Genomic DNA, 115,343 nt, shown 5'->3' with positions numbered 1-115,343 from the left:
TTATAGATTTTGTAGGAAAAGTTTTTTATTTTCTTATGTATTTAGTAATTAACCCAAAAAAGATTAGATTTAGAGCTACTTTAAAATATATTGAAACATCAGCAGTAGATGCACTTTTGATTGTTGCTGTGACTGCTTTTTTGGTTGGAGTTGTTATTGCTTATCAAGGGGCAGTTCAGCTTGAAAAGTTTGGGGCAAATATTTTTGTAGTTGAGATGATAAGTATTACTATGTTTAGAGAAATAGCCCCACTTGTAACTGCTATTGTAATAGCTGGAAGAAGTGCAAGTAGTTACACAGCAGAAATAGGGGCTATGAAAATAACAGAAGAGATAGATGCTATGCGAACTATGAATTTTGAGCCAATAATATTTTTAACAATTCCTAGAATTTTTGCTTTGTGTATATCTTTGCCACTTTTGGTATTTTTTGCAGATATTGTTGGAGTAATGGGTGGAATGGTAATTGCATTTACAAGTTTAGATATCACATATATAGAGTTTATAAATAGGCTTCAAAATGAAGTTCCTGTAAAACATCTATTATTAGGAGTTTTTAAAGCTCTATTTTTTGGATTTTTCATAGCAGTTATTGGTTGTTTTAGAGGCTTTCAAGTAGAAAACAATACTACAAGTATTGGAAAATATACAACTATAAGTGTTGTAAATGCAATATTTGTGGTTATTTTACTAGATGCAGTTTTCTCTGTAATATTTACTCAAATGGGAATATAAGATGGAAATAATAAAAGTTTCAAATCTTTACACAGCTTTTGGAGATAATATTGTACACAATGATATATCTTTTAGTGTAAATGAGGGTGAAATATTTGGAGTTTTAGGTGGAAGTGGAAGTGGAAAAAGTGTTTTGGTAAAACAAATAGTTATGCTAAATCAGATACAAAAAGGTAAAATTGAGATTTTTAATAAAGATATTTCAAAACTAACAATAAATGATTTAGAGAGCTTGAAGCTAAATTTTTCTTATCTTTTTCAATTTGGTGCTTTGTACTCTTTTTTAAATGTGATTGAAAATATCTCTGTTATGTTAAAAGAGTACACAAATTTACCAAAAGATTTGATAGAAAAAATTGCTTACACAAATTTGGATATAGTTGGACTTCCAAAGCATACAGCAAAACTATATCCAAGTGAACTTAGTGGTGGAATGAAAAAAAGAGTTGCCCTTGCACGTAGCCTTGCAATGCAACCAAAACTTCTATTTTTAGATGAGCCAACAAGTGGATTAGATCCTGCTAGTACGCAAAGTATAAATGAGCTTTTGTTATATTTAAAGAGAAATCTAAATATCACAACAGTTATAATAACTCATGATTTAGAGACAATAAAAACAGTTCTTGATAGGTTTATAATTATAAAAAAAGAAAAAATATTTGATGGAAATATAAATGAAGCTATGAGTTCTAAAGATGAGTTTATACAAGATTTTTTAACACATAAAAAGGCAGATTGATGGATACAAAGATTAATTTTTTTAGAATAGGTTTATTTGTAAGTGTAATATCTTTTTTACTAATTCTTGCAATATTTTGGTTAGGAAAGTATGGTTTGGAAGATAAAAAATATGATACATATTATATACATTTTGATGAATCTATTTCTGGATTAAATATAGGTTCACCTATAAAATATAAAGGTTTTGATGTTGGACTTGTAAAAAATATAAAGATAAGTCCTCATAATTCAGAGAAAATTGAAGTAGAAATACAGATTCAAAAAGGAACTCCATTAAAAGAGGATAACTATGCAATTTTAGGAAATCTTGGAATTACAGGTCTTAAATATGTAGAGTTAAAAGGTGGAAGTAATGAAGCAAAACCTTTAGAGGAAAATGAGTATGGTATAAAAATAATAAATTCAAAAAAATCAGCTTTGAGTAATCTTGTCGATTCAACTGAAGATATTACAAAAGAACTTACTCTTTTACTTCACTCTTTTAGAGATGTTTTAAATGAAGATAATTTAAAAAACTTCTCAATACTTCTTGAAAATAGTCAAAAAAGCATGGCAAATATTGAAAAATTCTCTGATTATTTAGTAAAAAATCAAAATAATATTGATGAACTTTTGATTGGTATGAAAAACTTTACTGTTATTGGAAGTTCATCTTTTCTTAGCGTAAAAACTTCAGCTGATAATTTTAAAGCACTAACAACAAAGATGAAAGAGGATTTTGACAAAGGAACTTTTGATATAAAAGGAATGGCTCAAGAAAGTATTGATAATTTAGAAACAGTTTTAAAAAATTTGGATAATACTTTAAATCAAACTCAAGATTTAATGAATAATCTAAATGAAAGCCCAAGTGATTTGATATTTAAACAAAAGGCAATAAAATATGGACCAGGAGAGAAAGATGATCAATCAAAGTAAAATCTTGTTTACAAGAAAAAGTACTGTTTTAGTTATTGTAATATTTTTTCTATTTAGTGGATGTGGATTAAAGCAAGAAAGTGTATCTATAAATCACTATTCAATAGATTTTAAAACTCAAAAAAAAGCTGAGGTTTCAAAATTAAAATCAATTTTGATTGAAGATGTAAATGTAAATAGAAGTTTTAATCTAACATCTATTTTTTATAGTACAAAACCATATTTATTTGAAGAGTATGCACAAAATAGATGGATAAATCTCCCTTCAAATATGATTTATAATCAATTAACAGACTCATTTTTAGCAAGTAATATTTTTGAAAATGTAGTTTTAAGAGATAAAAAAATAGAACATGAGTATAGTTTAAAAACTGAAGTTATAAAACTTTATCAAACTTTTGAAGAAGATAAATCTTATGCAGTTTTAAAACTTAAATTTGATTTGATAAAAGATAATAAGGTTTTAAAATCTTTTAATTTTGATAAAAAAGTATTATGTAAATCAAACAATGCTTATGGTTTTGTACAAGCTTCAAACAAAGCTTTTGAAGAGAGCATAAATAGCTTGCTGAGTAGTTTTTGAATTTAATTTATAAAAAAGTTATAAACGATTAACTACTTTAACCTTTTTGCAATAATTGGTGCAATATTCATAACAATAAAAAGTCTTACAATATGGTGCAAAGTTATATAAGGTAGATTTGCACCAACTAAAATAGCTATTAAGTTTATCTCAGTTTGACCACCAGGTCCAAATGCTAATAAAATATCTAAAGTAGCAAAACCAAAAAAGTGGTGAATAATAAAAATGAAAATAGCACATAAAATTATCAAAATAACAAAATGTCCCAAAGTAGCAACTAAAGTTTTAAAAATAGTCTTTAATTCAACATTTTTAAATGTAAAACCTATAATTGAGCCAAAAACAATCTGTATAAATTTTAATAACTCATCTGGAATATGAGTATTTACAAATCCACTTGAATACAAAATAATACTTACAATCATAGGTCCAATTAAATATGCGGCAGTTAGTTTTATCTTTTTTGCAATTACTGCTGCAATTATTCCAAAAATATAAATATATAAAAATTGAAACAAATCTATATCTTTTATAGGAGTTGTTAAAAGCTGGTTACCCCTTATATCTATTTGAAAAATATATTGAATAATAAATGGCAAAGAAACAACTACAAAAAATAGTCTTGAACTTTGCATTAAAGTTATTTTTGCTGTATTTGCTTTTAGCTCTTGCCCAATTATTACCATCTCAATTACACCACCTGGCATAGAGCCTAAATATGAAGTTTTTAAATCATATTTTAAAACTTTATAGTAATAGTATGTTCCAAAAAATATAACCAAAATAGTAAATGGAACAACCAAGAGTAAACTAATAGTATATTGTGGAATATGGTTTAAAATTTCTGGAGTAAAAGCACTTCCAATTGTAAGACCAATTAATATTCTAGCAGGTGCAGAAAATAGTTTTGGGCTTTGTATTGGAATTTTTTGAAATCTTATTAATATGCTTGTAGCAAAAATACTTCCTAAAAGCCAAGGAAGTGGTAGGTGTAAATATATAAAAATCAGTGAACCACAAAAAGCAACTAGCAAAGCTAGTAGCATTTGAAAAATATTTTTTATCATTTATAATAAAGAGATATGTTTTACAGCTTCTAAAGAGTCTTTTTTTACAATATCTGTATATTTTAAAAGTTCTTGTTCATTTGAGTAACCACATAATACTCCAACAGAGTTGATAGAGGCATTTGAAGCAGAGATTAAATCTAGTTTTGTATCTCCTACCATAAATGCTTGATGTTTTTTATCATCATATTTTAAGGCATTTAAAGCTTTTAAAATTGGCTCTTTATGCGGTTTTGGATTTTCTACATCTTCTCTTCCTATTATTACTTCAAAATATTTTCCTATATCAAAATTATCTAATATTGGAGTTGAGTAAATTCTTGTTTTTGTAGTAACCACTCCAAGTCTTGCAAATTTTGAAGCTAAAGTAACTGCTTCAAAAGCATTCTCAAGAAGTAAAGTTTGAGCAACAGAAATATCTTTATATCTTAGTTTATAACTATCTACAAAATCCCAAACTAAATTTCTATTTACTCCTAAGTTTTCAAACATAATATCAAGTGGATAACCAATTTGTACTTTTATATCTTCAATAGTTCCTTTAAAATCAAAGTTGTGTTTTGAAAATGCATGTAAAAATGTATCCGTAATTGCATCTGTTGAATCTATTAAAGTACCATCTAAATCAAATAAAATAATCTTATCTTTTTTGTTCATAAAACTGTTCCTTACTCTTTTATTTCCCAATCTTTTTGATTGTGCATAATACCTATAAATGCTGGTTCAATATTTTCTATTTTTTTATTTATAGCAGTTATTCCATCTGGAATATATAAAAATAGATATGGTAAATCATTTGCAACGATTTTAAAAATCTCTTTATAAATGGCACCAAGTTCATCTTTATTTATAGTCCCACTTCCTTTTTCTATTAATTTATCAACTTTTTCATTTTTATAATTTACTAGATTAAATCCACCGAGTTTTGCACTTGAGCTATGCCAAAGTGGATAAGCATCTGGCATTAAAGCCAAAGACCATCCCAAAAGTACAGTTTCAAATTTTCGTGGATGTACAACAGTATTTAAGAAAGCTTGCCACTCCATAACTCTTATTTTCATGTGGACACCAATTTTTGAGAGTTGATATTGAAGAATTTGTGCAGTGTTTACTCTTATATCGTTTCCTGTATTAGTAACCACTTCAAAAACAAAAGGATTTTTTTCATCATATCCAGCCTCTTTTAACAAAGCTTTTGCTTTTATAATATCTTGATTTATAGGTTTTACTTCATCATTATAAGCAAAAGAGTTTGGCATAAATGGTCCATTACAAACTTCTCCATACCCAAAAAATAAAATATCAACTAACTCTTGTCTATTTATTGCCAGAGAGAGGGCTTGTCTTATTTTTATATCTTTAAATTTAGGGTTGTCTAAATTAAATCCTAAATATGAAAATCCAAAACTAGCTCTATTTAAAATTTCAAAATTATCTTTGAAGCTATTACCTATTTGTATTGAAACTTGCATTGGAGTTAATCCCCCAATATCAAGTTTATTTTGTTTTAAATATAAAAAAGATGTATTTGGATCTGGTAAAAATTTATATAAAATCCTATCTATTTTTGGGCGTCCTTCAAAAAAATCATCATTTGCTATAAGCTCAATATCACTTGCTGTTTTAAACTCTTTTAGTTTATATGCACCTGTACCTATTGGATTTTTATTAAAACTACTTGTCATAAGATTTTTTTCATCTTTTAAAATGTGATAAGGTAAAAGCCCAACCATCCATATCTCTAAAGCTTTAAAATATGGTTTTTTATACTCAATTTCAACAGTTAAATCATCAATTGCTTTTACCCTTTTTACTTCATTAAAGTTTGATTTTATTGAGTTAAAAACAGTTGGACTTATTATTTGCTCATAAGTAAAAACTACATCTTTTGAAGATAGTTTTTGTTTGTCATGCCATAAAACATTATCTTTTAGTTTAACTATAAGTTTTGTAGGTGTTTCAAAAGTGTATGAAGATGCTATTTCAGTTGTTATATTTCCATCTTTATCATATTTAAAAAGTCCATTAAAAAGCCAATCAGATATTTCACCACTTGCACTATCATTTGCTAAAATTGGATTTAATCTACTTGGACTTGAGCTCATAGATAAATTTAGGGTACTTGCTTGCATATTTACAAAAATAGCAAAAAATATTAAAGAAGTTATTAAAAATTTCATTTTGTATTGTATAGTTTTTTTATAAAAAGTATTATAAATTGGCTTTTCATTTTTCTTTGTGATAGAATTGCCTTTTTATTAATATATTTTAAGGCATTACTTTGATAAATAATTTAGTTGATATTTTAAATAATACGAAAAAGCAGAACCCATTAATTCATCAGATTACAAACTATGTTACCGTAAATGATTGTGCAAATGTAACTTTAGCAATTGGTGCAAGTCCTGTTATGGCAGATGATGAAGCAGAAGTTGAAGAGTTTGTAGATATCGCTTCGACTCTTTTAGTAAATATAGGAACACTAAATAAAGATATAAAGACTTCCATAACTAAAGCATGTAAAAGAGCTAAAGAAAAAGGAGTTCCAGTTATTTTAGACCCTGTTGGTGTAGGTGCTTCAAAGTTTAGAAAAGATTTTGTAAATGAACTATTTGAAACATCTAAAATATCTTGTATTAGAGGAAATATTTCTGAAATAAAATCTATTTTAAATTTAAGTTCAAATAAAAAAGGCGCAGATGTTTCAAAAGAGGATATTGAATCTTTAGAAAATATGGCTAGTATTGCTAAAACATTGGCAAATAGTTTGAATTTGGTTGTTGCAATTACTGGAGAAATTGATGTTATTTCTGATGGAAAAAAAGTAATTTCCATAAAGAATGGTAACCATCTTTTAACAAAAATTACAGGAACTGGATGTATGTGTACTTCTTTGGTTGCTAGCTATTGTGGAGTTTCTAAAGATAAAATATATGAAGCTACAATTTTAGGAGTAATTACAATGGGAATTGCTGGTGAAATAGCCTATGAAAATAGTAAGAATAAAGGACTTGGGACTTTTCATAAAGAGTTATTTAATGCAATAAGTAATTTCAACCAAGAGATATTAATAAAAAAGGCAAATTTTCAAGAGATAAAATAGTTAAAAAAGGAGTAAATATGTCATTTTCAAGACAATTAAAACAAAAAGCAATAAAAGTTTGGGAAGATGGTTATAATCACGCATTTGTACAAGAGTTAGGAGCTGGAACTTTAGATAAAGAGAAGTTCAAATTCTATTTATTACAAGATTATTTATATCTTTTAGAGTATGCAAAAGTTTTTGCGATGGCTATGACAAAAGCAGATGATGAGAAGATGCTAAGTAGTCTTAGTGCTATTACAAAAGCTACATTAGTTGATGAGATGAAACTTCACCACTTATATATGAAAGAGTTTGGTATTAGCCAGGATGAGGTTAAAAATGTGAAGGCAAGTTTATTTAATAGAACTTATACAGCTAATATGCTTTCAACTGCTCTAAAAGGTGATTTAGCGCAAACATTAGCGACAGTATTTCCATGTGCTTGGACATATTGCGATTATGCAAAAAGATTAAAAGAGCAATACAAAGATAGTTTAGAAAATAACTTCTATAAATCTTGGATAGAGACTTACTCAGGAGTTGAGTTTGAAGATTCTTTTGAATGGTTTTATGATGCACTAGATGAGCTTGTAAAAAATAAAACAGAAGATGAGAAAAAAATTGTTGAAGATATTTTTATATCAAGTGTTGAGTTTGAATATATGTTTTGGGATATGGCTTATAATAAACAGATGAGTTATGTTAAAAATAGTTGATTTTTTGATATAAAAAAAGGAAGCGATAAAATCGCCTCCTTTGAGAAATAAAGAGAAATACCAATTATCTTTTTGAGAATTGAGAAGATTTTCTTGCTTTTTTCTTTCCATATTTTTTTCTCTCAACAGATCTAGCATCTCTAGTAAGTAATCCATGAGGTTTTAAAATAGTTCTGAATTGCTCATCATAAGCAACCAAAGCTCTTGAAATTCCGTGTCTAGCAGCATCAGCTTGAGCTGAATATCCACCACCTAGAGTTTTTACAATGATATTTACACTTGATTCTTGTTTTGAAACATGTAGAGGTTGCATCACTCTTTTTTTGATTGAATCATGACCACCAAGCCATTGATCTAAAGATTGTCCATTTATAGTTAGTTGCCCGTTTCCATTCTCTAACCAAACCTTAGCTATTGCTGTTTTTCTTCTTCCAGTTGCATATACTTTTGCCATTACTATTATCCTTTAATTTGAGCAGTATGAGGGTGTTCACTTCCTGCATATACTTTTAATTTTTTTAACATAGCTTTACCAAGAGTAGTTTTTGGAAGCATACCTCTAGTTGCTAATTTAAACAGTTTTTCAGGGTTTTTTTCAATCATATCTGACATTTTGTGAGTTTTTGTACTTCCAAAATAACCTGAGTGAGTATAGTAATTTTTAACTTCTAATTTAGCACCAGTAAATCTAGCTTTACTTGCATTGATTATAATTACATAGTCACCACAATCAACATTTGGTGTAAAACAAGGTTTATTTTTTCCTCTTAATATTGTAGCAACTTCAGTAATTATTCTTCCGAATACTTTACCTTCAGCATCTACTACAACCCAAGATCTTTCGATTTCGTTGGCTTTAGCCATTTGAGTAAATTTCATTTATTAACTCCCTTTCAATATTAAGTTGGAATAATATTTAAGTTATCCTTATTTTTTGCTTAAATTAAGTATAAATTAATAATATATTTTAAAAGTTGAACCAATTCCAATTTTTGAGTTAATTTCTAATTTAAAATTATGAACATTTAAAATAGATTTAACTATGAAAAGTCCTAAACCTAAAGAGTTGTTCCAGTTGTTGCTAGTTGCTCTATAATATTTTTTAAAAATATTTTCCAAATTTTCTTGAGAAATCCCGATTCCTTTATCTGTAATAGATATCGAATTTTCATTAATCTCTATAATTACCTCTTCTTGAGAATATTTTAAAGCATTTTCTATTAGATTTGAAATAGCAATTCCTATTAAAATCTCATCAGCATTTATCTCTTTATCAACTCCTAAAACATTTATTTCTCTATTTTTATATTTTATTTTTAAATCACTAATAGATGTTTCTACTATTTTTTTAATAGAAACTTTGTTTAAAACTAGTTTGTGATTGCTATCTTGAAGTTTTAAAGTAAGCCTTAGTTTATCAACTATTAGAGACATTTTATTTGAGTTTGATAGGATTTTATTTAAAAACTTTATTTTTAAAGTTTGTGATAAATTTTCATCTTCTATTAAAGTTTGACTATATCCTGAAATTATTGCTATTGGATTTTTAAATTCATGAGAAATAGCAGAGATAATATCATCTTTTTGCCTATTTGCTAAAGTTAATTTTGCAGTATGTTTTGCTTTTATCTCATCTTTTTTTGATAGTTTTTTTGCAACTTTATTTAGAAGTTTTGCTATTTTATAGAATTCAAAAGTATAATTTGATTGTAAAAATAGTGGTTTTTTCTTACTAGTTATCTCTTTTAAAAATTGTAATATTGAGTCTGTTTCTCTTTTTATTTTGATACTTATAAAGTAAGTTGAAATAAATGCAATGATTAAGAAAAAAGATATATAGATAAAAATTTCAAAAGTTAATTTTTTGAAATTGTCAGTAATCTTATTTGTATAATCAGCCATTCTTAGGTAGTAAGTTTCTTTATTAAAAGATACTTTTTTTGCTATATATATCAGATCTTTATTTAGAGTTTCAGATAATCTTGTGTCTTTCCCAAGACCTATATTTTTTGCTTCAATAATCTCAACTCTATTTGAGTGATTTTTTATATTTTCAATATTTTTGTGACTTTCTGCTACTACTTCACCATTTTCATTTATAATTGAAATTCTTAAGTTCAGTTTTTTACTTAAATCTTTAATAATATCTTTAATACTATTTATATCTTTTGTATCTTCTAAAATTACAGATAATATATCTATATTTTGGATTAAGTTTTTTTCAACTTGATTTAAGTAGAGCGTTTTCGCCCAAAAATAAATAGTAAGAGTAAGAGTTATTAAAATTGCAATAAATATTGCAAGGTAAGTTCGTAAAAAAAGTTGATGAATTTTTAACAAAAAATATAACCCTCTCCTCTAACTGACTTTATATAATTTTTTTTTGAATTAGGATCTATCTTATCTTTTAATCTTTTGATAGCCACATTTACTGTTTTTTCTTGTTTATCAAAAGAGTCTTCCCAAACTTTTTCTAGTAAATACTCTCGAGAAAGAAGAATATTTTTATTTTTTATAAACTCTAAAAGAAGAGTAGTTTCAAGAGAAGTTAGCTCAATATCTTCATCTTCTATAGAAAATATTTTACTTGAAAAGTTATAAACAATATCTCTTACTTTTAAAAGTTCAATATCATTTGAAGATCTTTTTATTACAGATTTAACTCTTGCTAGAAGTTCTTGAATATTAAATGGTTTTGTAATATAGTCATCTGCAAAAGCTTCAAATCCATCTAAAATATCCTCAGATTTATCTTTTGCTGTAACATAAATTACTGGAGTTTGGTAACCATTTGCTCTTAATTCTTTTATAAACGATGTGCCTTCTATATTGGGAAGATTTCTATCCATTAAAATTAAATCTATTTTCTCTTCATCTAAAATTTTTTTTACATTTTCATTTGCATTTAAAAATCCAATAGTTTCATATCCCTCTTTTTGTAAAGTATATTCAAGTAGTTCAAGAATATCTTCTTCATCTTCTATTATTAAAATTAATCTATTTTTACCTGCAAGCATCATTTCACTTTGTTTCATTATCTTTTACTTCATCTATTTTTTTATTTTCATCATTTCCAAATGGAGAGAATTTAATAGCCAATATTCTGAAAATAAAAAATATAAAAATAACAAATAATAAAAATACAATATCAAAATAATCTTTACTTTTATTGGCTGAAAGAATAATAACTTCTCTGATTAAAAATATTATAAAAATATCAAGAACATATCTAAGTCTTAATGTCTCTTTTCTAATAAAATCAGAAATCATTTTTACAACTTCCATAATCACAACGAATTCGAGCATTAAAATAATTGCTCTATAAAAGTCATTTCCAGCTAGAACTACGGTTAAGAATATAACCGTAGCAACCAAAACTTCGAAGTTTGAACTAAAGTAGTTCGATATTTTATTTATAGCTTTTTTCATTTAAAAAGTATATCATAAAGATTTTTATGATTGAACTATATCTCCACCTAGTTTTGCAAATTGTAGTAAACTAGCTATTGAAACTGATCTATCTGCAATTTTTTCTAATCTTCTTAAACTACTCAAAAGGTCAAAATACTCTTTTGAAAGGTCTAGTTTTTGAGTGATTAGTTTTAAAATATTTTTCTCTATCATTAAATATAAATCATCTGTTTTACTCTCTTCAACAATAACTCTTTGATATTTCTCTTCAACTTTAGAATGTTCTTGTTCATCTATTATTGAAATTGCTGTTTTTGTAGATAATAAAGCTGATTTTAGAAGTGGTATTGTATATTCTAAAATAGTATTTGTATTTAATTCTTCACTATAAGATTTTCTAAACATTTTTGCAAAATCTTTTGTATTTGCAGCTGTTCTTACTATCTCATTTGTGATTTTTAAAAATGCCACCATTCTTCTTAAATCTCTTGCTTCTGGAGTATATAAAGCTAAAGTTGTAATTATAAGATTATCTATCTCATTTGATTTTATTAGAAATTTTTTTTCACTAACTTCAACATTTTTTAGATTCTCTATTTTTCTTTCATTCAAAGATTTTAAACAAATCTCTAAAGCCTCAACAATATCTAATCCTAGTTTTTCTACTTCACTTTTTATAAGTTTTAATTTATCTTCATATGGTTTTAACATTATCCAAATCTCCCTGTAATATAATCTTCTGTTTTTTTATTTGTTGGATTAACAAAGATAGTCTCTGTTATATCGTATTCTATTAGTTTTCCTAAGTGAAAAAATGCTGTGTAATCTGCAACTCGTGCAGCTTGTTGCATATTGTGAGTTACAGTAATGATTGTATAATCTTGTTTTAACTCAAGCATTAATGCTTCAATTTTCTCAGTAGAAATTGGGTCAAGTGCTGATGTTGGCTCATCCATTAAAATAATTTCTGGTTTTATAGCAATTGTTCTTGCGATACATAATCTTTGTTGCTGACCTCCTGAAAGTGATGTTCCAGGAGTTGTTAATTTATCTTTTACTTCATTCCAAAGTCCAGCTTTTATTAAAGATGTTTCAACAAGCTCATCACAATCTTGCCCTTTTTTTACCATCCCATGTTTTAAAGGTGCATAAGCAACATTATCATAAATTGATTTTGGAAAAGGATTTGGTTGTTGAAATACCATTCCAACTCTTTTTCTAACACTTACTTCATCTACATCTTTATCATATATGTTTTTTTTATCAATTATAATTTTTCCATCAATTTTAACATTTGGAATTAAATCATTCATTCTATTTATACATCGTAAAAATGTCGATTTTCCACAACCAGATGGTCCAATTAGTGCTGTAATTTTATTTTGATATAAATTAACATCTATATCAAACAAAGCTTGATTTGAGCCATAAAAAAGATTTAGATTTTTAACATCTATTTTTGATTTTATATCTTTATTCATTTAATATTTTCCTTTTACCATTTTACTTCAAATTTTTTTCGCAAGAATATTGCTATTGCATTTAGTGAAATTAATATTGTTAATAAAACTAAAATTCCTGCTGCAGTTTTTTCTATATACATACCTTCAGGCATTCCAGCCCAAGTAAATAGTTGAGCTGGCATTACTGTTGCAGCTTGGGTAACCATTGAAGGAGCATCTGGAATAAATGCAATCATTCCTATAATAATTAGTGGTGCAGTCTCTCCCATAGCTTGTGCTAAACCAATAATTGAACCAGTCATTATTCCAGGAAATGCAAGTGGTAATACATGGTCACGTGTCACTTGAATTTTATTTAGTCCCAAACCATATCCTGCTTGTCTGATACTATCTGGAACTGCTCTTAAAGCTGCTCTTGAACTAACTATTATAATAGGTAATGTCATAAGAGCAAGAGTTAATCCACCAACCAAAGGTGAACTTCTTGGCATTCCAAATAAATTTATAAAAATTGCAAGTCCTAAAAGTCCAAATAAAATTGAAGGAATTGCTGCAAGGTTATTTATGTTTATTTCAATAAATCTTGTAAATTTATTATCTTGCGCAAACTCTTCAAGATAAATAGCAGTCATTACTCCAATAGGAAATGCAACTGCCATTGTTATAATTAAAGTTAAAATAGAACCTATAACAGCTGAAAATATACCAGCATACTCAGGAATTTTTGAGTCACCATTTGTAAAGAATATTGCGTTAAACTTTTTCTCTATTAATCCTTGTGCATAAAGTTCATCAACTTTTGCTATATCTTTATCTTTTAAATTATGATTATGATTTTTTATATATTGGTCAACTTGACTACTTGCTAAAATCCAAATATTTTGAGTTGAATTCATATATGTCGGGTTTTCCTCCAATAACTTTGGTAAATCTCTAAGTGCTGCTCTTGAAACTAAATTTCTATAAGGAGTTGGAACTGCAAATCTTGTATCTTCTAAAGTTTTTTCATTAAAAGTTACATCTACTTTTATGAAAGCCACATTAAAAGCAGGAAGACCTTTTCCTATCATATCAAAAAGGAAAAATGCTAAAAATGCTATTGAAAAGATTAAAGAAGTTATTGTGAACTTTTTAAATCTTTTTGCACTTGTATGCCTTTTTTTTAGTGTTGGGTCATAAAATGGATTATGTTCTTTATTTTTCTTTTTTCTTTTTATCATAATGTATTCACTTTATATTTTTCTTTGAATTTTCTAATTAATGACAACGAGATCATATTTAAAATTAATGTAACAATAAATAGTACAAGCCCAAGAGCAAATGCTGAAAGTGTTTCAGGTGAGTTAAATTCAAAATCACCTACTAATGAGTTTACGATAGTTACTGTAACAGTTGTCATATCTTCAAGTGGATTCCAAGATAAATTTGGTCGTAAACCTGCTGCCATAACAACAATCATAGTTTCTCCCAAAGCTCTTGAAAGTGCAAGAAGTGATGCAGATATAATTCCAGGCATTGCACTTGGAATTACTATATTTTTTATAGTTTCACCATGTGTCATTCCTAGAGCGAATGCTGCTTTTCTTTGACTATCTGGAACAGCTCTTATAACATCATCGCTTAAAGAGGAAATTAAAGGAATAATCATAATTCCCATAACAATTCCAGATGCTAAAGCACTGTTAAAAGTAGCTTCAAGTCCAAAAAAAGCAGCAGCTTTTACAACAAGCGGAGCAACAGTAATAGCAGCAAAGAAACCATAAACAACAGTTGGAATGCCAGCAAGAATTTCCAAAATAGGTTTTAGATAATCTCTTAATTTTGGACTTGCATATTCACTCATATAAATAGCACTTCCAAGACCAATTGGAATAGCAACAAGAAGTGCTATTATTGTTATTACAAATGTTCCTGCAAATATTGGTAATGCACCAAATTCGCTATTTGCAACTCCTGGAGACCAAGTTGTACCTGTTAAAAAGTACCAAAAGCTTCTTAACTTGAAAAACTCTACAGCTTCAAATAATATTGAAAATAAAATTCCAAAAGTCGTTAATATAGATATAGCAGCTGCAAGAATAAGAGCAGATTTTATAATCTTTTCATTTAGTTCTCTTCGTTTTTTTTCTGATTGAAGACTACTTAACAAACTTTACCTTTATGTTAAATTTTAGTGAAGTTTAATAGGGTTTGATTACATTACGATTACAGATTATAAAACTTTATAAACTGGCTCTTTTGAAATCTTTGATTCTTTTTTCATAATATTTAAAGTATCATCAAAATTTAGAATATTTGATTGAGAATTTATCTCTATAATTGAACAACATACAGATAGAAGATTAAAATTTCTAGTTGTTCCAAATCTATCTTTTGAGACAATATACCCTAGCTCTTTATCCTCTTTTGAGTATAGATTTTTTACACTATATTCAAACTCATTTTGAATATCTAAAGTTAATTCAAAAACATTTTCAAAATCAAAATCTATTAATCCTACAAAAAAATCATCTCCACCAATATGAGCTATAAAACTATTTTTTGGATATCTTTTTTGTAATAACTCAGAGAATATAAGAATTGCTCTATCTCCTTGTCTAAAACCATAAATATCATTGAAAGGTTTGAAATCATTAAAATCAAAGTAGATTATATGAGTTGTATTTATTTGAATATTTCTAAAAGAGTTACCAATAAATTTTTCAATTTGGTTATTTCCAGGTAGTTTTGTAAGTGGATTTTGGTTTGTTGCTATTTCAATATTTCTTTTATAAGACATTGTCAAAAGAGAGTTTAGATTTATAAATCCTAAGTATTTATCGCAATGAGTTATAAAAATTCCAAGAGAGTTTTGGAAATTTAGGTTGTACATCTCTAAAATCTTATCAATTCCCCAAGATATTTCAACACTTAAAGCAGGTTTTAAATATTTTAAAAGTGTTGTTGAAAAATTTTGATTTTGTGCTAAAGATAATCCATATTGAGAGTAAGATATTTTTTTTATATCACTTTCATATACAATTCCAAGAAAATATCTAAATTCATCAATTATTGGAACAAAGTTATGTTCTGTATTTTTTTTAAAATGTAAAATTATGTCATATAATGAGCTATTTACAGGTAATGGTTCAATTTTATCTATAAATTGTTCATCTATAAATTTATTTTGATCTTCTCTTTTATCATCTAAAATAAGATTTGAAATATCATTGTAAATTGGCTTTATTTCATTAATATTTTTTGTTGGTTTTTGAACTAAAAATCCTTGTATAAAATCAGCACCAATATCTTTGCAAGTATAAAACTCTTTTTCGGTTTCTATCCCTTCTGCGATTACTTGCATTCCCATAATATGTGCCATATCAATGATTGAAGAACAAAAAAGTTTTTTCTTTGAGTCTTGGTCTATATTTGATATAAAAAATCTATCAATTTTTATAATATTTGCTTCACTAAAATATAGAAGTTTTAGTCCAGAAACTCCTATCCCAAAATCATCTATTGCAATAGAGTACCCACTTTGTTTGTATCTTTGAAGCATAGTTGAAAGAGCATTTTGCTCTATTGAAGTACCTTTTTCACTTAATTCGAAAATTATTTTATCTTTGCTTAAATTGTGTTTTGTAAGAATTTTTTCAGTATTTCCAGAACTATAATTTTTGTTGTAGATTATTCTATTGTCAAGATTATAAAATAGTTTTAAATTTGGAATATTTATATTTGCAAATTTTTTAATAGCTTTTTCCCTTAAAAGCAAATCAAATTCATATAAATAGTCATTACTAAAAACTAAATCAAATAGATCATCAATAGTTGTAATATTTGGTATATCTTGAACATTTCTTAATAATGCTTCAACAGCATATAGTTTTCCACTTTGTGCATAGATTATTGGTTGAAAAGCATAATCTAGTTTATGTATTATTTCATCCCAATTTATCATAAGTGTATCCTAAAGTTATTTTTAAAAGAAGTTATAAAAGGAGCTTTAAGCTCCTTTTATTTTATTGTTAGTGTTTTAAATCTTCTGCTTTTAATTTTTCGCTATTTAAAACTTTTGCTCTAGCTCTTGTTCTTGTGTCATCAGTTAATGGAATAAGTCCTAACTCTGTTAAAACTCCATCTTTTCCAATCATTTTTTCAGATACAAAAAGTTTATTAAATTGATTTAAAGCTGGAACATCTTTTGAGTGTTGATTTTTTATATAAAAATACATAGATCTTGCAACTGGGTATGAACTATTCGCAATAGTTTCAACTGTTGGGAAAACATTATCAATACTTAATCCAACAACTTTATCTTTATTTTCAGCTAAAAATGAATATCCAAAAATACCAACAGCAGCTTCATTTTTTGTAAGCTTTTGTACTATTAAATTATCATTTTCACCACTTTCAACATAAGCACCATCTGTTCTAATTTCAGAATATGCTTTATATTTTTTATTTGCAACTTCATCTTTTTTAAATAAATCTGTATAAGCTGCTTTTTTCTCAAATACAGATTGAAGTACTAACTCTTCAAAAGAGTCTCTAGTTCCTGATGATTTTGGTGGACCATAAACAATGATTTCTCTATTTGGTAAATTATTACTAATATCTGACCATTTTTTGTAAGGGTTTGCAATAAGTGATTTTCCATCAGCTGCTGGAACTTCTTTTGCAACAGCTAGTGCTAATTGCTCTTTTGTTACATTAAAACCTTGTACTTTTGAACTTTGTGCAATAGCAATTCCATCAAAACCAATTAATGCTTCAGTTATATCTGTAACACCATTTTCTTGACACATTTTAAATTCACTTGCTTTCATAGCTCTTGAAGCATTTGCAATATCAGGAGTATTTATATCAACTCCAGCACAAAATAGTTTTATTCCTCCACCTGTTCCTGTTGATTCAACAACTGGTGTTGGAAAAGATGTTGTAGCACCAAACTCTTCAGCAACTGAAGATGAAAAAGGATAAACTGTTGATGAACCAACTATTTTGATTTGATCTCTTGCACTTAAAGTTGTAACTAAAAGTGTACTTGCTATTAAAGCCATAGATGTTTTTTTGAAACTCATTTTACTTCCTAATAATTTGATATTTGGAAGTTTAGTTTCGGTTGGTTACAATTTGGTTACCTTTAAGATTTTTTTACAAATTGAGTTAGAATAACTATTTTAACACCATTTACACGACCTTCTATTTGTCCTTCTTCACTTCCTAATGAGATATTTCTAACAGCAGTTCCTCTTTTTGCAGTAAATCCAGCACCTTTTACTTCAAGGTCTTTTATAATAGTAACTGTATCTCCAGCACTTAAAACTACTCCATTACAATCTTTTTGTACAACACTGTTGTTAAAATCTTCTAAACCTTTATTTGCCCAATTTAAAGTTTCATCATCTAAATAAACCATATCCAAAAGCTCTTGGTTGTCTAGTTTCTTTAACATTCTATACGACAAAACTTTAATAGCAGCAGTTTCACTCCACATAGCTTCACTTAGACAATACCAGTGATTTGGGTCAAGGTTACAATTTTGTTCAAATTGAGATTTACATTTTGGACATAAAAGTGCTGATTGTTCAGCTGTTCCATCGCTTGGAGATACTTCAAAAATCTCTAAATCTTCTAAACTTTTGCAAAGTTCGCAACTATTTTCTGCTCTTTTTATTAAATCTTCTAAAATACCCATAAAAATTACCTCATTTTTTAAAAAATAGTTTTTATTATACCAAATAGAATCTTTTTTGATATAAATCATATAAATTAAGAAAAAAATTTATTAATATAAACTTTTAAAAAAAAGGTATAAAAAATGAATTTTTTTAATAAAGAGTTTAGAAAAATAAGTTTAGAAAATATTGATAAATCAAATATGTTTTGGGCTTGGATAGGTTCTTTTTTAGGGATTATGGCAATTTCATATTTTCACATGGATTTTTTAGATGATAAAGATTTAACATTGGTTGTTGGTTCGTTTGGGGCAAGTGCTGTTTTGATTTATGGAGTTCCTAATTCTCCTTTATCTCAGCCTAGAAATTTAATAGGAGGACATTTATTATCTGCTATTGTAGGAGTTCTTTCATATAAGTTTTTTTCTTCGAATCTATTTTTAGCTTCAGCAATTGCTGTTTCAACATCAATATTAATTATGCAATTAACTCTAACTTTGCATCCTCCTGGAGGTGCGACTTCATTAATCGCAGTTATTGGAAGTGAACAAATACATGAGCTTGAATTTTTTTATATTTTAATTCCAGTTTTTAGTGGGGCTTTAATTCTATTTTTAATTGCATTTATAGTAAATAATATTCCAAAAAATAGGGCATATCCAGAGAGTTTTAAAAATTATCTAAAAAAGAAGTATCAAAGGTACAAAAGAAGAAGTTTGAAAAGAAGTAAAAGGTAGTTTTAGATTAAAACCACCTTTATTTTGTTTAGAGTTTTAATTTGGGCAAACTCTTCTAGTAAAATTGCTAGTTCTACAACATCGTTGTTTCTCATTCTAATACATCCAGCACTTTCGTTACTTCCTAGAGTTTTTTCATTTAAAGTTCCATGAATTCTATAAGTTGTATTTCCATCAACACTATGAGTTAGATTTAATTTTGCCATTCCCATATAGTTGTATTTATGATTTGGTGGTACAACATTTGGTAATATTATTCCTTTTTTTGCAAAGCTTTTTTTAGTATCTTGTGTTGGATACCAAACTGGATTTAGTGAAATTTGTGAAATTCTTCCAACTCCTAATGGTTTTTTTATACTATCTTTTCCTGTTGAAACAATGTAGCTTTTTATTTTTTGTTCATTTTGACCATTTTTTGCATAAAGTTCCATAATATTTGTTTTTGAATTTACTTTTATTATTAACTCATCGTAGCTATGTAGATTTTTTATTTGTTCTTTTTGTGAATTTGATTTTGAAACTTTTTTTTCATAAGATTTTGTAAAAGTTTGATTATTTTTTGAATCTTTTTGAATTTGTTCATCAAACTCATTTAGACTTGTTTGTAAAAGTTCTTCTTCATCTTCTTGGCTTAAAATATCATTTGAAGATTGATTTCCAAAATCTAATTCACTTTTTAGCTCATACTCTATTTTAGTTTCAGAGTTGTTTTCATTTTTGATATTTGTCTCATTTTTTATATCTTGATTGTCATAAGGTAAAAGTCCGATAATTTCAACATTTTCAGGTATCATAGAAACCAATGGAATATTCACAGCTTGAGGTTTTGTACTTTCAAGCTCTTTTTTTTCTTTTTGTATATTTTGGTTTGAAGAGTTATTTTCTTTATTATCAAAACTAGTTTGCTTGTCCATATCTATAAAAAGTTTTCTTTTATCAATTTGATTTACGATTTTTATATCAATCTCTTTTATATAAGGTTTTTGCTCTTTTACATATTTAGAAGCATTTTGTATAGTAACTTTTGCTATTTCTTTGTCATCGTAAGTATTTAAGTATGTATAGTATTTTTGATTTTGTTTTACTATGAAAACTTCTCCAATAGTATTGTCATAAATTCTTTTTTTACATACAAGAGCATTTTCTAAATTTGAAGTTGTACAAACTGAAACAGTATATTTTTTCTCATTTGCAAATAAACAAAAAGGTAAAATCAAAATCAAAAACAGACTTTTTTTCATATAAATCCCTAAACTTTTTTTTGCTATTTTACTAAATTTAGATAAAATGGAGGTTATTTTAAAAATTTGAAGGAAATATTATGTTTAAAGAGGAAGATTTATTTGAGTTAAACTCAAAATTTTATACAAATTGTAAACCACTTTCAAGAATTTTCACACTACTTACTGTACCTACTTTATTATTTATTTTGGTTATTTTATGTTATTTTGGAATTTTACCACTAAAAGTTGAGATACATAGCGTTATTTTGATTGGCTCAATATATTTTATATATCTATTTTTTATTAGACACAATGCTTATTTTGTAGCTTGTAAGTTTAGAACTTTATATGCAGATTTGCAAATAGCTTTACTTGCTTATATAAATAATAATCTTTTAACAATTGCTCAAACTTCAAAAGCAAATGGAAGTGTTGATGATTTTTTACAAGACTACACAAGCAATTTAAGAAATAGTAATTTTTCAAGTATTGCAAGTGGGATTTTTCCAACTTTAGGAATTTTGGGAACTTTTATATCTATAGCTTTATCTATGCCTGATTTTACATCAAACAATATTGTTGCACTTGATAGTGAAATTACAAAACTCTTAAGTGGAGTTGGAACAGCTTTTTATGTTTCAATTTATGGAATATTTTTATCTATTTGGTGGATATTTTTTGAGAAATTTGGACTTAGTAGATTTCATCACGATAGTTATATTATAAAAGAGAGTACAAAAAACTTTTTTTGGACAAAAATAGATATTGAGTCAATTAATATAAAAAGTAATATAGATAATTTTTCTAGTATGAGTAAAATTTTTGAAGAGTTAACATCTAGTCAAGCTATGCAAGATATAAATAAATCAATAGAACAAAGAGCAAAAAGCCTTGATGAATTACTTCAAAAAGAGTATATGTTGTCTCTAAGAATTGATGAAAATATTGTAAATTTTGAAAAACTGGCAATTGCTGTTGAAAAGTTATCTCTACAATCAAACTCACAAACAATGATTTTTAAAGATGTTTCAGATAATTTAAATAAAAATATTCTTGAGCTAAATTCTCATATGAATAATTTAAGTAGTGAAAATCTAAAAGCAATATATACAAATATTGTAAAAAGTATTGAAACTATGAAAAGTGATATGGAAAAAATAGAGTGGAAATTTGAAGAGGGATTAAAAGAGTCTTTGAGACAAATAGATTTACAAACAGCAAATATAGTAAAAGATTTGACTATTTTTAAAGATTTATCAAAGTAGAAAATGATGTATAAAAAAGATGAAAAAAATAAAAATCAAGAGGAAAACTTTTGGATTTCTTATGCTGATTTGATGGCTGGATTGCTTTTTGTATTTATTTTGGTAATTGCATTAATAGTTATAAAATATCTATACACTCAACATAGTCTTGAAGATAGTGAAGATGCAAAATCAAAGCTTTTTTATGAGTTAGCAAAAACAAAAAATATGTATGAAAAAAGTTTGGAAGATTTAAAAGATGCAAACCAAAAAATAGTTTTAAGTAACAAAGAAGTTGAAAAACTAAAAGCTCTTTTACTTGAGTATGATATTAATATCAAAGATGAGAAGAGTAAAAATGATAGTTTAAATTTGGCTTTATCTGATAGCTCAAATCAGATTGCTTTAAAAGATGAAGAACTAAAACTTCTAGCTGATAAACTTTTAGTTCAAACACAAATTCACCAAAAAATGGTAGAGGATTTTGATATTGCAAAATTAAAAATAAAAACTCTAACAGGAATAAAGCTAAATGTTATAGCTAAATTAAAAGAGAAACTAGGTAAATCTATACATGTAGATGAAAAAAGTGGAGCTATAAAATTTTCATCAAATATTTTATTTGATCAGAACTCTTATATTTTAAAAGAGGAAGCAAAAAAAGAGTTAAGTAGTGTTTTGAAAAACTATCTTTCACTTTTATTAGATGATAAAGAGATATCAAAATATATAGAAAATATAACTATAGAAGGTCATACAAATAGTGATGGAACATATTTGGCAAATCTTTTATTATCGCAACAAAGAGCATTAGCTGTTATGCAGTTTTTATATGAATCAAATATTCTTGATAAAAAACTTTTAAGCACTTTTGTAAACTCAAGTGGAAGAAGTTCTGCTGATTTGATTTTGGATAAAAAAGGGCTTGAAGATAAAGATGCTTCAAGAAGAATTGAGATTAAGTTTAATATTAAAAACGAAGAAGCTATAAAAGAGATACAAAATTATTTGGATAAACAAAATGAAAATAGAGTTCAGTGATAAAAAGCCACTATATACGCCTACTCATTTGGAAGAACTTTCAAAAGAGATAAAGCAAAAGATTGTAGAGAAAAACCTAAATATCTTTCAAAAGATATTTAAGTTTTTATTTGGAAAGAAAAAGAGCTAAATCTTAGAAGCTTAGCTTTAGCTCTTCTAAAATATTTTTAGAAAAAATATAAGCTCTCATATTTTGTGGGATTTTTTGAATTCTACAAACTTCTTTAAACTCTTTTGGCAATATCATTTTTACTTTTGGAGCTATTAGGATATATTTTTTAGTAATTGCAATATTTATTTTGTGTGAGATTGTGATCTCTTTTTGTTTTATTATCTCATCTCTTTGTTTTTTACTTAATAAAACACCTCTTTTTTTTAAAGATTTATCAATAACTCTAAGATTTAGATTATCATCTTTTAATTTCTCAAAAACTTCTAACTCTTCAAGAGTTATTATAGGATTTAATTTAAGATTTAAAGAGTTTAAATCATTTTCTAAAAAAGAGAAACTATTTTTAATTCCACTTTTGAACTCATTTAAAAATTTATCTGAAAAGTTGTGTCTAAAGTAGTTTCTTTTGTATTTTTCATCTATATTTGAACTATCTATAAAATATTTTATTTTATTCTCTTTTAAATATTTTTCTAACTCATCTTTACTTATATTTAAAAGAGGACGAAAAATTGTGTAATCTATTTTTTCTTCAAACTCTTTTATTCCAAAAAGTTCAACCAGTCCAGCACCTTTTGATAGTTGCATTAAAAACCACTCTAAGCGGTCATTTAGTTGGTGAGCTGTTATGAGAGTTTCATAAGAATTTTCTTTTATAATTTGCTCAAAAAAACTATATCTTATATCTCTTGCATTTTTTTCAAAGTTTGAACTGTTTTCTAGTTTAATATCTTTAATGAATATTTTTTTTTCATATTTTTTTGCTAAATTTAAAGCATATTCTATTTCATCTTTTGATTGTTCTCTTGTATTATAATTTACAATTGCAATATCAAAATCAATTTTGTGATTTAAAAGTAAGAAAAAAAGAGCGCTACTATCAACTCCACCTGAAAAAGCTAGAAGATTTTTACTATTTTTTATCTTACTAAAATCAAAAATCATAATATATTTTATACTTTTCTTAAAATCTTTGCTAGAAGTTTATCACCAGCTAATTCAGTTGTTTCTACTTCATAGATTTCTCCAAAAACTATTGGAAGGTTACCTTCATTATCATTTATATAAATTTCTCCATCAATTTCGGGTGCCCAAAGAGTTTTTCTAGCACTTAAAAGGTATTCGTGTTCATCACTTTCTCCATCAACATAAACTTCAAAAGTTTTTCCAATATCATTTTCTAAAGATTTAAGAGTGGTTTTTGAGATAATTTCTCCTAAAATAGAAGCTCTTTCATCTATTAACTCTTGCTCAATTTTATCATCTCTAGTTTCTGCTGATGTTCCTTCTTCATCTGAATATGAAAAAACATTTCCTCTATCAAAACCAAAATTTTTTACATATTTGCAAAGTTCAAGAAAATCATCTTCACTCTCTCCTGGATGTCCAGCTATAAAAGTTGTTCTTACAAAAGAGTTTGGTTTTGATTTCATATAGTTCATGAGTTCAATTAACTTTTCAGCACCTTTTCCTCTTTTCATAATTTTTAGCATATTAGAAGATATGTGTTGAAGTGGCATATCAAAATAGTTTACAAAAACTTTTGAGTCAGCAATTTTATCTATTAAATTGTGTGTTGTTGTACTTGGATATAGATATAAAATTCGGGCTGTCTTTACTCCATCTATTTTTTCAACAGCATCAATTAATTGCTCTAATCCATCATTTTGTTCTAAATCTCGTAAATATGAAGATGAATCTTGTGATACAAAAGAGAAATCTTTGAAGCCTTTTTTTACTAAAATATTAACTTCTTTTATTAAAGATTCAAGAGTTCTTGAGTGAAGTTTTCCTTTAAATGAAGGAATAGCACAAAATGAGCAAGATTGATTACAACCTTCACTTAATTTTACATAAGCGTGATAGTTTGAGCCAGTTATTACTCTATCATTTTCTTCGCTTGCTAAAAATACCTCATTTGAAAAACTACTTCTTTTTTCATGAACTAATCTATCTATTTTGTCATAATCTCCAACGCCTGTGAAAATATCTATTTCAGTAAGCTCTTTTTGTAAATCATCTTTATATCTTTCACTTAAACATCCAGCCATAACCAAAACAGAATCTTTTTTTCTTTCATTATGTAAGTTTAAAGTTGTATTTATACTCTCTTCTTTTGCACTATCTATAAATCCACAAGTGTTTACTATTATTAAATCAGCTTGAGTTTCATCATCTGTTAGTTCATAGTCTTTTAGTTTTCCTAACATTACTTCACTATCAACTAAATTTTTTGTACATCCAAGGCTTACCATATGCAGTTTTTTCTTTGGTTTTTCTTCACTAAATTTCATCTAATCTTATCCGTTGTTTATAAATTTTTTAAAGATTTTAGCTAAGTTTTGCATTTATATAAATTAATAAGTACAAAAATAGTATTATAAAACTTGAAATAAAATTTAGGAGAAAAATATGTTTAAAAAATCAAATTTCTTTTTGACTATTTTGATACTTATTTTAGGCTTAGCTTTAAACTCTTGTAGCTCAACAAAAGGATTAGAGACAGCAAATAGTAATCAAGTTTTAAAAAATACAAAGTGGGAACTTAAGAGTTTAAATAAAAAAGATATAAAAAAAGTTGAAAAAGTTGCTATTATAAATTTTGAAAAAGAGAATAAAGTTTTTGGAAATTTAGGTTGCAATAGTTTTTTTGGAAAAGTTGATATAAAACCAAACAATATTAATATTTCTAAAGTAGGTAGTACTATGATGATGTGTTCTGATATGAGTGTAGAACATGATTATTTGGAAGTTTTAGATAAAGTAACAACTTATAAAATAGAAGAAGATACTTTAATATTTTTTGATAAAAATAATAAAGAGATAGCAAGATTTTTAAAAAGGTAGTTAAAACTACCTTTTTTAAGAATTAATTTACATCCAAATATTATCAAGAAGCCTTATATTTCCAAATCTAACAACAACTAGAATTATTGTATTTGATGGCTCTATTTTTTCTATTTCCTCAAATCTTTTATCTACGACTTTTACATACTCAACATCAAGATTTTCTAAAACTTCATAGATTTTATCTTTTACTATTTTTGAATCTCTTTCACCTTTTGCTATTAGGTTTCCAGCCATATATATTGATTTTGAGATTTTGAGTGCTTCTTCTTTTTGTTCAGAACTTAAATATACATTTCTTGAACTAAGTGCTAATCCACTACTTTCTCTTACAATATCACAAGCAACAATATTTATAGGCAAAAATAGATTTTTTACCATTTGTTGTATAAGTGATAGTTGTTGCGCATCTTTTTTCCCAAAGTATGCATTTGTTGCAAGGGTAAGATTAAATAGTTTTAAAACAACTTGTAAAACACCATCAAAATGACCAGGTCTTGTATTTCCTTCAAGTACATAGCTATTTTGTGGTGCTTTTATTAAAATTTCATCTTTTTCATATATAGTATTAATCTTTGGCATAAAAAGATAATCAACCTTACACATTTGACAAATTTTTATATCAGCTTCTTCTTTTCGTGGATATTTATTTAAATCTTCACCTTTTAAAAATTGAGTTGGATTTACAAAAATAGATACGATTACAACTTCATTTTCATCTTTAGCTTTTCTTATTAGTGAAATATGTCCATCATGCAAAGCACCCATTGTTGGTACAAAACCAATATTACCACTTAAATTTTTTCTAATATTTTGTAACTCTTCTATAGTTTTAACTATTTGCAATATATATTCCTTTAAAAATTTTAATTATTTTTCATTGTAGTTTGGATTTAATTTTAATAAAACTAAATCAGCAAACATATTTCCAATAAGTGTTAAAAATGCTCCAATTATAAGTATTCCCATAATTACTGGATAGTCATGACTTAAAGCACTTTGATAAAACAGAAGTCCCATTCCATCTATTGAAAATATTGTCTCTAAAATTACACTTCCACCAATAACTCCAGGAAGTGAAAGCCCCAAAAGTGTAATAACTGGTGGATATAAGTTTGGCAAAATATAGTATCTTAAAATCTTTTTATTATCTAATCCTCTAGTTCGTGCAAAAAATATATAATCACTTTTTAAAATCTCAATTGTTAATGCTCTTATATATAAAATCAAACTTCCAATTCCACCAAAAACTATTATAAATATAGGAAGTGCTAAATGCCAAGCAAAATCTAAATAGTAATTTAAACTTCCATCATCTGGTACACTATGAAGTCCAGCTATTGGAAAAAGTTCAAATTTTATGGAAAAAACTAAAACCAACACAAGTGCTAGATAAAAAGATGGCATTGAAAAACTTAGAAGTGAAAGTTGGTTTGTTAATTTATCAAATATTGAGTCTTTTTTCATGGCAGATTTAATTCCAAAATAAAGGCTTATTATAAAAATTAAAATCATAGAGACAATATTTATTGTCAAAGTTATTGGAATTCTACTTAAAATCTCCTCTTTTACTTTCTCTCCACTTGTAAAAGATATTCCAAAATCAAGTTGTAAAATTGAGTAAACCCAAGAAAAAAATTGTACATATAGTGGTTTGTCAAGACCATATATAGCTTTTAGTTGCTCTATTGCTTCAGGAGTTATATTTGGATTTAACTCTCCACTTGCAAAAAATGAGTTAGGAGCTAAATTTATAGCAATAAATGATATTAGGCTAATAATAAACAGCATAATGATAAGATATAATAGTTTTTTTATAAAGATATTCATGGTTAAGATTATACAAAAGATAGGTTTAAATGATAGGTATAGATATAGTTAGTATTGATAGAATAAAAAGGTTACATGTGAAATATGGTGATAAGTTTTATGATAAATTTATTTCTAAAGATGAAAAAGAGTTTATAAAATCTGCTCAAAACGCAGCTGGTTTTTGGGCTGCAAAAGAGGCTGCTAGTAAAGCTATTGGTACTGGAATTGGAGGGATTTGTTCATTTTATGATATAAAAATTAAAAAAGATAAAAAAAATGCTCCAAAGATTAAATATAGTAAAAAATTAAGAAAAAGATTTAAAATTAAAAAATCAAGTATTAGTATCACACATGATGGAGATTTTGTAGTAGCTGTTGTAGTTAATAGTTTAAAAAAATAATGTTTGATATAAATCAATAAACCAGTCCAAATAATATATTAAAATTTCTTTACTCTAACATAGAGCTTGTACGAGTGGACTTGCCCCTAAATCTCTCCTAATAAGTCCACCGTACAATTTTTGTTCTATCAAATTATAAAAATCAAAATAAGGTACATTATATGAATATAAATTTTTTTCAAGATATTGAAACAATTATTTTAAAAGATAAACTAGGAAATTTTTTGGGTGTTGATGAGGATTTTGTATATACTTTTAAAGATGTTGTAAAACTAAGCGGTCATTCATGTCCAACAGTTGCTGGAGCTTATCTTATGACTATAAAGGCTTTAAAAGAGTTGTACAAAAATGATTTGCCAGTTCGTGGTGAAATAATAGTTGAGCTAAGAGATGCAAAAAAATCTGGAACAACTGGAGTTTTAGCAAATGTAGCTTCATTTATAACAGGAGCCAAAGAAGAAGATGGCTTTAAGGGACTTCAAGGACAATACTTTAGAAATAATTTACTTAAATATGAAGCACCAATAAAAGGTGATATGAGATTTACAAGAGTTGATAATCAAGAAAAAGTTGAAGTTATGTATGATTTGTCAAATATCTCTTTGAGTGGTTTTGATGGAAGTTTAATGCAAAAAGGACTTCAAGGGCTTGCAACAAAAGAGGAACTTGAAACTTTTGGAGCTGCTTGGCAAAAAAGAGTCAGTGAGATTTTATTAAAATATAAAGATGAAGTTATAAAATTTTTATAAAGGAGTTTTCTATGATAAAAGAAATTTTGGAATTAGGTGTATGTATAAAAGCTTGTGGAACAAGTCTTAAAAGGTCTGGTGCTTATAAAAATGAACCATATTTAAATGACGATACAAGAGGAAGCTTGGACTTGTTAGGCGAGTGGACAATAAATGCAAAGAGAGTTTTAACATATTAATATGATAGTTTGTGATGAAAAATTAGGAGTTTGCTCTGTTAAGGAAGTTGATTTAAAAGATGAGTTGGAGCTAGAACAACCAACACTATTTTATATTGGTGATCCTATGTGTTCTTGGTGTTATGGAATGAGTGATATTTTAAAAGATACTCAAGAGTACTGTGCTAAAAATGGTATAAAATTCCAAACTATTGTTGCAGGACTAAGAGCTAGTGGTCAAGTTTTATGGGATAAAAGATTCAAAGGCTTTTTAAAAGAAGAATGGACAAATATTTCAAATAGGACAGGCAAAAAGTTCTCTTTTGAAATACTTGATTTATTAAATTTTGATTATGATACAACACCAGCTTGTAAGGCTGTTTTGATTTCAAAAATTTTAAGTTTTAATAATAGTAAGATAGTTTTAGAGTTTTTTTCTAAAATTCAAGAAAAATTTTATGCAAATTCACAAGATACAAAAAAATTAGAGTTTTATAAATTAATTTGTGAAGATTTAAATCTTGATTTTGAAGAGTTTTCTAAGCTATTTGAAGATAAATCTTTGGATAAAAAACTTCAAAATGAGTTTATATTTGGAAGAAATTTAAGTAGCTCTTTCCCTAGTTTAATTCTTGTAAATAAAAAACAAAAAGTAAATATATCTATTGGATATAGTAGTTTAGAAGAGGTAATTTCAAGAATAAACAAAAACCTAAATAGCTTGTAAAAGTTCTTTAGGTTTAAATAATTACTCAAAAATATTAAAGATGGTTTGAATAACTGTAGTATTTATTAAGTCAACAAAAAATGCTCCACATAATGGAACTATTAAAAATGCTCTCTGTGAAGGTCCATACATATTTGTAATTGCTTGCATATTTGCAACTGCTGTAGGAGTTGCTCCCAAACCAAAACCACAATGTCCAGCTGCTAAAATACTTGCATCATAATTTTTACCCATTACTCTAAAAGTTACAAAATAAGCATATAAAATCATAATAATAACTTGAGAAATTAAAATTACAGTTAAAGCTCCAGCTAGGTTTGATAGTTGCCAAAGTTTTAAAGATAGTAAAGCCATTGCTAGATATAAAGATAGAGATGCATTTCCAAAGACATCAATGGCTCTATCAAAAATCTCAATTTTTAGGATATTTTCTAAGCTATTTCTTAAAATTACACCACCTGCTAATGCCCAAACGAAAGTAGGTAGTTCAAATGGTGAACCTTTTGTTAAATTTGTTATAAAATCAGCAAAAGCCAAACAAGCTGCAAAAAGAGCTAAAGTAGAAATTGCACTATTTGTAGTTATTAATCTTACAGCTTTTGGATACTCAAAGGGAACAAACTCATCAATTACTTTCTCATCTTTAGAATTATCTTGTTTTAAATTTTTTTCACTTGAAAGCTTATATCTATTTATTAAAAATTTTGCTAGTGGTCCACCAATAATTCCACCCATTACAAGACCAAAAGTTGCAGCTGCCATTCCAAGACCCATTGCTCCTTCAATTCCATATTTTGTTTCTAAAATTGAACCCCAAGCTCCAGCTGTTCCATGCCCTCCTGTAAGCGAAATAGAACCAGCAATTAGACCAATTAAAGGATCAATTCCCAAAACTGTAGCAAGAGATATTCCTACAAAGTTTTGAATTATAATAAAACCAGAAACTACAAAAAGAAAAATTAAAAGAGATTTTCCACCCTCTTTTAGTTTTGTAAAATTTGCACTAAGACCAATTGAGATAAAAAATATAAGCATAAAACTTGTTTGAAGTTCACTACTCGTTGTTATACTATATCCCCAAAAATTATATACTAAAGTAGAAATTGTAGCTGCTACAAGTCCACCAGCAACTGGTTCTGGAATATTGTATTTTCTTAAGAATTCTATTTTATTTACTAAAAATTTACCAATAAGTAAAACTATAACAGCTGCAATTAGTGTATAGTAGGCATTAAATGTAAAATTCATAAGTTTTCCTTTTTTTAGACTATTTTATTGTTTTTTTGCTTAAATTTATATATCTTTCTAAAATTATTTTTGCAGCAATAGAATCAATTCTTCCATCTCTTATTTGTTTTACTTCACCTTTCATAAGCTCTTTTGCTTCAATTGAGCTAAGATTTTCTTCTTGAAATTCATAAGGTATTTTTAGCTCTAGTAAATTTGTAAAGTGTTTTATTCTATTTTGTGTATCGATGCTTGAGCTTGGAAGTCCAATTATTAGTTTTTCTATTTGCCACTCATTTAAAAAATTATTTACTTCAAGAGCAGCTTGATTTCTATTTTTTCTAATAATTGCATTTTGTGGAGTTACAATATCACTCATAATACAAATTGCAACTCCAATTCGTTTTAGCCCAACGTCAATACAAGCTAATCTCAATCTAAAATCTCACTTGCAACTTCAAATTTATTATTTGCAGTCATTAGGTGAATTTTTGGATGGATTTTATTTATCTCTTGAAATAAATTACGACTTAGTTGCATTCCTACTTTGTACTCTTCTTCTTCACTAATACTGTGAGCACGTTCAAGTTCATCTATCCAAAATTGAGGTACATGAATACCTGGAACTTGCGCAGATAAAAATAGGGCAGTTCTTAGTTTTGTAATAGGAAAAACTCCAAGAATTAATTGAGCTTTTCTTTTATCACCTTCCACATTTTCTTTTGCATTTTCAAAATTTCCCAATAGTTTTTTTACATTTTCAATATCAAAAACAGGTTGAGTAATAATTCCAACAGCACCATTTTGAATTTTTAGGTGCATTTTTTTCTCTAAGCTCCCAAAGTTTTTTGCATAGGCATTTACAACTGCAAATGGAAAAATCTGTTTAGGTTCTATTTTAAAAGGACGACCTGCAAAATCCATACCATAGTTAAAAGATTTAATCATCTTTAAAAGCATTAAAGAGTTTGCTTCAAAAACTCCTTTGCTATTTGGTTGGTCACTCATATTTGCGGGATCTCCTGTTATGGCTAAAATTGCTCTAATGTCAAAATCATTTGCACCAAGTAAATCTGATTGTAAAGCTATTTTATTTCTATCTCGCATAGTCATTGTTGCAATTACTGGTTTTTTAAACTCTTGCTGAAGTTTTAATGCAGCAAAAAGTGAGTTGTATTTAAGTTTTGCAAGCGGATTATCTGTGCAAGTAAAACCATCTACTTTTGAATCAATTTTAAATTTTTTGATTTTCTCAACAATATTGTGCATTGATGGTTCATGCTGAGGTGTTGTTTCAAGTGTTAAATATTTATCTTCTTGAAGTTTAGAAATAAGTGTTTCAAACATTTTAAATACATTCCTTTTAAACTATTTTAGTTAAATTTGGCTAATATTATACCTTTTAATATTTAATTTTTAGGATATTTATGAAATTAGCAGTTTTTGATTTTGACTCAACTCTTATGGATGGGGAAACAATTGACATTTTAGCTTTTGAGTTTGGTTTGGGCGATGAAGTTAAAAAAATTACCGAAGAGGCTATGAGTGGAAGACTTGATTTTTTTGAATCTTTAATTCAAAGAGTTGCACTTTTAAAAGGAATGGATAATAAAAAAGTTGTAGAAATTTGTGCAAATTTACCTTTGATGAAAGGTTCTTATGAAATTGTAACACAATTGAAAAAGATGAATTATAAAGTTGTCTGTTTCAGTGGTGGTTTTAGAGTTGGAACAAGCCCAGCAAAAGAAAAACTAGGGCTTGATGCTGATTTTTCAAATATCTTACATGAAAAAGATGGAATTTTAACAGGACTTGTTGGTGGAGATATGATGTTTAGTTACTCAAAAGGGGATATGATAAAAAGATTACAAAATCTTTTAAAAATCTCAAAAGAGAATACTTTAGTTTGTGGAGATGGAGCAAATGATTTGTCTATGTTTGCCCAAGCTGATACAAGAGTTGCTTTTTGTGCAAAAGATGTGCTTAAAAAAGAGGCAAATATAATAATAGATACAAAAGATTTAACAAAAATTTTAGAACATATAAAGGTTTAAAAGATGAAAGAATTTGAAGAGATAAACTACTCAATTTGGTGTGATTTTATTGAAAGAGATTTCTTGGAAAATAGATTTCAAGAGATAATAAATGATGAAATTATAAAAGGTGCTACATCAAACCCAGCTATTTTTGAAGCTTCAATTACGGGTTCTGTTGCTTATAAGCAACAGCTCGATATGCTTCAAGCAAATGATCAAAAAAGAATTTATGAAGAATTAGCATTTACAGATATAAGAAGAGCAGCTGAACTTTTAGAGCCACTTTATAAAATTAATACAAATAATGGATTTATCTCTATTGAAGTTGATCCTCTTTTATGTGATGATGCAACTGGAACTATAGAAGAAGGACTTAGAATTTATAAAAGTTTAAATGCTGATAATGTAATGATAAAAATTCCAGCAACTGCTGCTGGATATATTGCTATGAGAGAACTTAGTTCAAGAGGAATTCATATAAATGCAACTTTGATTTTTTCACCCCAACAAGCTAAAAATTGTGCAATTGCACTTGATGATGGAATTAAAGCTTCAAATAAGGATACAAAAGGTGTTGTATCTATTTTTGTTTCAAGATTTGATAGATTAATGGACACAACTTTAGGTTCAAAAGGTCTTGTTACATCTAAACTAGGTATTGTAAATGCTACAAAATGTTATTACGAAGTAAATAAATTAGAGAATTCAAATATAAGAACACTTTTTGCAAGTACTGGTGTAAAAGGAAATGAGTTGAGTCCTACATATTATGTAGATAATTTAATATATCCAAATTCTGTAAATACAGCACCTCTTGGAACTATTGAAGATTGGTTAAAAGATGGAAAAAAAGAGCAAAGTGTTATCATTAGTGAAGATGAGTGTGATAAATATTTAAAAAGTTTAGAACAAAATGGGATTAAATTAAATGATGTTTATGAAAAGCTTTTAAATGAAGGTCTGGATGCATTTAAAGTGTCATTTAAAGAGTTATTGTCAAAATTAAAACATTAATTTTGATTTAAGATATATTGGATAAAATTTTTCCAATAATAAATATACAAAAGGTAAAAAATGAAAACATGGAGTCCAAGTAGTTGGAGAGATTTTCCAATTAAACAACAACCAATTTATAATGATTTAGTAACTTTAAAACAAGTAGAAAAAGAGTTGGCATCTTATCCACCACTTATTTTTGCAGGAGAAGCTTTAAATCTTAAAAAACAACTTGCTAAAGTTGTAAATGGTGAGGCTTTTTTACTTCAAGGTGGAGATTGTGCTGAATCGTTTAATGTATTTAATGCGACAAATATAAAAGATTTATTTAAAGTAATGATGCAAATGGCAGTAGTTTTGACTTTTTCAGGAGGTTGTCCTGTTGTAAAAGTTGGTCGTGTAGCTGGACAGTTTGCAAAACCTAGAAGTTCTGATTTTGAAGATATAGATGGATTAAGTCTTCCTTCATACAGAGGAGATATTGTAAATGATATAGATTTTGATATTGGTTCAAGAGAGCCAAAAGCAAAAAAACTTCTAAAAGCATATAATCAAAGTGCAGCTACTATGAATCTTTTAAGAGCATTTGCAAGAGGTGGAATGGCTGATTTAAATCAAGTTCACTTATGGAATTTAGACTTTGTAAAAGATAATACTTTGGGCGCAAAATATGAAGAGATAGCAAATAAAATTAGTGAAAGTTTAGCTTTTATGAAAGCATGTGGAATTACAAGTGAAAATACTCCACAGTTAAATCAAACAACTCTATTTACTTCTCATGAAGCACTTTTATTAAACTATGAAGAGGCACTTACAAGAAGAGATTCAATCACAAAAGATTGGTTTAATTGTTCGGCTCATATGTTATGGATTGGAGATAGAACTAGAGATCTTAATGGTGCTCATATTGAGTATTTTAGAGGAATCAAAAATCCAATTGGTTGTAAGGTTGGTCCATCTATGAAAGAGGATGAATTAATTAAACTAATTGATGCTTTAAATCCTGAAAATGAAGCTGGAAGATTAAATTTAATTGTAAGAATGGGTAATGAAAAAATAGCTGAATATTTTCCAAAACTTTTAGCAAGAGTTGAAAAAGAAGGTAAAAAAGTATTGTGGTCAAGTGATCCTATGCATGGAAATACTATAAAAGCTGATAATGGTTACAAAACTAGAGATTTTGAAGCTATTTTAGGTGAAGTAAAACAGTTCTTCCAAATTCATAAAGCTCAAGGTTCTTACGCTGGTGGAATTCATCTTGAAATGACAGGACAAAATGTAACAGAGTGTACAGGAAGTAAATCTTCAGCTGTTAAAGAGAGTGATTTAGCAAGTAGATATCACACACAATGTGATCCAAGATTAAATGCTGATCAAGCTTTAGAATTATCATTTATGATAGCAAATACTCTAAAAGAAGCTAGAAAATAGAAGAAAAAGTAGATTTAATCTACTTTTTTACTTTAAAAAGTCTTCTATATTTTTTGCCACTTTTTCTATTAATCTTTTTCTAGCTTCAATACTAGCCCATGCAATATGAGGTGTTAAAAGAAGTCTTTGCTTATTTGTTACACTTAAAAGTGGATTATTTTGCTCAATTGGCTCTTTTGTAACAACATCGAGTCCACAATAAATCTCTTTTTCATCTAAAATTTTTGCCAAATCAGTTTCATTTATAATTCCACCACGACCTAGATTTAGTAAAATAGCACCATCTTTTAGAAGATTTAACTCTTTGTATCCTAGTAAATCTTTTGTTTTATCATTTAAAGGTGCATGAACAGATATAATATCGCAAGTTTTTAGCAACTCTTCTAAGCTTACACTTTTGTACTCACTATTTTCATTTTTGCCACTTGTAGAGTAATAAAACACTTCACAAGAAAAAGCTTTAGCTTTTTTTGCAAAATCTCTTCCTATCTCACCAAGACCAATAATTCCAACCTTTTTACCATCAAGTTCAAAAAATGGCATATCTATATGAGTAAAAATATCGCTTTTTTGCCAATTCCCATCATCTACGTATTTTTTGTAGTAGTCTAGTTTTTGTACAAAGTAGAATATCATAGAAAATCCTAGCTGTACAACACTTGAAGTTGAATAACCAGCTACATTTTTTACATCTATATTTGCTTCTTTTGCATAAATTAAATCTACATTATTTGTACCTGTAGCAGTTATACAAATTAGTTTTACTTTTGAGTTATCTAGCTCATTTTTCCCTACATAAACCTTATTTGTTAAAATAATATCTGCATCTTTAATTCTTTCTTTTGTTTCATCTGGGTTTGTTACATCAAAAGATATTACACTACCAAATTTCTCAAAAATTGATACATCTATATCAAATCCTAATGTTTTTCTATCTAAAATTACTATTTTCATTTTTTACCTTTTTATAAATTTTTTTAATATCTTCTATGCCCTGTTCTTGGTGGAGTTACCTCTTTTTGTAAATCAATACTAAGATTATTGTAAAAAAGCTCTCCATAGTTTGTTTCACGGTTTATTGTCTCATAGGCTTGAGTTATTGTGTTATTGTATTTTACTGCATCTTGAAGTATCTTTAAAATCTTTACAGAATCCAAAAAATTTACATGAGATGGTGCTTCTATTGATGAACTATAATATTTGTGCATTCTTTCAACTAAGCTTTTATTTCTTATTTCTATAAAAACAGACTCTATTGGTGATTTAAAAAATAGTATTTTATTTTTTACATTTATAGATATATATGTTGTCTCCATTCCATATATCTTTCTTGAAAATGAGTCAAATAAAAATAGTTTTTTATTGTAGTTATTGTTAAAAAGCTCATGCATAAGTTCTAATATTTTTATTTTTTCATCTCTTGTAAAAAAATTCCCAATACTTGCAAAACAAAAGCTAAGAACCGATTTTATAGAGTACCATTCTGTTGTATCATAGTCATATCTTAACATTTGGTTAATTCTTTCTTGTTTTAAATCTTCTATATCAGAACTATTTGTTGTTTTGTACACTTTTCGTACAGCACTATCTCTATACATTGGTCCTGGGAATTGTGCTTGAATTACAAATCTTCTATTTTTTTCATGTTCTATTATATATTGAAGTCTTCCTTTGTAGTCTTCATCTATAATTCTAACCTCTTTTTGAGGTATAGAAGTAATAGACTTCAAAAACTCTTCACCACTACAAGCATCTTCCCAAATATACTTTGGATACCTAAACTCTTTACAGATTTTACTTTGGATTTCGCTACTTATTTCTACATTACTAACTCTATCAATCCACGATGTTATAGTTCTTCTGTCTTTATCAATCAAGCTAGCAAATTTTGAAATACTAAGGTTTGAACGATTAAATATCTCTATAAATTTTTCTATTGAATTTTTAAAATCCATAAGCTTCCTTTAATAAAATTTTCGTATATTGTACAAAAATAATACATAAAAACAAATTATGTTCAAATTATAAAAAATGTATAAAAATTGTAAAATTAGATTTTAAATCATACATACAAAAAAAATCAAAATAGATATAATTTTCTCTACAATATTTTAAAAGGATATACAAATGACAAGTGCAGGAAAAAGATTTAGAGAAGCCCTAAAAGCTTCAAACCCTCTACAAATTGTTGGGACAATTAATGCTTATCAAGCATTACAAGCTACAAAAGTAGGACATAAAGCTATCTATTTAAGTGGTGGAGGAATTGCGAATGCATCTTATGGTTTACCAGATTTAGGTATGACTATGATTGAAGATGTTTGTATTGATGTTAGAAGAGTTACTTCTATTTGTGATACTCCATTAATCGTTGATGCTGATACTGGTTGGGGACATGCATTTAATGTGGCTCGTACTGTTAAAGAATTTATTAGAAGTGGTGCTGCTGGAATGCACATTGAAGATCAAGTTGCTGCAAAAAGATGTGGTCATAGACCAAATAAAGAGCTTGTAACTACTGAAGAGATGTGTGATAGAATCAGAGCTGCTGTTGATGCTAAAAAAGAGTTAGATCCAGATTTTTATATTATTGCTAGAACAGATGCACATGCAAGCGAAGGACAAGCTGCTGCGATTGCTAGAGCTAAAGCTTATGTTGAAGCTGGTGCTGATGCTATTTTTGCTGAAGCTGTTCATACTTTAAAAGAGTACAAAGAGTTTACAGATGCTATGACTGTACCAGTTTTAGCAAATATTACTGAGTTTGGAGCAACTCCACTATTTACAACTGAAGAGTTAGCAAGTGTTGGAATTGATATGGTTCTTTACCCACTTTCAGCATTTAGAGCAATGAATAAAGCTGCGCTAAATGTTTATCAAGAGTTAAAAGATAAAGGAACACAAGCAGGTGTTATTAGTACAATGCAAACAAGAATGGAGTTATACGATATGTTAAACTACCATGCTTATGAGCAAAAAATGGATGAACTATTTTCAAAGGGAAAAGCTAAATAATTAGCTTTTCGTATTTTATTTTAAATTAAATCAAACTAAGGAGAAAATATGAGTACTACAAGTACAGAGTTTAAACCAAAAAAATCTGTTGCCCTTTCAGGTGTAGCAGCTGGAAGTACAGCATTATGTACAGTTGGAAATACAGGAAATGATTTATATTATAGAGGATATGATATTTTAGAATTTGCTGAAAAAGCTGAATTTGAAGAAATTGCATATTTAATAGTTCATGGAGAACTACCTAATAAAGAAGAGTTAAAAGCTTATAAAGAAAAACTTAAATCTTATAGAGATATTCCAGCTGGTGTAAAAATTGCACTAGAACAATTACCAAAAAATTGTCATCCAATGGATGTTATGCGAACAGGTTGTTCTGTTCTTGGAGCATTAAATCAAGAAGATGAATCTCATCCAAAAGCTGCAGCACAAGAAATTATCAATAAATTAATGGCTTCTTTTGGTTCTATGCTTTTATACTGGTACCATTTTGCATACAATGGAAAAAGAATTAATGTTGTAACTGATGATGATACTGTTGGTGGACATTTCTTACACTTATTACATGGTGAAAAACCAAGAGAATCTTGGGTTAAAGCTATGCATGTATCTTTAATTCTTTATGCTGAGCATGAATTTAATGCTTCAACTTTTACTTCAAGAGTAATTTCTGGAACAAATTCAGATATGTATTCTTGTATTACTGGTTCTATTGGAGCATTAAGAGGTCCAAAACATGGTGGTGCTAATGAAGTTGCATTTAGAATTCAAGAAAGATATTCTTCAGCAGATGAAGCAGAAAAAGATATCAAAGAAAGAATTGCTAAAAAAGAGATAATTATTGGATTTGGACACCCTGTTTATGCTACAAGAGATCCAAGAAATGTTGTTATTAAAAAAGTTGCAAAAGAGCTATCTGAAGAGAATAAAAATATGTTAATGTATGACGTAGCTGCTAGACTTGAAGAAGTTATGTGGGATCAAAAGAAAATGTTCCCAAATCTTGACTGGTTCTCTGCTGTTTCTTATAATCAAATGGGAATTCCAACAGATATGTTTACTCCAATCTTTATTATTGCAAGAGTTACAGGATGGGGTGCACACGTAATTGAGCAAAGAGAAGATGGAAAAATTATTAGACCATCAGCTAATTATACAGGACCAGAGCCAAGAGCTTATGTTCCTTTAGAAGATAGAAAATAATATTTAAAATTTAGGCTAAATTTAGCCTAAATTTTTTTTACAATAAATTTTAAAAAATAAAAAAACGGAAAATAAAATGACAAACGAAAAATATCTTAAACAATTAAATGGTTTAGATGTTAAATATTATGATGTAAAAAGTGCAGTTGAAGATATCACGCCTGGTTCTTTTGCAAAACTTAACTATACATCAAGAGTATTAGCAGAAAATTTACTTAGAAAATGTCCTAGTGAGGATTTAAAAGATTCACTTATTCAATTAATCGAAAAAAGAACAGACAAAGATTTCCCTTGGTTTCCATCAAGAGTTATTTGTCACGATATCTTAGGACTTACAGCTTTTGTTGACCTTGCAGGTCTTAGAGAAGCAGTAGCAGCTAGTGGTGTAGATCCACAAAAAATTAATCCAGTTGTTCCAACTCAATTAATAGTTGACCACTCATTAGCTGTTGAGTGTGGTGGATTTGATCCTGATGCATTCCAAAAAAATAGAGATATTGAAGATAGAAGAAATGCTGATAGATTTGACTTTATTAACTGGACAAAAAAAGCGTTTGATAATGTTGATGTTATTCCTCCAGGAAATGGTATTATGCACCAAATTAATCTTGAGAAAATGTCTCCTGTTATTCACAATATAGATGGAATTGCATCTCCAGATACACTTGTTGGAACTGACTCACACACTCCACACGTTGATGCTTTAGGAGTAATTGCTGTTGGTGTTGGTGGATTAGAAGCTGAAAATGTAATGCTTGGAAATCCATCTTATATGAGAGTTCCTGAAATTATTGGAGTTGAAATAACAGGAACTAGAGGTGCTGGAATTACAGCTACTGATATTGCACTTGCTATGACTTCATTCTTAAGAGACAACAATGTAATTTCTGCATATTTAGAGTTCTATGGAAGCGGAATTAAATACCTTGATTTAGGTGATAGAGCAACTATTTCAAATATGACACCTGAGTATGGTGCAAGTGCTGCTATGTTTGCTATTGATGATAGAACTATTGATTACTTAAAAATTACAGGTAGAACTCCTGAGCAAGTAAAATTAGTTGAAACTTATGCAAAAGCAAATGGTTTATGGGCAGATAGTTTATCTGAAGCTACATATGCAAGAACAATTAAATTTGATTTAACAACAGTTACAAGAAGTTTAGCAGGTCCTTCTCAACCACATAAACTTGTACCTACTTCAACACTTGATGCTGAAGGAATTAGTAAAAAAATTACTATTTCAAATGATGTTATGCCAGATGGTGCGGTTTTAATTGCTGCTATTACATCATGTACAAATACTTCAAATCCAAGAAATGTTGTTGCAGCTGGATTATTAGCTAAAAAAGCAAATGAGCTTGGATTAAGTAGAAAAAGATGGGTAAAATCTTCACTAGCACCTGGTTCAAAAGTTTCTGAAATATATTTAAAAGATTCAGGATTATTAAGTGAATTAGAGAAATTAGGATTTGGAATTGTAGGATTTGCTTGTACAACTTGTAATGGAATGAGTGGAGCTTTAGATCCAAAAATCGAAGCTGAAGCAGCTGCAAGCGGTGTTTACACAACTGCAGTTTTATCAGGTAACAGAAACTTTGATGGAAGAATTCACCCATTTATTAAAGAGGCATTTTTAGCTTCTCCTCCACTTGTAGTTGCTTATGCATTAGCTGGAAGTATTAGAGTTAATATTGAAACAGGTGTTATAGGAATTGACAAAAATGGAAATGAAGTAAGACTTAAAGATCTTTGGCCAAGTGATGAAGAGATTGATGCAATTGTTTACAAATCTGTAAAACCAGAGATGTTTGCAAAAATATATGATCCAATGTTTGCAAAATCAGACAAAGGAGAAAAAGCTGAGCCATTTTATAAATGGGATGCTAAATCTACATATATTCAAAAACCACCATACTGGGAAGATGCTTTTATGAGTATGCCAGCTCTTAAAAATTTAAGACCACTTGGAGTATTCCCAAATGATATCACAACAGACCACTTATCGCCTTCAAATGCTATTCAAGCAAAAAGTGCATCTGGTGAATATTGTTTAAAAATGGGATTACCACTTGAAGACTTAAACTCTTATGCAACACATAGAGGTGATCATAACACAGCGTTAAGAGCAACTTTAGCAAATCCAAAACTATACAATGAAATGGTTAAAGATGAAAATGGTAAAGTTAAACAAGGCAGCCTAACAAAAATCATGCCAGAAGGTGTTGAGTCAAGAATGTGGGAAGCAATAGAGACTTATATGGAAAGAAAACAACCATTAATTATTGTTGCTGGAACAAACTATGGTCAAGGAAGTTCAAGAGACTGGGCAGCTAAAGGTGTAAGACTTGCGGGTGTTGAAGTTGTAATTGCTGAATCAATTGAAAGAATTCATAGAACAAACCTTGTTGGAATGGGTGTTTTACCACTGCAATTTAAAAAAGGTGATACAAGACACACTTACAACATAGATGGAACAGAGACATTTGATATTCTAGGAAATATTGAGCCAAGAGGTGATTTAACAGTTTGTATGACTAGAGCAAATGGTGAAAAAGTAGAATTCAAAGTAACTTGTAGATTAGATACAACTGCAGAAGTTGAAGTTTACAAAGCTGGTGGAATTTTACAAAAATTCGCAAAAGATGTTATTGCAGCTAAATAATATTTTTTAAAGTGAAGCTTTTTAGCTTCACTTTTTTTAATTTAAGATTTTCTAAAGTAATTAAAAATTATTTTAAAAAGTTTTAAAAGCTTAAAATCTAGGAGAATACAAATGATTACATACAAGCCACAAATAAGAGTTAAAGCAACTTATATGAGAGGTGGGACTTCAAAGGGAACATTTTTTAACATATCAGACCTTCCAAAAGAAGCACAAGAAGATAAAGTAAAAAGAGATAAACTTCTTCAAAGAATAGTTGGAAGTCCTGATATTTATAAACAACAAATGGATGGTATGGGAGGAGCAACTTCTAGTACTTCTAAAGCTATATTAGTTGGAAAATCTAGTGTTCCAAATCATGATGTTGATTACTATTTTGGACAAGTTGCAATTGATAAAGATTTTATGGACTGGAGTGGAAATTGTGGGAATTTAAGTTCAGCAGTTGGACCTTTTGCAATTCATGAAGGACTTGTTGATAATGTTCCACAAAATGGTGTTTGTTGTGTAAGAATTTGGCAAGCAAATATCAAAAAAACAATTCTATGTTATGTGACAATGGTTAATGGTCAAGTAAAAGAGATGGGAGATTATTATATTGATGGTGTTGCTTTCCCTGCTGAAGAAATTTCATTAGAGTTTGCAGAACCAGTTGATCCAAGCGAAGAGTTATTTCCAACTGGAAATTTAGTAGATGATTTAGAAGTTCCTGGAATTGGAACATTTAAAGCTACAATGATAACTGCTGGAATTCCTACAATATTTTTAAATGCTTCTGATATTGGATACAAAGGAACAGAGCTTCAAGCTGATATTAATAGTGATGCCCAAGCCTTAGCAAGATTTGAAAAAATAAGAAGCTATGGTGCTTTAAAAATGGGTTTAATTTCTGATTTAAGTGAAGCAGAAACTAGACAACACACTCCAAAAATTGCTTTTGTTAATCAACCTTTTGATTTTACTACTTCTAGTGGAAAAGAAATTCTTGCAGGGGAATTTGATCTTAGTGTAAGAGCTTTATCTATGCAAAAGCTTCACCATGCAATGATGGGAACAGCTTCAGTTGCTATTGGTGTTGCTGCTTGTATTCCTGGAACTTTAGTAAATTTAGCTGCTGGTGGTGGTGAGAAAACTGCTGTTGAATTTGGACACCCATCTGGAACACTAAAAGTTGGGGCAGTTATAAAAAAAGAAAACGGTAAATATATAGTTGATAAAGCTACAATGAGCCGAAGTGCAAGAATTATAATGAAGGGTGAAGTTTACGCACCTGCGGATATTATGGGATAAATTAAAATTAAGGCTTAGCCTTAATTTTAATTCTTTATACAAATTTTTAAATCACTTTAACTTCTCTTTTTTCAAACTATCTTCAAGCTTTTTTAAATCATCTATTTTTTCTTGAGCAGTTTTTACAAACTCTTCAAATGCGAAACCCTTTTCAATAACTCTAATTTCCAAACTAATTTTAGCTACATAAATCTTTATTTTTAGGAGTTAAAATGTAAAAATTAGAGTTATGGCACAATATTTCTTGCTCAAAATCAAATAGTGCAAAAGATTTTCTAGACCAAAATAGTTTTAATATATCAATAAGAGATTACCTTGCAAATCCACCATCAAAAAGTGAACTAGAAGAGTTATTAAAAAAATTAAATATCTCTATTTTTGATTTGGTGCGAACAGGTGAAGAGATTTACAAAGAGTTAAAACTACAAAATATAAAAGAGCAAAATAAGCTAATAGATGCTGTTTTAGAAAACCCAATTTTAATACAAAGACCAATTTTGGTTGGAGAAAATAAGGCTTTTATAGTACGACCACCATTAAAAATAGAAGATATCATAAATAAATTTTAATGGAAAAGTCAAAAATAAATTGTCTTAAAAAAGTTTTAGCTATAATCTAAACTAAATTTTGAAAAATAATAATAATTAGGATAAAAAATGGGTCAAACAATAACAGAAAAGATATTTAGTGAGCATGTAGGAAAACAAGTTTTTGCTGGAGAGATTGTAAGAAGTCCAATTGATATGGTAATTGGAAATGATATTACAACTCCAATTTCAATAAAAGCTTTTGAAGATGGTGGTTTTGAAAAATTAGCTAATCCAGATGGATTTGCAATAGTTTTAGATCATTTTATTCCTGCAAAAGATATTGCAAGTGCAAATCAGGCAAAAATTTCAAGAGATTTTGCAATGAAATACAATCTTAAAAACTTTTTTGATGAAAAAGATATGGGAATAGAACATGCACTTTTACCTGAAAAAGGTTTAGTACTTCCAGGTGATGTTATTATTGGAGCAGATTCACATACATGTACTCATGGTGCTTTAGGAGCATTTTCTACAGGAATGGGAAGTACAGATATATCTTTTGGAATGATTACAGGTGGAAACTGGTTTAAAGTTCCTGAGTCAATCAAAGTTATATTTAAAGGTAAACCTTCACAATATGTAACAGGGAAAGATTTAATCTTAGAGATTATTAGAATTTTAGGTGTTGATGGAGCTTTATATAAAGCTTTAGAATTTACAGGTGATACAATTAAATATTTAAGTATGGATGATAGATTCTCTTTATGTAACATGGCTATTGAAGCAGGTGCAAAAAATGGAATTGTTGCATATGATGATATTACAAAAGAGTTTTTAGATACAGTTTCTAAAAATAACAATGGATTAAGAGCTGAACCAAAAATCCACTATAGCGATGTTGATGCAACTTATTGTCAAGTAATTGAGATTGATGTTGAAAAACTTGAACCAGTAATTGCATATCCATTTTTACCATCAAATGGACATAGTGTTTCTCAAGCTGTGAGTGATAATATAAGAGTTGATCAAGTATTTATTGGAAGCTGTACAAATGGAAGATTAAGTGATTTTAAAGTTGCTGCTGAGATTTTAAAAGATAAAAAAGTTGCACGACATGTAAGACTTATTTTAACTCCAGGAACACAAAAAATATTAAGAGATGCAACAAAAGCTGGATACATTGACACTTTAGTTGATGCAGGAGCAGTTGTATCAAATCCAACTTGTGGAGCATGTTTAGGTGGATATATGGGAATTTTAGGAGATGGAGAAGTATGTATCTCTACAACTAATAGAAACTTTGTTGGAAGAATGGGTTCACGAAGCTCAAAAATATATCTAGCAAATAGTGCTGTTGCAGCTGCAAGTGCAATTTCTGGATATATTACAGATCCTAGAAGTTTATAATTATGAATATAAATCCATTTGAAATACCATGTGTTATTTTAAGTGGAGGGAAAAGTTCAAGAATGGGAGAAGATAAATCTCTTCTTTCTTTTTCTTCTTCAAACTCTTTAATAGAGTTTCAATACAAAAGATTAAAACCTTATTTCAAAGATATTTTTATCTCTTCAAAAATAGATAAATTTGATTTTTTGGATGATAAAACAAAACTGATTTTAGATATAAATCAAGATATCTACTCTCCAATTCTAGCTTTGCAAACAATATTAGAAAAGTTTGATAAAGTTTTTATAATAACAGTTGATACACCTTTTGTAAAACTAGAAACAATAGAAAAACTAATAAACTCTTCAAATAACTTTGAGATAACTATTGCACAAACACTAGAAAAAACTCACAATCTTTGCGGAGTATTCTCAAAAAATATAAATACTATTATAAGTTTTATGATAAAAGATGATATTCATAAAATAAATTATTTAGTAAAAAACTCAAAATATCAAATTATAAATTTTAATAATGAAGATGAATTTTTAAATATAAATGATAGAAAAGAGTATGAAAAAGCTCTTAATATTATAAAATAAACTAATAACTTTTTTAAAATAATATCTTATTTTAGGTAAGTATAATGTTATGATTTTTTAGATAATATATTTCATATTTTGTCAAAAGGAAATTTCAATGAAAAATGATGAGATGAAAAAAGCATTAGAAATAGTTGATAGTGAACTAAAAAAAGCTGGAATTTCAAGAAGAGATGCTTTTAAGCTTGCAGGTCTTGGTGGAGCTGCTTTTTTAGCTGGAGGAACGAATTCTCAAGCTGCAACTATTGCAAAAGCTAGTGAAGCAAAAGGAAAAATATTAATTATTGGTGGAGGATTAGCTGGTATTTCCACAGCAGCTAGATTATCAAACACTTTAAGTGAACCTGACATAACAATAATTGAGCCAAATCCAAAATCTGTATCATATCAAGCTGGAACTACTTTGTTAGCAAGTGGAATTTACTCTTCAAAAGATGAGCTAGTTTATGAGACAAAAGATTTTTTACCAAAGGGAGTAACTTTAATTAAGGATAAAGCAGTAGATTTTAATCCTGAAGCAAATAAAGTTACTTTGGCTTCTGGAGATATTTTAGATTATGATTTTATGATAGTTGCAGCTGGAGTTGTTCTAGATTTTGGTTCTATAAAAGGTCTTGAAGCAATAGGAGAAACATATACAAATGGAGATGCTTCTAAAATTCTAAAAGTTTTTGGTAATAATGGAATAACATCTGTTTATAATATTGATAGTGCTGAAGATATGTGGAAACAAACTCAATCTTTTATAGAAAAAGCAAAATCAGGTGAAAAATTAAAAGCCGTTTTTACAGCTCCAAATACAGCGGTAAAATGTGGTGGAGCACCAAAAAAAGTTATTTATTTGCTAAATTCAAGACTTAATGAAGCGAATATTAGGGGAAATGTTGATTTAACATATTATGATAATAGTGACAAGCTTTTTAGTGTAAAAGAGTATGCAGATGCAATTGAAAAACAATTTATTGCAAGAGATATTAAGTGGAATTTTAATCATAATTTAATTGAAGTTGATATTTCAAAAAAAATAGCAATATTTAATAAACACTGGGAAGAAAAAGGTGAATATGATAAAGATTTAGAAGAACACGAAATTGTTAAGAAGAATCAAAAAGTTGAAATACCTTTTGACTTTTTACATATAACACCACCACAAAAAGCACCAGATGAGATTGGAAAATCTGAAATAGGATCAGAAAGAGGCTGGGTTCCTGTGCACAAAGAAACACTACAACATGTAAAATATAACAATATTTTTGCTCTAGGAGATATCGCAGCTGTTCCTATGGGAAAAACTGGTGGAACTGTGAGAAAACAATATAAAGTATTAGTTGATAACTTGATTTCAGTTATGGAAGGAAAAGAACCAACGCAATATTTTGGTGGATATACAGTTTGTCCACTTATTACAGATATAGGTAAAGTAATGCTAGCAGAATTTGATTGGACAGCAAAACCAACTCCATCATTTCCTTTGGATCCAACTCAAGAGAGATGGATTTGGTGGTTAATGAAAGTTTATATGTTAAAACCTATGACTATGCATGGAATGTTAAGCGGAAAAGCATAATTAAAATTTAATTTAGGAGTATAAAATGAAAAAGTTATTAGTTTTTTTCTCAGTTTTTTTCCTATTTCTTTATGCAAATGCAGAAGAAATAGCCGATTTAAAAGAACCTTCAAGTGAAGTAAAAGAGCTTATGAAAAAACATAAGTTAAAAGAGGTTGATTTTGATTATGTGAAAAAAATGATTGGAGTTGGTAATAGAGGTTCTGTAGAAGCAATTTTAATTGATGCAAGACCTCAAGTTAAATATCAAAGAGGAACTATTCCTTCAAGTTTGAATATTGCAGATACTGATTTTGAAGCTGGTTATAAACAAATAGCTGATATATCAAAGGATAAAGAAATTATAGTATTTTGTGGTGGTTATGCTTGCACAAAAAGTGCTATAGTTGCAGATTTATTGATTAAAAAAGGTCATAAGAATGTTAAAGTTTATAATGCTGGTGAGCCTGAATGGTCTAAAAAAGATTATTTAGAAGTTGATACATTAGTTGTTAGAGCTTATTTTGAAAATAATAGTGCATTATTAGTAGATGCAAGACCAAACGTTAAATATTTACAAGAGACTATTATAGGAAGCATTTCAATTCCTGATACAAATTTTGATAAATTAGTAGGAAGATTTCCTATTGATAAAGATGAAAAAATTGTAGTTTTTTGTGCAGGATATGAGTGTGAAAAATCAAATATAGTTGCAGATAAACTTTATAAACTAGGATATAAAAATGTTGTTGTTTATGCAGGAGGTCTTCCTGAATGGAAAAAGCAATCTCTTCCAACAACAGCTAGTTCAAAAAAAGTTGATGTAGTAAAAAAAGAACAAAAACTAGAATTTAGTAAAAATGGTGCAAAACTTGGAAAAGATGATGGAAGCATTGATGGTGAGTGGTTAAAAGCTCTTATTACTGAGAATAAAGTTCCAGAATATATACAAATCGTAAATGTATTATCAGAAAAAGAGTTTAAAAAGGGAAATATTAAGGGTTCTATTAATATTGAAGCCGATAAGCTTTCAGCAAAAGAGATTGTTTCAAAATTACCTAAAAATAAAACTATCATTTTTAATTGTAGTGCAGGAGCTAGATCTATTGACGCTTGGATGAAACTTAAAAAAGATGGTATTGATATGAGTGAGATTTTTTATTTTGATGCAAATATAAATTGTAAAGATAATAATTGTAAAATTGAAGTAAATGAGCCTTTAGAATAAAAAGGCTTATTTATTTTTGATATAAAAAAAGGGAAGGTATTAAAACCTTCCCTTTTTTATTTTAATGCAAATTTATTATTTAAGTGCTGCTTTAGCAGATACTACTAAAGATGCAAATGCAGCAGAATCATTCATAGCAAGGTTTGCTAAGATTTTTCTATCAAGCTCAATACCTGATAATCTTAAACCATTTATGAATCTTGAGTAGTTAATATCATTTAATCTACAAGCTGCATTGATTCTAATAATCCATAGTTTTCTAATATCTCTTTTTTTCTGTCTTCTATCTCTGTAAGCATAAACAAGACTTCTTTCTAATTGTTCTTTAGCTTTTCTAAAGTGTTTTCTTCTTCCACCAAAGAATCCTCTAGCTAGTTTTAATACTTTTTTGTGTCTTCTTCTTCTTACAACACCAGTTTTTACTCTTGGCATATTTTTCCTTTCTTTACCGTTATTTTTAATAAGGTGTCGGATTTATCCGAACTTATCCATATAATATGGAGGGACAAAATTACTATATTTTAGTAATTACGCTAAACATAAAGTTGAAAGAATTCCAGAAACATTTGTACTATGTACAGTTTGTGGTCCTCTCAAATTTCTTTTTCTTTTTTGCGTTTTTTTAGTTAAAATGTGGCTTCTAAAAGCAGAACCTCTTTTGATAGTTCCATTTTTCTTTACTTTAAATCTTTTAACAGCACCTTTAACGCTTTTCATCTTTGGCATAAAGAAATCCTTTCATATAAATTTGCATTTTTCATAGTGAAAAAGTTTTGCATTATACTCAAAAAAATATTAATAAATGATTAAAATATATAAAAAAGAATAACTAAAATAGCTATTTTATTTTCTATAGATAGTTTAAAAAAGATTAGTTTAACTAATCTTTTTTAGGAGTTACAAGAAGATTTACATATCTACCTTCTAGTTTTGGATCTTTGTCCATAATTGCTATATCTTCAATCATAGCCCAAACTCTTCTTAAAACTTCAACACCAGCTTCAGGGTTTGCCATCTCTCTACCTTTTAGGAAAACTCTGAACTTTACATGATTTCCTTCTTCTAAAAACTCAATTGCATGTTTTACTTTATAGTTTATATCATTTTCAGCAATTTTTACAGATAGCTTTATCTCTTTAACAACTACTATTTTCTGGTTTTTCTTTGCCTCTTTTTTCTTTTTCTCTTGTTGATATTTGAATTTACTGTAGTCCATAATCTTTGCAACAGGAGGAATAGCATCTGCTGCTATAAGAACTAAATCAAGTCCAGCTTCATCTGCAATGGCAAGAGCCTGAGCAGTAGGAATAATTCCATAATTTTCACCACTATCACTTGTACATCTTAACTCTTTTGCACTAATATCCTCATTCATAATTACATCTGATTTTTTATTATCTCTACTCAAATTCTACTCTCCTTGTTTATTTTGTTTAGTAAGTCAATAAAATCTTGCTTACTTAAATTTGATTGTTCTCTTGTTCTTCTATTTCTTAAAGCAATAGATTTATTAGCAACCTCTTCATCTCCAATTACAACTATCATTGGAACTCTCTCTTTTTCTGCCATTCTAATTCTTTTATTTAAACTTTCGTTCATACTAAATATTTTAGAATCGATACCATCTTCTACTAAATCTCTTTGTAACTCTTTTGCATATTCAATATGAGAATCAGCAATTGGAACAAAAATAACTTGAGTTGGTGCAATAACAAATGGAAATTCACCAGCACAATGTTCAGTTAAAATTCCAATAAATCTCTCAAATGAACCTAGAATTGCTCTGTGAATCATAACTGGTTGTTCTTTTTCACCTTTGTCATTGATAAATTCAGCATTAAATCTTGATGGCAAATTCATATCTACTTGAACTGTTCCACATTGCCATTTTCTACCTATTGCATCTAGGATTTTAATGTCGATTTTTGGACCATAAAATGCTCCACCACCTTCATCAATTCCATATTCAATATTTTTTTCATTTAAAGCATCCATAATTCCAGCAGTTGTTTTTTCCCAGAAAATATCATCACCAATTGCTTTTTCAGGTTTTGTAGAAACTTCAATTTCATATTTAAAATCAAACATTTTAAGAAGTGAATCAACAAACTCTAATACTTCAAATATCACTTCTTTTATTTGGTCTTGTGTACAAAATATATGTGAATCATCTTGAGTAAATTCTCTAACTCTAAATAATCCATGCATTGCTCCTGACATTTCATGTCTATGAACAACCCCATATTCAAAAAGTTTTTTTGGTAAATCTTTATATGAAACTAAACTATTTTTAAATATTTGAATATGCCCAACGCAGTTCATTGGTTTAATTCCATACTCTTGCTCATCAATAGTAGTAAAATACATATTTTCTTTATAGTTTGCATAATGTCCTGAGATTTTCCACATTTCCGCTTTTAAGATTTCAGGTCCTCGAACTGGTTCATATCCTCTTACTCTGTGAGCTTTATATAAAAGATGTTCAAGTTTACTTCTTAATCTTGCACCATTTGGCAACCACATAGGAAGACCAGCACCAACATCATCATTAAATGTGAAAAGTTCAAGTTCAGTTCCAAGTTTTCTATGGTCTCTTTTTTTAGCTTCTTCAATCATTTTTGTATAATCAAATAAAGCTTGTTTATCAAAAAATGCAATACCATAAATTCTAGTAATCATCTCATTTTTTTCATCACCACCAAGATATGCACCAGCAACTCTTGTTAGTTTAAAACTTCGAATCATTCTTGTATTTGGTAAGTGAGGACCTCTACATAAGTCTTCAAAATCACCTTGTTTGTAAATTGTTAAAGTGTCATCTTTAATGTTTTTTAGAACAGCTTGTTTTAATTCATCATTTTTGAATTTTTCGTAAAACTCTTCTTTTGTAGTTTCATGTCTAGTAATAGGTAGTTTTCTATCTGCAATTTCTTTCATTTTCTTTTCAATAGCTGGTAAATCTTCATCTGAGATTTTACTTTCTACTTTAAAGTCATAATAAAAACCTTCTTTTACAACAGGTCCAACAAAGAATTTTGCTTCAGGATAAAGTTCTTTGATAGCTTGAGCCATCATATGAGCGCATGAGTGTCTTAAAATCTCTAAAGACTCTTTTGAGTCATCGGCTTTTATAATATCTCCTTTGATATTTAAAGCTTCCGCAGTCTGAAGGTCATAAATTTGACCATCATATAATAAACCAATTTGTTCCAATATTTTCCTTTTTTTCAAAGTTTTATAAAATACAAATATTCTATCTTAAAAAAACTTAAACAATATAAAGCAGATAGTTATTTTAGTAAGATTTAGTTACAATTTATTTATGATTTTAAATATTTCTAAAATAAAAACGGAAGCATTGTTACTATTTTGTAGAGACTTAATAAATACATATAAAGATGTAAAGCCAAAAACAAAGTCAGATTTGGATCTTTATTATGAGTTTGAAACTATTAATAGTGATATTTTAAAACAACTTTCAAATATTTTATATGAACCAAAATATTATATAGATAATCAAAAGAACTTTAGAGTAAAAGCTATTTTAAAATGTTATAACTTTATTTCAAAAGAGCTTGAAAAAAATCTTAAGCAAAATGAAGAGTTTAATCCATCACTTTTATATTTTTCAATTTTAGCCCTTTGGTTTAAAGAGTTAAATAAAGAGTCAACTAGCAAAGAATTTATCTTTTTTACACTGTATCCATATTCAGCTATTTATGATAAGTTTTTAATAAAAATGAGTGATATTGATTATAAAATTATGAATATAAAAATGATAGATTTATCTGAAATAATAGTTTCAAAATATGATAGATTGTCTTTATAAAGATAGATTTAACTACCTTTATAATTTAAAAATTAGCAAGAAGGAACATTTCCTGAATCACTTGCAAACTCAATAGAGAAATCCATAACATGCTCAAGTAAACTCTCTTTTATATCTCCAGATTTTACATTTGGACAAATTTTTATAATCTCAGCTTCAGCTGTTCCATCTGCTTTTATTTTTCTCCACTCCTCTTGCGTATGTTTTAAAGCAAATTTTGCTCCATCCATCCCACAAGGTTCTTTTAGGAATTTAATAAATGCTTTTTGTCCTTTTTGCACATCCGCAAAAGCTGAAGTTGAAGCAATAGCTAAGGCTAAAGTTGAAGCTGCTAATATCTTTAATAGTTTCATACTATTCTCCTAAATTAAATTTAGCTACAATTATAACCTTTAGATATAAAAAGTGTCTGAAATTTATAAAAAAAGAGTAAAAATTGCAATACAATATTTTAAAAAAAATTGTTGATTATCTAAGTGAAAATGGACAAAATATAAAGTTTATAAAAAGAGTTGATAACAATATAATTATAATTGAATTTAATAATAAAAATATTATCTACTTTGATTTAAATAAATCAAATGCAAAAATATTTAAATCAAAAGAACAAATATCTTTAAAAAAAGATTTTAATGCTCCTTTTGATGTGGTGCTTCAAAAAAAGTTTACAAATTCAAAAATCGAGAGTATTGGGATTTATAATAACGATAAAATTATAAATATAAAGGTAAATTCAAGTTCATCTTATAAAAAGGAGAATTTGATTTTACAGCTCGAATTTACTGGAAAATATACAAATGTTATAATTTTAGATGAAAATAGAACTATTTTGGAAGCTTTAAGACATATTGATGAATATTCATCTTTTAGAGTTGTAAAAGTTGGAGTAAAACTTGAAGAAATTCCAAAAAAAGATTTTGTACCAAAAGATTATGAAATAGAAAATATAGAAGATTATTTATATCAAGTTTATGAAGAACAAGTTAAAGAGAATTTAGAAAATATTAAAAAACAGAAGATTTCAAATATTGATAGAAATATTAAAAAATTAGAAAAAATTCTATACTCTTTACCAAAAAAAGAGGATTTAGAAAAAGAGTCAGAAGATACATATACAAAAGCAAATCTAATTTTAGCAAATTTGCATACTATAAAAGCTTATCAAAAAGAGTTAAAAATTGAAGATTATAATGGTAAATTAATAATTATAGAGCTTGAGAATATGAAAAATCCAACTATTTTTACAAATGATTTATTTAAAAAAGCAAAAAAATTTAAACAAAAAGCTATTAATATAACTATTGAAGAGAATAACTTAAAAGATAAATTAGATTTCTTAAAAAAATTAAGATTAAATCTTCAAAATGCAAGTTCGATTGATGAGTGTGAATTTTTATCTCCAAAAAAAGAGAAAAATCAGATAAAAACAAAAAAAGCTCAAAATTGTGAGAGTTTCTTTTTTGAAGGTTTTAAAATAATGTTGGGTGCTAATGAGCGAGAAAATATCTATTTGCTTGAAAATTCAAAAGCTAGTGATTTCTGGTTTCATCTAAAAGATAGACCATCTTGTCATGTTATTGTACAAAATAGTAAAAAAGAATTACCACAAAATATAATAGAAAAAGCAGCAATTTTATGTGCAAAGTTTAGTGTAGATTTTGGTGGTAATTACGAAGTTGATTTTACTCAAAGAAGAAATGTCAAAATTCAACATGGAGCAAATGTACTTTATAATCCTTATAGTACTATTTTAGTTAAAGTTTAACATAAGAGATAGTTAATAAAATTTAAATATAATATTTGATATTGAATATTTTTTAGGAGAATATAATGAAAAAAATTAGAAATTTTACACTAAGTATAGTTTTAGCTTCAACACTATTTAGTGGATGTGCAACGACAGAGTTACAAACTAATGTAAGAATGTCTCAAAGTGTATTTATTGACCCAGTTAAAAAAGAGTTAAGAACAGTATTTATATCTAGTAAAAATACTAGCGGACAGCCAATAAATCTTGAGAAAAGTTTATCAAACGAACTTCAAGCAAAAGGTTATAAAGTAGTAGATGACCCAGATGAAGCTACATATATTTTGATGGTAAATGTACTTTATTGTGATAGAAAGCAAGAAAATAATGTAGCTGGAGCTGCTTTGGGAGCAGGAGCTGTTGGAGCAGGTGTTTCTGGATATAACCATGGTGGAGCAGGACAAGCTATTGGAGTTGGATTAGGAGCTGCTGTAATTGGTGGACTTATTGGTAAAGCAACAGAAGATACTATTTATCAAATGCAAGTTGATATATTAATAAAAGAGAGATCAAAAGGCTCAGTGTTGACTCAAAATTCAACAGTAGCTGCTCAAGCAAATGTAAGAGATAGTAAAAAATCAGGATTTGTAAATAGTTTTGGTGGAGATGTTAGAAATACAGATGCTACTGGACAGATTAATTCAAATATTGCCAATGATAAAACTCAATATTATGAAGAAGAGAGAAAAGAGTATAAAACAGTAATGTTAGCAGAAGCTACAAAGATGAATTTAACTTTACAAGAAGCAACACCAATTTTAGAAAAACAGATTGCAAATCAAATCTCTGGATTATTCTAAAAAATTAAAATGCACTAAAATTTTAGTGCATTTTTAAACTCTCAAAATATAATAATACAATCCATTTAAAAGCGAAATTTTAGTAAAATATTGTAATTTTAGTTTAAGGTAAGCTTTATGTTTAAAATACTTGGAAATTTATCAACAAGAGTAAAAACTGCTCTTGTTTTGTTTGTGCTTTTTTTGATTATTGCATATATAGACTCATATTTTCTATTTTGGCTAGTATTTGGAGTTGTTCTTATGGTTGCAGTACGTGAAGCAAAAATGCTATATGGTTTAGAAGATAAAAGTATATATATCTATGTTTTATTACTTTGGTTAGCTGTATATTTCTATCCAATGCCTGTTGATTTAATATTCATTGTCGCAATTGGTTATGCTTCACAACTAGCATATAAAAGAAAACTTGATAAAAAGATGATTTTACCACTTCTTTATCCAACTGCATCATTTGTTTTTTTAATCTCTTTATACAGTGAATTTGGCGTAATGGTACTATTTTGGTTACTAATAATCGTTGCAGCTACTGATACAGGTGCTTATTTTGCTGGAAAAACTTTTGGAAGAACTCCATTTTGTGAAACAAGTCCAAACAAAACTTTAGAGGGTGTTGTTGGTGGTATGATTTTTGCTATTATCATGGGAGTATTTACTTCAATAAATGAAGTTGGGATTTTAGGAGCTATTATAGTTTCAGCTATCGTATCATTATCTTCAGTTTTTGGAGATTTATATGAAAGTTATTTAAAAAGAGAAGCTGGAGTAAAAGATAGTGGAAATGTTTTACCAGGACACGGTGGAGTTTTAGATAGAGTTGATGGGTATTTGTTTGGAGCAATAGTTATGCTAGTTTTATTAAGGATAATTATTTGATACTTCTTGGAAGTACAGGTTCTATAGGAGTAAATACCCTAGAAATTGCAAAAAAATTTGCTCTAAATGTTGAGGTTTTAGTAGCTGGAAAAAATATTGATTTACTAAATTCTCAAATAAAAGAGCACAATCCAAAAAAAGTGATAATTGCTTCTAAAGATGATATAAAAAAAGTAAATCACAAAAATGTATTTTTTGGAGAAGAAGCTATACTAGAAGCTATAGAAAATAGCTCTTCAAAAACGGTTGTTAATGCACTTGTTGGATTTTTAGGATTAAAACCAACATTAAAAGCTATAGAATGTGGTAAAAAAGTTGCTTTGGCAAATAAAGAGTCATTGGTAGTTGCTGGAAAATTTATTGATCAAAAAAATTTAAGTGCCATTGACAGTGAGCATTTTGGGCTTTGGTATTTAATTCAAGATAAACAAATAGATTCTATGACAATTACAGCAAGTGGTGGTTCTTTTAGAGATTATCCACTTGAATCTTTGAAAAATGTATCTATAAAAGAGGCTCTTAATCATCCAAATTGGAAAATGGGAAATAAAATAACAATAGATAGTGCAACTATGACAAATAAAATGTTTGAGTTAATAGAGGCTGCTTGGCTTTTTGGTACAAAAAAACTAGATGCTGTTATTGAGCCAAAATCTTTGGTTCATGCATTGATAAATTTTAAAGATGGTAGCACAACAGCTCATATTGCAAATGCATCTATGCAACTTCCAATTTCTTATGCAATTTTAGGAAGAGTTGATTGTGAGGTTTTAAAACCTATTGATTTACTTCAAATATCATCTTTAGAGTTTAAAAAAATAGAAGATAGTAGATATCCAATTTGGTCTTTAAAAGATGAGATTTTAAATAACCTTGATTTGGGTGTTGTTTTAAATGCTGCAAATGAAGTTGCTGTTTCAAAATTTTTGAGTGGAAAAATAGGATTTTTGGATATTTCAAAAATAAGCTTTGAAGCGATAAATAAATTTAATAGTTTAAAAGCTTCGAATATAGAAGATATTTTTGAAATAGATAAAGAAGTAAGGAGATATTTTGACTCTTGATTTATTAATTCCTTTTGGAATTTTATTACTCTTAGTAATATATCTAATTTATACAAGAGCAAAGTTTGAGAAAAATATTGTAAAACTATATGAAGATAAGCTAGAAGAGTGGAAAAAACACTCAAAAAATGATGAAAAAATAGAACATAAAAAGGATTTAATAGCTCTGGTTTTTAAAAAAGATTATAAAATAAGTATTGAATATTTTGATGAAAAAATAGAAGATAGTCTAAAAAGAGCAAAATTTGAAATTTATAAATATGGAATTAAAGATGAAGAAAAATAAAAGAGTTTTAATTTTACATGGGCTTAATGGAAGCTCATATCCTCATTGGCAAGCTCATTTAGCAATTGATTTAATTAAAGAAGATTTCATAGTATCTTTTCCTGAGTTACCAAATAAAAATAACCCAGACTTAAAAATATGGAAAGATTTCTTAAAAGTAGAATTAGAGCATTTTAAACCAGATATTGTAGTTTGTCACTCTTTGGCAAATATTTTGTGGTTTCATATTTGTGATGAACTAGATATTAATTTAGATAAATTAATGCTTGTTGCACCTGTAAGAAACGAAGTGTTAGAAGATGCTAAAAGCTTTTTTCCTTATCCTGAGTCAAAAAATCTAAAAGCAAAAGAGATTATAATGGCAGCTTCAACAAATGATCCATATATGAGTTTAGAAGAAGCAATAGCTTTACAAAGTAAATTAAATATTGGTATGAAAATTATGGAAGAAGCAGGGCATATAAATGCTGCTTCTGGATATGGAAAACTTGATTGTGCTTTGGATTGGATAAAAAGAGAAGAAGTTTGTGAAAAACAGGAGTAAAAAAGTATGATACTAGCAATCGAAAGTTCTTGTGATGATAGCTCTATTTCTATTACAAAAATAGATAGTTTAGAGCTAGTTTTTCATAAAAAAATATCTCAAGAAATAGAGCATAGTATTTATGGTGGAGTTGTACCTGAGCTTGCAGCTAGACTTCATATAGAAGCATTACCAAGAATTTTTGAAGAGTGTAAAGATTATTTAAAAGATTTAAAAGCAGTTGCTGTTACAAATGCCCCTGGATTAAGTGTTACTCTAACTGAGGGAGTTTCTATGGCAAAAGCAATAAGTATAGCTTTAAATATTCCATTAATTGCTGTAAATCATTTAAAAGGACATATTTACTCACTTTTTATAGAAAAAGAGGCAATATTTCCAATTACAACACTTCTGGTTTCAGGTGGACATACTCAAATAATTGAAGCAAATAGTTTAAATGATATGAAAATTTTGGCAAAAACACTAGATGATAGTTTTGGAGAGAGTTTTGATAAGGTTTCAAAAATGTTGAATTTAGGATATCCAGGTGGTCCAATAGTTGAAAAATATGCAAAAAGTGGAGATGAAAATAGATTTTCTTTTCCAATACCACTTTCTCAAAGTCCAAAAATAGAGTTTAGTTACTCAGGACTTAAAAATGCAGTTAGACTTGAAATAGAGAGACTAGAGCGCACCACTTTACAAGAACAAGATATAAGTGACATATGTGCTTGTTTTCAAAAAACAGCTGTAAAACATATCTTGCAAAAGCTAAAGAAACTGTTTAAGCAAAAAACTATCAAAAATTTTGCGATAGTTGGAGGTGCAAGTGCAAATTTATATTTACGAAGAGAGCTTGAAAATATTTGCTTAGAATATAAATCAACTTTGCATTTAAGCCAGTTAAGGTATTGCTCAGACAATGCTGCTATGATAGGAAGAGTTGCGATTGAGCAGTATAAACAAAATGATTTTATAAATCTAGAAGATTTAGATATAAAAAGTAGATTAAAGGAGTACTAAAATGGGAATAGTGGAAAAATTGTCTTTTGGTCTTGGCGCAAAACTAGAAGGAAATAGTTTTTATACACAAAAAGAGGATAAAGCCAAAGTGAAAGTACAAAAGAAAATTGAAAAAGTAGTTTTACCAAAAAATCAGCATCAATTGGTTTTTTCTCTTGAAAAAAGAAATGGAAATCCAGTTACTATTATTGGTAAATTTCAAATAGAAGATGAAAAGATAAAAGATATTTTAAGATTACTTAAGACAAAACTTGCCTGTGGAGGTTCAATAAAAGATGAATATGTTGAAATTCAAGGTGATTTAAAAGATAAAATAAGAGTTATTTTGGTTGATAATGGATGGAAATTTAAAAACTAATAACTAAGTAAAGGAGTATTTCCAGTGAAAAAGATATTTGATGAAGTAAGAAGTTTGGATAAAAGAGCAATAGAAGAATTTCACTTAACAGAAGATATCTTAATGGAAAATGCTTCTTTATCTCTAAAAAATTATATAACAAAAAAATTCAAAATAAATAGTTCTATTTTAATTGTTTGTGGAAGTGGAAATAATGGTGCAGATGGTTTAGCACTTGCTAGGCATCTTTTTGGAAAATTTGAAGTTTTTATATATTTGTCAAAAGATTCAAAAACTAAAATTGGAAAACTACAAGAAAAAAGAGTAAAAAGCATAGGTGTAAATTTTGTAAATGAGATTTTTCAAGCTGATATTATAGTTGATTGCTTGTTTGGAACAGGCTTGAACAAAGAGTTAGATGAAAATAGTGTATCTTTAATAAATAGTTTAAATAGCTTTAACTCATTTAAAATTGCTTGTGATATTCCAAGTGGACTAAATAGTTTAGGACAGGTAATTCAAACAGCTTTTAAAGCAGATATTACGATAACTATGGGTGCTTTAAAAACTGCACTTTTAAGTGATATTGCAAAAGATTTTGTGGGAAAAATAAAAGTTGCTACTTTGGGAATAGAAAATGAGTTATTTCAAGCTCAGACAAATAAATATCTACTTGAAAAATCTGATTTAGTTTTGCCTTTAAGAGATATACAAAATACTCATAAAGGAATTTTTGGACACTTAAATATAATTTGTGGAGATAAAATAGGTGCTTCAATAATAGCTTCAAATGCGGCTTTTATTTTTGGAGCTGGACTTGTTACTATTATTTGCAAAAATGACAAAATAGTTCCATCTCATATCATGCAAAGTAAAAGTATAAGTGAGAATTGTACTGCAATAGCTTTGGGTATGGGATTAGGAGAGTTTGAAGCTCTTAAACTTGAAGAGATTTTAAAGTTAAATATTCCAAAAGTATTAGATGCAGATATTTTTTACAATCCATTAATAGTGAAATATTTAGATGAAAATATAGTTTTAACTCCACATCCAAAAGAGTTTATATCACTTTTAAAACTAACAAACATTGCTGATATTTCAATTAAAAATTTACAAGAAAATAGATTTTTATATGTTGAAAAATTTTGTAAAATATATCCTAAAGTAACACTTTTGTTAAAAGGTGCAAATGTAATTATTTCTCAAAATAATAATATGTATATAAATACCTTTGGAAGTCAAAAACTAAGCAAAGGCGGAAGTGGAGATATTTTAACTGGTTTAATATCTTCTCTACTAGCACAAGGATATAAAACTTTAGAGGCAACTATATGCGGAAGCTTAGCTCATGCACTAGCATCTAAAAATTATAAAAAGAATAACTACTCTTTAACTCCAAAAGATTTGATAAAAGAGATAAAAAAATTATGAAAGCAGTTATAATTCAAACTACAACTTCAAGTAAAGAAGAAGCAAAAAATATAGCCGAAATTTTGATTAAATATAAACTTGCTGCTTGCATACAGTTAAAAGAGATTGAATCTATTTATAATTGGGATGATAAATTATGTTGTGAAAGAGAAACACTTTTAAGTATAAAAACAAAAAAAGAGCTTTTTTCTAAAGTTAAAAGCAAAATCTTAGAACTTCATAGTTATGATATTCCAGAAATTATCGAGTTAGATATTTCAAATATTAGTGAAAATTATTTAAAATTTATAAAGGAAAATACAATATGAGTGATATTTTAAAAATAGGAAAATATGAGTTAAATAGTAGATTAATTGTTGGAAGTGGAAAATATAAAGATTTTCAAACTACTAAAGAAGCAACACTTGCAAGTGGAAGTGAGTTAATCACGGTTGCAATTAGAAGAGTAAATATTACAAATCCAAATGAAGAAAATCTTCTAGATTATTTTAAAGATACAAATATTAAGTTTTTACCAAATAGTGCTGGATGTAAAAATGCCCAAGAGACTATAACAACTTTTAGACTTATGAGAGAAGCTACAGGAATTGATTTAATTAAACTTGAGATAATTGGAGATTTTAGTAAGACTTTGTATCCAGATGTAATAGAAACAATAAAAGCTTGTGAAATCTTAAAAAAAGATGGTTTTACAGTTATGGCATATACAAGTGATGATTTAATTGTTGCAAAAAGACTTGAAGATGCTGGTGCTGATGCTATTATGCCTTTAGCTGCTCCAATTGGAAGTGGTTTAGGTGTTCAAAATAGATATAATATTGCTTTTATAAAAGATAGTGTAAAAGTTCCTGTTATTGTAGATGCTGGAGTTGGATGTGCTAGTGATGCTGCTATTTGTATGGAGCTTGGAGTTGATGGAGTTTTAACAAATACAGCAATAGCAGGAGCAAAAGATCCAATTTTAATGGCAATAGCTATGAAACATGCAGTTATAGCTGGAAGATTAGGATATAAAGCTGGAAGAATAGAGAAAAAACCATATGCAAGTGCTAGTTCTCCACTTGATGGTTTAATACAATTCTAAATAATTTCAAGAAATTTTGTATTTTCTACAATATTTCTTGAAAAGCTCTTGACAAAAGAAAAAATATATAATATAATTCCGTCCACTTTTTGAGTTAAAAGGTGTTTATCGGGGCGTAGCGCAGTCTGGTTAGCGCACCTGGTTTGGGACCAGGGGGCCGGAGGTTCGAATCCTCTCGCCCCGACCATTTATATATTATAAACATGTGGTAGGTATAGCTCAGTTGGTTAGAGCATCTGGTTGTGGTTCAGAGGGTCGCCGGTTCGAACCCGGTTACTTACCCCATTATGTTTATGTTAAATTTTTTATGCTTCCATAGCTCAGCTGGATAGAGCAACGCCCTTCTAAGGCGTAGGCCGTACGTTCGAATCGTACTGGGAGTACCATTTTAGTTTAGAATACCAAGTAAACTTTAATATTTTATGCGGATGTGGTGAAATTGGTATACACGCCAGACTTAGGATCTGGTGCCTCACGGTGTAAGAGTTCGAGTCTCTTCATCCGCACCACTTATACAAACAAAAAATTAATAATTTTGCGGGAGTAGCTCAGTTGGCTAGAGCTTCTGCCTTCCAAGCAGACTGTCGCGAGTTCGAGTCTCGTCTCCCGCTCCATTAAAAGCCTTGTCTAAGAGTTATACTTTTAGGCAAGGCTTTTTTTATTCCTAGTAAAAACTTGTTTTAAAAAACAGTTCCACCAACACTCATACCAACTGATCCTCCACTATTTATATTTGTACTAAGAAAACATCCAGTAAAAAGTATATTTATAAGAATTACTAAAAGTATATATTTTAAGATTTTCATTAAAGGTTCTTTTATTTTTTGATATTGTATAACAAGGTTTATTAAAAAAAGAGTTTGTTAGATATATAAAGCTATTTAAAAATAGTGCTTATCAAAAAGAGATAAGCACTTTTAAATTAAGCAATAACTGCTAGAGTTTGACCTTCTTCAACTGCTTTTGAAGGTTCTGTTAAAATTTTGCTTATTGTTCCAGAAACTGGTGCAACAACATCTATTTCCATTTTCATAGCTTCAAGTATCATAATTTGTTGATCTTTTTCAACTCTATCACCCTCTTTAACAAGTATTTTCCATACATTTCCATTTACAGGAGCTATTGCTTCTGTTCCATTGTAAACTGGTTTTGCAGGTGCTACTGGAGCTACTTGCACAGGTGATTGTTGAACTACTTGTTGAACAGGTTGTGCAACTTGAATATTTTGAACATCTCCTTCAAAAACCGATACATTAAATCTTTGACCATCTACAACTACTGTATAATTTCCATTTGACATTTTATTTTCTCCTATTTGTTTATTTTCATCTTTGTTTTCATTTTTTCTTACATTTAAAGGTGCATTACCTTTTAAAAATGTAATACCTTTTTCATCACAAGCTGCAGCTATAAAGATATTTTCTTCAGTTGCTTCTATGCCTTCTATTTCTAATCTTTGTCTCCAAACATCAACTTTTTTCTTTGGATCTTCATCTGCAATATCCAAAGGATTTCTTTTTGTTGGTTGAAGTTTTAGTTTTTCACTTGCTAGTTTTATAATATCTGGATCAGCTTCAACTGGAGTTTTACCAAAGTATCCCAAAACCATTCGACCATATCCAGGAGCTATTTGTTTCCATGGACCAAACATTACATTTGCGTATGCTTGTTGCCAATAAAATTGAGATACAGGAGTTACACTTGTACCAAATCCACCTTTTACAACTACTTCTTGCATAGCTTTGATTACTTCAGGGAATTTGTTTAAAGTTCCATTATCTCTCATCATTTGAGTATTTGCTGTAAGTGCACCACCTGGCATTGGTGAAAATGGAATCAGAGGTGAAACTTGAGTTGCTTCTGGTGGTAAAAAATAATCTTTTAAACAATCAGCAAGTACTTCTTCATATTTTAAAATTTTATCTATTTCCAAACCACCTAAATCATAGTTCATACCTTTTGTTGCATGAAGCATAGTAAGAATATCAGGTTGAGATGTTCCTCCACTAACTGGACTTGCAGCTAAATCTATACCATCAGCTCCAGCCTCAAGTGCAGCAAGATAACAAGCAACAGACACACCAGCTGTTTCATGCGTATGAAGTCTAATATGAGTAGAATCACCTAAAAGTTTTCTAGCCATTTTAATAGTTTCAAAAACTTTATTTGGACTACTTGTACCACTTGCATCTTTAAAACAAATAGAGTCAAATGGTAAACCACTATCAAGTATATTTCTTAGAGTCTTTTCATAAAAAGGAACATCATGAGCACCTGTACAATTTGGTGGCAAATCCATAAGTGTTACAACAGCTTCATGTTTAAGTCCATGATTTTTAATACATTGTGCACTATATTCAAGATTTTGAACATCGTTTAATGCATCAAAATTTCTAATAGTTGTTGTTCCATGTTTTGCAAACATTTTTGCATGAAGGTCAATTAGCTCTCTACTTCCAGTATCAAGCATAACTGTATTTATACCTCTTGCTAATGTTTGAAGATTTGCATCTGGACCAACAATAGCTCTAAATTTATCCATCATTTCAAATGCATTTTCATTTAGATAGAAGAATAAAGATTGAAATCTAGCTCCCCCTCCAAATTCAAAGTGAGTTATTCCAGCATCTCTTGCAGCTTCAACAGCTGGAAAGAAGTCATTCATTAAAACTCTTCCTCCAAAAACAGATTGAAATCCATCTCTGAAAGTAGTATCCATTATATCAATATATTTTTTTGACATATTTTTTAACCTTTTTTGTTGTGATGCTGTATAGCTGCCATAATAGCAGCAACTTTTCTAGCATCAACACCATAAGAGCCTTGATTTGGACTTTGCGATATTACATTATTGTAAATAACTTGAGATGGAGTATCTTTATCTTTTTTTGGAAAAAATTCAACAAAAGTCACACCTTTTGCTTTTAATAAAAATCCAATAACCAAAAGTATAGACGTTCCTATTCCCATAATCATAAAAAAGCTAAATATAGCTTGTAGTAGGGCTTCCACATTTCTCCTTTAAGTATTTTATATCAACACTTGATTTAAAGTACCGTATTTTAGGAAAATTTTATATTTTCTTCTTCTTTTTTGGTGCTTTATAAATTGTTGTTTAGTGCTTATTTTATCTAACTTTTGATAAAATTCTCTTATGAAAAAAGAGACATTAGAGAAAAGAACAAAAATAGCAAATGATATTATGTATTATATATACACTCATATTGAGACAAATATCGATATTGAAGAGCTTAGCATTGATTTAGAAATTAGTAAATTTCATATGCATCGTGTTTTTAAAGAGATTTTTGGAAGAAATATTTATGAGAGTATAAAATCAATTAGGCTTCAAAAAGCTTCAAATTTACTTCTTACAAATAGATATTCAACAATTTCTAGTATTGTAAATTCATGTGGTTACTCTTCACAATCCTCTTTTATTAAAATATTTAAAGATAGATTTGGAATGAGTCCAAAAGAGTGGAAAAATGGTGGATATAAAGAGTATTCAAATGATATAATAAAACAATCAAAATTTGCTATGAAATCTAAAGCTAATTTCGACAATATTACACCCACTATTGTAAAAACAAAGGCTATAGAGAGCTATTATATACGTAATCGTGGTTATAACAAAAATATAGAAGAGACATGGCAGAAACTTCAAACTTGGGTTTTGACAAATAATATAAAACAATATAAAAGAGCAGCACTTTTTCATGATAACCCAACAATTACTCCACTTGATGAATGTCAATATATTGCTTGTATAATAGTTGATGATGATAAAAATATAAAAAGTGATAGAATTCCAAAATTCAAAATAGCAGAAGGTGTTTATGCTAAATTTGATTTAAAAGCAAGAAATGAAGATTTACTTCCATTTATTCAGTGGGTTTATCATGAATGGTTACCAAGAAGTGATTATGAAACAACTACAAAACCATCATTTGCAATATATGAAAGTGTTGATTTTATAAATTTAGACAATGAGTATGATTTTAGTTTTTATGTTTCAATAAACTACTAAATGCTATTTAACCATCTTTTTAAAAACTCATCTCTTGAGTAAAGTTTGGCTCCTAAATCAAATTTATACTGCATATATGGATGACCTAAATTCCAAAAGTCAAATTTGTTTTCTTCTAAATAAAGAGCCAATAGTACCATTTGAAGTTTACCCCAATTGTTATACTTTTTAGACCTTGAAGAAAAACCTGTTAGTGAAGTGTATGTTTTAGAAATCATATAACCAATTTCACCACTTACTAATTTTCCGTTATTCTTATCATATAATTCAATACTAACTAATTTAAAGTTTGAATTACTATTTTTTAAGTTATTTAGGTTTATTAATAACTTTTCATAATTTTCTTCAATCCAAGAATCTTTATGGTACTTTTTAATTTCATTTAAAACAGATTGAAAATCGCTATTTATACAAAAGTTATACTCACTATTTTTTATAAGAGTTTTTACCTTTTTACTAATATGAAGATTATTAAAATCTAAAATAGCATATTCAAATTGTATTTCAGGAAGTAGATAAAAATTATTCTCAAGAATAATAGAAGTTGATATAAATCCAAATTCACAAAGCTTTATATAAGTTTCTAAAGATAAATCATCGCATAAGTAGTAATTTAGATTTTTATTTGGATAGATGTTTTCGAAGATAAACTGTTTTTGTAGTTGCTCTTTTGATATTAGATATAAAAAATCTTGACTCAAAATATAAGTATATTTTAAAATAGAGAAAAATCTCTATTTTAAAAGCTTTCCCATTCATCATCATCTTTTGTAGATGATTTTATTTCATTTTGTTTTATTGCTATTTTTGTATCCATAGCTTTTTTTGGAGCTGATTGTTTAATTTCTGTAGCTTTTTTAGTAGGTTCAACAATTAGATGATTGTTTTTAACTGTAGAATTAATTTTTTTATTCTCTTTTTCAACATCTTCTTTTCCAACAAATTGTTTGTTATTTGAATCACTAACAATTTTTTTAGCAATATTATCCGCATTTATTGCAATACTTTTTGTATCAGAAGCAATATTTGCATTTTGTTGTGTCTGTTGATCAAGACCAGTTACCGCATCATTTATCTGTGTAATTCCAGCTTGTTGCTCTTTTGAAGCTGTTGCAATTTCATTTATTGTTTCACTTTGTTTTTCTATATTTTCAAGAAGTTCTGTATAACCTTGGATCATCTCAAAACTAATATTTTTTCCTTCATTTGCTTTTGATGTAGCATTTTCAACTATATTTTTTATCTCTTTTGCAGCTTCTGCACTTCTACTTGCAAGATTTCGCACCTCTTGAGCAACAACTGCAAACCCTTTTCCTGCTTCTCCTGCAGTTGCAGCTTCAACAGCAGCATTTAGTGAAAGAATATTTGTTTGGAATGCTATTTGGTCAATTACGGCAATTGCTTCATTAATTTTATTTACTTGGTTATTAATCTCATCCATAGCATTTGTTGTCTGATTTGCTAATTGTTGACCTTTTTTAGCTGAATTACTAACTTCATGTGAAAATTTAGTCATTAATTCTACATTATTTGCATTACTAATTACTGTTGAAGTAATCTCTTCAAGAGCAGCAGCAGTCTCTTCCAAAGAAGCAGCAGCCGCATTTGAACTTTGATTTAGAACATTTACATTCTCTAAAAGCTCTTGAGAACTATTTTCTAGCATTAAACCTGTTCCATAAGATTGTCTTAAAAGAGCAGAAATTTCATCTCCTAATTCATTCATAGCAACAGCAATTTTTGCATAAGGACTTGGAAATCTTGCAGTAAAGTCATATTTTTTATAACTATCTATTACAAAAAGTAGTCTGTTTATATCTCTTGCAATTGTATGTTCTAAGTAATATTGCATTTTAATTAAAAGTTCTTTTAAAACTTTTAAGTTTTGTGTGTCTGGTTCAACTTCTATTTTTGCAAGCATATTTCCACTTGAAAGTTCTTTTATGAAAAGTTCTGTTGCATTAATAAATTCATCATCTTTTTTTATAGAGATTTCAGTTTTTTCAATATTTTCATTTATTACTTTTGCAATTTCACCAAATTCATCTTTATTTTTTAAATCTATTAGTGTAGCAGTTTTACTCTCTTCATTTAAAAATGAGAAAAATCCTAAGATACCTTGTTGAAGTTTATTTAAAGATTTTACAACAAAACTTATAGTTAAAGAGGTAAATGCAATACTAATTGTCATAACAATAAGTGATAATATTACAATTAATGTAAGAGCCTTATTTGAAGATGATACAGAATCTTTAACCATATTAGTTGCATAGTTTACAGTTCTTGTTTTTTGTTCTTCTAAAAGCTTACCAAAAATATTTGAAATAGGGATCATCTTTTTTACGCTATTTTCATACTCTTTTAGCAAAGACTCAATTTTATCTTCATCTTTGTTTTCGATTAATTGAATTAAGCTTTGATTTATAGGTTCATGTGATTTTTTCCAATCATTAAATGAAGTTTCTAAAGTAGCAAATGCTTTTTTACCAGCTTCAGTTTGTCTTGGAGTACTGGCAAAATATTCCCATCGTTTATTAATATTATTCCAAGTCTCTTCTCTAATATTCTTAATATTTTGAAGATTTTTTGAATATTCTGAATCTTTATGAATTGAAAAAACTTCATGAGTTATAGCTCTAATTTTAAATCTTAAAGCATCTAAATCAGCTACTGTTAAAAGTATAGGAATCCTTTCTTCGGATATATTAGTAAAGTCAATAGATGAGTTTTTTGTATTAAAATATGAGACAGTTGAAATAGTAATCAATGATAAGATAAATACCAAAGATAAAGCTATTAATCTACTTTTTATAGACATAATTTCCCTTTTAAATAAAGTTAATGATTATATCTAAATGAATATAAGATTATTAGCTATTTTTAAGATAAATTGGTAGAGAGATACTAAATTTTGCACCAAAATATTGGATATTATTTTGTATAAAATTATCATTTTTTACAGTAATTTCTCCATTTAAATGTTTTGTTACAATTTGTAGTGACATATAAAGACCAATTCCTGTTCCTTGACTTTTATGTTTTGTAGTAAAATATGGTTCAAAAACCCTATTTATAAACTCATCTTTAATTCCCCCACCATTATCTAAGAATTCAATATATAAATTATTTTCGTCATGATGTATTTTTATATATATTATTTTATTTTCTATTTCACTTGAAGATAAAACATCAATTGAATTTGAAAAAAGGTTAAGAATTACTTGAGATAATTCATTTTGATAGGATAAAATCTCTATATCATCTATATTCTCAATAACTTTAATATTAAATTTATCAAATCTACTTTTTATTAAATCTTTAGATTTTTTTATTAGTTGTGATACATAAAATTTATTCATCTCTTTATTTGGAGAGAAAAAATTTCTAAAATCATCAATAGTATTTGATAAATGTTCAGATGTCTGATTTATATTTTTTAAAGCTTCATAAAACTCATTATCATCTAAAATATTCATCTCTTTTTTTATTTTTAAAGAGCTTGATATTGTAGATATTACAGATAATGGCTGTCTCCATTGATGGGCTATATTTTCAATCATCTCTCCCATTGCTGCCATTTTTGATTGTTGATTTAAAATTGCCTCTTTTTCAAGTAACTCTTTTGTTTTTTTATCTATATTTACTTGTAAGTTTTCATTTAAATACTTCAACTCTTTTGTCTTTTCTTCAACTGTATATTTCAATTTTTTGTTTAAAATATTTAAAGTTGCTGTTCTATGAATAAATGCAATAGCACCAAAAAATACTAAAAAAATCAAAATCAAAATAATTGTGTAGTCTATTGAATTTTGAAATTGTACATTATTCCAACTATTAACAATAACCATAATTTCACTAGCTGGTACAGTTGCAATTGCTTTATTTATTATCGGAATTAAATTTTTATGCTCTTTTCTAACCATAATTTTTAAAGAGAAATCAATACCTGAGTTACCACTAACTTTTAAATCTTTGAATTCAAATTTTGCAATATTGTATGTAAGAATAGGCTTTATATCAACAAAAGCAAAAACTTTATTTTTTGATACTAGATTTAATCCTTCTTCTACGCTATTTACTAAAACTAAATCAATATTTGGATATTTCTCTTTTAGCAAATTGTGTACTGTGAAATTATTTCCAACTGCAATTTTTTTATTTATAATTTCATCTAAGTTTTCTATAAAGTGTTCATCTTTTTTTGTAACTATTGATATTGGAAATTTTAAATACTCATTAGAAAAATATGCAAATTTTTTTCGTGATTCACTCTCTCCTACACTAAAAATAATATCACTTTTTCCACTTTGAAAACTTTTTATCTGTTCATCAAAAGAGTTAAAAAAAGTATTTGTAGTTTTCAGATTTAGTTTCTTTACAATAATTTCCCAAAATTCAGATGATATTCCAAGAGCTTTATGATTATCTTCTTCAAAACTAAATGGATACCAGTTTTTTGTAATAGCAACATTGAAATGAGTCTTTTCTATAAACTCTTTTTCTTGTGTAGTTAATTCAAGATTTGCGATAATATCTTGTGAAAACAGATTTATAACTAACAATATTGTAGTTAAAAATATTTTCATTTTTTTCCTTTTTTAGAAGCATATGTATTTATTATAGCAAGAAATTCTAATTTTTTTTAATTTTTTTAATCTCATCTTCTTTTATGGGTAAATTAGCAATTGTTGCAACTATTGCTAAAGCTATATCTAGGTACCACATTAAAGAGAAATTACCATAACTATTGATAAATAATCCACCTAAATATGCTCCAAAAAAGCCACCAATTTGATGAGATAAAAGAGTTAATCCAAATAAAGTTGCAAGATATTTTGTTCCAAAAAGTTTTCCTACAATTCCTGCTGTTGGTGGAACTGTTGCAAGCCAAGTAAAACCAATTGCAATAGAGAAAATATAAAAAGTCAATTCAGTTTTAGGTGACAATAAATATATAATAATCATCAAAGCTCTATTTGCATAAATAAAAGCTAAGATATATTTCATTTTATACTTTGTCCCCAAATATCCAGCATATAAGCTTCCAAAGATATTAAAAAGTCCAATTAAAGCCAAAGAGTAGGCTGAAACATTTGCACTATGTCCACAAAGAGAAACTTCATGAGGAAGATGTGTAACCAAAAAAGCTACATGAAATCCACAAGTAAAAAATCCTAAATTTAAATATAAATAACTTTTATCTTTTAAAGCTACTTTTAATTGCTCTTTTAATCTTATATCATTTTGTATTACATTTTCTATTTTTGTCTCTTCTTTACTTTTTGAAGATAGAATTTTTGCTAAAGGAATAGTTAAAAGTGTAGAAAAGGCAAGAACAATCATAGAGTAAATCCATCCAAAACTATTTATAATAGCTTGTGCTAGTGGAGCAAAAACAAATTGCCCAAAAGATCCACCAGCATTTATAAATCCGCCAGCAAAAGATCTTTTTTCACTAGGAAGATTTTTTGCTGTTGCCCCAATTAGTATTGAAAAGCTTCCAGCACCAGCACCTGCTGCTACAAGAAGACCTAAGGTTAAAATAATTGAAAATTCTGAAGTTAAGAATGGAGTTAGAATTAAACCAAAAAACATCAATAATGCACCAAAAACTAAAACACCAAAAGAGCCTTTTTTATCTGCAATTGCACCAAAAATTGGTTGAGTTAATCCCCAAATAAATTGTCCAATAGCAAGAGCTAAACTAATAGATATAATATTAAGAGAAGTTGAAGAGTTTATAGGTGCTATAAATAAACCTAAGGATTGTCTAACTCCCATTGTAATTGCTAAAATAAGTGATGAAGATAGGATTAAAATCCAAATAGTTCTATTTTGAGAGTTTGTCATTATATAATCTTTTTTTTGTAATTTTAGATTAAAAAGTCTTAAACATAGTTTCGATATAATCCTGCTAAATTTAAAAAATCACTCACAATATAGGATAATCTATGTCAAAACAACTACTTCAAAAACAAGCAGATACAATAAGATTTTTAGCTGCTGATATGGTACAAAGAGCTAATTCAGGACATCCTGGAGCTCCTATGGGACTTGCTGATATTGCAACAGTTTTAAGCAAGCATTTAAATATAAATCCAGCCGATGAAAAATGGCTAAATAGAGATAGATTAGTATTTTCAGGTGGTCATGCAACTGGTTTGGTTTACTCTTTGCTTCATTTATGGGGATTTGATGTATCAGTAAATGATATGAAAAACTTTAGACAATCTGGTTCAAAAACTCCAGGACATCCAGAATATGGACATACTCATGGAATAGAAATCACAACAGGACCACTTGGACAAGGAATTGCAAATGCTGTTGGATTTGCTATGGCTTCTAAATATGCACAAAATTTATTAGGAAAAGATGTAATAAATCATAAAGTTTATTGTCTTTGTGGAGATGGAGATTTACAAGAAGGAATCTCTTACGAAGCAACTTCAACTGCTGGGCATATGAAACTTGATAATCTTGTGATTATTTATGATAGCAATTCAATTACAATTGAGGGTGATACAAGTCTTGCTTGGAGTGAAAATGTTAAAAAAAGATTTCAAGCAATTGATTTTGAAGTAATTGAAATAGATGGACATAATTTTGATCAAATTGATAAAGCTTTTGTTCAAGCAAAAAGTTCAACAATGCCTGTTTTAATTATTGCTAAAACAGTTATTGCAAAAGGTGCAGTTACTCTTGAAGGAAGCCATCACTCACATGGAGCTCCTCTAGGAGTTGATGAGATAAAACAAGCAAAAATAAAAGCTGGGTTTAATCCTGAGGTTGATTTTGAAGTAAGTGCGGATGTAAAAGGTGCATTTGATAAATTAATCGTAGGAAGTACAGCTCAAAATGCTTGGAAAGATAGTTTAAGTTCACAAACTCTTAAAAAAATAGATGAGTTACAAAACCCAGATTTTGATAGCATAGTTTATCCAAGTTTTGAAGCTGGAAGTAGTGTTGCTACAAGAGATTCAAATCATAAAATCTTAAATGCTATTGCTGCAAAAATCCCTAGTTTCTTAGGTGGAAGCGCAGATTTAGCACCATCAAATAAAACAGAACTAAAAGATATGAAAGATTTCCCAAATGGAAGAAATATCCATTTTGGTATTAAAGAACATGCAATGGCAGCTATTGTAAATGCTATGAACTTATATGGTTTATTTAGAGTTTATTCTGCAACATTTTTTGTTTTTTCTGATTATTTAAAACCTAGTGCAAGAATTGCAGCACTTGCAGGAATTCCTCAACACTTTATTTGGACACATGATAGTATTGGTGTTGGAGAAGATGGACCAACTCACCAACCAATAGAACATTTAGGACAATTTAGAGCTTTACCAAATTTCTATACATTTAGACCAGCTGATGCTAGTGAAAATGTTGAAGCTTGGAAAATAGCACTTAAAATGAAAGCTCCAACAGCATTTGTTTGTTCGAGACAAGGTTTAAAAGTTTTAAAAGATGATAAAGCTTTTGGAAGCGTTTTAAATGGTGGATATTTATTAACAAAAAGAGAGAATGCAACTATCACAATTATGGCAAGTGGAAGTGAAGTTAATTTGGCATTACAAACTGCTTGTGCTTTAGAAAAAGAGGGAATTCTTGCAAATATAGTTTCTGTTCCTTGTTTTGATTTACTTTTAGAACAAGATGAAACTTATATAAACAAAATAATAGACCAAAAAACAAGAGTTTATGCAGTTGAAGCTGCACGAGCTCTTGAGTATTATAAATATGCAGATGTTGTATTTGGAATGGATAGTTTTGGTGCTAGTGGACCTGCAGATAAGCTTTTTGATGAGTTTGGATTTACAATAGATAAATTAAAAGCAAAAATTATAGCAGACCTTAAAAAATAAATAAAATAAAAAGATGAGAAGATATTATTTCTCATCTTTTTTCTCTTAAAACTCTTAAGGAATAAATGAAAGATTCACTTTTTGTATATGGCACATTGATGCCAAACTGTCCAAATGCATATGTTTTAGAAAATATTATTGGAAAATTTGTCCCTGCAACGGTAAAAGGAAAATTAATAGATGCAGGTTGGAGTTCTAGTATGGGATATCCTGGTATTAGGCTTGAAATGGGTGATGATAATATTCATGGGTTTTTGTTTTACTCTGATAATTTGATAAACCATTGGGAAAATCTTGATATTTTTGAGGGAGTTGAGTTTATTAGAACTCCTGTTGTTGTAGAAAGATATGATGAAGTAGAGGTACAAACTTATATTTATACATTAAAAGATGAGATTATTGAGATGTATGAAGAGAAAATATAGAGTAAAATTTATGTTAAAAATATAATTTTCTTATATTTTATAAAATATTTGATAGCCTTTTAAGAATTAATATTTATTACATATCAATATATATTGATATGTAATAAATATTTTGATACTATTCTCTTTATTAAAAAAAGGATATTTAAATGGAGAAAAAAGTTTTAATTTTATGTACAGGAAATTCTTGTAGAAGTATTATTGCTGAAGCTTTAATAAATGCTAAATTAGATGGAATTAGTGCAGATTCTTCAGGTGTAAAAGCAAGTGGAAGAGTAAATCCAAATGCTAAAAAGTTGCTTGAAGATAAAGGCATTTGGAAAGAAGAGTATCATTCAAAAACTCTTGATACAGTAATAAATAATGAGTATGATTTAATTGTAACTGTTTGTGACCATGCAAACGAAACTTGTCCGATGTTTCCAAAGCTAGTACCAAAAATTCATGTGGGATTTGAAGATCCAGATGGAAAAGGATTTGATGCATTTGAAGCTACATATAAAGAGATAGAAGAAATTTTACTTCCAAAAGTAGCAAATGCGTTTTTATCATCGGATGATGATAAAAACTTTCTGTGAAAAGTAGTTGAAGCTTTAAAATAATAATGATAAATATCTCAATTTTTTGGCACTTTTTTATCTTAGGTCTTTTTAGTTTTGGAGGACCAATAGCTCATATTGGTTATTTTAGAAAAAAATTTGTCGAAGAATTAAATTGGCTAAGTGATGAAGAGTTTTCAAAAATTGTAGCACTTAGCCAGTTTTTACCAGGACCTAGCTCATCACAAGTTGGTTTTACAATTGGATTAAAAAAAGGTGGGATTATTGGTGCAATATTTGCTTTTATTGCATTTACCTTTCCATCTTTTTTACTTTTATATTTAGCTGCAACTTTTCAGAATATCTATGAAAACAGTAGTGTTATTTATGCTTTGATGAGTGGATTAAAACTATTTGCTGTGGTAATTGTTGCAGATGCAACTTTTAGTATGTTTAAAGCACTTTGTAAAACTACAACAAGTAAAATAATTTTTGTTTTTGCAACGCTGTTTTTAATTTTTAATCAAACATTTTTTGCTCAAATTATAGTTTTAGTTATTTCAGGTTTTGTTGCACTATTTTTTATAAAAGAGAATAATACCAATAAAATAAAATATGAAAAACCTTATATGTTGCCTTTGTATATTTTTTTTATTTTATTGATATTTTTGCCACTTTTAGCCAGTCAAGATAAACTATTAAGTCTGTTTAACTCTTTTTATCAAGTTGGAAGTTTGGTTTTTGGAGGAGGGCATGTTGTTCTTCCTTTAATTAAAAGTAATATAAATATAGATGAAAATAGTTTTTTAGTTGCATACTCACTAGCTCAAGCAGTTCCAGGACCTATGTTTACTATTGCTTCATATATTGGAGTTGTTACTTTTGAAGAGTCACCTTTTTTAGGTTCAGTTGTTGCTACAATTGCAATTTTTTTACCAGGTTTTCTTTTGATTTTAGCTTTTTACAAAAGCTTTGAAAGTTATTCAAAAAATCCTACTATTTCAAAAATAGTTGCTGGAATTAATGCAAGTGTTGTTGCAATATTGTTTAGTGTTTTAGTTACAATTGTAACTCCAAGTGGAATTGTAAATGTTTATGATTTGATTTTTGGAATAGTAGGATTTTTTTTGATTAGAAAATTCAAAAATTCTCTATTATTTTTGATTATGTTTTATTGTTTATATGGAATATTAAGGAGTTTATATGTTTGATTGGTTAGTTAATTTGAGTGCAATGTTTGTATTTGATACTTTAGGATTAGAAAAAGGAAGCCATTTAGGTGAAGCTTTACACTTTTTTATTTATGACACTATAAAAATATTTATACTTTTAATTACGATTATTTTTTTAGTTACATTTTTGAGAAGTTATTTTCCAGTTGAGAAGATAAGAGATTATTTAGTTGGAAAACATAAAATCTTTGGACATGTTTTTGCAGCATTTTTTGGAATATTAACACCTTTTTGTTCTTGTAGTGCAATTCCACTATTTTTGGGTTTCTTGCAAGCTAGAATTCCTTTGGGTGTTACTTTTTCATATTTGATTTCAGCACCGCTTAGTGATGCAGTTGTAATTGCACTGTTGTTTTCACTTTTTGGTTGGAAAATTACTTTGCTTTATGTAGGTTTTGCTCTGTTAATAGCAATTGTTGCAGGTCTAGTAATAGGAGCTATGAATTTAGAAAAAGAGGTTTTAATAGAGGTGAAACCAATAAATAGTTGCTGTGGAAATTCAAATGAAGATACAACTTTAATATCTTCAAGATTAAAAGAGTCATGGGATTATACAAAAGATATATTTCTAAAAATTTATTTGTATGTAATTGTTGGTATTGCAATTGGAGCATTTATTCATGGATATATTCCAACTGAATTTATAAGTAAATATGCAGGTGGAGATGTTTGGTATGCACCAATAGTTGCTGTTCTTATGGGAATTCCTATGTATTCAAATGCAGCTGGGATTTTACCACTTGTAGAAGTATTAACACAAAAAGGGATGCTAATTGGAACTGCACTTTCATTTATGATGGCAGTTGTGGCTTTGAGTTTACCAGAAGCTTTAATTTTAAAAAGAGTTTTAAGCTTGAAGTTAATAGCAATCTTTTTTACAGTTGTTGGCTTTGCCATACTTTTAACAGGATTTTTCTTTAATGCAGTTTTATAATATTAAAAAAAAAGGATAATAGATGAAAATAGAGATTTTAGGAACAGGTTGTACAAAATGTAAGGCTTTGGAAGTTGCAACAAAACAAGCAGTTTCACAAATTGGTGGTTTTCATGAAGTAAAAAAAGTTGAAGATATAGTTGAAATTATGAATTATGGTGTTATGAGTACTCCAGCACTTGTTGTTGATGGTGTTGTTAAAAGTAGTGGAAAATTATTAAGTGTTGAAGAAATTATTAATTTGTTAAAAGGAAAATAGTGGATAATTTTTTACAAACAATTGGTGCTATAAATGATGAAACTAGAGTTAAAATATTAAATTTCATAAATACTCATAATGAAGTTTGTGTTTGTGATATTGAAAACTCTTTTTCAATGATACAATCAAGAGTATCAAGGCACCTTAAGATTTTAAAGGAAGCTGGATTTTTAAAAGTTGATAGAAGAGGAAGATGGGCCTACTATAGTATTGTATCTCCTTTGGATATTTTTAGGCAATCAATTTTAAAAGAGATAAGTTATTTAGAATTGGATATTCCAATACTTAAAAAAGAGTGTGATTTATGCTAATTGCAAGTTTGATTTTTTTAGTAACTTTAATTTTTGTAATATGGCAACCAAAGGGCTTACAAATAGGTACAACTGCTGTAATTGGAGCAATTATTGCTTTATTTATGGGAGTTGTTAGTTTAAATGATGTTTTAATTGTAAGTAATATTGTTTGGGATGCAACTTTAGCATTTATTGGAATTATTATTTTATCTATGGTTTTAGATGAGATTGGTTTTTTTGAATGGTGTGCTTTGAAAATGGCAAAGTTTTCAAATGGAAATGGAATGTTGATGTTTATTTATTCTATTTTATTAGGGGCATTCGTTTCAGCACTTTTTGCAAATGATGGAGCAGCACTTATTTTAACTCCAATATTGCTCGCAAAAATGAGAATATTGAAACTAAATATGAAGACAATTATTGCTTTTTTACTTGCAGGTGGATTTATAAGTGATAGTGCATCTTTGCCTTTTGTATTTTCCAATCTTACAAATATAGTAACTTCAAACTATTTTAATATCGGATTTTCTCAATATTTTTTTGATATGTTAGTTCCTTTTATTGTAAGTGTTATTGCTTCTATTCTTTTTTTATGGTTGATTTTGAGAAAAGATATTCCAAAAACGGTTGATATAACTTTATTAAAAGAGCCAAAAAGTGCTATTAAAAATATGAGATTATTCTATTTTTCTTGGGTATTTTTAGCAATTTTACTTATTGGTTATTTTGTTGGAGATATTTATGGTTTACCAGTTTCCCTCTTTGCTTTAGGAGGAGCAACTATTTTTTTAATAATTGCAACACTATCAAAAGCTGTAAAACCAAAAGAGATTATAAAAGAAGCACCTTGGCAAGTTGTGTGGTTTAGTATAGGGCTTTATATAGTTGTTTATGGACTTAAAAATGCAGGATTAACTGATTATTTAACTATTGTTTTAAAGGATTTAAGCTTAAGAGGTGACACAATTGCAATACTTGGGACAGGATTTATAGCAGCATTTTTAAGTGCAATTATGAATAATATGCCAACAATTATGATTATGGATATTGCCTTACATGATATTGGAAGTCAAGCAATGATTTATGCAAATATAGTAGGATGTAATTTAGGACCAAAAATGACACCATTTGGAAGTCTTGCTACTTTACTTTGGTTGCATGTTTTAGCAAAAAAAGGTGTAAAAATATCATTTGCGCAATATAGTAAATTTGGTTTGATTATTACACCACCTGTTTTATTTATTGTATTATTGAGTTTGTAACATAATTGTCTTTTTTTAAATAATTGTAAAAGATAAAAGAATTAAATAAACTTTAAACTTTTATATATTATGATATTCATTATCATTTTAAAAAAGGAAATATTTTGTGTAACAATACTCTTTTAGGACAAAAACTAAATTTAATCGCTTCTAGTGATATTTTTGATAACTTAATCAAAAAAAATGAGTGGGAAACTTTGATTAGATTATTTAGTTTAAATATTTTGGATATAAATCATAGAGATTGTAAAGGTAGAAATATTTTATATTTTGCAATATTAAATAAAAAATATGAGTATATAAAGATGCTTTTTGATTTAAGAGTTAGTTCTAGAGTAAACTTTCATCTAAATGCAATAAATTTTGCCGTTTGTTTAGATGATATAAAATCTCTAGAGATACTTTTAAAATGTGGTTTAAATATAGATATTTTAGATGAAATAGGAACTTCACCTTTAATATATGCAATTTTATACAATAAAAAAAAGAGTACAGAATTTTTGATTAAATCTGGTGCTGATCTTGAGCTAGAAGATTTTATGGGAAATTGTGCAAAAAAATTATTACAAAATCAATAGAGTATTTTAGATTTTAGATACAAATGAGATTTAAGATTTCCTCTATATTTTTATAGAAATTATCATTTTTTTCTATCAAAATAAGATCTTTTGCATAGCCTTTTGAAGTAATAAGTTTTGCACTTTCAACTTCTATATTAAAATCATCAAAAACTTTTGCAATATATGCAAAAAGTCCTTTTTGATCTTTTGTATTTATTTTCAAAGATGCTAAATATTCACTATGATTAAAGTCTATTTTTACATCATCTTTTTTTATAATTGGTTTATTTATTCTTATTTTTTTACTCATATCAAAAGATTCATGTATTATTTCTTCGATTAAATAAAGCTCTTCATCTAAAGCTTTTTTTGAAAAGCATATTTCAAAATTCTTTTTCTCATCATATAGTTTGAAAATATTCATACTATTCATATCCATATATTGAAGTCTTCCTAATAAATATCCTAAATTTAAAGGAATTTTTCTAATAATTCTAATTTTCAGAAAATCATCATTTATAATATCAAAACTGTAGTTTTGTACATCTTTTGCTTTTATTGCAATATTTAAGATATCTTTGCTTTTTAGTCTTAAAAACATCTGATTTGAAGATATTTGAGCTATTTTTCTTTTTAAAATATTTGGCAACTCTTGATATTTTTCTAAAGTTTTCATTTTATTTAGTTTTGAAACTCTAGTAATACTCTCTTTTATAAGTTCTGGATTTTCAAAAGCTAAGATACTTTTTTTGTAAAGTTCTTTTAAAAGCATTGAAATTGAGCTATTGTAAAGAGGTTTATTAACTGCACAAATATCACAATAAGTTACAACATACAAAATCTTTAGTTCATTTATATTTTTGAATAATCCTATAAAGTTTAAAATAGCTTTTTGTGAATAAATATCTTCATTTGTTGCAGTTTTTGACATTTGGTCGTGATATCTTATTATATTTGCGCCCATTTTTATAAATTCATCATCAAAACCAAAACTTTTCATAGTTTTTTTGAAAATATTTTCACCAATAATATGATGATCTTTTTTTCTTCCTTTACCAATATCGTGAAAAAGTGCAACAAGTCTTGTTAAAATTTGCTCCTCCTTGCAAAGAGAGTTAAAAGCGGATTTAATAAATTCATCATCTATGTACATACTATATTTTACTGTTTGTAGTGTGTGAATATCTACTGGATGCTTATGATAACCATCAAATTGTGCTAGATTTGATATTTTCTTGAAGTTTGGAATTAAACTATTTATTAATTCACTATTATAAAATAGTTTTAAAATAGGGTACAAATTTTCATTTGTAAGAAGTGTTTTAATATCTTTTTTTAGTGATTTATTTATGATTTTTGGTATTTTAACCTTACTTGCAAAGTATATGTAAGATCTATCAAAACCTTTTATTGTTTGAGGAAATGATATTAGTTCTTTTAAAAGAGTTTTTAAATTAACAAAACTTCTATGAAAAGAGCAATATATCTTATTTTCTAAAATATAAATACCTTTTTTAAATCTTGATTTGCGTAAAATTTCTAAGTTTGAAACATCAAAAAACATAGTTCTTATAAATTTTGAACTCATATTTGAGTGAAAATTATGAATTATGTGAAGGCTTGAAAATAGTTTTGCCATAAATTCAAACTCATTTTTAAAATTCAGTTTGTTACTTACTTCAAGAAGCGTGTCAAAAGTAATTGTATCTACCTTTTTTTTGTGAATAGTATGAAGAGCATTTCTTGTTTGGAATATAAAATCTAAAGAGTTTGTGAATCTTTTATAAGCATCAGAATTTAGTTTTGTACCTACAAGTTCTTTTGCTTTTTGAACATCATACACAACATTTAAAATCCAAAAAAGCATATTTGCTTCTCTTATTCCTCCATAACCATCTTTTAAATTTACTTGCATATTTAGTGGATATTTTATTAATCTTTGAGTGTGAGTCATTATTTGCTCTTGTACAAAAGCTTTTTTATCTATTTGTCTTAGATTTTTTACAAATAATTCAAAATCTTCATAAATTTTTTTTGAACCAAAAATATATCTTGATTCAAGAAGTGAAGTTTTAATTGTAATATCATTTTTTGCTAAATCATACATTTCATCAATATTATTAATATTTACAACTCTTAATCCAAGATTTAATCCACAATCCCAAGCAAAAGCTACAAATCGTTCTATGATTTTTAAAATATCATAAGAGCTACTATTTTTGTATAAAATCATAACATCAATATCAGAGTGTAAACATAACTCAACTCTTGCATAAGATCCTAATGCAACGAAGCTAACAAATGAGTTATGTTTAAAACTATCTACACTTAAATAAGAGAAAATTTGAAATAAGAATTTATCTATATTTTTTGTGTTTTGTTTGAAAAAGAGTTTACTATTGCTTGTGTTTGCACTGTTTTTATAATCTAGATAAGTTTTTTTAAATATTTTTGATACTTCAAAACTACTTTTATCTTTAAAGTTTGCTATATCAAAAGATTTAATCATTGTTTTGAAATATCTATTTCAAACTCTAAAATCATATTTTCAGCTAATTTATTTAGGTTTGATTTATTGTTTGAATCATCAACACCAAAGCTTAGATTTAAAATATTCTTGTGATATCTTTTTAAGAATTCCAAGATATTTGGTGATTTTTTACCTGAGTTATTTATAGATGCTCCTAAATCAATAAGTTCCAAAACAACACTTTTTTTACCCATAAAAGCAGCATAATTTATAGGTTTTGCTCCAAAATTATCTGCTTGATTTACAATAGTATTGTTGTATTGAGATATTGTTTTAATATATTTTTCTTTATCTTTAAAAATTGTTGTATGGATTAGATTTCTTCCTTTTTCATCTACAAAGTTGGTATTTGCTCTTAAATCCAAAATAAGTTTCAAAATATCATCTTTTTCATTTAAAATTGCAAACTCTAAAGCTGTAATACCTATATCATTTGTGGCATTTATATCAACTCCTGCAACAACTAAATTTTTTATAGTATTCAATAAAACTCTTCTATTTTCAACTCTTTTTTGCAAATCTTGCTCTAAAAGATGAAAAATAATATTATTACCATTTATATCAGTTGAATTTATTTGTAGATTTTTTGTTCTTAAAATCTTAAATAATGAGAAGTTAAAATTTAATAAGCTATCAAAAAATAGTGGTTTGTTTTTAGAGTTTAATCTGTTAAAATCAAGATTATAGCTTGTTGTTAAAGCTTCTAAAATATCTTTGTATTGAGCATTTTGATTTAGATTTTCTTTATAAATTAAATCAAGATTTTGCTCATTTTCTAAATGTAAAATAATATTTATAAGAGTTTCAACTACACAAACATTATCTCTATTTTTGAACTCTAAATCAGCACCTTTTTCAATATATAGTTTAATCAAATCCATATTAGCTATGCCATTTAATATTAAAATTGATAAAACTGTAAGACCTTCTACATTTTGTCTATTTAGATTTAATTTTTCAAGATTGTTTAGTAAATAGTGAATTAAATCTCTATCTAAACTTCTTGTGATATTAAAAAATATTGTTTCATTTTTGTTATCCATTGCTTGAACATTTATATTTTGATGTACTAAAGCTTTAATTAATTCAGATTGACTATCTTTTTTTTCTCTATTTTGAATTTGTAAAAAGTGTTCAACTGCTTTCATTAAAATATTTTTATTTTCATGATTTTTTATATTTAAGTTAAACTCTAGTTCAGATGCTCTTTTTATAAAAGTAAAAGCTTCCAAACCTTTTGTAGCAGCGAAAAATAAGTAGCTAATTGATTTATTATTTGGGATTGTTGGATTTGCACCTTGATTTAGTAAATATATAGCCAAATCAATATTATTGTAACAATTATCAAGATGTAAAATAGTATCTCCAATTTTATTTTTATGGTTTAAATCAATTTTTTCTAAAGAGACTATTTTTTTTATAATATTCATATTTCCATTTGATACTGCGTCAAAAAGAACATTATTACCATCATTATCACAATTTGTGAAAGAGTTTGTTTTTTGTATTAAAAATCTAACTATTTTTTTATTTGCATTATGAATTGATTCTTGAAGAACAGTTCTATTTTTGTTGTTTAAGTGGTTTAAATTAGCACCAAAATCTAATAAAGTTTCTAGAAGTTTACTATCTTTTGAGTATATTGTATAAAATAATGCACTCTCTTTTAGATTGTTTTCAAGCTCCAAATCAATCTTATTTTCAAGTAACCATAAACAAGAATTGTATAAATCTTTTTTACAACAAGCTATTAAAATAGGTTCACCGTTTAAGTATAAAGAGTTTAAATCTATCTTTGATTTCTCTTTTATTTTGTTTAAATTCTCAATATTTAAATTAGGGCTTAAAAGCTCTTTTATCAAATCATCATTTGAGAATTTTTTAGAACCAAGTAATCCTATCATAATTTTACTTCCTAAATTTTTTTTATTATATTACAATCAAAGTAATTTAAATATTAATTAAAAGAATATTTAAAAAAGTGTTACTAAAATATACATAAAAGAGATAAAAAATATAAATATTTAAATTTTAAGCTATAAGTAAGATATTTTATCTTTATTTAATCTTTTATTTGATAAAATTCTGCTCGTCCAGCGCTGGAGACTTTACTCTCTAAAAGGACTACTTTATGGAAACTATGTCTGATATGTCATATATTATTGACACACTCTACGTACTGTTTGCGATGACTTTGGTTGTTTTTATGTATCCTGGCTTTGCTATGTTGGAAGCTGGAATTGTTAGAACAAAAAATGTTACTGCTGTATTAACTATCAATATTCTTATTTTTTCAATTGCATCTTTAGCATTCGTTTTAGTTGGTTATTCTTTAGCATTTGGAGAAGGACTAAACGATGAAAATATAAATTATGCAACGGTTTTATTTCAGATGGCTTTCGTTGGAAAGGCAATGAATGTTATGAGTGGTGGTATTAGTGAAAGAGCTAGAGTAATACCAATAGCAATATTTACAATAATTATGAGTTCTATTTTATATCCTTTAGTGGTTAATTTAACTTGGGGTTCAAATTTCCTAAAAGATACAATCTTAGATATATCATCAATGCATGATTTAGCAGGTTCTACAATTATACACAGTACTGGTGGTTGGGCTTTATTGGCTGCTTTACTAATAGTAGGAGCTAGAACTGGAAGATATACAAAAGAGGGTGGAGTTAGAGTTATTCCTGCTTCAAATATTCCTTTGGTAACTTTGGGAGCTTTACTTTTATGGATTGGTTGGTTTGGATTTAATGGTGGAAGTGTAGGTAGTATTGCTACAAAAGAGGATGCACATCTTGTTTCATTGGTAATTTTAAATACAAATACAGCTGGTTTTGCAGGAGCAATTTCAGTAGCAATAATGATGTATGTTATGTACAAAAAGTTTGATATTACAATGATTCTAAATGGTGGTTTAGGTGGTCTTGTTTCAATTACAGCAGCAGCTGATGTAGTTGGTGTTTACTCTCCTATTTTAATAGGAGCAATTGGTGGAATACTGGTTGTTCTTGGTGTATTTATGTTTGACAAATTAAGAATAGATGATCCTGTTGGAGCTTTATCTGTACATTTAATAAATGGAATTTGGGGAACATTAGCAGTTGGAATTTTCGCTTCAAATGGCGATGATATTACATTCTTAGGACAATTAAAAGGGGTTGTATTTGTTGGAGTCTTTGTTTTTGTAAGTTCTTATGTATTGTTGTATATTTTACATAAAATAATGCCAATAAGAGCAAAACGAGACCAAGAAATGCAAGGTTTAGATGTTGAAGAGTGCGGTTTGGAAGCTTATCCAGAATTTAAACGAGCATTCTAATAATATTAGTTTAATAAAATTTTGTTAAAATAATTGAACTAAAGAAAGGATTAATATTGAAAAAAATAGAAGCTATAATTAAACCATTTAAACTTGAAGATGTTAAAGATGCATTAACTCAAGCTGGAATTTCAGGTATGACTGTATTAGATGTTAAAGGTTATGGAAGACAACAAGGACACAGCGAACTTTATAGAGGTGCTGAATATGTTGTTGATTTTTTACCAAAAATTAAATTAGAGTTAATAGTTGCTGATGAAGATGTTGATAAAATAATATCAGTAATCACAGAAGCTGCAAAGACTGGAAATATTGGAGATGGTAAAATATTTGTTTCATCTATTGAAAAAATTATAAGAATTAGAACAGGCGAACAAGATGAGGAAGCTATCTAAATGGAAATGACATTTATTTTAAATGAACCTATGGATATGCACTTGCATTTAAGAGATGGTGACATGCTTCGGCTTGTTGCTCCTCTTACGTCAAACAGTTTTAGTGGTGCTTTGGTTATGCCAAATTTAGTTCCTCCAATTACAACAAAAGAGGCTCTTCTATCTTATAAAAAAAGAATTATTGAAGCATGCAAAGATGATAATTTTACGCCATATATGACACTATTTTTTCAAAATAACTATAGCTTTGAATTTTTGGAAGATATAAAAGATGAGATAATTGGAATAAAGCTATATCCAGCAGGAATTACAACAAACTCTGAAACAGGAGTTTCATCTATGGATATTGAAGTTTTAAGAGCTACTTTGGAAAATATGAGCAAGCTTGGTATTCCTTTATGTATTCATGGAGAAACAAATGGTTTTGTAATGGATAGAGAAAAAGAGTTTATGGCAATTTATGAAAGTATTGCTTCATCTTTTCCAGATTTAAAAATAATTATGGAGCATATTACAACAAAAGATGCGGTTGAATTACTAGATATTTATCCAAATCTTTATGCGACAGTTACTTTGCACCATTTACTAATAACTTTAGATGATGTAGCAGGTGGAATGTTAGATCCTCATCTTTTTTGTAAACCAATAGCAAAAAGACCTGAAGATAGAACAGCACTTTTAAATGCAGCTTTAAAAGCTCATCCAAAACTTATGTTTGGAAGTGATAGTGCTCCTCATCCAAAACATAAAAAAGAGTGTTGTGGTTGTGCAGCAGGAGTTTTCACATCACCAATTGCTTTACAAGTTTTAGTTGAACTTTTTGAAAAATATGGTTGCTTGAATAATTTAAATGATTTTGTATCAAATAATGCAAAAAATATTTATGGATTAAATATAAAAGAAAAAATTATAAAACTAATAAAAAAAGATTTTACAGTTCCAGCTATTTATGAGTATAAAGATGAAAAAGTTGTACCGATGTATGCAGGAAAAACTATATCTTGGAGTATAGAGAGTATTAAATAATAGGCTAAATTTAGCCTATTGAAAAATTAGAACCTTTTCTTTCATTTATTAATTTTTTAATATTTTCAGCATTCTCTTTTGCTTTTTGTTCTCTCTCTTCTCTCATAAGTCTAAGAGATTCTAAAGTCTCTTGTTTCTCTTTATCAAGATTTGATCTAATCTCAATAGCTTTTCTATTATTTGAAATTCCACAAACAGCAGAAAATTTCTCTTTTTTATTTACATAAACTATACTATCAGATGAGGCAGCATTTTTGTTAAATACAATTACGTCACCCTCTTTTAAATTTAAAATTTCTAAAGTAGTCATCTCTGTTTCAGCCATAATTGGTTCTATTTTCATTCTAGCACCTGAAATTAGAGTTTTTATATCTTGTTTTCTGCTTAGTTTTTTGTTTTTACCTTCACTAAAAATCTTATCAACAATTTTATTTAGTAGAGGTTCAATATAAGAAATAGGGTAGCAAATAGATAAAAAACCTGAATCTTCATCGATAGTTATTTCAAAAACTACAAGTAAAACTATATCATGATCTGAAACTATCTGAATAGCATTTGCATTTGTATCACTAGATTCTATTTTAAAATTTAAACTAGAAACATCACTCCAAGTTTTATATAAAATTTTAATAAACATTTTATAAAAATGCTCAAGGACTTTTATCTCTATTTCTGTTAATTCTCTATCAAGATTATCCATAGTATTTACAGCACCACTTCCTAGTAAATCAGCTATTACCTTATGTGAAATTGTAGGGTTACACTCAATTACAATTCTTCCATCAAGAGGTTTCATAGATAATGTGCTAAGAGATGTAACTTGAGGAATAGATAAAATAAATTCACCATAAGTCATCTGTTCAATTGATGTTAGTTTTACATCTACAACTTTTCTAAGCATTGAACTTAAATCATTTGTAAATTCTCTAAGCATCTTATCATGCATTGTTGTAAGAGCTTTTAGTTGATCTAGTGTTACTCTATTAGGTTTTTTGAAGTCATATATAGAGTAATTTTTCTCTTTAGCTGTAAATTTATCAAGTGGATTTGTTCCATCAATATCATCACCTTGCTCAGCTATATCTAAAAGAGCATCTATCTCATCTTGACTTAAAAATTCTGCCATAGTTCATTATCCTCTTAATTCAATATCAACATCAATAGCACCCATTTCTTTAATCATTCTAAGGGTATCTATAATCTCATTCATAGGAACTTTCATCACCTTCATAGAACGAACTAAATCAGATACAGTTGGCTCATTTTTTGTATTTATCATAGCATTATTTATATCAATTACTGGTTTGTCTGCAATTTTTACATTATCACCAATATCAACACCTTTATTTATAGATGGATTATTCCAATCTACATCGCCTAATCCTGACTTATCAATTCTTATTGTGAAATTATTTCTTGCTATTACTATTGGTGAAATAACAATATCTCCACCTGCAATAATAGACTCTCTATTTACATCAATAATAAGTTTTTTTCTAAATGTAGAGTCTAACTCTATATTTTCAACTTTTGAAATAAAGCTTACTATTGACATATTGTTTGGTTTTTGAACTTCAATAGTTCGAGTATCCAAAGCAGTAGCAAGTTTTTGTCCAAACACTTCATTTATTTTTTTCTCTACTAAGTCAGCATTTTTTGCAGAATTTTTATATAGACTCAACTGTATAGATTTTTCACCTTGAAGTTCATAATCTATCTCATTTTCAACTGTAGCGCCTTCATATATAAAACCTGTTGTTTTATTATTTGTATTTGCTACAACAGTTCCTTGAGCAACTGCATAAACATTTCCATCAACACCTTTTAGTTGAGTCATTAAAAGCTCACCAAAATCTATAGATTTTGCATCACCAATAGTAGAAACTGTAACTTTGATTTTATCACCTTGTCTTGAAAATGCTGGTAAATCAGCAGTTACCATAACAGCAGCAATATTTTTTGAATTAATAGAACCAGCAGGAATTTTTATATATGAGTTTGTAAGTAAGTTTTGTAAGCTTTGCATTGTAAACTTAGATTTATCACCAGTTCCTGGTAGTCCGACAATAAGACCATAACCAATAAGTTGATTGTCTCTTATTCCAATAACATTTGAAATATCTTTTATAGTTTGAGAATACAAAGAGCAAATAAGTAAAGAGATGATAATAAAAATTTTCAAAAAAATCCTTTATAAATTTTTAGTTTTTATTTTATCGAAATTTTAATAAAAAAAGGTATAATCAAAGCAAAATTTTAAATTATATAGGGCAAAAGATATTGAATATTTTCATCTACGGAAATCAAAACTTTAAAAATGAAGTACAAAAAATTTTAGTAAATTCTAAAATAGAGACAATTTTAGAAGATGTAAAAATTGAAGATGTATCAAATATTGAAATCTTAAAAGAGAAAATAGCTATAAATCCAAACGATATTTACTTGATTGATGAAGATAAAATAATAAAGAAAAGTAGATTTAAGTTTTTAAAACAAAAAGATGGAATAGAAGAAGAATTTTTACTTCAATATGGAGTAAATGATTTATCAATTGATTCATTAGAAGAGATACCAAATTATATAATTAGAAAATATGAGAGAATTATTTCAAATGAAAAAGATAAAAATTTAGAGCTAAAAAATGAAGATTTGGTTTTAGATAATGAGTTAGCGAATCTTTTAGAAAGTAAAGAGAAAGAGAATGATAAACATTTAACTAGTTCTATTTTAGAAGAACCAGTTGGAATTAATATAAAAGAACTTGATAGTTTAATTGAAGTTGACACTTCAGATGAAGTTAAAACAGATACAAATTATATTAATATGGAAGATTTTGATGAAAATTTTGGATTAAATAATGTCTCTTTCGATTATGATGATGATTCAACTTTTAACGAAGATTTAAAAAGTGATGAGGATTTATTACAGGACATTTTGAATACTAGTATAGTTGATGAAGATGATTATGAGTTTGTTGGTGAGACTTTTGAAGATACAAATTTTTTAGATGAGATTTTTCCAAATAATACAATTTTTGATATGAATGAAACTAGTATTAAACCTATAAATATAGTTTTGCAAGAAGATGATAAAAAAGAAGATGCTGAAGAAGATAATTTAGAAAGTATTAAAGATTTTGAGTTTGATTTTGATAAAGTTTTTGAAGATATAGATTTTAACAAAAACGAAGATATGAATAAAATAGATAAAAATATTGATATAATTGATAACTTAGAGGAAAAAGTTGAAGAAGAAAATCTAGATGATCAAAAAATAGAAGAGTTAGATGAGTTTATTTTAGAAAATTTTGATTTTGATGAACTTGATTTAAAAAATCAAGACCCAGCTGATATAAGCAAAAAAGGAGAAGATATGAGTGATGATTTTTTGGAGTTAGATAGTTTAAATGAGCAAGATTTAATTGAAGCTTTGAGTAGTTCAAATATATCAAATGCTATGCAAATTGATAATCAAAATAGACAAGAACAGCAACAATTAGAAAATTTAAATAGTAATTTTGATATTGGCAGTTCAAATGTGAATGATATAGCTAGTTTAATATCAAAATTATTAAATAATAAAACTTTAGAAATAACAATAAAAATAAAAGAGTAATATGGATTTATTGGCAATTGCCCAAAATACAGTTAAGATAATTTTGTTAGTTGGTATGCCATCACTCATGGTTAGTATGATTATAGGACTTATCATATCTATATTTTCTGCTGTTACACAAGTAAATGATGCAGCACTCTCTTTTGTACCAAAAATGATTTTTGTATCAGCATTTATATTGTTTACACTTCCTTGGGTTGGCGATCATATTGAAGCATTTACAATAGATTTATGGAATATGATTTTAATATTTGGTAAGTAGATGATAAAAAAACTATACAATCTTAAAAAAACACAAACTGAACAAAAACTAATAGAAAAATCAAGTTTAGAGCAAGAAGTTTATAAAATAGATAAAGAAGTTGGAGATTTAAATCATAGAATAAATACAACAACTGTTGAAAAACTAGGTTCAATTTCAGATTTTATGATTTTAGCTATGCATAAAGATACTTTAAGATTTGAGGTAAAAAATTTATTAAGTAAAAAAAACCAACTTCTAAAAAAAATAGATGATATATTTGTAGAGATTATAGAATTACAAAAAGAGAGTGAGCAATATAAATATATTTTGGATGAAGAGAAAGAACAAAAAAGAAAAGATGCTTTACATTTTGAAATATTAGAGAGTGAAGAGTTCATTCAAAGTAAATATATTAAAGGAAAAAATTGATAAATAAAATCTTAATAATAATAGTTTTTTCACTATCTTTAAATGCAGCTGTTGAAACAAGTAGTTCATTAACTAAACAGAAAATGGAAGTTTTAGAGTTAAAAAATGAATTAAATAATTTTTATAATGAAAAAGAGAAAGAGTATCAAAAACAAAAAAAAGAACTTGAAGATATTCTAGTAAAAATAGAGCAAGAGAAAGCAGAAATTAAAAGATTATATGAAAAAAATGATGAGACATTAAAAGATATAAGAGCTGAGGTTGTTAAAAAATCAATAAGAGTTTTTGAACTTATGAAAGCAAAAGTTGCTTCTGATATTTTTGATCAAATGATACTAGAAGGTAAAATTGAAGATGTTTTTGATATAATCGTCAGATTAAAGGAATCAAATGTATCAAATATTATGAAGACAATGAGTGTTGAGAATTCATCAAGATTGGTTCAGAAATTAGAAAGATACAATAAAGATAAGCAGAAAAGGGACTAAAAAAATGGCAGATGAAAACGAAGTTGTAAAAAAAACATCAGATGGAAAAGGATTACTAATAGTTTTATTGGTACTTGTGATTGTTCTTATTATGGCAGTTGCAGGTGGAACATATTTTTTATTGAATAAAATTTCAGCTAGTAATCAAGGTTCAAATAATAATAATACAGAAGAACTCGCAAAAACTTCTTCTAGTTCACCATCAAGTAATGATGCAAAATTTAAAGCAGATGTGAATGAGCTTGTTTTAAATCTTACAGATTCAAAAGGTAGAGAGAAGATTATGAAACTCTCTTTTTCTATTAGAAGTAGTGACCCTCTTATTGCAACAATAGTTCAAGATTATTTAGCAGAAATTACAGATGTTGTTATTACTCAAATAAGTTCAAGAAGTTCAGAAGAGTTATTAACTGTTGGTGGTAAAAATCTATTAAAAGATGAGTTGGTAGGGGAAATCAACAATGTAATCAACTATGTAACAAAAACGAATTCTAATGTTGTTAATAATATTCTTTTTACAACATTTGTAATAAAATAAGAGAAAATGATAGTAAAAGTTAGAAAAAAAAATAGTAGCTCAAAGATTATAAAAGTAATTATTATAGCTTCACTTTTTTTTGGAATTATCTATATTTCTCTTTTAATTAAAGAAGAAAATATTTTAGCAGTTGAGCTTGAAAAAGCAAAAAAAGATGAAAAAATAGCTCTTCAAGTTGAGCAAGAAAAAAAAGAAAAAGAGAGATTAGATGCTCAAAGAGTTATTTTAATCGAAGTTGAAAAAGTTGTTGATTTAATAGGGCAAAATAACATAAACGATATAAAAATTATAAAAAATAAAGTTATTTATGTTTTAAACCCAAATACAAATATAGATGCCATAACTATTAGATATGGTGCTATGGCACTTATAAAAAAAAGTTTCAAAGAGATTGTAGTAGTAGTTGATTTGGAACATGTTTTAAAAGGTAAATTAGGATGAAAAATATTTTATTTTTATTTATAATATCTTTGTTATTTACATCTTGCGGAGCCTTAACTGAGCCAAAAATTGATTTTACAAAACCACCGCAACAAGTAACAAAAGAGCCACCAGTTGTTAGAAAAAACAAAGGTTCTTTATATTCAGTTCAAGGAACATCACTTTTTGCAGATAAAAAAGATTTACAAGTTGGAGATATAATCCAAGTTGTAATAAGTGAAGGAATTACACAAAAAAGTGATAATAAAAGAGAGTTAACAAGTGATAGAAAGAATGAGTTTGGTGGAGGAATGTTTGCTTCTATGGGTACAGATCCATTAAATAGTACAGTTGGAAGAGTAACAGATAAAGCAAATTCTGTATTTGGAGTAAATTTTAATACAGAAAGTAGTGATAGTGATAAAGGAAAAGTAAAAACTCAAGTAAATGAGAATTTTGATACTAAAATATCAGCTATTATTGATGAAACTTATCAAAATGGTAACTATTTCATAAAAGGAAATAAAGAGGTGATAATTGATGGACAAAAACAAGAGATTGTAATAACAGGAGTTATAAGACCATACGATATAACATCTGATAATTCAGTAAACTCTTCACAAATTGCAAATTTAAAAATGCTTTATAAAAAAGATGGAGCAGAAGCTGATTTACTGCAAGTTCCATGGGGAACAAAAATATTAAGAGCAATATGGCCATTTTAAACTAAAATTAAGAAATGTAATGCAATAATTTTACATATTATAAAAAGGGAGTAAATATGTTTTCTACATTGAGTGTTTCTCAAACAGGGCTTAACACATCAAAGTATGCTATTGATAATGTTAGTAACAATCAAGCAAATAGAAATACTCCAGGATATAAAAAAAGAGTAGCAGATTTAAGCGAAATTAGATTAAATGGTGTTCATATAACTGGTCAAGGTGTAAACTTTGGTGGAATATCAAGAGTTACTTCTCAGTATATGTATGACAAGTTTATGCAAGAGGGAACAAAAGCCAATTATTTGGATAAATCTTCAAATATGCTAGGTGGAATTGAAAAAATTTTTGCAGAAACGAATAGCAGTGGTTTTTCAGTTGATTTAAATAGATATTTTCAGTCTGTTGAGAGTTTAAGAACAAATCCTAGTTCAGAAGTTAATAGAAGTTATATGAAAACTCAGGGTGCTGTTATTGTTGAATCTTTGCAAAACTTATATTCAAGTATAGAAAAACAAGCACAAATAGAAAAGGTTGAATTAAAAACAGATGTAAATAAGGTAAATCAAATTTTAAAAGAGATTGCAGATGTAAATGTCAAAATTGAAAAATATGATCCTTCTGTAAATGATTTATTGGATAAGAGAGATTTACTTGAACTTGAATTATCAAAATTTGTTGATGTTGATATAAATAGAGATGCTGGTTTTTATGAGATAAAAATAGGTGGAGTTGTTGCTGTTAGTAATAATATTTTCCATAAAGAGATACAAATAGAAGATAGATTAACAAATCAAATTGATAAGTTTAATCATATTAGACAGAATGCGGATGGCTCTAGTACCGTTTTTGATGCTTTGAAATATAATTCAGATTTTACACCAAAAGCACCTTATGATGTTGATGATACTATAACTTATAAGTTAAATAATGAGTTTTCTGTGAGTGTTAAGATTGGTGAGTCAATAACTGGAAATTGGGATGGTGATCCAAATACCCCTGATACAACTATGACTGTTGATAATGATAATTTAACAAGAGCATTTATGGTTAAAATAAATAGCGATCAAAACATGAGTAAACTAGTTACTGCTCATAATGGTGAATATACTCTTGATGCAAGTGGTAACAAAATTCCTATGTATCCAAATAGTGATAACTATTTAAAAATAGAGTCAAATTTACCAGGAGTTGACAATGAGTTCACTGGAAGATTTAGTATTGAAAGAAAAACGGGTACGGATGTAGATGGAAGAGAGACTATATACAAAAATGATAAAGAGAGTAAAATTGCTCAAAGTGATACAGTTTTAACTATTTTGGATCAAGATTTGAATTTAAAAAGTGGATCTATGAGAGCTCAAGTTGAGAATTTAGCTACTTCTAATCCAAATAATAAGTTTCAAAAATATTTAGATCAATTGGATCAATTTGCTCAAACTTTAGCTGATGTAAATAGCTCATACATAAGAGTTGGTGAAAATGATTATGTTTATGGAAGAGATGCTTCTGAAGCTCATAATACTGCACCATTCCCACCAAATGGTGGAGATATTGTAAATATGAATTTGTTTAGTGGTTCTAGTATTAAAACATTAAAATTTGATAAAAATGCAGTAAATGATTTGAATCAACAAAACTTGGATTATTTAGCAACTCTTCAGTGGAAAGAGAATTTATCATTCAAGGGTGGAGCACAAAATTCAAACGATTTAAATTCCACTTCTTTTGTAGAGTTTTACAGAAATTTAAAAGTAGGAGTTTCTACTGACAAAGAGGAAGCAAGTTATGGCTTTGAAGTACAAGATGCAATCGCTAATAATCTAGGAACAGCTTATAATGAAGTTGTAAAAGTAAATTCAGATGATGAGATGATAGATTTGATGAAATTTCAAGCAGCATTTAGTGCAAATGCTCAAGTTATTTCAGCAGTTGATGAAATGATACAAACTCTTCTTGGTATGAAGAGATAAAACTTACTAATAAGGAGTAGCAAATGGCAGAAGGAATTTTAGGACTCGGACAAGGTCAAGCAGCCTCACTAAGCAGTGATATGCTAGAAAAATTAAAAGCTGTTGATAGAAAAGCTACAGTTGAACCAATAGAGAAAAAACTTGAAAAGTTTGAAAGTGAAAAAAAAGTTATTTCAGATGTAACAACAAAAGTTAATGAACTTATGGATGCTGTTAAAGTTTTTTCTTTAAATCAAACTACTGGAGCAAATGCTTTTCAACAAAAAAGTGCAAATGTTTCTGGAGAAGGAGTTGTTTTTGATTCAGATGATTTAAGTACTTTAAAAACTGGAAGTATGAGAGTTCAAGTGAGTCAATTAGCACAAAAAGATGTTTGGCAAACAACTACATTTAATAAAGATACGTTAAATCAACCATTAACTGGAAAAGGTACTTTAACTTTATCTTTGGGAGATAAAAACTTTGACCCTATAGAAACAGAAGGTAAAACATATAGTCAGATAGTAGCAGAAATCAATAAAATTAGTGGTGTCCAAGCATCTTTAGTAGAAGATTCAACTGGTAATTTTAGATTATCAATAAAAAGTACTGAAACAGGAACTACAAATAAGATTACAATTGGAGGAGATTCTTCAACTCATTTTGGCTTTACAAATGTTTTATCTGCTCAAGATATGAAATTAAAATCTGATGGAATTGATTATTCATCTAGTTCAAATACTATTACAATTGATGGTTTAAAAATAACAGCAACAAAAGAAACTGGTGATTCAACAATTAATATAGAAAATGATACAACAACTCTTTCAGCTCAAATGAAAAATTTCGCTGATAAGTTTAATGAGTTAAGAGCAACTATTGAAAATGAGATTTATAGTGCTGATGCTAGTGTTGATAATAAAGGTGCTTTAAGAGATATGCTAGCAACTATCAAAAATGAACTTTTTGGAACAGGTTCAGGAGATAAATCTATATTTAGCTTTGGATTTTCACTAGATGAGAAAAGTGGTGATATACTTTTTAATCAAAAAGATTTTGAAGCTTCAATAAAAAATGGAACAGCTGATTTAGAGGCTTTATTTGCAGGAACACCTGATAAAAAAGGAATAGCAACATCTATGGATGAAGCGATTAGTATTAGTGGAGTTACAAAAAATCTTTTGGACTATGAAATAAATATGTTAGAAAGAGAAGAGAGATTAAAAAAAGATAAAGAAGCTGCAGAAACAACTCTTGATAATAGATACTCTCTGATGGCTCAACAATTTGCTTCATATGGAGTTATGATAAATCAAATGGAATCATCGTTTTCTGGTTTAAAAATGCTTATTTTACAATCACAATCTTCGAATTAGGAATATTAAAAAAGGTGGCTTTTAAGCCATCTTGCATTTAAGTAAATATATAATATACTAAAATAAATTGTTTTTGGAGTTAAATTTTATGGGGATTGAGCTATATAATCAACAAAATGCAGTATCAGATGACCCTTATGCTTTGGTTTTAAAACTTTATGAAGGTATAATAAAGTATTTATCCTTTGCAAAAAGTGCAATAAATAATGGTGATGTTGAAAATAAATTTACATATATAAATAAGTCAATTGCAATATTTGATGAACTTAGAAATGTTTTAGATTTTGACGGAGGAGAAGTTGCATACTATTTAGATGGCTTATATTTGTATCAAATAGAGACTCTTTTTAGTGCTGGAGTTGATGATAATCTAAATTCAATCAATCAAGTTATAAAAGTAGTACAAGGATTAATTGACGCATGGAAAGAAGAGACTGGTCTATAAAACTTTTGAAAGAGTTGATTTATATCGATTCTTTAGAATCTTATGAGAAAGCAAATAATTTGGTTTCTTGGTATAGTGAGCATTTTTATAAATCTAGTATAAATGATTTAGATTTGGAAGTAAATGATTTGAAAGTATTAGAAGAGTTATTTTATAGAAATATTAACTTTTTGAAAGAGCAACAAAAAGAAGCTGGTGAAGAGTTGAAAAATATAAAAAAAATGAAGAGTTTTCTAAAACATTAGAAAACTATTTTATGAAATATCCCTCATCAAGATTATTGAATATAATATCTTTTGGAAGTTTTTTTCTAAGCCTTTTTATCAAACTTCTAATTGCATCTAAACTTTTGAAATCTCCATCATATACGACATCTTCTATTAAGGTATAGTTTACACATTTTCCTTGATTACATATTAGAAGATGAAGAAAATTCTTTTCATTTTTTGTCAGTTCAATTTCACTATTATTGAATATAAATTTTTTTGATTCCATATCAAATAATGTCTCATTGTCAAACTTAAAAATATTATTATTTTTTTTAAATTTTGCAAGTTTGAAAAGTAATTCTTGAATATTAAAAGGCTTTTTAATATAGTCATCACATCCTTTTAAATAAGCACCTTTTATTGTATCAATATCAATGTTTGCACTCATAATAAATACAATTGAGTTCTTATTAATCTGTTTTATTTTTTCTAAAAGTAAAATACCATTTAAATTTGGAACAAAAATATCTAGTATAAAAAGCTCATAATCGCCATTTATATTATCAAGTGCAATTTTACCATCATAAAAAGAATCAACAATAAAATTTTCGCTTTCTAGCATATCTTTTATTGATTCATTTAATGCAAAATCATCTTCGAGCAAAAAAATCTTCATAATAATTCTCCCTAAAATTATTAATAATTTAGAATATATCTAAAAGTATTTATAGAGTTTTGACTTAAAACCTCTATTTCAAAATTATATTTTTTACAAATATCACTAACTATTGCTAAGCCCAAACCGTGCCCCCCAGTATTTTTATCTTCTCTTTTATATTTTTTGAATATTCCTTTTGGATTTTCTATTTTAACACCTTTTGAGTGAAATTCAAGGATATTGTCTTTTAAAATTATAGATATAGTTGAACCAATGTTTGAATATTTTATAGCATTTGAAATATTGTTATCAACCAATCTATTTAGCTCAATTTTGCTCATTTTAGGATAAAAATTATTGTAAGCTATAAGTTCAATTTTTCTATTCTGACAATCAGCAATTGTGCTAAAATATTTTACACGATTTTCTAAAGCTCTTTGAAGATTAATTTCAACAATATCGTACTCAATTTTATCTTTTGTATGAAGAAAAGTCATATCTTCATATGAATTTTCTAAAGTTTTCAAAGCTCCATCTATCTTTTTTGTGTATTTATCATCTCCATAAAGTTTCTCTCTTAGTTGAATATTTATTGTAATAATTGATAGTGGAGTTTTTATTTCATGAATAGAGTGAGCAATAAATTTATCTTTATAATTCAAAAGGAGCTCTTTTGTTCTTAGTTTATAAGTTAGATATATAGCAGTTGCTCCAGCAATAAAAACAAAAAATGAAACTAATTTTAGATACAAAATATCTCTACTAAATTTATTCTCATCAAAAACAATACAATATAAAATTTCTGCATCTTTGTAAATTGGACTATTTTGAAGTAAGTAAGCTATGTGAAGCTCATCATTATCAATTTTTTTGTGATATGAAATATAACTATTATTTCCCAATATTCCCAAAAGTTCAGTTCCTTTTTTTAGTCTACCTTCTAACTCTTCTATTGTTTGCTTATGAGAAGGTATAGTTTTAAAAGCAAAGTTTCCAATATAATCATTAGAAATAATATATGAGATAGATTTTTTAATAATAGGAGTATTATTTATAAACTCTTGTATCTCTCTTAACTCACTTATAAACTCATCATAAGAGTATGATAGTTGAAAATATTTACCATCTTTTAAACTAGAAGTAGAGTAACTTACAAATTTTAGAAACTCGAAAGAGTATTCAGGAATTGCTACTTCTATATTGTCATTATTTTCAAATTTCTTAAACTGTTTTTTAAGTAAAGAGAAATCAGTTCCAATATCTGTAAAAATAGAGCTATCTTCTACTATTAAATCTTTATTTAGTATAAAAACTTCAAATTTATTATATTTTAAATCTTTATTTAAAATTGTTTTTATAGTATCAACATCTAAACCATCTTCTAAAAGAGTTAAAGCCATTTTATGTTTCTCTTTTATAAACTCTTTTTTACTATGATACTTTTGCAAAACTTTTGTTAAAAGGGCAGAGCTTTTATCTTTAATTTTGAAAAAAAGTATCTCTTGATTTTTTGAGTTATTTAGTTTTATATTTTCTTGTAGTATAAAATATGCAAATAGTGTAATAAATAAAAAAATTAATATATTTACAAACAATAATGTTGATGATTTTGGTAGTTTTATATTCAATTTTACTCCTGAAAAGATAATTTTACTCAAAATTAGTTTAAATTAGTAATTTTTAAAATAATTGCTAATTTTGCCACTTCATTGACATTTTGCTTATATATAATTATTTTGCCGAAAAGGTTAATAAAAACGAACAAGGAAATTACTTTGAATAGTTCTATTAATATAGGAGATTTCTATATAATAGATTTCTCGTCATCAAATGATTTAGGGGCAAAAACTACTTTTTATGATTATATCGAAGAAGAGTTTGAAGAAGATGATGAAAAAGACTGGATAAAGTTAAATAATAATGTTTTTATTGATATAGAAGGCATACCTTATTCTATATTCATCTAATTTTAAAAGAGAGGTTTTGCCTCTCTTTTTTTTATGCTAAATTTACTTTTTTTTCAGTTTTTATTTTTTCTCTATTTTCTTTAAAGTTTAAGTAAAACTCTATTTCACTAGGAGTTAAAATTTTTATAGTATTTGTACTTCCTGGAATTCCAACAGGATAGCCAACAGTACATATATATAATCCTTTTTTATTTAAAATTTCTCGTTTTTCTAAACTTCTTAACATTCTTTGAATCATTTTTGAAGCTTGAGCCTCTTTTACTGTTGTAATTGGTTCAACTCCCCAAAGAGCAGTTAGACCAGTAAGTGTCTCTTTATCGTGTGCAAAAGTATATAATGGTGTTATTGGTCTATATCTTGACATTTTTCTAGCAGAATTTCCACTACTTGTAAGTGATAAAATACCATCTGCACTTAAATCATCTGCAAGTTTTGTAACTGTTGCTTGAATTACATCAAACTCATCAAGATATGTAAATTTGTATCTTTTTTCGTGGTCAAATATTTTTTCTGTTTGACTTATAATATTATGCATTGTTTCAACAACATTTACAGGGTTTTCTCCAACTGCACTCTCTTCACTTAGCATTACAATATCAGTTCCATCCAAAACAGCATTTGCAACATCTGAAATCTCAGCTCTTGTTGCTCTTTCATTTTGTGTCATTGAAAGAAGCATTTGAGTTGCAGTAATTACAGGAATTCCTTTTGCATTTGATTTTTTTATTAACATTTTTTGAATTGTAGGAACATCATAATATGGAACTTCTATTCCTAAATCTCCCCTTGCAACCATTATCCCATCACTTGCTTCGATAATTTCATCAATATTTGAAACTGCATCAAATTTTTCTATTTTTGCTATTAGTTTACCTTTGTAATCTCCTAAAAGTTCTCTTGCTCTTCTCATATCTTTTGCATTTTGTACAAATGATATTGCAAAATAATCAACTCTATTTTTTACTCCCCAAGCAATATCAGCTTCATCTTTTTTTGTAATAACTTCAATATTTATAACTGTATTTGGAAAATTAACCCCTTTTCTTGAGCTTAAAGTTCCACTATTTTCAATTTGGGCTTTTACATTTGGTGTTACTTCTATTACTTTTGCTCTAATAATTCCATCGTATAAATAGATATATTCATCAACTTTGATTTTTTTTAAAATATCTGGATAATTTATTGAAACAATGTAATCTTTTGAAGCTCTTTTTTCACCTATAATTTCTTTTTCTGAAAATGTTAGAATATCACCACTTTCCAATAAAAATGGTTCTTTTAGTTCTCCAACTCTTATTTTTGGACCAGATATATCTTGAAGTATTCCTACAATCTTTTTTTTATTTTCCATGGCCTGTCTTATGTTGTCTAAAGTTTCTTGGTGATACTCGTGACTTCCATGCGAAAAATTAAGTCTAAACATATTTGCGCCAGCATCAATTAACTTTTCAATCATTTCTAAACTGTTACTTGAAGGTCCTAGTGTTGCTAAAATTTTTGTTTTTTTATCCATAAAATATCTCCTATTTTGATTTTTTATTATATTAAATTATTGATTACTTTTTAATTACAAATTACTATAAAATAGATATAAGATGAATATTAGTATAATTTCGGATAATATTAATAGGAAGAAGATGAAAGTTATTATAAATGGGCAAGATAAAATATTAGAAGATAATTTAAGCCTACAAGAAATTATACAAAATCTGAAGATTGAAGATAAAGTTATGGCTTGTGCTGTAAATATGGATATTGTAAAAAAAGAGAGTTGGAGTAGTTATATACCAAAAAATAATGACACAATAGAGCTTTTAAACTTTGTTGGTGGTGGATGATTTATGAGTCGAGAAAAAGGAGATTTTGCTGAAAAAAGAGCAATATCTTTTTTAATTGACTTAAATTATATGATAATTGAAACAAATTTTTATGCTAAAAAGCTCGGAGAGATTGATATTATTGCAAAAAAAGATAATGTTTATCATTTTTGTGAAGTAAAATCTGCACAGAATTTTGAGTTAGCAGTTCAAAATTTAACAAAATCTAAATTATCAAAAATAAAGAAAAGTGTAGATTATTATTTACAAATAAAAAAACTGAATGTAGCATTTTGTATAGATGCAGTTATTGTAAATGAAGATTCAATTGAGATTTTAGAAAATATTACTATGTAAGAAGACCAAAGGTGAAGGTCGCAGAAACACCTTTGGCTTTATTGTATATACTTTTGCAGTACAAAAGAATTATAATTTATTTTAATAGCAGTAGACTAGCATTTTATAAAAATATTTTTAAAATTTACTTTTAGTGTATTTTTATATATGTAATATTACTTATGGAGAGTTTTTTGTACGAAAAAGAGTTAGAGATTATAAAAAAATCAAATAGATTTAGAAAAAGAGTTGTTTTTAAAAAAGATTTATTTGATCTTGCTTCAAATGATTATCTTGGACTTGCACAAAATAGAAAGCTTTTTAAAAAAGCATTTAAAAGAGTTTATAAATATCATTATTTTTCTCCAAAAGCATCTATGCTTGTAAATGGTTATTCTAAAATTCATAAAAAATTTGAAAATCTACTTTGTAAAGCAAATGGTTTTGAAAAAGGAGTTATTGTTGGAAGTGGATTTTTAGCAAATATCTCTATGATAGAAAGTTTAGTTAGAAAAGGTGACACTCTTTTTATAGATGAAGATTACCATGCAAGTGGGATTTTAGCTTCTAAACTTCTTCCTAAAAATCAAGTTGTAACTTTTTTTCATAATGATGAAAAAGATTTAGAAGAAAAGTTAAAAAATTGTACATCAAAAGGACGAAAAATTGTAGCTATTGAGGGTGTTTACTCAATGAGTGGAAATATTGCAAAAAAAGAGATTTTTGATTTATCAAAAAAATACAATACATTATTGGTTGTTGATGAAGCTCATAGTTCAGGTGTTATTGGTGAGAATCTTTTAGGAATTTTTGATTATTACAATATTAAAATAGAGCGAAATCATATAAAAATGGGAACTTTAGGAAAAGCTTATGGTTCATATGGAGCATATATTTTATCTTCAAAAAATATAATAGATTTCTTACAAAATAGAGCAAAACCAATTATTTATTCGACAGCCCCATCTCTTTTTGATACAGCTTTAGGATACGAAAGTTTAAAATATATTTTAAAAAATAATCATAAACTAAAGCAAAAAATTAAGGAGAACTTAAGTATAATCCAAAGCTATTTAGGAATAAGCTCTAAATCGCTTATAATTCCAATACTAGTAAATGACAATAAAAAAGTTTTAAAGATACAAAAGTTCTTAAAAGAAAATGGCTTTTTAGTTGGTGCTATAAGGCAACCAACAGTTAAAAAGGCGATTATTCGGCTCATCGCAAAGATTGATATAAATTCTGATGAGTTGAAAAAAGCTTGCAATTTAATAAAGGATTTAAATGCAAATAAATGATTTAATCAAAGGTAATAAAAAATTTAGAGAAGTTAGATTTTCGAAGTATGAGACAGATTTAAAACAATTATCAAAAGAGGGTCAAAATCCAGATATTTTGTTTATTGGTTGTAGTGATAGTAGAGTTACACCAGAGTTGGTTTTGGATACAAGACCTGGTGATATGTTTACCCTTAGAAATGTTGGAAATTTTGTTCCACCATATAATCCTGATGAAGATTTTCATGGAACAAGTGCAGTTATTGAGTATGCTGTAAATGTTTTGGAAGTTAAACATATTATTGTTTGTGGGCACTCTCATTGTGGAGCTTGTAAGAGTTTATATCAAGATTTAGGAGATAGTCCTGATTTGATAAATGTTAAAAAATGGCTAGAATTAGGTAAAAAAGCAAAAGAGTACACACTTTTGGCAACACTTGATAAAAATGATAAAGAACAACTATATAGAACAACTGAAAAAGTATCTATTGTTTATCAAATGGAAAACCTTCTTTCTTTTCCATATATTGTGAGAAGAATAAAAGAAGGAACACTTCAAATTCATGGTTGGTACTATAAAATAGAAAATGGAAGTATTGAATTTTATGATGGAAGTGATTGTACATTTAAACCACTAGAAGAGTTTAGAAATGAGTTATGAAACAAGAAAATTACCTAAAAAAACTATTGTTATAATATCTATTATTATTGCTTTAGGAGTATTTATATTTATTTGGTTGGAACTATTAAAAAATCAAAAGTTCAATGAAGTTTTAAGTGACTTAGGACATAAAGATATAAAAAATCTAAAAGTAGTAAATAGAATTAATGTTGAAGATACTATAACTAAAGAAAAAAGTTATGTTTATAAACTAACATTTTTTGATAAGACTTTAAATAAAACTTGTATAGGTTTTGTATCTAAACAAAAAGATAAAACATATACAAAAGATTTTGATTGTAAATAAGAGGATAATATGACTTTAATTGAAAAATTAGAAAATGGTACTAGGTTAAACTATGAAGATGGAGTTAAACTTTTTGACTTAGATGTTTTAACTTTGGGACATTATGCAAATAAAATAAGAGTTTCAAAACATCAAAAAAAGACATATTTTAATATAAATAGACATATAAACCCAACAAATATTTGTAAAGATGTTTGTCAATTTTGTGCATATAGTGCAAGTAGAAAAAATCCAGACCAATATGCTTTAAGTCATGAAGAGATTTTAGAAACTGTAAAAAACTCATCTAAAAATGGAATAAAAGAGGTTCATATAGTTTCTGCTCACAATCCACACACTGGGTTAGAGTGGTATATGGATATATTTAAAAAAATTAAAAAAGATTTCCCAAATATACATATAAAAGCTCTTACAGCTGCTGAAATTCATTTTTTAAGTACACAGTATAATTTAAGTTATGAAGAGCTTATTGATACTATGATTAAAAGTGGTGTGGATTCAATGCCAGGTGGTGGAGCTGAGATTTTTGATGAAACTGTTAGAAAAAGAATTTGCGGAGGAAAAGTAAGCTCAAATCAATGGTTAGAAATTCATAAACTTTGGCACAATAAAGGTAAAAAAAGTAATGCTACAATGCTTTTTGGACATATTGAAACAAGAGAAAATAGAGTTGATCATATTTTAAGATTAAGAGAACTTCAAGATATTACAGGTGGATTTAATGCTTTTATTCCTTTAGTTTTTCAAACAGAAAATAACTATTTAAAAGTAAAAGAGCCAGTAACTGCAAATGAGATCCTAAAAACTTATGCGGTTTCAAGAATTTTACTTGATAATATTCCAAATATTAAAGCATATTGGGCTACTTCAACTGTAAAATTAGCTCTTATAGCTCAAGAATTTGGTGCAAATGATGTTGATGGAACAATTGAAAAAGAATCAATACAAAGTGCAGCTGGGGCAAAAAGTAAACATGGAGTTGCTCAAAATGAGTTTGTTGACTTAATAAAAAACTCTGGATTTACTCCAGTTGAGAGGGATAGTATTTATAATGAACTAAAAATTTATTAAAATTTATTTAATAAATTTTAGTTCCCAAGATATTAAATACAGCAACCATTTCCGCAGCAAGAGCTAATAGGTTCATCTTTGTAAAATTTTATTACCAAATTATTAAACATCTCTTGTATTTGAAAATTATGTTTTTTACAAAAAGTTTTATTCATAATATTTTTTATTTCAATTGCTTTAAAAAGAGCATCATCTTTTGAAGAGAACTCAAAGCTTCCATTTAAATTACTATTTAAAAAACATTTACATTTATCTTGAATTAATATTTTATACATTTTTTTACCTTTAAATTTTTAAAGAGGAAAGCTTATCAGAAAATTTATTAAAGCAACAAAATAGCAAAAAAAAGTTAGAATAAAGGATTAATAATTACGGGGGAATATATGCATATTACAAATCTACTATCACAATATTTTGGTAAATTTGCTAAAAAAGAGTTTCCAAAACCTATTCAAGAGTTCATAAATGGTGCTTATACAAAATTTATGAAACTAGATTTAAAAGAGTTTAAAAATTCAAAACATTACAAATCTTTAAATGAACTTTTTACAAGAGATTTGATAATAAAAAGAGAGATAGATAGTTCGAAAGATATTTTTATTTCTCCAACAGATAGTTTAATTACTGAGTGTGGGAAGTTAAAAAATGATACAGCTTTACAAATAAAAGGTATGGAATATAGTGTTGAAGAGCTTCTTACTTATTATTGTAGAGATAATTTCTCAAAAGTAGAAAATGGTGATTTTATGAACTTTTATTTATCGCCAAAAGATTACCATAGGTACCATTCTCCAGTTGATTTTAAGTTAAAAAAACTAATTCATGTACCTGGAAAACTATATCCTGTAAACTTAAAATATCTGAACAAAGAGATTGAACTTTTTGTTCAAAATGAAAGAGTTGTTTTGGAGTGTGAAAAAGATGGAAAAATCTTTTATATGATTTTTGTTGGAGCTTTAAATGTTGGGCAAATGGTATTTGAATTTGAGCCAAGAGTTGAAACAAATAAAGATACAAAAGAGATAAAAGTTTATACATATGAGAATATTGAAATTTCAAAAGCTGACTGTTTAGGTTATTTTAAAATGGGATCTACAGTTGTAATGATTTGGGAAAAAGATTTTGTAGTTTTAGAGGATTTATTAAACCAAAATGTAAAATTTGGTCAAAAAATTGCAAAATATTGATTTGTTAAATACTCTCTTATTTGCAACTACATTTTTAGCAGTTGTTTTTATAATTTTATATATAAAACAGTTAAAAAATGAAAAAAATATTTGTAAACAAGTTATTGATAGTGCAAAAAAAGAGGTAGAAGAGAGACTTTATAAAGATGAACTTACAGGTCTTAAAAATAGAAAATCTCTTGAAGATAGTATAAAAGGAAAAGATTCTGTTGTTGCTATTTTACTTGATGTAGATGCTTTTGAAGATTTAAATGAACTTTATGGATTTATAAATGCTGAAGAAGTTTTAAAAGAGTTGTCAAATATTTTAAAAGGTTTTGAAAAAACTCACAATGTTGTTGCATATAGATTAAGTGGTGATATTTTTGCCCTTACAAATATAAGCAATATACCATTTGAAGAGATTTTTATCTTAATTGAAGAGTTAAATAAGACTTTTTTAAATCGAAAAATTTTTGTTGATAAACTGAAAGTTGATATTGTTGTATCTATGACAATTGGAATTTCAATTTTTCAAGAAGAGCCTATATTAACTGCAGCTATGGCTTTGAAAAAAGCAAAATCATTAAATCAAAGTTGTTTTGTTTATAATAATGAACTTGATTCCAAAGAGCTTATCATACAATCACTTTACTGGAGAGAAAAGATAAAAAAAGCAGTTGATGAAGATAAAATCATACCTTTTTATCAACGAATAGTAAATAGAAACCAAGAAGTAATAAAATATGAATCTTTGATGAGAATAAGAGATTTTGATTACAATAATGAACCTGTTATTGTTACTCCCGATAAGTTTTTAGGAATTTCATTTAAGACAAAACAGTATTTAGAACTTTCAAGAATTATTATCTCAAAAAGTTTAGATAATCTTTTGAAAACTCAAAAAAATATAACTATAAACTTGAGTTTCAAAGATATTTTGAATTATGAATTTATAGATTATTTAGATAATGTTTTGGAAAAATTAAAGTTTGAAGATAGAACTAGGCTAGTTTTTGAAATCTTAGAGAGTGAAAATTTGAGTGATTATGATTTTCTAGAAGAGTTTGTTTTGAAATATAAAAAACTAGGTTGTAAAATAGCAATAGATGATTTTGGAAGTGGGTATTCAAATTTTATTAGAATAATTAGACTTAAACCTGATTATTTAAAAATTGACGGAAGTCTAATAAAAAATATAGATAAAGATAATAACTCTTATGAGATTGTAAAATCAATAATTGCTTTTAGTAAAACTTTAAAAATTAAAACTATTGCTGAATATGTGCATAGTGAAGAAATATTTAATCTTTTACTTGAATTGGATGTAGATGAATTCCAAGGTTACTATTTTGGAAAACCAGATGAAGAATTTTCATAAATTAATCTTCTAAAAAGTATTTTTTGGATAAATTTTATCAAAATATAAAAGGAGAAAAGATGAGTATTATTACAAAAATAGAAGAGCTTGATTTAGCAGGTACAAAAAAAGGAAAAATTGTTATTTCAAATGTAACTGAGCCTTATGGTGCAAATACAGCTGATATTGTAAGTATTGCAATTGCACTAAACGGTGAAGATGTTCAATGGAAAGCACATATTCCTTATGAAAATATTGATGGATTAATAGAAGCTTTAAATAAAGTAAAAAATCTTAAAAAATAGAGCTAAAAAAATATATTGTGATATAATTCCTTCTATATTTAGGGGGATTTATGTTGCAACTAAAAATTATTGGAAGAGTAGAAACTATATCGATTTTGGATTTAGAACTTTTTGATTTAGACGCAAAAATTGATACAGGAGCTTACTCAAATTCTCTTCATTGTGATGATATATTTGTAGACGAAGATAACTTTGTACATTTTAAATTGTTAGATAAAATTCATCCTTCATACCACGGAAAAAAATTAAAAATACCACTTTATAAAACAAAGAGTGTAAAAAGCTCAAATGGTCTTGTTCAGTTAAGAGCTTCTATAAAAGTTCGAGTAAAATTTGCAGGAAAAGTTTATCAAACTGTAGTTTCACTGACAAATCGTGCTGATATGAAATATCCTATGTTAATAGGAAGAAAGTTTTTAAAAGATAGGTTTTTGGTTGATGTTTCAAAAAAGAATTTAGTAAAGTAGGAAATAAAATGTTAGTTTATATACTATCAAGAAATGAAAATTTATATTCAACAAAAAGATTGTTTGAAGAGGCTTTAAATAAAAGTTGGGAAGTAAGAGTTATTGATTATTTAAAATGTACAATAGAGATTATGAAAAATGAGCTTGTTGTAAATTATGAGGGTCAAATTTTGAAAGTTCCCGATGCAATAATTCCAAGAATTGGTGCAAGCAAAACTTTTTTTGGTGCAGCAATAGTAAGACACTTTGAGATGCAAGATGTTTTTTCAACAACTGGAAATTTGGCACTTACAAGAAGTAGAGATAAGTTAAGAAGTCTTCAAGTTTTATCAAAACATGGTGTAGATTTACCAAGAACAGTTTTTGCTTCAAATAAATCAAATGCAAAAGATGTAATAGCACTAAGTGGTGGAACACCTTTAGTTTTAAAAATTTTAGAGGGAACTCAAGGTGTTGGAGTTGTTTTGGTTGATAGTAAAAAAGCTGCAAAATCAGTTTTAGATGCCTTTTATGGAATGGATGTAAATTTACTTGTTCAAGAATATATTGAAGAAGCTAGTGGAAGCGATATAAGAGTTTTTGTGGTAAATGGCGAAGTAGTTGCTGCTATGAAGCGACAAGGAGCAGAAGGAGATTTTAGGTCAAACCTTCACCAAGGTGGAAGCGCTAGTGTTTATAAATTAAATAGAAAAGAGAAAAGTATAGCTCTTGCAGCTGCTAAATCCATGGGACTTGGAGTTTGTGGAGTTGATATGATAACTTCAAAAAGAGGACCTTTGGTTATGGAAGTAAACTCTAGCCCTGGATTAGAAGGAATTGAAAAATCAACTGGAATAAATGTGGCACTAAAAATAATGGACTATATAGAACAAAATATAAAACCAAACTGTCCAACAAATCCAACAAAAAGAAAGATTAAAAAGGATAGTATAGGGGCATAATAAATAAATATTATAAGTAAATATAATATTTATTTTAAACTATTCATTTACTAATGTAATATATAATCTAATTTTTTAAAGGATAGATATGCGAAAAGTTATAGTTTTTTTAATATTTACTAATTTTTTATTTTCTTATGAAGAGTTAAATATTGATAATTTTGATGAAAAAATAAAAGGTAAAAATGCAATTATTGATTTTTATGCTTCTTGGTGTCCACCTTGTAAGATTTTGGCAAATAATTTAGAAGATTTTGAGATTATCAAACCAGATAATGTTGAAATTTTTAAAGTAAATATTGATGATGAGTTAGTTTTGGCAAAAAAATATGGTGTAAAAAAGTTACCAACTCTAATATATTTTAAAGATGGAAAACCAATAAAAGAGTATGTAGGAATAAAAACATCGCAAGAGCTTTTAGATAGTTCAAAAAAAGATTTTAAATAGGATTTTATATGAAAAAGATAGTTATTTTTTTAATGCTTTGTATCTATTCATTTTCTTTAGAAATTGGAAATAAAGTTTTAGAACCTGAAGAGGCATTTAAAGTAGTTTTTATCAAAAATGAAAATAGCATAAATATAAAAATAGAACTAGGCAAAGACATATATTTATATGATGACAAGCTTCAAGTAAATATTACAAAACCTCAAAAAATAGAACTTTTAAAGGATTTAAAACTATCAAAACCAGTTAGTTACGATGGTTTTATTGTTCATTTTGATGATTTAAATATTGAAATTCCATATAGCTTATTAAAATCAAAGATAGATTCCAATAAGTATGAAATCGAGTTTAAGTTTCAAGGTTGCTCAAAAGCAGGGCTTTGTTATGCTCCAATGAGTGAAAAACAAGTTATATTTTTTGAAGCAGATGTAAAAGAAGAAATTATTGATCCAGTTAAAGAAGATATAAAACAAAAAAATGAGTTAGCTTCTTCTTCAAAACAGGAAAATGAAAATTTAAGCGAAACAGATAATATAGCAGCATCTTTAAAAGATTCTAGCACTTTAATTGTTCTTGCAACGTTTTTTGGATTTGGTCTTTTATTGGCATTTACACCTTGTGTTTTTCCTATGATTCCAATTTTATCTTCTATTATTGTAAAAGCTTCACAAAATGAGAGTATGAGTGCTAAAAAAGGCTTTTTCTTATCACTTATTTATGTACTTGCGATGAGTCTTGCTTATACAATTGCTGGAGTTATTGCTGGAATTTTTGGAGCAAATTTACAAGCATCTTTACAAAATCCTTATGTTTTAGTAGCTTTTTCTTTTATTTTTATATCCCTTGCTTTTTCAATGTTTGGGTATTTTGAAATACGACTTCCAAGTTCAATTCAAACAAAGATAAATAAAACAACTGAGGGTAAAGAGAATCAAGGAGTTATTGGTATTGCAATTATGGGATTCTTATCAGCATTAATAGTAGGACCTTGTGTTGCGCCTCCTCTTGCTGGTGCTTTGGTTTATATAGGACAAACTGGAGATGCTCTTCTTGGTGGAATGGCACTTTTTGTAATGAGTTTAGGTATGGGAGTTCCTCTTTTACTAATTGGAGTAGGAGCTGGTAAATTTATGCCAAAACCAGGTGGCTGGATGGAAAGTGTTACAAAAATATTTGGATTAATTATGTTAGGTGTTGCTATTTGGTTACTTGATAGAGTTATAAATCCAACAATATCTATGTATTTATGGTCTTTCTTGCTTTTAGGAAGTGGTATTTACTTAAGAGTTTATACACATATTATTTCACAACTTATATCAACTATAATATTTATTTTTGGTGTTATTATGATTATTGGTGCTGTAAGTGGAGCTACAAATCCTCTAAAACCATTTGAAAAGTTTACAAGTGGAGTTTCTATTGTAAAGCAAGATGAACTAAAATTTATAAAAATTCAAAATATTGCACAACTTGAAGATGCTATTTTAAAATCTTCAAAACCTATAATACTTGATTTTTGGGCAACTTGGTGTGTATCTTGTAAAGAGTTAGATGAAATTACTTTTAAAGATGATGATGTTATTAAAAAACTTCAGAATTTTACACTTTTAAAAGTTGATGTTACACAAAATAGTGATGATGATAAAGCAATACAAAAAAGATTTGGAGTTGTAGGTCCTCCTGCATTAATTTTTTGGGATGAGAACAAACAAGAGGTAAAAAGTGCAAAGATAGTTGGATATAAAAATCCAAAAGAGTTTTTAGAAATCTTAGATAAAAACTTCAAGAATTAAATACCTTTAATATATAATAAATCTTTTTTTAGGATTTATTATGGAATTTACCACAGAATTTTTAATTTTTGCTTCTATTATTATTTTTTTATCGGCATTAGTTCAAGCTACTATTGGTTTTGGCTTTCCTATGATAGCAACTCCTCTTCTTGCAATGGTTACAGATATTAAAACAGCTGTTATCTATGTTGCTATTCCAACTTTAGTATTAAATTTAAGCGTATTAATTATTGAAGGAAATTTTTTACAAACCATAAAAAGGTTTTATCCTTTAGCTCTTATGGCTATGATTGGAAGTGCCATAGGAACACAAATCTTGATTTATAGTAATTCTGAAATATTTAAATTTCTTTTAGCAATCTCAATTATTTTTTATCTTTTTAGTCAAAAAATATCTTTTGAAATGCCTTGGGTAAGGAGTAAACAAAATTTAGCAACTATTGTATTTGGTTTAAGTGCAGGTATTATTGGTGGCTTAACAAATGTTATGGCATTAGTTTTAATTATCTATTCTTTAGAATCAAGACAGACTAAAAAAGAGATAATTCAATCTACAAATCTTTGTTTTATGTTTGGAAAAATTATTCAAATAGTCATTTTTCTATACCATGGTTCATTTACTCAAGAGATATTAGAAATATCTTTATATAATATTTTAATCGTTGGAATTTGTTTGATAATAGGTTTTAATTTAAGAAAAAAAATAGATTCAGATAATTATTTCAAGTTTATTAAAGTTTTTTTATTTTTAATGGCAATAGCTTTGATTTTACAAACAATTTTTTAAATTGAAGATGGGATATTTATCCCACCCTCATAATATCTTATATAAATATAAATACACCAATAATTATAGGAATAAGATAAATAGTACCAAAAATTGCTCCTAGTGCCCACCATTTTCCTTGTGATATATATCCAGCTCCATACCAAATAGGAGAAGGACCACAACCGTAAGGAGTAATAATTCCCATAACACCTAAACTACCAGCTAAAAGAATAGTAAATGTTAATAATTGTTCAGCAGGTATAAATGTAGAAGCAATAACCATAAACAATGGAACTAATGCAGTAACATGAGCTGTTGTACTAGCAAAAAAGTAATGTAAAACATAAAACAATAGTATTAAAGCTATTATAAGTGATGTTAGACTTAAATCTGAAAGCATTGCTTGTGAATTTTTACCTATAAAATCTAAAATACCAACTTTTTTTAATCCATCAGCTAAAGCAACTAATGTAGCAAACCAGATAAATACATTAAATGCAGCTTTATCAGAAAGTAAATCATCCCAAGTAATAATACCTGATAAGATCATTATAGAAACAATGCTAATTGCAGTTATTGTTGAATCAACTCCGAGTTCTTTTCCAAATATCCAAAAAACTAAAGCTACCGTTGCAAGCCCTGCCATCAAGTACTCTTTAAATGTAATATTTCCAAGTTTTTTTAACTCTTCAGCAGCCCATTTTGGAGCTTCTGGAGATTTTTTTTGTGTAGGTGGATATATTACATAAGTTAGCCATGGAGTTAAAAGAAACAAAGGAACCATTAGTGGTATCATAATTTTTGCCCACTCCATCCAAGTTATAGCATGACCTGTACCTTTTGCAATTAAATCAACAGCTAGTAAGTTTGGTGCAAGTGCAGTTAAAAACATAGAACTTGTTACACATGTTGATGCTATTGCAACCCAAGAGATGTATGAACCTATTTTTCTTGGCTCATTATCTGGAAGAGAGTTGAAAATTTGTGGAATATTAATAGCTACAGGATAGATACTTCCTCCACTTCTTGCAGTATTTGATGGCATAAATGGAGCTAAAACTAAATCAGAAAATGCAACTGCATAACCTAAGCCTAGAGTACTTTTTCCCATATATTTAACCATAATCAAAGATACTCTTCTTCCAAGACCTGTTTTTTTGTAACCAGCAGCAAACATAAATGCAGCAAAAATTAGCCAAATAACACTATTTGAAAAACCACTTAATGCCCAGTTTACACTCTCTTTAGAATTTCCAATTAATCCTAAAATAGCTACTACTGAAATACCAGTAAATCCTACAAGAGCGGCAGGAACAGGTTCAAGAATAAGACCAATTACAACTGCTAAAAATATTGCTAAAAAATGCCAAGCATTTTGCGATAAGCCCTCTGGTGCTGGAATAAACCACATAACCAATACTACTAGCACTGGAGCTAGCAGTTTTATAGTTCGTGAAGACATAAAACCTCCTAATAAAAAATTAAGGAATTATAATATAAATTTATTACATATAGATTATAAGAATAAATTAAATAATATTTATAATAGAATTTTTGTTATACTCTATTAAAAATTAGGAGATATATTGAAAAATAAATTATTAATTACATTTTTTATAGGAATGTTTTTTGTTGTATGTAGTGCAAATGAAGTAGTAAAATCTGAAGAGTGGAAAATTCAAAATGATCCTTATTATAAACATAAAGTTAGTCAGTTTGAGATGTTAAAAGATATAAATAATATTGAAACTATGATGTTGGGTGATTCTATTACTGATGAGGGTGAATGGAGTGAACTTTGGGGAATGGTAGTTCAAAATAGAGGAATTAGTGGAGATACTACATTTGGAGTTTTAGATAGACTTTATACTATAAATCCAAACATAAAAAGAGTCTTTATAATGATTGGTGTAAATGATATTATGAGAGGCAGTAGTGAAGATCTAGTTTTTGAAAACTATAAAATGATTATAAAATTCTTTCAAGAAAAAAATATAGATGTTGTTATTCAAGCTACATTATATATAGGAGAGAGTAGAAAACAAAATTTTAATCAAAAAATTGAAAAGCTAAATCAAAAATTAGAAGAGTTTGCAAAAATCAATAAAATTGTTTTTATAAATTTAAATCCAATTTTTGCACCACAAAAAACTCTTTTAAAGAATTTTACAAAAGATGATTTACATTTAAATGCAGATGCTTATAAATTATGGATAGAAACTTTAAAAAAGCTTAAATATTAAAAAAATGAGCAATAATGCTTGACAACTAGATTTGTTTTTTTGTACAATGAAAAACATTTTATTTTGACAAAAAGGGAAAAGTATGAGAATAAGGACTAGTTTACTTACAATTGTTTTATTTAGTTTCATTTTCTCTGGTTGTGCAACAACCTCTACAAGTCAAAATAACCTCTCTACTCCAGATAATAAATATTCATACGATGGTAAGTTAAATCAAGACCAAAAGCATTTAAAAAATCATAATTTTATAGATGATATTACATATTCAAAGTATATGTCAAAAAGAGATATGGCTATAAATAATGAGTTATTTAGTTTTTATAATGAGTGGAAAGGTACAAAATATAGAATGGGTGGATACACAAAAAAAGGGATAGATTGCTCTGGATTTGTGCAAAAAGCTATTTTAGAAAAGTTTGATTTAAAACTTCCTAGAGATAGTAGATCTCAATCACTTGTTGGAACAACGATTAAAAAGAGTGAATTGCAAATGGGTGATTTAGTATTTTTTCACACAGGAAAAACAAAGCATGTAGGTATTTATATAGAAAACGGTGAGTTTATGCATGCTTCTACAAAAATTGGAGTTACAATCTCTAAAATTGATGATGACTATTTTAGAAATAGATATTGGAAAGCTACAAGAGTTTTAAAATAGTTTTGTAACTTTAAATCCCCAAAATATTAGACATAATAAAAAGTAAAATCACACAAACTAGATACATTTTTAAGGCATAAAATATATTTAATTTGAATATCTCTTTGGGATTACAATTATATCTAGCACTCATTGTAAGATTTAATCCAGATATTGGAGAAGTTGATACTGTTGTTGCCCAAGCCATCAAAAATGTCATAGCAAGTAGTGTGTGATTTGCGTTGACAAAAAAATCTCCTAAAATTGATATAGAGATAATTGGATGAATTCCAACAA

127 protein-coding genes and 5 tRNA genes (2 of these 132 running past the window's edge) are annotated in these 115,343 nt (G+C 27.6%); 85 read left to right on the top strand and 47 right to left on the bottom strand.

Translation table 11 applies throughout. From position 1 onward, the window contains the following. The 4 genes in view from ACRYA_RS09385 to ACRYA_RS09370 are tightly spaced (at most 1 nt apart) and all read left to right on the top strand, a layout consistent with a single transcriptional unit that may run on beyond the window. Positions 1-734, top strand: partial view of an MlaE family ABC transporter permease gene (locus ACRYA_RS09385; protein ID WP_105916930.1) — the 3' portion only. Its footprint begins 379 nt before the window's first position; only the last 734 of its 1,113 coding nucleotides appear in the window; its start codon lies off the left edge, out of view; its stop codon occupies positions 732-734. A 1-nt stretch (position 735) separates the two neighbouring features. Then, a complete protein-coding gene (locus ACRYA_RS09380; RefSeq protein ID WP_105916929.1) occupies positions 736-1,473 on the top strand; it encodes an ABC transporter ATP-binding protein in 738 nt (245 codons plus the stop codon). After that, positions 1,473-2,393, top strand: coding sequence for an MlaD family protein (locus ACRYA_RS09375; RefSeq protein ID WP_105916928.1), 921 nt, complete (start codon positions 1,473-1,475; stop codon positions 2,391-2,393). Before ACRYA_RS09380 ends, ACRYA_RS09375 begins: the two co-directional genes overlap by 1 nt. Next, complete coding sequence (locus tag ACRYA_RS09370) at positions 2,377-2,976, top strand: ABC-type transport auxiliary lipoprotein family protein (RefSeq protein ID WP_105916927.1); 600 nt, start codon at positions 2,377-2,379, stop codon at positions 2,974-2,976. The genes ACRYA_RS09375 and ACRYA_RS09370 overlap by 17 nt, the downstream gene beginning before the upstream one ends. Before the next feature lie 32 nt (positions 2,977-3,008). Here ACRYA_RS09370 and ACRYA_RS09365 read toward each other — a convergent pair whose 3' ends face one another. The 3 genes from ACRYA_RS09365 to ACRYA_RS09355 are packed head-to-tail and all read right to left on the bottom strand — an operon-like array spanning position 3,009 to position 6,223. After that, positions 3,009-4,022: an AbrB family transcriptional regulator gene (locus ACRYA_RS09365; protein WP_228199749.1), complete on the bottom strand. Its 1,014-nt coding sequence runs from the start codon at positions 4,020-4,022 to the stop codon at positions 3,009-3,011. A 21-nt stretch (positions 4,023-4,043) separates the two neighbouring features. Further along, positions 4,044-4,700 carry an HAD family hydrolase gene (locus ACRYA_RS09360; RefSeq protein WP_105916926.1) on the bottom strand — a complete coding sequence of 219 codons (657 nt, stop codon included), beginning with the start codon at positions 4,698-4,700 and terminating at the stop codon, positions 4,044-4,046. A gap of 11 nt (positions 4,701-4,711) precedes the next feature. Continuing rightward, complete coding sequence (locus tag ACRYA_RS09355) at positions 4,712-6,223, bottom strand: peptide-binding protein (protein ID WP_105916925.1); 1,512 nt, start codon at positions 6,221-6,223, stop codon at positions 4,712-4,714. 101 nt (positions 6,224-6,324) lie between these two features. Here ACRYA_RS09355 and thiM point away from each other — a divergent pair, with 101 nt between their 5' ends. Beyond that, a complete protein-coding gene (gene thiM, locus ACRYA_RS09350) occupies positions 6,325-7,146 on the top strand; it encodes a hydroxyethylthiazole kinase (protein ID WP_207796767.1) in 822 nt (273 codons plus the stop codon). Between the two features lie 17 nt (positions 7,147-7,163). Then, entirely contained in the window at positions 7,164-7,844 is a 681-nt protein-coding gene (tenA, locus tag ACRYA_RS09345; RefSeq protein WP_105916923.1) for a thiaminase II, read from the top strand. Between the two features lie 64 nt (positions 7,845-7,908). Here tenA and rpsI read toward each other — a convergent pair whose 3' ends face one another. The 12 genes from rpsI to ACRYA_RS09285 all read right to left on the bottom strand — a co-directional run bounded on the left by rpsI (position 7,909) and on the right by ACRYA_RS09285 (position 18,401). Further along, complete coding sequence (rpsI, locus tag ACRYA_RS09340; RefSeq protein WP_066348181.1) at positions 7,909-8,298, bottom strand: 30S ribosomal protein S9; 390 nt, start codon at positions 8,296-8,298, stop codon at positions 7,909-7,911. A 5-nt stretch (positions 8,299-8,303) separates the two neighbouring features. Continuing rightward, positions 8,304-8,723: a 50S ribosomal protein L13 gene (gene rplM, locus ACRYA_RS09335; RefSeq protein WP_105911859.1), complete on the bottom strand. Its 420-nt coding sequence runs from the start codon at positions 8,721-8,723 to the stop codon at positions 8,304-8,306. Between the two features lie 75 nt (positions 8,724-8,798). Beyond that, a complete protein-coding gene (locus ACRYA_RS09330; RefSeq protein WP_105916922.1) occupies positions 8,799-10,184 on the bottom strand; it encodes a sensor histidine kinase in 1,386 nt (461 codons plus the stop codon). Beyond that, a complete protein-coding gene (locus ACRYA_RS09325; protein ID WP_228199748.1) occupies positions 10,178-10,879 on the bottom strand; it encodes a response regulator transcription factor in 702 nt (233 codons plus the stop codon). Before ACRYA_RS09325 ends, ACRYA_RS09330 begins: the two co-directional genes overlap by 7 nt. Beyond that, positions 10,866-11,273, bottom strand: coding sequence for a phosphate-starvation-inducible PsiE family protein (locus ACRYA_RS09320; RefSeq protein ID WP_105916921.1), 408 nt, complete (start codon positions 11,271-11,273; stop codon positions 10,866-10,868). Before ACRYA_RS09320 ends, ACRYA_RS09325 begins: the two co-directional genes overlap by 14 nt. 24 nt (positions 11,274-11,297) lie before the next feature. Beyond that, positions 11,298-11,966: a phosphate signaling complex PhoU family protein gene (locus tag ACRYA_RS09315; RefSeq protein ID WP_105916920.1), complete on the bottom strand. Its 669-nt coding sequence runs from the start codon at positions 11,964-11,966 to the stop codon at positions 11,298-11,300. Continuing rightward, on the bottom strand, positions 11,966-12,736 hold the full coding sequence (pstB, locus tag ACRYA_RS09310) for a phosphate ABC transporter ATP-binding protein PstB (protein WP_105916919.1): 771 nt from the start codon (positions 12,734-12,736) through the stop codon (positions 11,966-11,968). Before pstB ends, ACRYA_RS09315 begins: the two co-directional genes overlap by 1 nt. 14 nt (positions 12,737-12,750) lie before the next feature. Continuing rightward, positions 12,751-13,938, bottom strand: a complete 1,188-nt coding sequence (gene pstA, locus ACRYA_RS09305) for a phosphate ABC transporter permease PstA (RefSeq protein ID WP_165786075.1) — start codon at positions 13,936-13,938, stop codon at positions 12,751-12,753. Then, a complete protein-coding gene (gene pstC / locus ACRYA_RS09300; protein WP_105916918.1) occupies positions 13,935-14,867 on the bottom strand; it encodes a phosphate ABC transporter permease subunit PstC in 933 nt (310 codons plus the stop codon). Before pstC ends, pstA begins: the two co-directional genes overlap by 4 nt. 63 nt (positions 14,868-14,930) lie before the next feature. Beyond that, positions 14,931-16,661, bottom strand: a complete 1,731-nt coding sequence (locus tag ACRYA_RS09295; RefSeq protein WP_105916917.1) for a GGDEF domain-containing protein — start codon at positions 16,659-16,661, stop codon at positions 14,931-14,933. Positions 16,662-16,728: 67 nt separating this feature from the next. Further along, positions 16,729-17,784, bottom strand: a complete 1,056-nt coding sequence (locus ACRYA_RS09290; RefSeq protein ID WP_105916916.1) for a substrate-binding domain-containing protein — start codon at positions 17,782-17,784, stop codon at positions 16,729-16,731. A 62-nt stretch (positions 17,785-17,846) separates the two neighbouring features. After that, positions 17,847-18,401, bottom strand: coding sequence for a PhnA domain-containing protein (locus ACRYA_RS09285; protein WP_105916997.1), 555 nt, complete (start codon positions 18,399-18,401; stop codon positions 17,847-17,849). Between the two features lie 123 nt (positions 18,402-18,524). On the opposite strand from ACRYA_RS09285, the gene ACRYA_RS09280 reads away from it, so the two are divergent. Further along, positions 18,525-19,118 carry an HPP family protein gene (locus ACRYA_RS09280; protein ID WP_105916915.1) on the top strand — a complete coding sequence of 198 codons (594 nt, stop codon included), beginning with the start codon at positions 18,525-18,527 and terminating at the stop codon, positions 19,116-19,118. Positions 19,119-19,120: 2 nt separating this feature from the next. Here the strand turns inward: ACRYA_RS09280 and ACRYA_RS09275 are convergent, their stop codons facing one another. Next, positions 19,121-20,359 carry a L,D-transpeptidase gene (locus ACRYA_RS09275; protein ID WP_105916914.1) on the bottom strand — a complete coding sequence of 413 codons (1,239 nt, stop codon included), beginning with the start codon at positions 20,357-20,359 and terminating at the stop codon, positions 19,121-19,123. Between the two features lie 80 nt (positions 20,360-20,439). Here ACRYA_RS09275 and ACRYA_RS09270 point away from each other — a divergent pair, with 80 nt between their 5' ends. From ACRYA_RS09270 to ACRYA_RS10790, 3 genes are read left to right on the top strand one after another with little or no spacing between them, the layout of a single operon-like run. Next, positions 20,440-21,606 (top strand): MotA/TolQ/ExbB proton channel family protein, encoded by a 1,167-nt coding sequence (locus ACRYA_RS09270; RefSeq protein ID WP_105916913.1) that lies wholly within the window; start codon positions 20,440-20,442, stop codon positions 21,604-21,606. Positions 21,607-21,609: 3 nt separating this feature from the next. After that, positions 21,610-22,626: an OmpA family protein gene (locus ACRYA_RS09265; protein WP_228199747.1), complete on the top strand. Its 1,017-nt coding sequence runs from the start codon at positions 21,610-21,612 to the stop codon at positions 22,624-22,626. Further along, positions 22,607-22,756 carry a hypothetical protein gene (locus tag ACRYA_RS10790; RefSeq protein ID WP_164699611.1) on the top strand — a complete coding sequence of 50 codons (150 nt, stop codon included), beginning with the start codon at positions 22,607-22,609 and terminating at the stop codon, positions 22,754-22,756. Before ACRYA_RS09265 ends, ACRYA_RS10790 begins: the two co-directional genes overlap by 20 nt. 3 nt (positions 22,757-22,759) lie before the next feature. On the opposite strand, the gene tilS is transcribed toward ACRYA_RS10790, so the two are convergent. Then, positions 22,760-23,743, bottom strand: a complete 984-nt coding sequence (tilS, locus tag ACRYA_RS09260) for a tRNA lysidine(34) synthetase TilS (protein ID WP_105916912.1) — start codon at positions 23,741-23,743, stop codon at positions 22,760-22,762. Positions 23,744-23,751: 8 nt separating this feature from the next. After that, a complete protein-coding gene (rimO, locus tag ACRYA_RS09255) occupies positions 23,752-25,092 on the bottom strand; it encodes a 30S ribosomal protein S12 methylthiotransferase RimO (protein WP_105916911.1) in 1,341 nt (446 codons plus the stop codon). A 118-nt stretch (positions 25,093-25,210) separates the two neighbouring features. Here rimO and ACRYA_RS09250 point away from each other — a divergent pair, with 118 nt between their 5' ends. Beyond that, complete coding sequence (locus tag ACRYA_RS09250) at positions 25,211-25,645, top strand: META domain-containing protein (protein WP_105916910.1); 435 nt, start codon at positions 25,211-25,213, stop codon at positions 25,643-25,645. Positions 25,646-25,672: 27 nt separating this feature from the next. Here ACRYA_RS09250 and panC read toward each other — a convergent pair whose 3' ends face one another. Continuing rightward, positions 25,673-26,491 (bottom strand): pantoate--beta-alanine ligase, encoded by an 819-nt coding sequence (gene panC / locus ACRYA_RS09245; RefSeq protein WP_105916909.1) that lies wholly within the window; start codon positions 26,489-26,491, stop codon positions 25,673-25,675. A 24-nt stretch (positions 26,492-26,515) separates the two neighbouring features. Continuing rightward, positions 26,516-27,475, bottom strand: coding sequence for an ABC transporter permease (locus ACRYA_RS09240; protein WP_105916908.1), 960 nt, complete (start codon positions 27,473-27,475; stop codon positions 26,516-26,518). A 29-nt stretch (positions 27,476-27,504) separates the two neighbouring features. Between ACRYA_RS09240 and acpS the strand changes: the two genes are divergently transcribed. The 4 genes from acpS (at position 27,505) to ACRYA_RS09225 (ending at position 29,492) form a co-directional block, all read left to right on the top strand. Next, positions 27,505-27,858: a holo-ACP synthase gene (gene acpS, locus ACRYA_RS09235; RefSeq protein ID WP_105916907.1), complete on the top strand. Its 354-nt coding sequence runs from the start codon at positions 27,505-27,507 to the stop codon at positions 27,856-27,858. 161 nt (positions 27,859-28,019) lie between these two features. Further along, a complete protein-coding gene (locus tag ACRYA_RS09230) occupies positions 28,020-28,607 on the top strand; it encodes a hypothetical protein (RefSeq protein WP_105916906.1) in 588 nt (195 codons plus the stop codon). Positions 28,608-28,618: 11 nt separating this feature from the next. Next, positions 28,619-28,786 (top strand): DsrE family protein, encoded by a 168-nt coding sequence (locus tag ACRYA_RS10785; protein ID WP_165786074.1) that lies wholly within the window; start codon positions 28,619-28,621, stop codon positions 28,784-28,786. A 1-nt stretch (position 28,787) separates the two neighbouring features. Beyond that, positions 28,788-29,492, top strand: coding sequence for a DsbA family protein (locus tag ACRYA_RS09225; RefSeq protein ID WP_105916905.1), 705 nt, complete (start codon positions 28,788-28,790; stop codon positions 29,490-29,492). 21 nt (positions 29,493-29,513) lie between these two features. On the opposite strand, the gene gltS is transcribed toward ACRYA_RS09225, so the two are convergent. From gltS to ACRYA_RS09210, 3 genes are read right to left on the bottom strand one after another with little or no spacing between them, the layout of a single operon-like run. After that, positions 29,514-30,740, bottom strand: coding sequence for a sodium/glutamate symporter (gene gltS / locus ACRYA_RS09220; protein ID WP_105916904.1), 1,227 nt, complete (start codon positions 30,738-30,740; stop codon positions 29,514-29,516). A 19-nt stretch (positions 30,741-30,759) separates the two neighbouring features. Beyond that, on the bottom strand, positions 30,760-31,155 hold the full coding sequence (gene ruvX, locus ACRYA_RS09215; RefSeq protein WP_105916903.1) for a Holliday junction resolvase RuvX: 396 nt from the start codon (positions 31,153-31,155) through the stop codon (positions 30,760-30,762). Then, entirely contained in the window at positions 31,152-32,066 is a 915-nt protein-coding gene (locus tag ACRYA_RS09210; RefSeq protein ID WP_105916902.1) for a methylenetetrahydrofolate reductase, read from the bottom strand. Before ACRYA_RS09210 ends, ruvX begins: the two co-directional genes overlap by 4 nt. 80 nt (positions 32,067-32,146) lie before the next feature. On the opposite strand from ACRYA_RS09210, the gene serB reads away from it, so the two are divergent. From serB to ACRYA_RS09195, 3 genes are read left to right on the top strand one after another with little or no spacing between them, the layout of a single operon-like run. Beyond that, a complete protein-coding gene (gene serB, locus ACRYA_RS09205; protein WP_105916901.1) occupies positions 32,147-32,773 on the top strand; it encodes a phosphoserine phosphatase SerB in 627 nt (208 codons plus the stop codon). A 3-nt stretch (positions 32,774-32,776) separates the two neighbouring features. Next, positions 32,777-33,769: a transaldolase gene (locus tag ACRYA_RS09200; protein ID WP_105916900.1), complete on the top strand. Its 993-nt coding sequence runs from the start codon at positions 32,777-32,779 to the stop codon at positions 33,767-33,769. A gap of 60 nt (positions 33,770-33,829) precedes the next feature. Then, positions 33,830-35,182, top strand: coding sequence for a class II 3-deoxy-7-phosphoheptulonate synthase (locus ACRYA_RS09195; RefSeq protein WP_105916899.1), 1,353 nt, complete (start codon positions 33,830-33,832; stop codon positions 35,180-35,182). A gap of 27 nt (positions 35,183-35,209) precedes the next feature. Here the strand turns inward: ACRYA_RS09195 and ACRYA_RS09190 are convergent, their stop codons facing one another. Next, a complete protein-coding gene (locus ACRYA_RS09190; protein WP_105916898.1) occupies positions 35,210-36,136 on the bottom strand; it encodes a D-2-hydroxyacid dehydrogenase in 927 nt (308 codons plus the stop codon). A gap of 23 nt (positions 36,137-36,159) precedes the next feature. Continuing rightward, a complete protein-coding gene (locus tag ACRYA_RS09185) occupies positions 36,160-37,137 on the bottom strand; it encodes a hypothetical protein (protein ID WP_105916897.1) in 978 nt (325 codons plus the stop codon). A 172-nt stretch (positions 37,138-37,309) separates the two neighbouring features. Here ACRYA_RS09185 and prpB point away from each other — a divergent pair, with 172 nt between their 5' ends. The 9 genes from prpB to ACRYA_RS09140 all read left to right on the top strand — a co-directional run bounded on the left by prpB (position 37,310) and on the right by ACRYA_RS09140 (position 48,647). Then, a complete protein-coding gene (gene prpB, locus ACRYA_RS09180; protein WP_105916896.1) occupies positions 37,310-38,197 on the top strand; it encodes a methylisocitrate lyase in 888 nt (295 codons plus the stop codon). A 48-nt stretch (positions 38,198-38,245) separates the two neighbouring features. Continuing rightward, positions 38,246-39,397: a bifunctional 2-methylcitrate synthase/citrate synthase gene (prpC, locus tag ACRYA_RS09175; RefSeq protein WP_105916895.1), complete on the top strand. Its 1,152-nt coding sequence runs from the start codon at positions 38,246-38,248 to the stop codon at positions 39,395-39,397. Between the two features lie 76 nt (positions 39,398-39,473). Beyond that, positions 39,474-42,062, top strand: a complete 2,589-nt coding sequence (acnD, locus tag ACRYA_RS09170) for a Fe/S-dependent 2-methylisocitrate dehydratase AcnD (protein ID WP_105916894.1) — start codon at positions 39,474-39,476, stop codon at positions 42,060-42,062. Positions 42,063-42,173: 111 nt separating this feature from the next. Then, a complete protein-coding gene (gene prpF / locus ACRYA_RS09165) occupies positions 42,174-43,352 on the top strand; it encodes a 2-methylaconitate cis-trans isomerase PrpF (RefSeq protein ID WP_228199746.1) in 1,179 nt (392 codons plus the stop codon). Positions 43,353-43,591: 239 nt separating this feature from the next. Further along, on the top strand, positions 43,592-43,921 hold the full coding sequence (locus ACRYA_RS09160) for an ArsC/Spx/MgsR family protein (protein WP_105916893.1): 330 nt from the start codon (positions 43,592-43,594) through the stop codon (positions 43,919-43,921). Positions 43,922-44,008: 87 nt separating this feature from the next. Then, positions 44,009-45,289 carry a 3-isopropylmalate dehydratase large subunit gene (gene leuC, locus ACRYA_RS09155; protein ID WP_105916892.1) on the top strand — a complete coding sequence of 427 codons (1,281 nt, stop codon included), beginning with the start codon at positions 44,009-44,011 and terminating at the stop codon, positions 45,287-45,289. 2 nt (positions 45,290-45,291) lie between these two features. Continuing rightward, positions 45,292-45,873: a molybdenum cofactor guanylyltransferase MobA gene (gene mobA / locus ACRYA_RS09150; RefSeq protein WP_105916891.1), complete on the top strand. Its 582-nt coding sequence runs from the start codon at positions 45,292-45,294 to the stop codon at positions 45,871-45,873. A 97-nt stretch (positions 45,874-45,970) separates the two neighbouring features. Then, on the top strand, positions 45,971-47,440 hold the full coding sequence (locus ACRYA_RS09145) for an NAD(P)/FAD-dependent oxidoreductase (RefSeq protein WP_105916890.1): 1,470 nt from the start codon (positions 45,971-45,973) through the stop codon (positions 47,438-47,440). A gap of 25 nt (positions 47,441-47,465) precedes the next feature. Next, positions 47,466-48,647, top strand: coding sequence for a rhodanese-like domain-containing protein (locus tag ACRYA_RS09140; RefSeq protein ID WP_105916889.1), 1,182 nt, complete (start codon positions 47,466-47,468; stop codon positions 48,645-48,647). Positions 48,648-48,722: 75 nt separating this feature from the next. Here ACRYA_RS09140 and rplT read toward each other — a convergent pair whose 3' ends face one another. The 4 genes from rplT to thrS all read right to left on the bottom strand — a co-directional run bounded on the left by rplT (position 48,723) and on the right by thrS (position 51,860). After that, positions 48,723-49,079, bottom strand: a complete 357-nt coding sequence (gene rplT / locus ACRYA_RS09135; protein WP_105914808.1) for a 50S ribosomal protein L20 — start codon at positions 49,077-49,079, stop codon at positions 48,723-48,725. 96 nt (positions 49,080-49,175) lie between these two features. Continuing rightward, positions 49,176-49,373: a 50S ribosomal protein L35 gene (rpmI, locus tag ACRYA_RS09130; protein ID WP_105916888.1), complete on the bottom strand. Its 198-nt coding sequence runs from the start codon at positions 49,371-49,373 to the stop codon at positions 49,176-49,178. A gap of 154 nt (positions 49,374-49,527) precedes the next feature. Next, positions 49,528-50,022: a translation initiation factor IF-3 gene (gene infC / locus ACRYA_RS09125; RefSeq protein ID WP_176549273.1), complete on the bottom strand. Its 495-nt coding sequence runs from the start codon at positions 50,020-50,022 to the stop codon at positions 49,528-49,530. A 29-nt stretch (positions 50,023-50,051) separates the two neighbouring features. After that, positions 50,052-51,860: a threonine--tRNA ligase gene (gene thrS, locus ACRYA_RS09120; RefSeq protein ID WP_105916886.1), complete on the bottom strand. Its 1,809-nt coding sequence runs from the start codon at positions 51,858-51,860 to the stop codon at positions 50,052-50,054. A 109-nt stretch (positions 51,861-51,969) separates the two neighbouring features. Here thrS and ACRYA_RS09115 point away from each other — a divergent pair, with 109 nt between their 5' ends. Beyond that, on the top strand, positions 51,970-52,476 hold the full coding sequence (locus tag ACRYA_RS09115; protein WP_105916885.1) for a hypothetical protein: 507 nt from the start codon (positions 51,970-51,972) through the stop codon (positions 52,474-52,476). Positions 52,477-52,508: 32 nt separating this feature from the next. Here the strand turns inward: ACRYA_RS09115 and ACRYA_RS09110 are convergent, their stop codons facing one another. Beyond that, positions 52,509-52,829 carry a cytochrome C gene (locus tag ACRYA_RS09110; protein ID WP_105916884.1) on the bottom strand — a complete coding sequence of 107 codons (321 nt, stop codon included), beginning with the start codon at positions 52,827-52,829 and terminating at the stop codon, positions 52,509-52,511. Between the two features lie 83 nt (positions 52,830-52,912). Here ACRYA_RS09110 and ACRYA_RS09105 point away from each other — a divergent pair, with 83 nt between their 5' ends. The 16 genes from ACRYA_RS09105 to ACRYA_RS09030 all read left to right on the top strand — a co-directional run bounded on the left by ACRYA_RS09105 (position 52,913) and on the right by ACRYA_RS09030 (position 62,321). Next, the gene (locus ACRYA_RS09105; RefSeq protein WP_105916883.1) at positions 52,913-54,241 is read left to right on the top strand and encodes an NFACT RNA binding domain-containing protein; all 1,329 of its coding nucleotides are present in this window, start codon (positions 52,913-52,915) and stop codon (positions 54,239-54,241) included. Between the two features lie 65 nt (positions 54,242-54,306). Then, a complete protein-coding gene (locus ACRYA_RS09100; RefSeq protein ID WP_105916882.1) occupies positions 54,307-55,083 on the top strand; it encodes a complement resistance protein TraT in 777 nt (258 codons plus the stop codon). A 117-nt stretch (positions 55,084-55,200) separates the two neighbouring features. Continuing rightward, complete coding sequence (locus ACRYA_RS09095) at positions 55,201-55,959, top strand: phosphatidate cytidylyltransferase (RefSeq protein ID WP_105916881.1); 759 nt, start codon at positions 55,201-55,203, stop codon at positions 55,957-55,959. Next, complete coding sequence (gene dxr / locus ACRYA_RS09090; RefSeq protein ID WP_105916880.1) at positions 55,956-57,023, top strand: 1-deoxy-D-xylulose-5-phosphate reductoisomerase; 1,068 nt, start codon at positions 55,956-55,958, stop codon at positions 57,021-57,023. The genes ACRYA_RS09095 and dxr overlap by 4 nt, the downstream gene beginning before the upstream one ends. Then, a complete protein-coding gene (locus tag ACRYA_RS09085; protein WP_105916879.1) occupies positions 57,013-57,309 on the top strand; it encodes a hypothetical protein in 297 nt (98 codons plus the stop codon). Before dxr ends, ACRYA_RS09085 begins: the two co-directional genes overlap by 11 nt. Next, a complete protein-coding gene (locus tag ACRYA_RS09080; RefSeq protein ID WP_105916994.1) occupies positions 57,296-57,853 on the top strand; it encodes an RBBP9/YdeN family alpha/beta hydrolase in 558 nt (185 codons plus the stop codon). The genes ACRYA_RS09085 and ACRYA_RS09080 overlap by 14 nt, the downstream gene beginning before the upstream one ends. A gap of 6 nt (positions 57,854-57,859) precedes the next feature. Continuing rightward, positions 57,860-58,855, top strand: a complete 996-nt coding sequence (gene tsaD, locus ACRYA_RS09075) for a tRNA (adenosine(37)-N6)-threonylcarbamoyltransferase complex transferase subunit TsaD (RefSeq protein ID WP_105916878.1) — start codon at positions 57,860-57,862, stop codon at positions 58,853-58,855. 1 nt (position 58,856) lies between these two features. Then, positions 58,857-59,213, top strand: a complete 357-nt coding sequence (locus ACRYA_RS09070; protein ID WP_105916877.1) for a translation initiation factor — start codon at positions 58,857-58,859, stop codon at positions 59,211-59,213. A gap of 24 nt (positions 59,214-59,237) precedes the next feature. Then, on the top strand, positions 59,238-60,623 hold the full coding sequence (locus ACRYA_RS09065; protein WP_105916876.1) for an NAD(P)H-hydrate dehydratase: 1,386 nt from the start codon (positions 59,238-59,240) through the stop codon (positions 60,621-60,623). Next, complete coding sequence (gene cutA, locus ACRYA_RS09060) at positions 60,620-60,931, top strand: divalent-cation tolerance protein CutA (protein ID WP_105916875.1); 312 nt, start codon at positions 60,620-60,622, stop codon at positions 60,929-60,931. Before ACRYA_RS09065 ends, cutA begins: the two co-directional genes overlap by 4 nt. Further along, positions 60,928-61,707 carry a thiazole synthase gene (locus ACRYA_RS09055; RefSeq protein ID WP_105916874.1) on the top strand — a complete coding sequence of 260 codons (780 nt, stop codon included), beginning with the start codon at positions 60,928-60,930 and terminating at the stop codon, positions 61,705-61,707. The genes cutA and ACRYA_RS09055 overlap by 4 nt, the downstream gene beginning before the upstream one ends. A 109-nt stretch (positions 61,708-61,816) precedes the next feature. After that, positions 61,817-61,894 (top strand) — tRNA-Pro (locus ACRYA_RS09050). A 21-nt stretch (positions 61,895-61,915) separates the two neighbouring features. Further along, positions 61,916-61,992 (top strand) — tRNA-His (locus ACRYA_RS09045). A 24-nt stretch (positions 61,993-62,016) separates the two neighbouring features. Further along, positions 62,017-62,093, top strand: a tRNA-Arg gene (locus ACRYA_RS09040). 38 nt (positions 62,094-62,131) lie between these two features. Continuing rightward, positions 62,132-62,216 (top strand) — tRNA-Leu (locus ACRYA_RS09035). A gap of 28 nt (positions 62,217-62,244) precedes the next feature. After that, positions 62,245-62,321: transfer RNA gene (locus tag ACRYA_RS09030), tRNA-Gly, on the top strand. Positions 62,322-62,387: 66 nt separating this feature from the next. Here the strand turns inward: ACRYA_RS09030 and ACRYA_RS10905 are convergent. From ACRYA_RS10905 to ACRYA_RS09020, 3 genes are all read right to left on the bottom strand, one after another. Then, positions 62,388-62,513 (bottom strand): hypothetical protein, encoded by a 126-nt coding sequence (locus ACRYA_RS10905; protein WP_265735135.1) that lies wholly within the window; start codon positions 62,511-62,513, stop codon positions 62,388-62,390. 116 nt (positions 62,514-62,629) lie between these two features. After that, on the bottom strand, positions 62,630-64,450 hold the full coding sequence (locus tag ACRYA_RS09025; RefSeq protein WP_105916873.1) for a biotin/lipoyl-containing protein: 1,821 nt from the start codon (positions 64,448-64,450) through the stop codon (positions 62,630-62,632). A 5-nt stretch (positions 64,451-64,455) separates the two neighbouring features. Continuing rightward, entirely contained in the window at positions 64,456-64,719 is a 264-nt protein-coding gene (locus ACRYA_RS09020) for an OadG family protein (protein WP_170144482.1), read from the bottom strand. A 142-nt stretch (positions 64,720-64,861) separates the two neighbouring features. Here ACRYA_RS09020 and ACRYA_RS09015 point away from each other — a divergent pair, with 142 nt between their 5' ends. Further along, positions 64,862-65,737 (top strand): AraC family transcriptional regulator, encoded by an 876-nt coding sequence (locus ACRYA_RS09015; protein WP_105916872.1) that lies wholly within the window; start codon positions 64,862-64,864, stop codon positions 65,735-65,737. Here ACRYA_RS09015 and ACRYA_RS09010 read toward each other — a convergent pair. The 4 genes from ACRYA_RS09010 to ACRYA_RS08995 are packed head-to-tail and all read right to left on the bottom strand — an operon-like array spanning position 65,734 to position 71,587. Beyond that, positions 65,734-66,438, bottom strand: coding sequence for a GNAT family protein (locus ACRYA_RS09010; RefSeq protein ID WP_228199745.1), 705 nt, complete (start codon positions 66,436-66,438; stop codon positions 65,734-65,736). The two genes, ACRYA_RS09015 and ACRYA_RS09010, sit on opposite strands and share 4 nt — an antisense overlap. Positions 66,439-66,476: 38 nt before the next feature. Continuing rightward, positions 66,477-68,555 (bottom strand): HAMP domain-containing methyl-accepting chemotaxis protein, encoded by a 2,079-nt coding sequence (locus ACRYA_RS09005; RefSeq protein WP_105916870.1) that lies wholly within the window; start codon positions 68,553-68,555, stop codon positions 66,477-66,479. A gap of 52 nt (positions 68,556-68,607) precedes the next feature. Further along, positions 68,608-70,323, bottom strand: coding sequence for a transporter substrate-binding domain-containing protein (locus tag ACRYA_RS09000; protein ID WP_105916869.1), 1,716 nt, complete (start codon positions 70,321-70,323; stop codon positions 68,608-68,610). Between the two features lie 46 nt (positions 70,324-70,369). Further along, the gene (locus tag ACRYA_RS08995) at positions 70,370-71,587 is read right to left on the bottom strand and encodes an MFS transporter (protein WP_105916868.1); all 1,218 of its coding nucleotides are present in this window, start codon (positions 71,585-71,587) and stop codon (positions 70,370-70,372) included. Between the two features lie 101 nt (positions 71,588-71,688). Between ACRYA_RS08995 and tkt the strand changes: the two genes are divergently transcribed. From tkt to ACRYA_RS08950, 9 genes are all read left to right on the top strand, one after another. Then, complete coding sequence (gene tkt / locus ACRYA_RS08990) at positions 71,689-73,605, top strand: transketolase (protein ID WP_105916867.1); 1,917 nt, start codon at positions 71,689-71,691, stop codon at positions 73,603-73,605. A 65-nt stretch (positions 73,606-73,670) separates the two neighbouring features. Beyond that, positions 73,671-74,030, top strand: coding sequence for a gamma-glutamylcyclotransferase family protein (locus ACRYA_RS08985; protein ID WP_105916866.1), 360 nt, complete (start codon positions 73,671-73,673; stop codon positions 74,028-74,030). A gap of 149 nt (positions 74,031-74,179) precedes the next feature. Further along, positions 74,180-74,608, top strand: coding sequence for an arsenate reductase ArsC (locus tag ACRYA_RS08980; RefSeq protein ID WP_105916865.1), 429 nt, complete (start codon positions 74,180-74,182; stop codon positions 74,606-74,608). A gap of 26 nt (positions 74,609-74,634) precedes the next feature. Further along, complete coding sequence (gene chrA, locus ACRYA_RS08975) at positions 74,635-75,780, top strand: chromate efflux transporter (RefSeq protein WP_105916864.1); 1,146 nt, start codon at positions 74,635-74,637, stop codon at positions 75,778-75,780. Further along, positions 75,773-76,735, top strand: coding sequence for a permease (locus ACRYA_RS08970; RefSeq protein ID WP_105916863.1), 963 nt, complete (start codon positions 75,773-75,775; stop codon positions 76,733-76,735). Before chrA ends, ACRYA_RS08970 begins: the two co-directional genes overlap by 8 nt. Positions 76,736-76,757: 22 nt before the next feature. Further along, the gene (locus ACRYA_RS08965) at positions 76,758-76,994 is read left to right on the top strand and encodes a thioredoxin family protein (protein WP_105916862.1); all 237 of its coding nucleotides are present in this window, start codon (positions 76,758-76,760) and stop codon (positions 76,992-76,994) included. Next, on the top strand, positions 76,994-77,305 hold the full coding sequence (locus ACRYA_RS08960) for an ArsR/SmtB family transcription factor (RefSeq protein ID WP_105916861.1): 312 nt from the start codon (positions 76,994-76,996) through the stop codon (positions 77,303-77,305). Before ACRYA_RS08965 ends, ACRYA_RS08960 begins: the two co-directional genes overlap by 1 nt. After that, on the top strand, positions 77,299-78,549 hold the full coding sequence (locus ACRYA_RS08955) for an arsenic transporter (protein ID WP_105916860.1): 1,251 nt from the start codon (positions 77,299-77,301) through the stop codon (positions 78,547-78,549). The genes ACRYA_RS08960 and ACRYA_RS08955 overlap by 7 nt, the downstream gene beginning before the upstream one ends. 104 nt (positions 78,550-78,653) lie before the next feature. Continuing rightward, positions 78,654-79,127 carry an ankyrin repeat domain-containing protein gene (locus tag ACRYA_RS08950; protein WP_105916859.1) on the top strand — a complete coding sequence of 158 codons (474 nt, stop codon included), beginning with the start codon at positions 78,654-78,656 and terminating at the stop codon, positions 79,125-79,127. Positions 79,128-79,140: 13 nt separating this feature from the next. On the opposite strand, the gene ACRYA_RS08945 is transcribed toward ACRYA_RS08950, so the two are convergent. Together ACRYA_RS08945 and ACRYA_RS08940 are read right to left on the bottom strand one after the other, a co-directional pair. Then, positions 79,141-81,618, bottom strand: a complete 2,478-nt coding sequence (locus ACRYA_RS08945; protein ID WP_105916858.1) for a [protein-PII] uridylyltransferase family protein — start codon at positions 81,616-81,618, stop codon at positions 79,141-79,143. After that, positions 81,615-83,543 (bottom strand): ankyrin repeat domain-containing protein, encoded by a 1,929-nt coding sequence (locus ACRYA_RS08940; protein WP_105916857.1) that lies wholly within the window; start codon positions 83,541-83,543, stop codon positions 81,615-81,617. Before ACRYA_RS08940 ends, ACRYA_RS08945 begins: the two co-directional genes overlap by 4 nt. A 227-nt stretch (positions 83,544-83,770) precedes the next feature. Between ACRYA_RS08940 and ACRYA_RS08935 the strand changes: the two genes are divergently transcribed. The 3 genes from ACRYA_RS08935 to pyrC are packed head-to-tail and all read left to right on the top strand — an operon-like array spanning position 83,771 to position 86,385. Then, entirely contained in the window at positions 83,771-84,964 is a 1,194-nt protein-coding gene (locus ACRYA_RS08935; RefSeq protein WP_105916856.1) for an ammonium transporter, read from the top strand. 56 nt (positions 84,965-85,020) lie between these two features. Further along, positions 85,021-85,359 (top strand): P-II family nitrogen regulator, encoded by a 339-nt coding sequence (locus tag ACRYA_RS08930; protein WP_105916855.1) that lies wholly within the window; start codon positions 85,021-85,023, stop codon positions 85,357-85,359. After that, positions 85,360-86,385: a dihydroorotase gene (gene pyrC / locus ACRYA_RS08925; protein WP_105916854.1), complete on the top strand. Its 1,026-nt coding sequence runs from the start codon at positions 85,360-85,362 to the stop codon at positions 86,383-86,385. 10 nt (positions 86,386-86,395) lie between these two features. Here the strand turns inward: pyrC and fliM are convergent, their stop codons facing one another. Both fliM and ACRYA_RS08915 read right to left on the bottom strand, forming a co-directional pair. After that, on the bottom strand, positions 86,396-87,511 hold the full coding sequence (gene fliM, locus ACRYA_RS08920; protein WP_105916853.1) for a flagellar motor switch protein FliM: 1,116 nt from the start codon (positions 87,509-87,511) through the stop codon (positions 86,396-86,398). Positions 87,512-87,517: 6 nt separating this feature from the next. Further along, positions 87,518-88,567 carry a flagellar basal body P-ring protein FlgI gene (locus ACRYA_RS08915; RefSeq protein ID WP_105916852.1) on the bottom strand — a complete coding sequence of 350 codons (1,050 nt, stop codon included), beginning with the start codon at positions 88,565-88,567 and terminating at the stop codon, positions 87,518-87,520. A 98-nt stretch (positions 88,568-88,665) separates the two neighbouring features. Here ACRYA_RS08915 and ACRYA_RS08910 point away from each other — a divergent pair, with 98 nt between their 5' ends. The 11 genes from ACRYA_RS08910 to ACRYA_RS08860 all read left to right on the top strand — a co-directional run bounded on the left by ACRYA_RS08910 (position 88,666) and on the right by ACRYA_RS08860 (position 96,859). Beyond that, a complete protein-coding gene (locus ACRYA_RS08910) occupies positions 88,666-90,000 on the top strand; it encodes a hypothetical protein (protein WP_105916851.1) in 1,335 nt (444 codons plus the stop codon). A 1-nt stretch (position 90,001) separates the two neighbouring features. Continuing rightward, positions 90,002-90,262, top strand: coding sequence for a flagellar biosynthetic protein FliQ (locus ACRYA_RS08905; RefSeq protein WP_105916850.1), 261 nt, complete (start codon positions 90,002-90,004; stop codon positions 90,260-90,262). After that, entirely contained in the window at positions 90,263-90,673 is a 411-nt protein-coding gene (locus ACRYA_RS08900) for a hypothetical protein (RefSeq protein WP_105916849.1), read from the top strand. Then, a complete protein-coding gene (locus ACRYA_RS08895; RefSeq protein ID WP_105916848.1) occupies positions 90,670-91,161 on the top strand; it encodes a MotE family protein in 492 nt (163 codons plus the stop codon). The genes ACRYA_RS08900 and ACRYA_RS08895 overlap by 4 nt, the downstream gene beginning before the upstream one ends. Before the next feature lie 4 nt (positions 91,162-91,165). Next, complete coding sequence (locus ACRYA_RS08890) at positions 91,166-91,699, top strand: flagellar basal body-associated FliL family protein (RefSeq protein ID WP_105916847.1); 534 nt, start codon at positions 91,166-91,168, stop codon at positions 91,697-91,699. 6 nt (positions 91,700-91,705) lie between these two features. After that, positions 91,706-92,140 carry a hypothetical protein gene (locus tag ACRYA_RS08885; protein ID WP_105916846.1) on the top strand — a complete coding sequence of 145 codons (435 nt, stop codon included), beginning with the start codon at positions 91,706-91,708 and terminating at the stop codon, positions 92,138-92,140. Then, entirely contained in the window at positions 92,137-92,844 is a 708-nt protein-coding gene (locus tag ACRYA_RS08880; RefSeq protein ID WP_105916845.1) for a flagellar basal body L-ring protein FlgH, read from the top strand. The genes ACRYA_RS08885 and ACRYA_RS08880 overlap by 4 nt, the downstream gene beginning before the upstream one ends. A gap of 56 nt (positions 92,845-92,900) precedes the next feature. Further along, entirely contained in the window at positions 92,901-94,814 is a 1,914-nt protein-coding gene (locus ACRYA_RS08875) for a flagellar hook-associated protein FlgK (RefSeq protein ID WP_105916844.1), read from the top strand. A 23-nt stretch (positions 94,815-94,837) separates the two neighbouring features. After that, positions 94,838-96,169: a flagellar filament capping protein FliD gene (fliD, locus tag ACRYA_RS08870; RefSeq protein ID WP_105916843.1), complete on the top strand. Its 1,332-nt coding sequence runs from the start codon at positions 94,838-94,840 to the stop codon at positions 96,167-96,169. An 88-nt stretch (positions 96,170-96,257) separates the two neighbouring features. Next, positions 96,258-96,614 (top strand): flagellar export chaperone FliS, encoded by a 357-nt coding sequence (fliS, locus tag ACRYA_RS08865; RefSeq protein ID WP_105916842.1) that lies wholly within the window; start codon positions 96,258-96,260, stop codon positions 96,612-96,614. Beyond that, positions 96,590-96,859 carry a hypothetical protein gene (locus ACRYA_RS08860; protein WP_105916841.1) on the top strand — a complete coding sequence of 90 codons (270 nt, stop codon included), beginning with the start codon at positions 96,590-96,592 and terminating at the stop codon, positions 96,857-96,859. The genes fliS and ACRYA_RS08860 overlap by 25 nt, the downstream gene beginning before the upstream one ends. A 4-nt stretch (positions 96,860-96,863) precedes the next feature. Here ACRYA_RS08860 and ACRYA_RS08855 read toward each other — a convergent pair whose 3' ends face one another. Both ACRYA_RS08855 and ACRYA_RS08850 read right to left on the bottom strand, forming a co-directional pair. Beyond that, positions 96,864-97,499 (bottom strand): response regulator transcription factor, encoded by a 636-nt coding sequence (locus tag ACRYA_RS08855; RefSeq protein WP_105916840.1) that lies wholly within the window; start codon positions 97,497-97,499, stop codon positions 96,864-96,866. A gap of 20 nt (positions 97,500-97,519) precedes the next feature. Beyond that, positions 97,520-99,109 (bottom strand): sensor histidine kinase, encoded by a 1,590-nt coding sequence (locus tag ACRYA_RS08850; RefSeq protein WP_105916839.1) that lies wholly within the window; start codon positions 99,107-99,109, stop codon positions 97,520-97,522. Between the two features lie 147 nt (positions 99,110-99,256). Between ACRYA_RS08850 and ACRYA_RS08845 the strand changes: the two genes are divergently transcribed. Further along, a complete protein-coding gene (locus ACRYA_RS08845; RefSeq protein ID WP_105916838.1) occupies positions 99,257-99,448 on the top strand; it encodes a hypothetical protein in 192 nt (63 codons plus the stop codon). 31 nt (positions 99,449-99,479) lie between these two features. Here ACRYA_RS08845 and pyk read toward each other — a convergent pair whose 3' ends face one another. Then, positions 99,480-100,961, bottom strand: coding sequence for a pyruvate kinase (gene pyk / locus ACRYA_RS08840; protein WP_105916837.1), 1,482 nt, complete (start codon positions 100,959-100,961; stop codon positions 99,480-99,482). Between the two features lie 124 nt (positions 100,962-101,085). Here pyk and thiS point away from each other — a divergent pair, with 124 nt between their 5' ends. The 6 genes from thiS to mqnE all read left to right on the top strand — a co-directional run bounded on the left by thiS (position 101,086) and on the right by mqnE (position 104,917). Further along, entirely contained in the window at positions 101,086-101,286 is a 201-nt protein-coding gene (thiS, locus tag ACRYA_RS08835) for a sulfur carrier protein ThiS (RefSeq protein WP_105916836.1), read from the top strand. Positions 101,287-101,289: 3 nt separating this feature from the next. Then, the gene (locus ACRYA_RS08830; RefSeq protein WP_105916835.1) at positions 101,290-101,622 is read left to right on the top strand and encodes a YraN family protein; all 333 of its coding nucleotides are present in this window, start codon (positions 101,290-101,292) and stop codon (positions 101,620-101,622) included. A 173-nt stretch (positions 101,623-101,795) separates the two neighbouring features. Continuing rightward, the gene (locus ACRYA_RS08825) at positions 101,796-102,899 is read left to right on the top strand and encodes an aminotransferase class I/II-fold pyridoxal phosphate-dependent enzyme (RefSeq protein ID WP_176549267.1); all 1,104 of its coding nucleotides are present in this window, start codon (positions 101,796-101,798) and stop codon (positions 102,897-102,899) included. Then, a complete protein-coding gene (locus ACRYA_RS08820) occupies positions 102,886-103,539 on the top strand; it encodes a carbonic anhydrase (RefSeq protein WP_105916833.1) in 654 nt (217 codons plus the stop codon). Before ACRYA_RS08825 ends, ACRYA_RS08820 begins: the two co-directional genes overlap by 14 nt. Further along, on the top strand, positions 103,529-103,846 hold the full coding sequence (locus ACRYA_RS08815; protein ID WP_105916832.1) for a hypothetical protein: 318 nt from the start codon (positions 103,529-103,531) through the stop codon (positions 103,844-103,846). The genes ACRYA_RS08820 and ACRYA_RS08815 overlap by 11 nt, the downstream gene beginning before the upstream one ends. Positions 103,847-103,855: 9 nt before the next feature. Continuing rightward, a complete protein-coding gene (gene mqnE / locus ACRYA_RS08810) occupies positions 103,856-104,917 on the top strand; it encodes an aminofutalosine synthase MqnE (RefSeq protein WP_105916831.1) in 1,062 nt (353 codons plus the stop codon). A 32-nt stretch (positions 104,918-104,949) separates the two neighbouring features. On the opposite strand, the gene ACRYA_RS08805 is transcribed toward mqnE, so the two are convergent. Next, positions 104,950-105,192, bottom strand: coding sequence for a hypothetical protein (locus ACRYA_RS08805; RefSeq protein ID WP_105916830.1), 243 nt, complete (start codon positions 105,190-105,192; stop codon positions 104,950-104,952). A 108-nt stretch (positions 105,193-105,300) separates the two neighbouring features. On the opposite strand from ACRYA_RS08805, the gene ACRYA_RS08800 reads away from it, so the two are divergent. From ACRYA_RS08800 to ACRYA_RS08765, 8 genes are all read left to right on the top strand, one after another. Next, positions 105,301-106,104, top strand: a complete 804-nt coding sequence (locus ACRYA_RS08800) for a phosphatidylserine decarboxylase (protein ID WP_105916829.1) — start codon at positions 105,301-105,303, stop codon at positions 106,102-106,104. Then, entirely contained in the window at positions 106,091-107,464 is a 1,374-nt protein-coding gene (locus ACRYA_RS08795) for an EAL domain-containing protein (protein WP_170144481.1), read from the top strand. Before ACRYA_RS08800 ends, ACRYA_RS08795 begins: the two co-directional genes overlap by 14 nt. 59 nt (positions 107,465-107,523) lie before the next feature. Then, a complete protein-coding gene (locus ACRYA_RS08790) occupies positions 107,524-107,748 on the top strand; it encodes a hypothetical protein (protein ID WP_105916828.1) in 225 nt (74 codons plus the stop codon). A 50-nt stretch (positions 107,749-107,798) separates the two neighbouring features. Next, positions 107,799-108,215 carry an ATP-dependent zinc protease family protein gene (locus ACRYA_RS08785; protein ID WP_105916827.1) on the top strand — a complete coding sequence of 139 codons (417 nt, stop codon included), beginning with the start codon at positions 107,799-107,801 and terminating at the stop codon, positions 108,213-108,215. An 8-nt stretch (positions 108,216-108,223) separates the two neighbouring features. Further along, positions 108,224-109,156 (top strand): 30S ribosomal protein S6--L-glutamate ligase, encoded by a 933-nt coding sequence (gene rimK / locus ACRYA_RS08780; protein WP_105916826.1) that lies wholly within the window; start codon positions 108,224-108,226, stop codon positions 109,154-109,156. Positions 109,157-109,244: 88 nt separating this feature from the next. After that, on the top strand, positions 109,245-109,604 hold the full coding sequence (locus tag ACRYA_RS08775; RefSeq protein WP_105916825.1) for a thioredoxin family protein: 360 nt from the start codon (positions 109,245-109,247) through the stop codon (positions 109,602-109,604). 8 nt (positions 109,605-109,612) lie between these two features. Beyond that, entirely contained in the window at positions 109,613-111,397 is a 1,785-nt protein-coding gene (gene dsbD, locus ACRYA_RS08770) for a protein-disulfide reductase DsbD (protein ID WP_105916824.1), read from the top strand. A gap of 40 nt (positions 111,398-111,437) precedes the next feature. Continuing rightward, on the top strand, positions 111,438-112,184 hold the full coding sequence (locus ACRYA_RS08765; RefSeq protein ID WP_105916823.1) for a sulfite exporter TauE/SafE family protein: 747 nt from the start codon (positions 111,438-111,440) through the stop codon (positions 112,182-112,184). A gap of 37 nt (positions 112,185-112,221) precedes the next feature. Here the strand turns inward: ACRYA_RS08765 and ACRYA_RS08760 are convergent, their stop codons facing one another. Further along, on the bottom strand, positions 112,222-113,628 hold the full coding sequence (locus tag ACRYA_RS08760) for an anion permease (protein ID WP_105916822.1): 1,407 nt from the start codon (positions 113,626-113,628) through the stop codon (positions 112,222-112,224). Positions 113,629-113,752: 124 nt separating this feature from the next. Between ACRYA_RS08760 and ACRYA_RS08755 the strand changes: the two genes are divergently transcribed. Together ACRYA_RS08755 and ACRYA_RS08750 are read left to right on the top strand one after the other, a co-directional pair. Beyond that, positions 113,753-114,409 (top strand): GDSL-type esterase/lipase family protein, encoded by a 657-nt coding sequence (locus ACRYA_RS08755; protein WP_105916821.1) that lies wholly within the window; start codon positions 113,753-113,755, stop codon positions 114,407-114,409. A gap of 82 nt (positions 114,410-114,491) precedes the next feature. Then, on the top strand, positions 114,492-115,067 hold the full coding sequence (locus ACRYA_RS08750) for an NlpC/P60 family protein (protein WP_105916820.1): 576 nt from the start codon (positions 114,492-114,494) through the stop codon (positions 115,065-115,067). A 10-nt stretch (positions 115,068-115,077) separates the two neighbouring features. Here the strand turns inward: ACRYA_RS08750 and ACRYA_RS08745 are convergent, their stop codons facing one another. Continuing rightward, positions 115,078-115,343 carry the 3' portion of a tellurium resistance protein TerC gene (locus ACRYA_RS08745; RefSeq protein WP_105916819.1) on the bottom strand. It continues 1,018 nt past the right edge of the window, so 266 of the gene's 1,284 nt are visible here — the last part of the coding sequence; its start codon lies beyond the right edge, outside the window; its stop codon occupies positions 115,078-115,080.

Origin of the sequence: Aliarcobacter cryaerophilus ATCC 43158, assembly GCF_003660105.1 — a bacterium.
GTDB lineage: Bacteria > Campylobacterota > Campylobacteria > Campylobacterales > Arcobacteraceae > Aliarcobacter > Aliarcobacter cryaerophilus.
Note: the sequence above shows the minus strand (reverse complement) of the source record. Positions and strands in the feature narration are given on the sequence as shown.

Excerpts from the sequence above, each read along its gene's own strand:
- ACRYA_RS09380 (WP_105916929.1), top strand. The coding sequence starts at position 736 with ATGGAAATAATAAAAGTTTCAAATCTTTACACAGCTTTTGGAGATAAT.
- ACRYA_RS09375 (WP_105916928.1), top strand. The coding sequence starts at position 1,473 with ATGGATACAAAGATTAATTTTTTTAGAATAGGTTTATTTGTAAGTGTA.
- ACRYA_RS09370 (WP_105916927.1), top strand. The coding sequence starts at position 2,377 with ATGATCAATCAAAGTAAAATCTTGTTTACAAGAAAAAGTACTGTTTTA.
- ACRYA_RS09365 (WP_228199749.1), bottom strand. The coding sequence starts at position 4,022 with ATGCTACTAGCTTTGCTAGTTGCTTTTTGTGGTTCACTGATTTTTATA.
- ACRYA_RS09360 (WP_105916926.1), bottom strand. The coding sequence starts at position 4,700 with ATGAACAAAAAAGATAAGATTATTTTATTTGATTTAGATGGTACTTTA.
- ACRYA_RS09355 (WP_105916925.1), bottom strand. The coding sequence starts at position 6,223 with ATGAAATTTTTAATAACTTCTTTAATATTTTTTGCTATTTTTGTAAAT.
- tenA (WP_105916923.1), top strand. The coding sequence starts at position 7,164 with ATGTCATTTTCAAGACAATTAAAACAAAAAGCAATAAAAGTTTGGGAA.
- rpsI (WP_066348181.1), bottom strand. The coding sequence starts at position 8,298 with ATGGCAAAAGTATATGCAACTGGAAGAAGAAAAACAGCAATAGCTAAG.
- rplM (WP_105911859.1), bottom strand. The coding sequence starts at position 8,723 with ATGAAATTTACTCAAATGGCTAAAGCCAACGAAATCGAAAGATCTTGG.
- ACRYA_RS09325 (WP_228199748.1), bottom strand. The coding sequence starts at position 10,879 with ATGAAACAAAGTGAAATGATGCTTGCAGGTAAAAATAGATTAATTTTA.
- ACRYA_RS09320 (WP_105916921.1), bottom strand. The coding sequence starts at position 11,273 with ATGAAAAAAGCTATAAATAAAATATCGAACTACTTTAGTTCAAACTTC.
- ACRYA_RS09315 (WP_105916920.1), bottom strand. The coding sequence starts at position 11,966 with ATGTTAAAACCATATGAAGATAAATTAAAACTTATAAAAAGTGAAGTA.
- pstB (WP_105916919.1), bottom strand. The coding sequence starts at position 12,736 with ATGAATAAAGATATAAAATCAAAAATAGATGTTAAAAATCTAAATCTT.
- pstA (WP_165786075.1), bottom strand. The coding sequence starts at position 13,938 with ATGATAAAAAGAAAAAAGAAAAATAAAGAACATAATCCATTTTATGAC.
- ACRYA_RS09295 (WP_105916917.1), bottom strand. The coding sequence starts at position 16,661 with ATGATAAATTGGGATGAAATAATACATAAACTAGATTATGCTTTTCAA.
- ACRYA_RS09290 (WP_105916916.1), bottom strand. The coding sequence starts at position 17,784 with ATGAGTTTCAAAAAAACATCTATGGCTTTAATAGCAAGTACACTTTTA.
- ACRYA_RS09285 (WP_105916997.1), bottom strand. The coding sequence starts at position 18,401 with ATGGGTATTTTAGAAGATTTAATAAAAAGAGCAGAAAATAGTTGCGAA.
- ACRYA_RS09280 (WP_105916915.1), top strand. The coding sequence starts at position 18,525 with ATGAATTTTTTTAATAAAGAGTTTAGAAAAATAAGTTTAGAAAATATT.
- ACRYA_RS09275 (WP_105916914.1), bottom strand. The coding sequence starts at position 20,359 with ATGAAAAAAAGTCTGTTTTTGATTTTGATTTTACCTTTTTGTTTATTT.
- ACRYA_RS09270 (WP_105916913.1), top strand. The coding sequence starts at position 20,440 with ATGTTTAAAGAGGAAGATTTATTTGAGTTAAACTCAAAATTTTATACA.
- ACRYA_RS09265 (WP_228199747.1), top strand. The coding sequence starts at position 21,610 with ATGATGTATAAAAAAGATGAAAAAAATAAAAATCAAGAGGAAAACTTT.
- ACRYA_RS10790 (WP_164699611.1), top strand. The coding sequence starts at position 22,607 with ATGAAAATAGAGTTCAGTGATAAAAAGCCACTATATACGCCTACTCAT.
- tilS (WP_105916912.1), bottom strand. The coding sequence starts at position 23,743 with ATGATTTTTGATTTTAGTAAGATAAAAAATAGTAAAAATCTTCTAGCT.
- rimO (WP_105916911.1), bottom strand. The coding sequence starts at position 25,092 with ATGAAATTTAGTGAAGAAAAACCAAAGAAAAAACTGCATATGGTAAGC.
- ACRYA_RS09250 (WP_105916910.1), top strand. The coding sequence starts at position 25,211 with ATGTTTAAAAAATCAAATTTCTTTTTGACTATTTTGATACTTATTTTA.
- ACRYA_RS09240 (WP_105916908.1), bottom strand. The coding sequence starts at position 27,475 with ATGAATATCTTTATAAAAAAACTATTATATCTTATCATTATGCTGTTT.
- acpS (WP_105916907.1), top strand. The coding sequence starts at position 27,505 with ATGATAGGTATAGATATAGTTAGTATTGATAGAATAAAAAGGTTACAT.
- ACRYA_RS09230 (WP_105916906.1), top strand. The coding sequence starts at position 28,020 with ATGAATATAAATTTTTTTCAAGATATTGAAACAATTATTTTAAAAGAT.
- ACRYA_RS10785 (WP_165786074.1), top strand. The coding sequence starts at position 28,619 with ATGATAAAAGAAATTTTGGAATTAGGTGTATGTATAAAAGCTTGTGGA.
- ACRYA_RS09225 (WP_105916905.1), top strand. The coding sequence starts at position 28,788 with ATGATAGTTTGTGATGAAAAATTAGGAGTTTGCTCTGTTAAGGAAGTT.
- gltS (WP_105916904.1), bottom strand. The coding sequence starts at position 30,740 with ATGAATTTTACATTTAATGCCTACTATACACTAATTGCAGCTGTTATA.
- ACRYA_RS09210 (WP_105916902.1), bottom strand. The coding sequence starts at position 32,066 with ATGTTTGAAACACTTATTTCTAAACTTCAAGAAGATAAATATTTAACA.
- serB (WP_105916901.1), top strand. The coding sequence starts at position 32,147 with ATGAAATTAGCAGTTTTTGATTTTGACTCAACTCTTATGGATGGGGAA.
- ACRYA_RS09200 (WP_105916900.1), top strand. The coding sequence starts at position 32,777 with ATGAAAGAATTTGAAGAGATAAACTACTCAATTTGGTGTGATTTTATT.
- ACRYA_RS09195 (WP_105916899.1), top strand. The coding sequence starts at position 33,830 with ATGAAAACATGGAGTCCAAGTAGTTGGAGAGATTTTCCAATTAAACAA.
- ACRYA_RS09190 (WP_105916898.1), bottom strand. The coding sequence starts at position 36,136 with ATGAAAATAGTAATTTTAGATAGAAAAACATTAGGATTTGATATAGAT.
- ACRYA_RS09185 (WP_105916897.1), bottom strand. The coding sequence starts at position 37,137 with ATGGATTTTAAAAATTCAATAGAAAAATTTATAGAGATATTTAATCGT.
- prpB (WP_105916896.1), top strand. The coding sequence starts at position 37,310 with ATGACAAGTGCAGGAAAAAGATTTAGAGAAGCCCTAAAAGCTTCAAAC.
- prpC (WP_105916895.1), top strand. The coding sequence starts at position 38,246 with ATGAGTACTACAAGTACAGAGTTTAAACCAAAAAAATCTGTTGCCCTT.
- acnD (WP_105916894.1), top strand. The coding sequence starts at position 39,474 with ATGACAAACGAAAAATATCTTAAACAATTAAATGGTTTAGATGTTAAA.
- prpF (WP_228199746.1), top strand. The coding sequence starts at position 42,174 with ATGATTACATACAAGCCACAAATAAGAGTTAAAGCAACTTATATGAGA.
- leuC (WP_105916892.1), top strand. The coding sequence starts at position 44,009 with ATGGGTCAAACAATAACAGAAAAGATATTTAGTGAGCATGTAGGAAAA.
- mobA (WP_105916891.1), top strand. The coding sequence starts at position 45,292 with ATGAATATAAATCCATTTGAAATACCATGTGTTATTTTAAGTGGAGGG.
- ACRYA_RS09145 (WP_105916890.1), top strand. The coding sequence starts at position 45,971 with ATGAAAAATGATGAGATGAAAAAAGCATTAGAAATAGTTGATAGTGAA.
- ACRYA_RS09140 (WP_105916889.1), top strand. The coding sequence starts at position 47,466 with ATGAAAAAGTTATTAGTTTTTTTCTCAGTTTTTTTCCTATTTCTTTAT.
- rplT (WP_105914808.1), bottom strand. The coding sequence starts at position 49,079 with ATGCCAAGAGTAAAAACTGGTGTTGTAAGAAGAAGAAGACACAAAAAA.
- rpmI (WP_105916888.1), bottom strand. The coding sequence starts at position 49,373 with ATGCCAAAGATGAAAAGCGTTAAAGGTGCTGTTAAAAGATTTAAAGTA.
- infC (WP_176549273.1), bottom strand. The coding sequence starts at position 50,022 with ATGAATGAGGATATTAGTGCAAAAGAGTTAAGATGTACAAGTGATAGT.
- ACRYA_RS09115 (WP_105916885.1), top strand. The coding sequence starts at position 51,970 with ATGATTTTAAATATTTCTAAAATAAAAACGGAAGCATTGTTACTATTT.
- ACRYA_RS09110 (WP_105916884.1), bottom strand. The coding sequence starts at position 52,829 with ATGAAACTATTAAAGATATTAGCAGCTTCAACTTTAGCCTTAGCTATT.
- ACRYA_RS09100 (WP_105916882.1), top strand. The coding sequence starts at position 54,307 with ATGAAAAAAATTAGAAATTTTACACTAAGTATAGTTTTAGCTTCAACA.
- ACRYA_RS09095 (WP_105916881.1), top strand. The coding sequence starts at position 55,201 with ATGTTTAAAATACTTGGAAATTTATCAACAAGAGTAAAAACTGCTCTT.
- ACRYA_RS09080 (WP_105916994.1), top strand. The coding sequence starts at position 57,296 with ATGAAGAAAAATAAAAGAGTTTTAATTTTACATGGGCTTAATGGAAGC.
- tsaD (WP_105916878.1), top strand. The coding sequence starts at position 57,860 with ATGATACTAGCAATCGAAAGTTCTTGTGATGATAGCTCTATTTCTATT.
- ACRYA_RS09070 (WP_105916877.1), top strand. The coding sequence starts at position 58,857 with ATGGGAATAGTGGAAAAATTGTCTTTTGGTCTTGGCGCAAAACTAGAA.
- cutA (WP_105916875.1), top strand. The coding sequence starts at position 60,620 with ATGAAAGCAGTTATAATTCAAACTACAACTTCAAGTAAAGAAGAAGCA.
- ACRYA_RS09055 (WP_105916874.1), top strand. The coding sequence starts at position 60,928 with ATGAGTGATATTTTAAAAATAGGAAAATATGAGTTAAATAGTAGATTA.
- ACRYA_RS10905 (WP_265735135.1), bottom strand. The coding sequence starts at position 62,513 with ATGAAAATCTTAAAATATATACTTTTAGTAATTCTTATAAATATACTT.
- ACRYA_RS09025 (WP_105916873.1), bottom strand. The coding sequence starts at position 64,450 with ATGTCAAAAAAATATATTGATATAATGGATACTACTTTCAGAGATGGA.
- ACRYA_RS09015 (WP_105916872.1), top strand. The coding sequence starts at position 64,862 with ATGAAAAAAGAGACATTAGAGAAAAGAACAAAAATAGCAAATGATATT.
- ACRYA_RS09005 (WP_105916870.1), bottom strand. The coding sequence starts at position 68,555 with ATGTCTATAAAAAGTAGATTAATAGCTTTATCTTTGGTATTTATCTTA.
- ACRYA_RS09000 (WP_105916869.1), bottom strand. The coding sequence starts at position 70,323 with ATGAAAATATTTTTAACTACAATATTGTTAGTTATAAATCTGTTTTCA.
- ACRYA_RS08995 (WP_105916868.1), bottom strand. The coding sequence starts at position 71,587 with ATGACAAACTCTCAAAATAGAACTATTTGGATTTTAATCCTATCTTCA.
- tkt (WP_105916867.1), top strand. The coding sequence starts at position 71,689 with ATGTCAAAACAACTACTTCAAAAACAAGCAGATACAATAAGATTTTTA.
- ACRYA_RS08985 (WP_105916866.1), top strand. The coding sequence starts at position 73,671 with ATGAAAGATTCACTTTTTGTATATGGCACATTGATGCCAAACTGTCCA.
- ACRYA_RS08980 (WP_105916865.1), top strand. The coding sequence starts at position 74,180 with ATGGAGAAAAAAGTTTTAATTTTATGTACAGGAAATTCTTGTAGAAGT.
- chrA (WP_105916864.1), top strand. The coding sequence starts at position 74,635 with ATGATAAATATCTCAATTTTTTGGCACTTTTTTATCTTAGGTCTTTTT.
- ACRYA_RS08970 (WP_105916863.1), top strand. The coding sequence starts at position 75,773 with ATGTTTGATTGGTTAGTTAATTTGAGTGCAATGTTTGTATTTGATACT.
- ACRYA_RS08965 (WP_105916862.1), top strand. The coding sequence starts at position 76,758 with ATGAAAATAGAGATTTTAGGAACAGGTTGTACAAAATGTAAGGCTTTG.
- ACRYA_RS08955 (WP_105916860.1), top strand. The coding sequence starts at position 77,299 with ATGCTAATTGCAAGTTTGATTTTTTTAGTAACTTTAATTTTTGTAATA.
- ACRYA_RS08945 (WP_105916858.1), bottom strand. The coding sequence starts at position 81,618 with ATGATTAAATCTTTTGATATAGCAAACTTTAAAGATAAAAGTAGTTTT.
- ACRYA_RS08940 (WP_105916857.1), bottom strand. The coding sequence starts at position 83,543 with ATGATAGGATTACTTGGTTCTAAAAAATTCTCAAATGATGATTTGATA.
- ACRYA_RS08935 (WP_105916856.1), top strand. The coding sequence starts at position 83,771 with ATGGAAACTATGTCTGATATGTCATATATTATTGACACACTCTACGTA.
- pyrC (WP_105916854.1), top strand. The coding sequence starts at position 85,360 with ATGGAAATGACATTTATTTTAAATGAACCTATGGATATGCACTTGCAT.
- fliM (WP_105916853.1), bottom strand. The coding sequence starts at position 87,511 with ATGGCAGAATTTTTAAGTCAAGATGAGATAGATGCTCTTTTAGATATA.
- ACRYA_RS08905 (WP_105916850.1), top strand. The coding sequence starts at position 90,002 with ATGGATTTATTGGCAATTGCCCAAAATACAGTTAAGATAATTTTGTTA.
- ACRYA_RS08900 (WP_105916849.1), top strand. The coding sequence starts at position 90,263 with ATGATAAAAAAACTATACAATCTTAAAAAAACACAAACTGAACAAAAA.
- ACRYA_RS08890 (WP_105916847.1), top strand. The coding sequence starts at position 91,166 with ATGGCAGATGAAAACGAAGTTGTAAAAAAAACATCAGATGGAAAAGGA.
- ACRYA_RS08885 (WP_105916846.1), top strand. The coding sequence starts at position 91,706 with ATGATAGTAAAAGTTAGAAAAAAAAATAGTAGCTCAAAGATTATAAAA.
- ACRYA_RS08880 (WP_105916845.1), top strand. The coding sequence starts at position 92,137 with ATGAAAAATATTTTATTTTTATTTATAATATCTTTGTTATTTACATCT.
- ACRYA_RS08875 (WP_105916844.1), top strand. The coding sequence starts at position 92,901 with ATGTTTTCTACATTGAGTGTTTCTCAAACAGGGCTTAACACATCAAAG.
- fliD (WP_105916843.1), top strand. The coding sequence starts at position 94,838 with ATGGCAGAAGGAATTTTAGGACTCGGACAAGGTCAAGCAGCCTCACTA.
- fliS (WP_105916842.1), top strand. The coding sequence starts at position 96,258 with ATGGGGATTGAGCTATATAATCAACAAAATGCAGTATCAGATGACCCT.
- ACRYA_RS08860 (WP_105916841.1), top strand. The coding sequence starts at position 96,590 with ATGGAAAGAAGAGACTGGTCTATAAAACTTTTGAAAGAGTTGATTTAT.
- ACRYA_RS08855 (WP_105916840.1), bottom strand. The coding sequence starts at position 97,499 with ATGAAGATTTTTTTGCTCGAAGATGATTTTGCATTAAATGAATCAATA.
- pyk (WP_105916837.1), bottom strand. The coding sequence starts at position 100,961 with ATGGATAAAAAAACAAAAATTTTAGCAACACTAGGACCTTCAAGTAAC.
- thiS (WP_105916836.1), top strand. The coding sequence starts at position 101,086 with ATGAAAGTTATTATAAATGGGCAAGATAAAATATTAGAAGATAATTTA.
- ACRYA_RS08830 (WP_105916835.1), top strand. The coding sequence starts at position 101,290 with ATGAGTCGAGAAAAAGGAGATTTTGCTGAAAAAAGAGCAATATCTTTT.
- ACRYA_RS08820 (WP_105916833.1), top strand. The coding sequence starts at position 102,886 with ATGCAAATAAATGATTTAATCAAAGGTAATAAAAAATTTAGAGAAGTT.
- ACRYA_RS08815 (WP_105916832.1), top strand. The coding sequence starts at position 103,529 with ATGAGTTATGAAACAAGAAAATTACCTAAAAAAACTATTGTTATAATA.
- mqnE (WP_105916831.1), top strand. The coding sequence starts at position 103,856 with ATGACTTTAATTGAAAAATTAGAAAATGGTACTAGGTTAAACTATGAA.
- ACRYA_RS08805 (WP_105916830.1), bottom strand. The coding sequence starts at position 105,192 with ATGTATAAAATATTAATTCAAGATAAATGTAAATGTTTTTTAAATAGT.
- ACRYA_RS08800 (WP_105916829.1), top strand. The coding sequence starts at position 105,301 with ATGCATATTACAAATCTACTATCACAATATTTTGGTAAATTTGCTAAA.
- ACRYA_RS08790 (WP_105916828.1), top strand. The coding sequence starts at position 107,524 with ATGAGTATTATTACAAAAATAGAAGAGCTTGATTTAGCAGGTACAAAA.
- ACRYA_RS08785 (WP_105916827.1), top strand. The coding sequence starts at position 107,799 with ATGTTGCAACTAAAAATTATTGGAAGAGTAGAAACTATATCGATTTTG.
- rimK (WP_105916826.1), top strand. The coding sequence starts at position 108,224 with ATGTTAGTTTATATACTATCAAGAAATGAAAATTTATATTCAACAAAA.
- ACRYA_RS08775 (WP_105916825.1), top strand. The coding sequence starts at position 109,245 with ATGCGAAAAGTTATAGTTTTTTTAATATTTACTAATTTTTTATTTTCT.
- dsbD (WP_105916824.1), top strand. The coding sequence starts at position 109,613 with ATGAAAAAGATAGTTATTTTTTTAATGCTTTGTATCTATTCATTTTCT.
- ACRYA_RS08765 (WP_105916823.1), top strand. The coding sequence starts at position 111,438 with ATGGAATTTACCACAGAATTTTTAATTTTTGCTTCTATTATTATTTTT.
- ACRYA_RS08760 (WP_105916822.1), bottom strand. The coding sequence starts at position 113,628 with ATGTCTTCACGAACTATAAAACTGCTAGCTCCAGTGCTAGTAGTATTG.
- ACRYA_RS08750 (WP_105916820.1), top strand. The coding sequence starts at position 114,492 with ATGAGAATAAGGACTAGTTTACTTACAATTGTTTTATTTAGTTTCATT.